This window comes from Streptomyces avicenniae (assembly GCF_000719135.1).
GTDB lineage: Bacteria > Actinomycetota > Actinomycetes > Streptomycetales > Streptomycetaceae > Streptomyces > Streptomyces avicenniae.
The window spans coordinates 1-114168 of sequence record NZ_JOEK01000019.1; the positions used below are offsets into that span (position 1 = coordinate 1).

Here is a 114168-nt window from a genome sequence, read left to right on the forward strand (position 1 = left end):
GCGCCACCGCCGTCTTCATCACCTCCGCGGACTGGAGCACGAACGGCAACTGCATCTGCCCCGACCCGAACAGCTCCCCGACCACCTTCATCCCCGCCAACAGCGTGTCGTTCACGATCTCCAACGCAGGCCGCACGGCAAGCGCGGCGTCCAAGTCCGCCTCAAGACCGTTCCGCTCCCCGTCGATGATCCGCCGCCGCAACCGCTCCTCCAACGGCAGAGCAGCCAACTCATCCGCCTTACCCGCCTTCAACGACGCAGCCGTCGCCCCCTCGAACAGGGCCATGAGCTTCTGAAGAGGGTCATAGCCCTCCTGGCGGCGGTCGTAGATGAGGTCGAGAGCGGTGGTCACCTCCTCGTCACTGAAGCGGGCGATGGGGAGGATCTTCGCGGCGTGGACGATCGCGGAGTCGAGCCCGGCCCGCACACACTCGTCCAGGAACACCGAGTTCAACACCAGACGCGCCGCCGGATTCAGACCGAAGGAGATGTTCGACAGACCCAACGTCGTCTGCACGTCCGGATGCCGACGCTTCAGCTCACGGATCGCCCCGATCGTGGCGACACCGTCCTTGCGCGACTCCTCCTGCCCGGTGCAGATGGTGAACGTGAGGCAGTCGATGAGGATGTCGCTCTCGCGGATGCCCCAGTTCCCCGTCAGATCCGCGATCAACCGCTCCGCGATCGCCACCTTCTGCTCCACCGTCCGCGCCTGACCCTCCTCATCGATCGTGAGCGCGATCAGCGCGGCGCCGTGCTCCCGCGCCAACGCCGTCACCTGCGCGAACCGCGACTCAGGACCGTCCCCGTCCTCGTAGTTCACGGAGTTGACGACCGCCCGCCCACCCAACTTCTCCAACCCCGCCCGCAGAACCCCCACCTCGGTCGAATCCAGCACGATCGGCAACGTGGACGAGGTGGCCAGACGCCCCGCCAGCTCCTCCATGTCGGCCACGCCGTCGCGGCCGACGTAGTCCACACACAGGTCGAGCAGGTGCGCGCCCTCGCGGATCTGGTCACGCGCCATCTCCACGCAGTCGTCCCAGCGGCCTTCCAGCATCGCCTCACGGAACTTCTTCGACCCGTTCGCGTTCGTCCGCTCACCGATCGCGAGATACGACGTGTCCTGCCGGAACGGAACCGACTGGTACAACGACGCCGCCCCAGGCTCCGGCTGCGGCGTCCGCTCCCCCGGCACCACACCCCGCACCCGCTCCACCACCTGCCGCAGATGCTCCGGCGTCGTGCCGCAGCAACCCCCCACGAGGCTCAGCCCGTAGTCACGGACGAAGTCCTCCTGGGAGTCGGCCAGGCCCTCGGGTCCGAGGGGGAAGTGCGCGCCGTCCTTGGTCAGGATCGGCAGGCCCGCGTTGGGCATGCACAGCAGCGGAACGCGCGCGTGGCGGGCGAGATGACGCAGGTGTTCCGTCATCTCCGCGGGCCCCGTCGAGCAGTTGAGGCCGATCATGTCGATGCCGAGCGGCTCAAGCGCCGTCAGCGCCGCACCGATCTCCGAACCCAGCAGCATCGTCCCCGTGGTCTCGAAGGCCAGGGAGCACAGCACCGGGACGTCGGCGCCCGTCGCCTCCATGGCGCGGCGGGCGCCGAGGACGGCGGCCTTCGTCTGCAACAGGTCCTGCGTGGTCTCGATGAGCAGGGCGTCCGCGCCGCCGGTGAGCAGCCCCTCCGCGTTGGCCTGGAAGCCGTCGCGGATCGCGGCATAGGTGACGTGGCCGAGGGTGGGCAGCTTCGTGCCGGGCCCCATCGACCCCAGCACCCAGCGCAGCCGCCCGTCCCCCGCCGCGTACGCGTCGGCCGCCTCGCGGGCGATCCGCGCCCCCGCCTCCGACAGCTCGTGGATGCGGCCGGGGATGTCGTACTCGCCGAGAGCCGAGAGGTTGGCGCCGAACGTGTTGGTCTCGACACAGTCCACACCCACCGCGAAATACGCGTCGTGGACGGTACGCACGATGTCGGGGCGCGTCACGTTCAGGATCTCGTTGCAGCCTTCGAGGTCGGCGAAGTCCTCCAGACTCGGGTCCTGTTCCTGGAGCATGGTGCCCATCGCCCCGTCCGCCACCACGACCCGCGAGGCGAGTGCCGCGCGCAGGGCGGCGGGACGTCCCGCGGTCATCGGCCGCCCACCACCCGCGCCATGATCTCGTCGGCCGCCTCGGGCCCGTACGCGTCGGCGGTCCGGGCGGCGAACTCGGCGGGGTCGAGCTTGTACTCCTGGGTGCCGACCGTCTCCAGGACGGTCGTCGCCAGGGCGCTGCCGACCTGCGCCGCGCGTTCCGGGGCCAGGCCGCGGCCGAGGCCGGCGAGGTATCCGGCGCGGAACGCGTCACCGCCGCCCGTCGGGTCGATGACGTGCCGGGCCGGTACGGCGGGGACGGTGAGGGTCGGGGCGCCCGCGGCCCGGACGGTCGCGCCCGCCTCGCCACGGGTGACGATCCAGGTGCCGACGCGGTCGAGGACCTGGCGTTCGCTCCAGCCCGTGCGTTCCATGAGGAGGGCGGCCTCGTACGCATTGGTGAACAGCAGCCTGGCGCCGCCGACGAGGCGGCGTACCTCCTCCGCGTCGAGGCGGGCCAGTTGCTGCGACGGGTCGGCGGCGCGCGGGATGCCCAGCTCGCGGCTCTCGGCCGTGTGCCGGAGCATGGCGGCGGGGTCGTCGGGGGCGACCAGCACCAGGTCGAGCCCGCCGGTGCGGGCGGCGACGTCGGAGAGCGCGATGTCCCGGGCCTCGCTCATCGCCCCGGCGTAGAAGACGGCGATCTGGTTCTGGTCGGTGTCGGTGGTGCACATGAACCGGGCGGTGTGACGGGTCCGGCTGACCCGCACCGAGTCGGTGTCCACGCCGTGGCCGCGCAGCCAGGCGCCGTAGTCGGCGAAGTCGGGGCCCGCGGCGCCCACCAGGACGGGGGTGTAGCCGAGGAGGCCGAGGCCGAAGGTGATGTTGGCGGCGACTCCTCCCCGGCGTATCTCCAGGTCGTCCACGAGGAAGGACAGCGAGACGGTGTCCAGGCTGCCGGGGACGAGTTGTTCGCTGAACCGGCCGGGGAAGGCCGTCAGGTGGTCGGTGGCGATGGAGCCGGTGACGGCGATGCGCATCTCAGACCCCCGCGGCGGCGCGCAGGGCTGCCACGCGGTCGGTCTTCTCCCAGGTGAACTCGGGCAGTTCGCGCCCGAAGTGGCCGTACGCGGCGGTGCGGGCGTAGATCGGGCGCAGCAGGTCGAGGTCGCGGACGAGGGCGGCCGGACGGAGGTCGAACACCTCGTCGATGGCTTTCCCGATGCGGTCGGTGCCGACCGTGTGGGTGCCGAAGGTCTCCACGAACAGGCCGACCGGCGCGGCCTTGCCGATGGCGTAGGCGACCTGCACCTCGCAGCGGGAGGCGAGCCCGGCGGCGACGACGTTCTTCGCGACCCAGCGCATCGCGTAGGCGGCGGACCTGTCCACCTTCGAGGGGTCCTTGCCGGAGAAGGCGCCGCCGCCGTGCCGGGCGTAGCCGCCGTAGGTGTCCATGATGATCTTGCGGCCGGTGAGCCCGGCGTCGCCCATCGGGCCGCCGATCTCGAAGCGGCCCGTCGGGTTGACGAGCAGCCGGTAGCCGGTGGTGTCGAGCTTGATGCCGCCCTCCGTGAGGGCCGTCAGCTCGTGTTCGACGACGAGTGCGCGGATGTCGGCCGTCAGGAGGGTGTCGAGGTCGATGCCCGCGGCGTGCTGGGTGGAGACGACGACGGTGTCGAGGCGGACGGGCTTGTCGCCGTCGTACTCGATGGTGACCTGCGTCTTGCCGTCGGGCCGCAGGTAGGGCACGGTGCCGTCGCGGCGCACGTCGGCGAGGCGGCGGGAGAGGCGGTGCGCGAGGTGGATGGGCAGCGGCATCAGCTCGGGCGTCTCGTCGCAGGCGTAGCCGAACATGAGGCCCTGGTCGCCCGCGCCCTGCCGGTCGAGTGCGTCGGCGGTGCCGGTGCGGACCTCGTGGGCGGTGTCCACGCCCTGCGCGATGTCGGGGGACTGCGCGCCGATGGACACCGACACGCCGCAGGAGGCGCCGTCGAAGCCCTTGACGGACGAGTCGTAGCCGATCTCCAGGATCTTGTCGCGGACCAGTTGCGGGATCGGCGCGTACGCCTTCGTGGTGACCTCTCCCGCCACGTGCACGAGCCCCGTGGTGATCATCGTCTCGACGGCGACGCGGGACGCCGGGTCGTCGCGCAGCAGGGCGTCGAGGATCGTGTCGCTGATCTGGTCGGCGATCTTGTCGGGGTGGCCCTCGGTCACGGACTCGGAGGTGAAGAGGCGCGGCCTCGTGCTCCGCTGAGGACGTGCGCTGGTCATCGTGCGTTCCTCTCGTCGTGGGCGACGGGCGTCGCCTGGATCAGGGCCTCGGCCCACGGGGCGTCGGGGCCGACGGCGGGCATGGCCGTGTCGGTGATGCGGAATCCGGCGCGGTCGAGCAGGGCGGTCAGTTCGTCGAGCGTGCGTTCCTGGCCGCCGAGGACGACGAGCATCTGGAGGTCGGAGAACTTGCCGGGGTGGAATCCGGTGACGGCGGGGATGACCTTGTCGATGAGGATCAGCCGGGCGCCGGGCGGCATGGCCTGGCGGACGGCGCGCAGGATGCGCAGGGCGTCCTCGTCGTTCCAGTCGTGGATGACGCGGGACAGGAGGTAGCTGTCGCCGCCGGTGGGGACGGCGTCGAAGAAGCTGCCGCCCTGGATCTCGACGCGGTCGAGCACGCCGTGGGCGGCGAACACCTCGGGGGCCTGGGAGACGCCCGCGGGGGTGTCGAGGAGGACGCCGTTCAGCCGGGGGTGGCGGGCGAGGAGGTGGGCGAGGAGCCCTCCGGCGCCGCCGCCGACGTCGATGACGGTCCGGTCGCCGCTGAAGTCGCAGCGGTCCACGGCCTCGGTCGGGGCGCCCGTCCTGGCCATGGCGTTGAAGCTGGTGCTCGCCCCCGACTCCCTGGCGAGGTAGGCGAAGTGCGAGAGGCCGTAGACGTGTTCGAACGCGGCCTCGCCGGTGCGGACGGTGTGCAGGACGTCGGCCCAGGCGCGGAAGCTCTCCTCGCCGTTGACGATGATGAAGTGGCGCAGCCCGCGGGGCGCGTCGGAGCGCAGCGCGGCGCCGGTCGCGGTGGTGCCGAAGATGCGGCCGGGGTGCTCCCGCAGGACGCCGAGCGCCTCAAGCGCCCGGCAGAAGCGGTAGAGCGCGCCGGGGTGGACGCCGGTCTCCTCGGCGAGGTCGTCGCTGGACCTGGGCCCGTCCCGCAGGGCGTCGGCGAGGCCGAGCTTCGCGGCGACGTAGAGGCTCTGGAACGCCCAGGGCGCCGTGGTGACGACGAGGTGGTTGAGGGCGACGGCGTCCGGGGGGTCGTCGTGCGCCGGGGGGCCAGGCGGGTCGGCCTGCCGTGTGGCACCGCTCATGATGCGCCTTCCTGTGACGGTCGTTCCGGGTCGGGGACTTCGTGGAGGGTCGTGCCGAACCACCAGCCGAGGTGGATGAGGCCGAGGACGGCGGCGGCCCAGATCCGGTGCCCGGCGGACGCGCCGGGCGGCGGCCGGTAGCCGTACGCGAACGGGTCCCACGCCGAGGGGCGGTCAGGCATCGCGTTCCCAGCGGTAGAACTCCTGGGCCATGGCGTCCTTGGGCTCGCGCCACGTCGCCGGGTCGTACGCGGAGACGAAGGGGCCCAACTCCTCGCTGATGCGGCGGAACTCCGGGTGCTTGCGGGAGCGGGTGACGGACGCCTCCACCGGCGCGTCGCCCTCCACGAGGTGGAGGTAGACCTCGCCGAACTGGAAGAGGCTGCGGGCGCGGACGCCGATGGTCTGCGGGAGGTCGGACCCGTGGTCGGAGCGCCCGAAGATGTCCGCGATGTCCGGGGCGGCGTCGGGCAGCATGCGGGCGACGATCAGGCTTCGGTACATCTGTCTCTCCTCGTTGGGTGCGAACGGCGTTGCTGGCGCGGTCAGATGAGGAAGTCGGGCACGTCCCGGCCGAGCAGCACGGAGCCGACGCGGCGCTGCGCCTCCAGGCCGAACGCGATGTGCTGCGCGGCGGTCTGGACGTCGCGGAAGTAGCGCTGGAGCGGGGCGCGGTCGTAGAGCTGGCTGGCGCCGCAGGCCCGCATCGCCGAGTCGGCGACGTCGAGCGTGGCCCGCATGGCGTGCTGGACGGCGCCGGTGAGGAGGGCGCGGGCCTGCGGCGAGGCGACGCCGTCCTGCGTCTGCGCCCACACCTGGGCCACCGCCTCGTGGACGAACGCCCTGGCGGCGCCGACGGTCGCCTCGCAGCGGGCGATCTCCGCCTGCACGATGGGGGTCTCCGACAGGAGCGTCCGTTCGGTGTTGCGCTTGCCGAGGACGATCTGCCGGTACTCGTCCACGATGCGGCGGGCCGCGCCGAGGGGGAACCCGGCCATGGCGACGAGCAGGTAGCTCATGTACGGCAGCCGGTACAGGGGGCCGTCCTCGCGGGCCGGTCCGTACGGGTCGAAGGTGAGGCGGGACGGCAGCAGCAGGTCGGTGACCTCGATGTCGTGGCTGCCGGTGCCGCGCAGCCCGGCCACGTGCCACGTGTCGTGGACGGTGACGGCGGCGCCCGGCAGCAGGGCGAAGCGGGGCGGCCCGGCGGCCGGGCGGTATCCGGCGACCAGGTGGTCGGAGAGCCCGCAGCCGCTGGTGTAAGGCCAGCGGCCGATGAGCCGTATCCGCTCCTCGCCCGCGTCCACGGCCGTGCCGAGCGGCGCCATCGAGCCGGTGATCAGCGGCCTGGGGGTGGCCTCGGTGATCTCCCGCGCGACGTCGGGCTCCAGCCAGGCCAGGTAGCCGGCGCCCTGGCCGATCATGACCGTCCAGCCCGTGGCGGCGTCGCCGCGGGTCAGCTCCTCCACGACGCGGACGATCGTGAGCGGGTCGGCCTCACGACCGCCGAGGGAGGCGGGCGTCATCAGGCTGAACAGCCCGGCGGCGCGCAGTTCGTCCACCAGGTCGGCCGGGAGGGTGCGCCCGGACTCCACTTCGAGCGCCCGGCCCGGCAGGGTCGCCGCCAGGCGGACGGCCTCCTCGATCGGTGATTTCTCCAGTGCGGTGACGGACATGGTCTCTGCCTCACTTGGGTCTCGGTTGGCGGGTCGGGCGACGGCCTCTCACACGCCGAAGAACGCGGGCGCGGTCTGGAGGCCGAGCCGTGCGTTGGCGATGCGCTTGCGGGAGTCGAAGGAGAACGCGACGTGCTGGGAGCCCGCGACCAGGTCGCGCATGCAGCGCTGGAGCGGGTTGGTGTCGAGGGCGGCGGCCGTGCCCGCGAGCCGGAACAGGCCCTGCACCAGTTCGCGGCCGACGTCGTAGACGTGGATGATGGCGGCGGCCAGCCGGGCCCGTTCCGCGTAGTCGCTCTCCTCGTGGGCGAGCGTGCCGAGCAGTTCGCCGAGCGTGCCGAGGAGGTGGCGGCGGGCGGCGTCCAGCGCCGTCTCGTGCTTCAGGAACGCCACCTGCACGGCCGGGTCCTCCAGGTACGGCGTGCCGCTGCCGGTCAGCGTGCGGTCGGCGAGCTGCCGCCTGGCCTCGTCGAGGGCGCGGCGGGCGACGCCGAGCGGGAAGCCGGACATGACCGTGAGGAGCAGGTTGTAGGCGGTGAGGCGGTACAGCGGGTCGCCGTAGGGGGCGCGGGCGAAGTAGGGCACGGAGGTGTGGGCGAGGGGCAGGTCGATGCCGTCCACGACGATGTCGTGGCTGCCGGTGCCCTGGAGCCCGGCGACGTGCCAGGTGTCGTCCACCGTGGCCTGCGCCGCCGGGAAGTGGGCGACGCCCATGACGGGGGCGCCCCACTCGTTCGTGCGCGGCCTGCCGTTCTCCATGACGATGAAGCCGCCCATGAACCACGGCGCGTGGAGGCTGCCGCTGCCGAACGGCCACCGGCCGGTGAGGGTGTAGCCGCTGCCGTCGGGCTTCGGCACGGCCTGCCCGAGGGGGGCCTGGCCGCCCGCGACGACCATGCCGGGCGTGTCGGCGAGCAGGCCCCTGGCGACCTCGGGGTCGAGCCAGGCGAGGAAGGCGTTGCCGATGTTGCCGATCAGCAGGGACCAGCCGGTCGCGCCGTCGCCGCGTGACACCTCCTCGACGATGCGCACGATCGTCTCCGGCGCGGCGCCCGTGCCGCCGAGGGCGACGGGCATGGCGAGGCGGAACAGGTCGTTCCTGGCGAACTCGTCCACCAGGTCGGCGGGGAGCGTGCCCGCGGTCTCGATGGCGAGGGAGCGGTCCGGGAGGGTCGCGGCGATCCTGCGCGCCGACTCCAGGAGGGTCGCGTCCGTCGTCCCCGCGGCCCGGGGGGTGGCGATTCCGCTGGTCATGGCCGCGTCTCCTTCGGTCGGGCGAGGCGTTCCGCCGCGCGTGCCTCGACGCGCCGGCGGATCAGGTCCATCTGCACCACGGTGTTGCGGTTGATGTTGTCGGTCATCCAGGCGTCGTCCACGGGGGCCTCGGGCTTCATGGTGAAGTCCTGTTTCCACTCCATGAGGACGCCGCCGGGGACCTCGGCGTAGGTCCACTCGATGTGCATGTGGGCGAAGGGGCCGGTCTCGACGCGGCGTGCCCTGACCGTGCGGGTGGCGCGGTCGGTGACGCGTTCGGAGACCCAGCTCCACACCTTGCCGTCCTCGTCCGGGTGCATGGTGAGCCGGAAGAGGACCCGGTCGCCCTCCTGTTCGAGGATGTCGGCGGCGGCGTACTCGCTGAACAGGTCGGGCCAGTGGGCGACGTCGTTGGTGACGTCCCAGACGAGGTCGAGGGGGGCGGCGATGACGACGGAGTTGCTGGTGTGTGCGCTCATCGTCAGGCCGCCGCCCGCAGCTGCGCGTTGGCGAGGGCGAGCAGGTCGCCGGGGGACGTGCAGCGCTCGGCGTCGGGGCCGAGCTGGATGCCGAGGGTCTTCTCCAGCTCGGCGACGATGCCGAGCAGGCCCAGGGAATCGACGTCGAGGTCGTCGAACGTCGGCCGGGTGTCGCGGAGCGCGGCGGCGTCGGTGTGCGCCCCGGCGCACCGCGTGATCACCTCGGCGAGCGCCTCGTGGCTGAGGGCCGTGGATGCGGACATGCTGTCTCCTCCTGAGTGGGTGCGGCGTGCGGCGTGCGGCGTGCTGGGTACGGCGTGCGGGATGCGGGATACGGCCGGGGCCGGGTCAGTGCCCGGGGGCGCGCAGGACCAGGGCCGAGTTGCCGCCCGCGAGGCCGCGCGCGAGCACGAGCGCGGTGGCCGTGTCGGTGGGGCGGGGGGCTCCGGTGACGAGGTCGAGGTCGTAGGCGGTACCGGTGGCGTAGGGGGTGGGCGGGACGAGTCCGTGGCGCAGGGTGAGCGCGGCGAGCGTGACGTCGAGGGCGGCGGCGCCCGCGTAGGCGCGGCCGAACCCGGCCTTCGGGACGGTCACCGGGAGCGAGTCGAGGGCGGGGCCGAAGACCTGCCGCAGCGCGTCGGCCTCGGCGCGGTCGGCGGCGGGGTGGGCCAGGCCGTCGGCGAAGACCACGCCGACGTCGGACGGCGCGCAGCCCGCCTCGTCCAGCGCCCCGAGGACGGCCTTGGCGAGCCCTTCCGCGCTGTGGACGTGGGGCTCGCCGCCGGTCCAGGTGGTGCCGTGCCCGGCGATGCGCGCCTGCGGCACGGCGCCCCGTGCGCGGGCGGCCTCCTCTTCCTCCAGGACGAGCACGGCGCCGCCCTCGGCGGGCGTGAAGCCGCGGGCCAGGTCGCTGAACGGCAGGTAGGCGTGGTCGGGGTCGTCCGCCTCGCTGAGCAGGCCGTGGCCGTACTGGCAGGCCATGGAGAACGGGGCGAACGGGGCCTCGGCGCCGCCCGCGAGCATGGCGGTGGTGCCGTAGCGGATGTCGCGGGCGGCGTGGGCGAGGGCGTCGAGGCCGCCCGACTCGTCGGCGACGAGCACCCCACAGGGGCCCTTGAGACCGTGGCGGATCGACAGCTGCCCCGTGCTCGCGGCGTAGAACCAGGCGATGGACTGGTAGGGGCCGACGTGCCCGGGGCCCCTGCTCCACAGCCGTTCGATCTCGCGCTGGCCGAACTCCACTCCCCCGGCGGCGCTCGCGGTGACCGCGCCGAAGGAGTAGGGCGGCAGGGTGTCGGGGCTCAACCGGGCCTGTTCCAGGGCGAGATCGGCGGCGGCCAGTGCGAACTGGGTGAAGCGGTCGGTCTGTACGGTGACGCGCGTGTCGATCGCCGAGGCCGGGTCGTAGCCGCGGACCTCGCCCGCGACCGTCAGGGGGTAGCCGTCGGCGGGGTAGCGGGAGAGGCGGCCGAGCGCGCCGTGGCCCGCCAGCGCGGAGCGCCAGAACGCGTCCACCCCCACGCCGGAGGGGGCGATGACGCCCATGCCTGTGACGACGGTCCGCCGGGTCATCGGGCGCGCTCCCCCGGGGTGAGGACGACGGCGGACTGGAAGCCGCCGAAGCCGCTGCCGACGGACAGCACGTTCCGCAGCGGCGCCTCGCGCGCCTCGTGCGGCACGTAGTCGAGGTCGCAGTCCGGGTCGGGCACGTCGAGGTTGGCGGTCGGCGGCACCGTGTCGTGGTCCATCGCGAGGACGCAGGCGGCGAGTTCGATGGCGCCGATGGCGCCGAGCGAGTGGCCGACCATGGACTTGATGGAGCTGACGAGGGTGTCGTGCGCGTGCGCGCCGAGGGCCCGTTTGACGGCCGCCGTCTCGTGGCGGTCGTTCTGCTGGGTGCCGGAGCCGTGGGCGTTGACGTAGTCGATGCCGGACGGGTCCACGCGGGCGTGCCGCAGGGCCCGTTCGATGGCCTCGGCCATCTCAAGACCTTCCCTGGTCAGGCCGGTCATGTGGTACGCGTTGCCGCGGGTGGCGAAGCCGCTGACCCGGCAGCGGGCGCGGGCGCCGCGCCGCCTGGCGTGCCCGGCCTCCTCCAGCACGAGGACGGCCGCGCCCTCGCCGAGGACGAACCCGTCACGCGTCCGGTCGAAGGGCCGGGAGGCGTGCGCGGGGTCGTCGTTGCGGGTGGACGTGGCGCGGATCGCGTCGAAGCAGGCCACCGTGATCGGGGAGACGGGCGACTCGGCGGCGCCCGCGACCACGACGTCGGCCTTGCCCTCCTCGATGAGCCGCAGCCCGTAGCCGATCGCGTCGAGCCCGGACGTGCAGCCCGTGGACACGGTGTGCACGGGGCCGCGGGCGCCGACCGCCCCGGCGACCTCCCCGGCGAGCGGGGCGGGCGAGAAGACGCGGAACAGGTCGGCGGTGACCTTGCGGTGGTCGATGGTCCAGGACGCGCCGCGCTCGCTCGCGGTGACGTACTCGGCCTCAAGCTGCGTGGTGCCGCCCACGGCGCTGCCCATGGAGACGGCGGTGCGCCAGGACGACTCCTCGTCGGTCTCCAGGCCCGCCTCGGCGACCGCCTCCCGTGTCGCGGCCATGCCGAACTGGACGTAGCGGTCCATCCGGGCGATCTCGTCGGGCGTCAGGACGCCCGCGGCGTCGAAGTCGCACTCGGCGGCGATCCGGGAGCGGAATCCCTCGGGGTCGAACAGCGTGATGGCGCGGGTCGCGGTGCGGCCCGAGGAGAGCAGTTCCCAGAACGCCTTGGCGCCGACGCCGCCGGGGGCGACGACGCCCACGCCGGTGACGACCGCTTCTCGGGTCACGGCAGTACCTCGGTGTCCACGTGCCCCAGCTCGGGCCGGGGCGCGAGCGGCCCGAGGTGGAAGACGATGCGCGCCTCCTCCTCGCCCGTGTTGCGGACCCGGTGGCGCACGCCGATGGGCACGAGCAGCCCCTGCCCGGCGCGGGCCTCGTGGGGGACGCCGTCGAGATCGACGGTGACCGCGCCCGCGGTCAGGTACAGGAACTCCTCGGAGTACGGGTGGTAGTGCTCCACGACGCGCTCTCCTGGCCGGAGGATCGCCACGCCCATGAAGCCCGAGGTGGAACCGACCGTGCCGGGGCTGAGGAGGGTACGCATGTCGCCGCCGCGCTTGCGGTTGGCGGGCACGTCGTCGATGCCGACGATCCGGATGGCGGGCTTGCTGGTGGTCACAGGTGCTCCAAGCGGGCTGTAGGAGTGGGGTGGGGCGGTCAGGCGCCTGCCGGGACCGTGCTCGGCAGTCCCGACCTGAACAGGGCGCGGGCGTTGCCCTCGCGGACGGCCTGGCGCCCGGCCTCGGGGAGGCCGAGGCCATCGACGAGGGCGAGCCCCTCGGCGACCGAGGTGCCGGGCAGGGGCGGCGAGTCGCTGCCGTAGAGGACCTTGTCCTGGCCGAAGACCCGTACGGCCAGCTCCACGGCGGCGGGGCTCGGGGTGGCGGTGTCCACCCAGATGCGGTGCAGGTAGCCGCTGGGCGGCCGGGGCAGCGCGGGCCTGGCGGGGCCGCGTCCGGGTCCCGGCCCGGGGCGCTGCCAGTGCTCGGGCGACCAGGCACGGTCGAGCTTCTCCACGAGCAACGGCAGGGCGCCGCCCGCGCCTTGGCCGATGAGCCGCAGCCCTGGGTGGCGCTCCAGCCAGCCGCCGAGGACGCAGCAGGCCAGGCCGATCGTGACGTCGGCGAACCGGCCGAGCTGTTCCACGGCCATGAGGTCCGCGAGCCCGGTACCGGCGGCGGGCGCGGCCGGGGCGTGCAGCAGGACGGGCGCCTCGGTCTCCGCCGCGAGGGCGAAGAAGTCGGCGGCGTCGGGATGGTCGAGGTAGCGGCCCGCGACGCTGGTGTTGGCGATGAGGCCGACGAACTCGTCCTGCCGCAGCCGCTCCCCGGCGGCCGCGAGGTGGGCCTCGCCGCCGAACGGGTTCACGTAGACGTAGGCCCGCAGGTGACGCGGGTGTTCGGCGACCAGGCCGCCGAGCCAGTCGTGGAAGCGGGCCAGTTCCTCCTCGGTCTGCGCGTAGTTGTCCACGCCGGGGAGCGGCACCATGGCTCCGGCGCCGACCGGGCTGCCGATGATCGTGAGATCGACCCCGGCGGCGAGCTTCGTCTCGATCATCGCCCCGGCGTCGCCGAGCGAGCGCGGCATGGGGAAGCGGCGCATCGACTCCGGCGGGCTGAGGTGACCGTGCACGTCGATGGTCATGTCGGCGCCCCTTCCCGGCGCGGCGCGACGACGGCCCGGGCGACGGCGGCGCAGTCGAGGTCCCCGTCGCCACGGCGCACGGCCTCGTCGTGCGTGGCCAGGGCGGTGCGGACGAGGGGCAGTTCCAGGCCCGTGCGCTCGGCCTCCGCGGTGGCCAGGGCCAGGTCCTTGGCCATGAGGCGCAGCCGGAAGTCCGGCCTGTCGTAGCGGTCGGCGGCGAGCCTTCTGGCCTTGAAGCCCATGACCGGGGTGGCGAACCCGCTGTCGGTGATGGCGTCCAGGACGGCGCGGCGGTCGAGCCCGGCGGACTCGCCGAGCGCGGCGGCCTCGGCCATGGCCTGCACCTGGATGCCCATGAGCGTGTTCATCAGCAGCTTGAGCCGCATGCCGTCGCCCGGCCCGCCGACGTGCACGACCTGTTTGGCGACGAGGTCGAGGACGTCCCTGGCGCGGGCCAGGTCCTTGTCCGTGCCGCCGACGTAGACGCGCAGTTCGCCGGTCCTGGCGTGGGTGCCGTTGCCGAGGAGCCCGAGGTCGAGGACGGCGGGCGTGCGCTCCCGCAGGACGCGCAGGACGTCGGGCGAGATGGTGCTCGCCGAGGCGAGGACGCCCGCGACCGGGCCGTCGGCGAGGACGCCGTCCTGGCCGAGCAGCACCTCCTGCGTGGCCGCGCCGTCCGCGAGGGAGACGAGGACGAGGTCGGCGTCGCGCGCGGCCTCGGCGGGCGTGGGGGCCACGGTCGCGCCGAGGTCGGCCAGTTCCGCGGCGCGGCCAGGGGAGCGGTTCCAGACGGTCAGGGGCAGGCCCTGGTCGAGGAGGCGCCTGGCGATGCCGCCGCCCATGACGCCCAGGCCGAGGACGGCCACGGTGCTCGTCATGCGGGCGCTCCGATCCGGCGGTCCGTGAGCAGGCGGGTGGAGATCCGTTCCAGGAAGGCGCGGAAGCCGCCGGTGTCGTGCAGGTTCTCGTCGGCCGCGACGAGCGTGGCCAGCTTGTCGCCGCTGCCGGAGCGGACGGCGGCCTCGGCGATCCGGTCCAGGGCCTCGCCCGGGTCGCCGTGCACCTCGGCCAGCCGGAGCACGACGTCGCCGCGCCGGAAGACGGTGGTGCGGGCCAGGGTCGTCGGGGAGGCGGGGGCGAGCACGCGTGTCCCGGCGAGGAGTTCGGCCAGGTCGCCGCCGCTGCCCGGCCTGGCCGGATAGAGGAGGGCGACGCGGTTGCCAGGGTGCGCCGACGGGCCGACGGGCAGCAGGCCGGGGGGCGTGTGCCGGTCGTGGGCGACGGGGAGGAGGGCGCGGTACAGGAAGGCGCGGACGCCGTCCGCGTGCGTCAGGTCGCGCGGCTGTTCCAGGTAGGGGTCGAGCGCGTCCTCGACGGCCTTGATCTGCGGCTGCTCGGCGAGGTGCGCGACGACGTCGCGGAGCCTGCCGTCCACGTCCACCACGCGGATGACGCGGTTCCCCGCGAGGAACACGGAGGTGCGGCGCAGCAGCGGCGGGCCGCCGGGGGCGCGTCCCGCGGCGGGACGGCCGTAGCTGGACAGGATGCGGGAGACCTCGGGCTCGCTGCCAGGTCTCACGGTGAAGGTGAGTGCGTATCGGTTCATCGGGCGCTCCTGGAAGGGACGTCGGGGGCCTGGCCCACGCCCAGGCGGGCGAGCCATTCGGCCTCTGTGGTGTCCTGGAACCGGCGGTCGCGGCGGGCGACCTGCGCGCGGTCGCGCTCGTGGTGCAGCTGTCCGAGGTGCCAGGCGGCCTGTGCGGCGGCGGTGGCGACCGGGAAGCGCTGCTCCTCGAAGGTGTGCAGGCGTCCGGCCAGTTCGTGGTGGTCGCCCAGGTCGGCGCCGCGCAGGACGGCGGCGACGGCGACGGCGTCGAGCAGGGCCTGCCCGCCGCCCTGGCCCGTGGTGGGCACCATGGGGTGGGCCGCGTCGCCGACGAGCAGGGTGCGGGCGGTGGACCAGCCCGCCAGGGGCGGGCGGTCGAGGATCGGGGTGCGGATGACCTGTGCCGGGGCGGTGGCGCCGATGAGCTGGGCGGCCCGTGGCGGGGCGGTGCGGAAGACGTCGGCGAGGACGGCGTGGTCCTTCGGCGTGTGGGCGGGGGGCCCGCCGCGCACGGTGAGCCCGGCGGCCTCCTGCACCTCGTCGGCGAGCGTCGCGACCCAGTACGTCCGCCCGCCGGGCAGCGGCCAGTGGCCGAACGTCGCCCCGGCGCCGATGACCTGGCGGGCGGTCGGGACGCCCTTGTCGTCGGGGGCGAGGTCGCTGATGGCGCGCCAGGCGGTGAACCGGGCGGGGCGCGGCGGGGTGTCGCCGTGCATCTGGCGGCGGACGGCCGAGTGCAGCCCGTCGGCGCCGATGAGCAGCCGCCCGCGGTCGCGGGTGCCGTCGGCGAGCAGGATCTCGACGCCGTCGGCCGTCTCGCGGTATCCGGCCACGGTGGCGCCCTGGCGTATGTCGCCCGAGGGCAGGGCCATGCGCAGGGCGCGGTGGAGCGGGGCGCGGGGCACGGTGATGCTCGGCGCGCCGAACGACTCGGACACCTTGGTCTGCGGCCAGCCGCCGATGCGTTCGCCGCTCCAGGCGAGGAGTTCCCAGCGGTGGACCTCCTCGGCGGCCTCGATCACGGGGGCGTCGGCGCCGAGGGAGCGCAGGGCGAGGACGGCCGCCGGGTGCAGCCCCAGGGCGGAGCCCGCGGCGCCCGTGCCGTCGGCGGCCCGTTCGTAGAGCGTGACGTCGAAGCCGGTGTGGCGCAGCGCGGCGGCGGTGGCGAGCCCGGCGATGCCCGCGCCCGCGACGAGCACCCGGTCGCGGGCGCTCACCGTGCCCCGGCCTTCCTGCGGGTCTCGCGCCGCACGGTGAAGCGCAGCGAGCTGCGGCTCGTGGTCTCGGCGACGAGCGGCCTGGCCAGTTCGCGGTGGCCCTCGCCCGCCTCCCAGGCGAGGAAGTCGTCGGCGGTGCGCCACTCGCTGGTGATGACCCACTGGCGCGGGTCGGTGGTGGACTGGCACACCTGGTCCATCAGGTGGCCGGTGACACCGGCCACGTCGGCGCAGATCCGGTCGTAGGCGGCGAGGAAACGCTGCTGCGCCTCCGGTTCCACCGTCAGGAAGAACATCACCCGCAGGTGGTCGCTGGCGACCGTGGGGTCCTGCTCGCTCACACTTCCTCCCAGCGTCGCGTCGTGTGGCTGCGCTTGACGGCATCGACGATGCGCGCCACGTGCCAGCCGTCCTCAAGGGTCGGGTGGTCCTGGGGGGTGCCGGTGCGGACGGAGGTGAGGAACGCCGTGGTGAGCCGTTCCCAGCGGCGCAGGCCGACCTCGTGGCGCGTGGTGGCGCCGGAGCCCGACATGCCGTCCACGGTGAGGGACTGCGCGGGGCCGCCCGGCTCGCGGAACGTCAGCCCGTCGGAGCCGCCCCAGGTGAGGGCGCCCTCGTCGCCGATGACGGTCACCTCCTCCTCGGCGGGCCCGGTCAGGTGCGTGGACTCCCACAGCCGGACGCGTACGCCGGTGGTCAGCTCGGCGAGGACGTCGTAGCCGACGTCGGCGGTGACCTCGGCCCTGGGCGCGTCGGCGAGGTCGTTGCCCCGGTTGTCGCGTGCCCAGGCGAAGGCGTCGAGCGTGTTGTGGAAGGCGGGGCCGACCGGCGCGGTGCGCACGTCGTGGGAGAGCCGTCCGCACAGCTCGGCGAACTCGGCGTCGAGCAGCCAGCGCAGCCGGTCGATGACGTGCGTGCCGTGCTGCATGAGGCCGCCGCCGCCCGCCGCCTCGTCGTAGATCCAGTTCATCGCCATGAGAGGGCCGCCGAGGGCGCATGTGCTGTGCACCTCGCGCACCTGGCCGACGCGCCCCTCGCGGATGAGGTCCCGCATGCGGGACAGCCCGGGGTCGCCGCGCCAGATGAAGCCGGAGGCGTGCTGGACGCCCTTCTTGGTGGCGGCGGTGAGCATCTCCTCGGCCTCGGCCGCCGACAGGGCGACGGGCTTGTCGCACAGGACGTGGCAGCCCGCCTCGACGGCTTCGAGGACCTGCGCGTGGTGGGCCGGGGGCAGCGAGGCGATGGACACCACGTCGGGCCGTGCCCGGCGCAGGAGTTCGCCGAGGCTGTCGGCGACCACCGGGACCTCGAACCGGGCGGCGAGGTCCTCGGCACGGCCGCGGGTGCGGCTGAAGACACCGGCCAGTTCGGCACCGGCGCGCCGGAAGCCTTCCAGGTGCAGCCCGCCGGCCCAGCCCGCGCCGACCACGGCCACTCGTACTCTCGCGTTCATCGAAGCCTCTCGCCTGAAGGGTGGATGGGGAGCCGGGCTCAGGGGCGCCGGGAGTCCGCGGCGGCCAGGGTCCCGGCGGGGCGCGGGGACGTGTCGGCGGGCCAGAAGTCGCGCAGCTGGCGCGGGCCCGTGGGACGGAGCTGCCTGGCCGTGCGGGTGATCCGGCCGCCGACGAAGCGGGCCGCCTCGACCTGGTCGGGCGTCAGTTCGCCGGACGAGGGCGCGGTCAGGGACAGGCCGTAGGGATTCCCGCCGATCCTGCGCAGCACGGGGTGGGTGTAGCCGGTGGGGACGATCAGCGAGCCCCAGTGGAACATCGTGTGGTAGAGCGCCAGGAGCGCGGCCTCCTGGCCGCCGTTGGGCAGCGAGGCGCTGGTGAAGCCGGTGACGGGCTTGTCGGCCAGCCGTCCGTGGAGGGCCAGCGGGCTCGTCGTGTCGAGGAACGCCTTGAGCGGCGCGGCGATGTTGCCGAACCAGGTGGGTGTGCCGATCAGGAGCCCCTCGGCCCAGTCGAGGTCGTCGAGCGTCGGCTCGGCGGGACGGCCGTGCGCGCCCAGGGCCCGTACACGGACCTCCGCGTCCTGCGCGGCGGCGCCCTCCGCCAGGTGTGACGCGACCTGGGAGATGACCCCGCTCGAACTGAAGTAGACGATGGCGATTCGGGGTTGCATGGCCTGCTGCCCTTCCTCTCCCCTGCGGGGCGCGGTTCGCGTCCGCCTGCATGAGCCATCGTCGGGGGAGGGCAGGTGCGGGCACGTCAGAGCAGTACCGCGACAATCTCCGTCACTCCGTGCCGTGACGGCCGCGGACATGGAAAAACCGGGGTCCTGTCCGGCAAGGCCGGACGGGACCCCGGTTCAGGGGGCGTTCAGGGGGGTGCGGCGGGTGGGGCGTCAGGGGCCGACGTGGGGGGCGCGCGCGGCGGACGAGCCGTCGCGGACGACCTCGCCCGTCAGGTTGGCGTTGGCGCCCGAGCCGAGGAACAGGACGAGCTTGGCGACGTCGTCCGCGTCGGAGAGGCGGCGGGTGGGCGTACCGGAGGCGAGGCGGTCGATGAGCGCCTGGGGGATGGGCGGGCGGCTGTCGGTCAGCGTGAAGCCGGGGGCCACCACGTTGACGAGGATGCCGTCGCGGCCCGCCTCCCAGGCGAGGCTGCGGGCGAGCCCGTACAGGCCGGACTTGGCCGTGCCGTAGGGTCCTGGGCCCGGCAGGCCCTCCTCGGCGACGCTGGAGGAGATCAGGACGATGCGGCCCCAGCCGCGTTCCCGCATGGCGGGCAGGACGGCGCGGACCTGGGCGGCGGCGCCGATCAGGTTGGCGCCGATCATGGCCTGCCACTCGGCCAGCGGCACGTCCTCGAAGCGGATGCTCGGGTCGGGCGGGCCGTCGCCGCCCCAGCGCACGGCGTTGGCGACGAGCACGTCCACGCCGCCCCAGCGCGCGACGACGGTGGTCACGGCCTCCTCGACGGTCGGCAGGTCCTCCAGGTCGAGGCGGACGGCGAGGGCCTGGCCACCGGCGGCCTCGATCTCGGAGACGACCTTCTCGGCCTTCTCCGGGTTGTTGCGGTAGGTCAGCGCGACGCGGGCGCCCTCCTGACCGTAGGCGCGGGCGGTGGCGGCGCCGATGCCGGTCGAGCCGCCGGTGACCAGGACCACACGGTCCTTGAGCGCGGTGTCCATCGTGCGGGTTCCTCTCGTGTGATGGGAAGGCGTTCCGGCTCAGCTGGCCGGGGCCTCGGCGGGCACGCGGGCGGCCAGCGCCTCGACGGCCTCCAGGGCGGCGGCCCGCGACGCGGCGTGGGCGTCGCGGAACTGGGCCAGGAACGGCATGACCGGGGCGTGGGTCAGCTCGGTGTGGACGAACTCGACGTCCTCGATGCCGAGCGCGCCGAAGTAGGCGCGCAGGTAGGGCTCCTGGAAGTCGAAGGGCTGCCGGGGCGTGCCCTCCCCGTACGCGCCGCCGCGTGCGCTGAGGACCACGACGGACTTCCCCGCGAGCGGCAGCCACGGGAGCGTCACCCGGTCGATCCACGCCTTGAGCGCGGCGGGGATGGAGTAGTTGTACATGGGCGTTCCGATGAGCAGGACGTCGGCGGCGAGCAACTGCTCGATGAGCGGACGGGTCGCCGCCCACGCCTCGGCCAGCTCGGGCGCGGAGGCCACCTCGTCCATGGCCGCGAGGTCCCGCACGCCGTTGACGGACGACTGGGTGGCGACGCGCACCCTGGCCTCGTCGATGGGCGCGACCGGTTCGCTCAGCAGGTCACGGTAGGTGTAGGTGCCCTCCGGATGGGCGGCCGTCCAGTGTTTGACGAAGGCCGTGCCCAGCTCCCGGGAGAACGAGTCGCTGCGGGCACTGGCGTCCAGGTGCAGCAGATGCGCCACGGATATTCCCTTCCAGACAAGATGATCTGAAGTCGGAACCAGAGTAGACCAAGATAGTCTTAGGTCAAGACGATTTGATCCCTTTGCTATTCTGCTGGTATGGCCCTCACCACCACCCCCGCCGACGGCCAGGCGCCGGTCGGTCGGCTCCACAGCGACCTGCACTGGCTGTTCGCCCGGCTCAAACAGGGCCTCGCCACGGCGGAGGTCGCGGTCGTGCGCAAGCACGGGATGACCCTGTGGGGCTACACGGTCCTCATGGCCGTCGTCGATTCCCCGATGCGCAGCCAGCTCTCGCTGGCCCAGGCGGTCTCGGTGGACAAGAGCAAGCTCGTCCTGGTCCTGGACGAGCTGGAGTCGGCGCGACTGGTCAGGCGCCGCCCCGACCCGGCCGACCGCCGGGCCCGCATCATCGAGGTGACCGAGGAGGGCCGTCGCGCCCTCGACGCCGCGCGCGCGGACGTCGAGGCCGTCGAGACCCGCCTGCTCGCCGACCTGGACGGCGGCGACGCGGCGCAGCTGCGGTCCGTCCTGCTGCGGCTCGTCGGCGCGCCGGTGGACCGGATCGAGGACGGGCAGCAGGCCGGGGACGCCTGCGCGCCGCCCCAGCCCTGACCACCCCCTCCGCCGAGGGACCCGCGCGGGCTCACACCTGGAGGACACGGCCCAGTTCCGAGCGGCTCTGGATGCCGAGCTTGCGGTACGCGCGGGTCAGGTGCGTCTCCACCGTCCGCCGCGTCACGAACAGCTCCCGCGCGATCGCCCCGTTGGTCCGGCCGACGGCGGCGAGCAGCGCCACGCGGTACTCGCTCGCGGTCAGGGCCTTGGTGCCGAAGTGCTCGGAGCGCCTGGGCAGCCCGCCCGCCGCGAGGAGTTCGGTGTGGACGCGCCCGGCCAGCCGCAGCGCGCCGAGCCGCTGGGCGAGCGTCAGGGCGCGCCGCAGCGTCTCGCGGGCCTCGCGCCGGTTGTTCTCGTGCCGCTGGACGATGCCGAGGCTGGCCTCGGCGTAGGCCGTCTCCAGGTGCGCGGCACCCGACCGCAGCACCTCGACGGCCTCGGTCAGGGCGGCCAGCCCCTCGGCGCCGCCCAGGATCAGCCCTTTGGCACGCAGTGCCACGCCGACCGCGCGCGGCGTGCCCCACCGGCGTGCCGCGCGCACCTCCTCCTCGACGAGGGCGACGGCGCCCGCGACGTCACCCAGCTGGTTCTTCATGAACGCGGCCTCGGAACGCCAGCGCGAGATGCCCGGGTTGTCCGTCCCCCAGCCCTCCATCCGCCGCCCGCTCTCCTTGAGGTCGGCCAGGGCGCCCTCGATGTCGCCGCGGGCGCCCTTCAGCCGTCCGCGCGCCGCGAGCAGCAGGGTGTGCGGCCAGAACTCGGGGAGCGCGCCCGCGCTGCCGCGCGCGCCCAGCAGGGCCATGGCCTCGTCGGTGCGGTCGAGTTCGGTGAGGACGTTGAGCAGCGGCACGAGGACGAGCGACTGGATCAGGTCGGCGCCGCCGTCCTGTCCGCCGAGGAAGCCGAGGGCCTGCCTGGCGTCGCGCTCGGCGCCTTCGAGCCGCCCCATCTCCAGCTGGCAGGCCGACCGGAGGGCCAGCGCCATGATCGTCCTTGACAGGCCGCCCACCCCCTGCCGCCCGGTGAGGACCGCGTCGCACCGCTGGTAGACGAGGTCCAGCTCGTCGGCCCACAGCAGCGTGTAGAGGGTGTACGGCATCAACTGCGGCTCGCGGCCCGAGTCCAGGTCGGCCGCGAACGCCCCGCGCAGGGCCTCCACCACCTCGGCGGCGGGCGTCCGCCCCTCGACGGCGGCGTGCAGCGCGCGCAGGGACGTGCGGTGCAGCGTGTCGTCCGGGCTGTCGTCGGGGAGCTGCGCCAGCAGGCGGGCCGTGTCCCCGGCGCCCGAGGTGCCGAGCAGGGCGGCCATCGCCTCGCCGCTGTCGAGCTGGCGCAGCAGGGCGTCGCGCGACCGGGTGGGCGGCAGGGCGGCGAGGTCGCCTCGGCACTCGTGGAGCGTCTCGGCCGCCTCCTCGATCCGGTGGGAGCGGACGAGGGCCTGCGCGTAGGTGAGGACGGTGCTGACCCTCGTACGTGGGGTCCTGGCGGCCTTCAGGCGCGGTCGCAGCCTGACCAGGAGGCCCCGCGGATCGGTGATCAGCTCGACGCAGTCGAGCGACGCCTGGACGTCGTCGCGCACGTCGTCGGCCAGGGGTTCGTGGAGCGCGCGCCGCAGCAGGGCGTGGGCCTCGGCGGGCTTGCCCTCCGGCACGGCCTTGTCCGCCTCGGCCCGCAGGACCTCGGGCACCCACGCGGCGCCGATCGGCCCGGTCCGCAGCACGTGCCGGACGATGGCGGCCGGATCGGCGTTGCGCTGGTGCAGCACCTCGGCCGCCCGCCGGTGTATCCGGTCGGGGGCGACGGCCTCCGGAAGGCGGCGCAGCGCCCGGCCGACCACCGGGCTGGTGTACGAGGGCTGCGCGAGGTCGGTGAGCAGGCCCATGGCGCCGAGCACGGCCAGGCTGGCCGCCGCCTCACGCATCGGTATCCCCGCGGCCTCGGCGACGAGGGCGGCGTCCGCCTCGCCCTCCAGCAGGGCGACGGTCTCGGCGACGCGCCCCACGGCCGCGGGCAGGTGGGCGAGACGTTCCTGCACCTTGGCGGCGACCAGCCCCTCGATCGCGCCGGTGGACCACACCGCCCCGCCCGGCTCCTGGTGCGGACCGGCACCGGCCCGCAGCATGGTGTGCAGCACGGCGGGGCTGCCCGCCGTCAGCCGGTGCAGCTCGTCCACGACCGGGGTGGGCGTCGGGCCGAGGAGGCCGACGGCGAGGTCGCCGGTGCCCGCCTCGGTCAGCGGGGCGGGGTGGAGCACCGTCCACTCACCGGCCGCGCACAGGGCGGCCAGCATCGGCGGGCTGGCCACGGGCTCGCCGAGCCTGCGGGTGGCCACGATCGCGACCGGCCACCCCTTGAGGCGGCGCGCGACGTAGGCGAGGACGTGCAGGGAGGGCGCGTCGCAGAAGTTCATGTCGTCCACGGCCAGGACGACCGGCGCCCGTTCCGCCATGCCGCGTATGGCGCACAGCATGCCGCTGAGGACGGAGATGTCGCCGGTGTCGCCCTCGGGCGACACGCACGAGTCCATGACGCGGAGCAGTTCGGCCGCGGGCCGCGCCGCCTCGGTGTGTCCGGCGGCGAGGGCGGAGAGGTGGGGTTCCAGGAGCTGTTGCATCACTCCGTAGGGGTAGTCGGCCTCCAGGGAGCCGCAGCGGGCGGTGCACATGATCACCTGACGCGCCCGCGCCGCGCGTTCGAGTTCGAGCAGCAGGGCCGTGCGGCCGATGCCGAAGCCCCCCTCGATGAAGAGGAGGTCTCCGACTCCCCGGCACAGCGTGTCGATGGTGCGGTTGAGGACGAGTAATTCGGACCAGCGTTCTACCAAGTTCTGGTGCACAGCTCCCCCGGACGCTCATTCCCTGACCATCGCCGGAACGGCCGGTGACCCGCCGGGCGGGCCGGTCACCGGCCGGGGGTCAGATGCTCTGGGTGAAACGGAAATAGTTGGTCGGGTCGTAGTGACGTTTCACCCTTCTGAGGCGCCCCAGGTTCTCCTTGTAGTAGGCGTCGGCCCAGTCGGGCAGGACTCGGTCCAGGTAGTTGACGTAACTCTCGCCGTTCGAATACGGGTTGACCGCGTCGAACACGTTGCCCGCCCAGGTCTGCGCGACCGCGCGGTCGGCCGCGGGCGGGGCGCCGCCTTGCAGGCCGGTGGCGATGCTCATGACGAACTCGGAGTCACGGTGGACGTAGGCGGTCTCCGTACGGCCGAACTCGTTGGCCCGGCCGCCGAGGACGATGGTGCGGATGAACCGGGAGTGGCCCGCGGCCCGGTCGGCGTCGAACGCGGTGAGCAGCGCGTCCAGGCCCGCCGCCGGGATGGCCTCGCCGAAGAGGCGGCTGCGGTCGAAGGACCAGCCGAAGCGGGCGATCTGCCCGTCGGGGGTGGTGCCCTGGAGATGGCACTGGGGCACCGTCAGGTTGGAGCAGTTGTACCAGGCGAGCATCCCGGCGGTGTACGTGTCGTCGTTGACGGTGCGCGTCGCCGGGGTGTGGCCGACCTCCGCGACGAGCGCGTCGAGCAGCGGCGGCAGGTCGTCGGGGTCGCCCATCCACACGCCGGGCACGCCCACCGTCGGCACGCTGCCGGCGGCGGCGTCGAACATCGCGAGCACCGGCCCAGAACTGAGCCTGTTCGGCGACGCGATGGCCCACTCCTGCCAGGCCGCGAAGACGTCGGCGGCCTGGTCCCAGGTCCAGCCGAGGCTGAAGCGGGAGAGCGTCGGCACCGGCGTCGCCCGCATGCGGTAGGACGTGACGACGCCGAAGTTGCCGCCGCCACCGCCGCGCAGGGCCCAGAACAGGTCGGCGTTGTGCGCGGCCGAGGCGGTCACGACGCTGCCGTCGGCGAGGACGACGGTGGCGGATTCGAGGGTGTCGGAGGCCATCCCGAGGAACCGTGTCTGCCAGCCGAGCCCGCCGCCCTGGACGAAGCCGCCCGCGCCCACCGTCGGGAAGAGCCCGCCCGGCAGGGCGAGTCCGGTGCCGGACAGGCCGCTGATCGCGTCGATCTGGAGCGCGCCGCCGCCCATGGTGACCACGTCGCCCTCGGCCCTGATGCCGTTCAGGCGGGACACGTCGATGACCAGGCCCGTGGTCAGCGAGAAGCCCATGAAGCTGTGCCCGCCGCTGCGCGGCGTCGCCGGTATGCCGCGCGCCCGCGCGAACCGCAGGCAGGCGCTCACGTCGGCGGCCGACTGGCAGTAGGCGACGGCGGCGGGCCGTACGGTGTCGAACTCGGTCCAGGAGATCTGCTTCGCCGTGGTGTAGGCCGCGTCGGACGGCAGGACCAGGGTGCCGCTCAACCGCCGCCGCAGTGACGCCCAGTCGGGCTCGTCCGTCGCGTGGGCCAGGACCGGCGCCAGGGCGCCCGTCGCGGTCCCGGCGGCCAGGGTCGCCGCGGCTCCCGCGCGGACGAACGCTCTTCGTGAAACCATGTGCAGTGCCTCGTTTCGGTCAGTGGCGGGACAGGTGTTCCGGCGGACGGTCCCGGCGGACGGCCGCGGCGGGAGAGGGTCGCGGGCGCGGGCGGGCGCCGGTCAGCGGGGGACGGCCTCCACCAGGGCGTGCACGAGGGTGCCGCCGGTGTTCTCGGCCTGGACCGCGCGCGTCATGCGGAAGCCGGCCTCGTCGAGCAGCTGCCGCCAGTCGCCCTCGGTGCGCTCCTTGCCGCCGAGGATGACCATCATGAAGAGGTCGGCGAGCATGCTGGGGTGCAGGCCGCCGCCCTCGGGGATGACGCTGTCGATGACGATGAGCCGGGCGTGCGCGGGCATCGCCTCGCGGACGCGGCCGAGGATCCGCAGGCAGTCCTCGTCGCTCCAGTTGTGCAGCACGCGGGAGAGGACGTACGCGTCGGCCCCGGGCACGACCGCGTCGAAGAAACTGCCGCTGACGACCTCGACGCGGTCCTGGACGCCCTCGGCGGCGAGGTGCGCGGGCGCCTCGGCGGTGACGGCCGCGAGGTCCTGGACGACGCCGGTCATGCCGGGGTTGCGCCGGAGGACGGCGGCGAGCAGCGTGCCGCCGCCCCCGCCGACATCGACGACGTGCCCGAGGCCCGTGAAGTCGTAGCGGTCGAGGGCGGCGATGGCCGGGGCGAGGGACGTCACGCCCATGGCCCGGTTGAACAGCTCGTTCTCGGCCGGGTTGGCTTCGAGGAAGTCGTAGTAGGCGGCGCCGTGCACCCTGTCGAAGGCGGGCTCGCCCGTGCGGACGGTGTGCATGACCTCGGTCCAGGCGCGGAAGCAGGCGCCGCTCTGGAGCATCACGCCGTAGCGGAAGCCGCCGGGGGCGTCGCTGCGCAGGATGGCCCCGGCCTCGGTGAGCGAGAAGCGCCGTCCGTCGTGGGCCTCCAGCACGCCCATGGAGGCGAGGACGCGACAGAAACGGTACAGCGCCTCCTCGTTCGCGTCCGTGCGGGCCGCGAGGTCGGCGACCTGGACCGGTTCCTGGCCCAGGTGGTCGGCGATGCCGAGCTGGGCGGCGACGTAGAAGGTCTGCCCGACCCAGGGACCGCCCATGTGGTAGAGCTGCATCAAGTCCGGTGTCGGTGCTGGCGTTACGGCACTCACGGTCTTCCTCCTTGAGCATGTGTGGCGGCGGAACACGGTGTTCCGCCATGACGTCGCGGGGAGGGCGGCACGGTCGGACGGACCCGCCGCGCCGGTACGGCCGACGGCGTGCCGGGGCGGGGATGTCGGTGCGCCGGGCATGGCGGCGCCAGGCCCTGTCCTCGGGGGAGCGGCGCGTCGGCGCGTCGGGGCGTACGCCCGGCGGATCAGCCGTCCGGTGGCACACCGGGCGGACCACCGGAATGGGCGGAAGTCGCTCGCGCCGTCAGGGGCCGAGTGGGGCAGGCGTGCGGCGCCAGGCCCGTGGGCCGGTCGGCCCGCACCGAAATCGGCCGATCGCCGACCGGCACCATGAGTTGTCTGTCCGAACAGGCCCGGAAACACCCCGGTAAAGCACCTTCACGAACCCCCGTCGCTGACTCGCGCTCAACAAACAGTTGAACCAGTCGTCGGTCCACCGAAATGGGAATTTTTCATTCCGCAACCCGAAGGCGGGGTGTACCACGCTTTTTCACGCACCCCGTCGGCGGACCCCAGTCAAGCATCACGGACGGTTCCACGCCACCTCGCGTATGCCCCTCCGTGGCATATGGCCGAAACCCTTGCCTGTTGCTCCTCCCACCTGGCTCCGACGCTCTTCTCCCCCACCGCGCCCACCGCGCGACGACCTTGTGGACACCTGGGGGAACCTGGAAGGAAAACCGGTGAAACCCCAGGCCAGAGTGGCAGGATGAGCGCTCGGGGCGTCTCGGCGCGGCCCGTGGCGCGGCGGGCGCGCCGCTCCCGTGGAGATCATCGGCGCCAACAGATCAAGCCAGATCAATGTCATCCGTGGACCACCGAAACAAACACCGAAACAAATTCATTGCCCAATCTTTTCTTGCCGCGCCCCAGAACGGGTTGCTAATCTTCGCGGCGAAGGTGCGGCCTGTCGGACAACACCCGCGCCGGGCAGGGAAGTCTTTACCCTCGACCGGCCTTCTTCCCGACTATTCACACGGGAAGCGTCACCGTTCTGCGCTTCGAATTCACGCAACCGGAATGGAGAGACACATGTCCTCTGCGGAATCCACGAGCGCCCGTCAGGTGGGTCAGCTCTACGACCAGATGGCGGGTTTCGAGTCGGACAATTTCAGCGGCGACCACAATCTGCATTTCGGCTATTGGGACGCCCCCGGGGACACCTGGCCCCTGGAGCGCGCGGAGGAGCGGTTCACCGAGCTGATGATCGAGAAGCTGCGGCCCGCGCCGGGCGGCCGGGTGCTCGACGTCGGCTGCGGCATGGGGACACCGGCGCTCCGCCTCGCGAACGCCACCGGCGGCGAGGTCACCGGCATCACGGTCAGCCACGAGCAGGTCAAGCGGGCGGGCGCCCGCGCCGCCGCCGCCGGGCTGGACGACCGCGTGTCGTTCCGGTGGGCCGACGCCGCCGCCCTGCCCTTCGAGGACGACGCGTTCGACGCGGTCTGGGCCCTGGAGTCGATCATCCACATGCCCGACCGGGTCCAGGTGCTGCGGGAGGTCGCGCGGGTGATCAGGCCGGGCGGGCGGGTCGTGCTCACCGACTTCTTCGAGCGCGCCCCCGTCCCCGAGCACAAGCGCCCCGCCGTCGAGAAGTTCTACGAGAACTGGGTCATGGGCCCCACCGTGACGATCGACGACTACCCGCGCCTGGTGCGCGAGGCGGGGCTGCGCCTGGTCGAGGTGGCCGACATCAGCGAGCAGGTGATGCGCCGGACCCTGGAGGGGATCGCCCGGCGCATCGCCCAGGACAGGAAGCACATCGACGACACGCTCGGCGCCGAGCTGGCCGACGACCTCGGCCTCTCCGACCTCATCGAGGTCTGGGAGCTGGGCTACCTCCTGGTGGTGGCCGAACTCCCCGGCGAGACGGACTGATCCGGCGCTCCCCCGGCGCGCCGCGGCGCGCGTGGGACGGCACGGACCGAAGGCAAGGACAGCAGTCGAGCCCCACGGAGGAAGCATGCCCACCGATTCCGCCCCAGGACCTGATCTCCGGGAGATGTACCAGTCGTCAGGCCCGTGGATAGGACAGACGCTCTACGTGGCCGCGCATCTCGGCCTCGCCGACCTCCTGGCAGAAGGGCCCCTGGAGGCAGGGGAGATCGCCAAGGCGACCGGGAGCGACGAGGACGCGCTGTACCGCTTCTGCCGGGCGCTGACCGCGCTCGGCGTGCTGACCGAGCTGCCCGGCAGGTCGTTCGCGCTGAAGCCCGCGGGGAAGGTCCTCGCCAGCGGCACGCCCGACGGCTTCAGGGACGGCGTCCTGCTGCAGAGCGGCGCCGTCTTCCGTGCCTGGGCCGACGTGCTCCACACCGTCAGGACCGGACGCCCCGCCTTCGACGAGGCGTTCGGCATGGACTACTTCGCCTTCCTGGAGGCCCACCCCGACGAGGCGCGGGTGTTCAACCGCGCCATGGGCGCCACCATGCCCGCCGCGATCGCCGCGCTGGAGCGCTACCCGTTCGAGGGGTGCTCCACGGTCGTGGACGTCGGCGGCGGCGACGGGCGGATGATCGCGTCGGTCCTGGCGCGGTTCCCCGCGATGCGCGGCGTGCTCCAGGACCTGCCGGAGACCGTGCGGCAGGCCGAGGACAACCTCGCGCGGGCGGGCGTGACCGAGCGGTGCGTGCTGGCCGGGGAGAGCTTCTTCGACACGGTCGCCCCCGGCGGCGACGTCTACGTCCTCTCGCGCGTCCTGCACGACTGGAGCGACGAGAACGCGCTGCGCGTCCTGCGGAAGGTCAGGGCCGCGATGCGCCCCGGCGCCCGGCTCGTGCTGGTCGAGAGCGTCCTGCGGCCCGCCGAGGGCGACATCCGCAGCGTGCTGGCCGACCTCCTGATGCTCGTCGTCCTCGGCGGCAAGGAGCGCACGGAGGACGAGTGGACGAAGCTCCTGGCGGCGGCGGGGCTCACGATCCGGCGGATCCTGGACGACCCGGGCGGGGCCACCACCCGCGGGCACAGCGTCATCGAGGCGGTCGCGGAGTAACGGCGCGGGCCCGCCCCGCCCCCGGGCGCGGGCACCGGCGGCCGTCCCGTGAGAGCCGAGAAGGTCGGTGATAGCCTCTCACCAGACGTGGCGGACCACGTCGTGGAGCGCGGAGGCGGGCGTGGCCGGTGCCGAGACGGGAACCCCCCGGGAGCGTTACCGCGCCCAGGTGCGGGACGAGATCAAGCGGCAGGCGTGGGAGCAGATCGCCACCGCCGGTGCCTCCGCCCTGTCCCTGAACGCCATCGCCCGCCGCATCGGCATGAGCGGGCCCGCGCTCTACCGGTACTTCGCCGGGCGCGACGAGTTGATCACCGAACTCGTCAGGGACGCCTACCGCGACCTCGCCGACACCCTGCGGGCCCGCGCGGCGGACGGCGCCGACCTCGCCGGGCTCGCGCACGCGCTGCGCGGGTGGGCCCTGGAGGACCCCCAGCGCTACCTCCTCCTCTACGGCACGCCCGTGCCGGGGTACGAGGCTCCGCCTGACACCGTCGAGACCGCGTCCGCGATCATGACCGTCCTCCTCGACGTCGCCGCCGCCGAACGACCGCCGACCACCACGGCGGCGTCGCTCGACGCGCATCTGGCCGGGCACCGGTCGTGGGCACGGGAGCACGAGGCCCCGCCGCCGGTGCTCAGCCACGCCCTCGTCTTCTGGACGCGCCTGCACGGCGTCCTGTCGCTCGAACTCGCGGGCCACTTCACGGACATGGGGTTCGACCCCGCGGAGCTGTACACCGCCGAGGCCCGCGCCCTCACCGGACGCTGAGGGCGCGACGGGCGCCCCCGTCCCGTCCCCCGGAATTCCCCCGGCAGAAAAGCGTTGCGCAAGGCTTCACGGAGCGCGAATTCCGGGCGGAAAACCTCGGGCGTGAAGAATTCACACCTTCCCCGGAAAACGTTCTCCCCGACGGTCGCGCGACACGGTACGGACATTTCCCACGGGGCGTCCGCGGAATTCACCACCCCGCGCACGGGCGCCTCCCCGGCCGCCGTCCGGCGCCGCCCCCTCCTCCCCCGACCGGCGGGTCTCGGCCAGGCACGTGCGCCGCGCCACGGTCGAAAACCAGGACGACTCAGGCCCGGAAGCCGGGCCGTCCCGGGCCGAAACGGACATCGGCGGACCGGCGCGGCCCCGTCACAGCCGCGGCTAGCACCCCGCCTCGCGTCACGGCAAGAACGCCAGAACCACTCTTAGCAATAAGATTAGCGAATAATATTATTCATTTGGTTTAGGCCGAAACCAGGACCCGGGGCATTGTTGCCGCCCCGCCCGCGGCGCGGTTACCGTGAAAAGCGACCGCGTTCGGCAGGGAACATTCCGTCGGGGCCCCGCATTCACAGGCGACAGCGGCGGCCGGGCGGGGATGAGGGTGGTGCACGTGGTGAATTCCGTCTTTGTCATGCCCGGTACGGTGGCCGCTCCGCGCGCGGGCGTCCTGGGCGAACTGCACAGCCGCTACGCGTCCGTACGCGAAGCGCTCGCCGACATCGACAAGGCCGCCAGGGACATGGGGCTGCCCGACATCGGCGCCCGGCTGACCGGGGAGGGCGGGGCGGGCGAGCGGCGCGGCCCCGAGGTGCAGTACCTGGAGATCTTCGCGGTCAGCATGGCCACGCACCGCATGCTGGTCGCCGAGGGCGCGCGGCCCGTCGCGATCGTCGGGCAGAGCATCGGCGAGCTGTGGGCCCTGGCCGCCGCGGGGCACCTGTCCGTGGAGGACGCGGCGCGCCTGGCCGTCGCCAGGTCCCAGGCGCTGACCCGGCAGGGCTGGGAGGGGAGGATGCTCGCGGTCGGCGTGGACGGCCGCCGGGCGGAGGCGCTCGCGGGGCTGATCGACCACCCGCAGCTCGTGCTGGCCTGCGAGAACGCACCACGGCAGAGCGTGCTCAGCGGCCCCGAGCCGCTGATCGCGCGGGTGGAGCGGGCGGCCGACGCGCTGGGCTGGCCGAGTCTGCGCCTCGACGTGCCGCATCCGACCCACTCCCCCGCCATGGCGCGCGCCGCGCGGGACCTGCGGGCGACGGCGCCCCGGGTGCCCTACGGCGCCGGCCGCTGGCGGGTGTGCTCCCCCTGGCTGGGGCGTGACGTCGGCGACGACGACCCGGTGGAGCTGGTCGCCGGTGCGCTGACCGCGCGGGTCAGGATGCTGCACACCATCCGTGAGCTGCACGCGGCGGGCGCGGACGTCTTCGTGGAGTGCGGCGAGTGGCCCGTCGTCACGAAGTTCGTGGAGGCGTCGGTGCCGGGCGTGCGGTGTGTCGTGCCGCTGAGCGAGGGCGACCCGGTCGGGGCCGTACGGGCGTTGGTGGCCGAGTACGCCGACGCGGGACCGCTCCCGCCGCGCCCGGCGGCGCCCGAGCCCGCCGTGCGGCTGAGCGTGCCCGCGCCCGCGGCACCGGTCACGACGCCGCCGGTCCAGGCGCCCGCGCCACCGCCGCCGCCCCCTCCGCCCCCGCCCGTCGCCGAGGCACCGGCCCCCGCGCAGCCGTCCGCCGGTTCCGACTACGCGGCGGTGCTGGACGAACTGCGCACGCTCTACGGCGACTTCCTCGGCTACCCGCCCGACCTCCTCGGCGAGGACGACGGACTGGAGTCCGAACTGGGCGTGGAATCCCTCAAGCAGGTGGCGCTGCTCGCCCGCGTGTCGGAACGGTTCGGCCTGCCCGACCTGCGGGCGAACTCCTCCCTCCTGACCGTCGGCACGCTGCGCCGGATCGCCGAGACGGTCGTGCGGGCGCGGGCGGAGGCCGCCGCGCGATGACCTCGACGGACAACAGCCTGCGAGGCCGCGTCGCCCTCGTGACCGGGGCGGCGAAGAGCCTCGGCGCCGACATCGTGCGCCGCCTGGCGCAGGGCGGCGCCCATGTGATCGTCAACTACTTCCACTCCGTCGAGCAGGCGGAGCTGCTGCGCGCGGAGCTGGAAGCGGCCGGGCACAGCTGTGAGTTCATCCGCGCCTCGGTGGCCAAGCCCGCCGAGATCGACCGGATGTTCGACCTGGTCCAGGAGCGGCACGGGGCGCTGGACATCCTGGTCAACAACGCGGCGGGCGGCGCGTTCCTGCCGCTGTTCGACGTGGACGACACCTACTGGCAGCGCGCGTGGTCCACCAACGTCATGGCGGCCTACCACTGTTCACGCCGGGCGGCCGGGCTGATGGCGGGCCGTGCGGGCGCGAGCATCCTGTGCCTGTCGAGCGTCGGGGCGCACCAGCCCGTCCCCGGTTACGGCCCCGGCGGTGTCACGAAGGCGGCGCTCGAATCGCTGGTGCGCTATCTGGCGCTTGAGCTGGTCGGCGAGGGCATCCGCGTCAACACGGTGCTGCTGGGCTCGGTGGCCAGCGAGATCGTCGTCAACCTCGACTCCCCCGAGGCCGCGCTCGGCGATCCGGCCTCGGCCGGGGAGCTGATGCGCCGTACCCTCTCGACGCCGGAGGCCGCCCGCCTGATCGTCCATCTCCTGCACGAGGACACCGGCTTCATCACGGGGCAGACCCTCGTCGCCGACGGCGGCATCAGCATCGGCGGGATGCAGGGCATGCGGCTGCACAGCAGGCTGGCGGACCAGGCCAGGGCGCCCGGCAGGACGCCGGTCGGGGCGCGGCGGGCCGCCGAACGGCCGCTCGCCGCACGGCCCGTCGCGCCCCCGGCGGTGGAGGCGCCGCCCCGGGCCGACCCGCCCGCGCCGGTGGCGGCCCCCGCGCCCGTCGCGGCGGCGGACGAGGCGCCGGGCGCGGACCCGGAGGCCGTCGCCGTGGTCGGCCTCGGCCTGGTCCTGCCGGGCGCCAACGGCCCCGCCGAGTTCTGGGACCGGCTGCGCGAGGGCGCGCTGCTCTCCAGCGAGCCGTCCGCCTTCGACCTGGAGCACTTCTGGGCGCCGACCAGGGAGGAGACCGACGCCTTCTACGTCCGCGAGGCCGGGTACGTCCACACCTTCGTGCCCGATCCCGCCTCGCTCGCGGAGCCGGACGGGAACGCGGGCCACCCCGGGTGGCCGCGGACGACGCGCTGGCTGCGGCACTGCGCCGTCCAGGCCCTGGCCGGAGTGCGCCGCCGCCCCGAGGACCGCTGGCTCGCGGCGACCACGGGCATCCACGACCAGACGGGCCTCGGCCCGCAGGGCGTCGTGCTGGGCGACGAGTACCGGCGCATGGTGCGCGACGCGGTCCCGGGCGACCGGGAGGGCGAATGGCTCGCCGAGCTGGCCGACCACGCGATCGGCGCGCACTACGGCGGCGACGGCGGGGACCCGCGCGCGTACCTGCCCGCGTCCGTCGCCCGCGACGCGCTGCGCGGCCTGGTCCCGGACGACACGCAGCACCTGACGCTCGACGCGGCCTGCGCCAGCGGCCTGTTCGCCGTGGACGCGGCGGTCAAGGCGCTGCGCGAGGGTTCCTGCGACATGGCGCTCGCGGGCGGCACCTCGATCATCGAGCCGATCGGGTTCACGCTCTTCTGCCGGGCGCAGGGCATCTCGATGAGCGGCCGGGTGCGGCCCTTCGACCGGGCGGCGGACGGGACGCTGATCGGCGAGGGCGCCGTCGTCCTCGTCCTGAAGCCGTACGCGCGGGCCGTGGCGGACGGCGACCGGGTGCTCGGCGTCGTCCGGGGTTCCGGCCTGGCCGCGGACGGCCGCGGCAAGGGCATCCACGCCCCGGCGACGCGTGGGCAGGAGCTGGCGATCGCGCGGGCCTGGGCCGACGCGGGCGTCGAGGCGGGCGACGTGGACTGGATCGTGGCCCACGGCACGGGCACGCCGGTGGGCGACGAGATCGAACTGCGCTCGCTGCTCTCCCGGTTGGGCGAGCGGGAGCGGGCGTGCCTGCTGACGTCGAACAAGCAGGTCTTCGGGCACACCGGTGTGCTGGCGGGCCTGGTCTCGGTCGCGCACGCGCTGGTCGCCCTGGACCACGGCGCGGTCCCCGGCCAGCCCGTGGTCACCGATCCGCATCCGCTGCTCGGGGACGGGGAGCGGCTGACGGTGCCGGTGACGGACGCGCCCTGGCCCGCCGACGAGGCACGGCCGCGGGTGGTCGGCGTGTCGTCGTTCGGGCTGGGAGGGGCGGACGCGCACGTGGTGCTGTCCGACCGCGCGCCCCTGGCAACTCCCCCGCTGCGCAGGGGTGGTGAGGAACCGGCCGACGGCGAGGACCTGGTCGTCGTGGGCTGGAACACGCACCTGCCGGGGCTTGAGCCCACGCGGGTGCCCGCCTGGCTGGGCGGTGAAGGCCCGCCGCCCGAGGCCGGGTTCGGGGTGCCGTACCCCTTGCCGTCGCCGCGTGAGGTGCGCATCCCGCCGCTGACGATGCGTCACATGGACCCGGCGCACCTGATGATGCTCCAGGCGATCGGCCCGCTGCTCGACGGCCTGGGCGAGCCGGGCACCGCCCTGCGGCCGACGACGGCGGTGATCGTCGGGGCGACGCTGCCGACGACGCACAACACCCGGGCCGCGCTGCGGGTCCACGCGCGCGAGTGCGCCACCGCGTTCGACATCCTGCCCGACGCGGCGCGGGCCCAGGCGCTCAAGGACTACCTCGCGAAGGGGATGGCGGCGGCCAAGGGGGTGATCCCCGGCGACCTCAACGAGGACGACTTCACGGGCGCGGTCTCCTGCATCCTGTCGGGCCGCGCGGCCAACTACTACGACCTGCGCGGCCTCGGGACGAGCGTCTACTCCCACCGCGACTCGGCGCACGCGGCCGTTGACCTGGCGCTGCGCCAACTGCGCCACAGGGCCTGCGACCTGGCCCTGATCGGCGCGGTGTGCCAGCGGCCGATCAGCGGCTGGGACCGCCATCTCGCGGCGCTCGTCCCCGAGGGACGGTCCATCGCGGAGGGCGCCGCCGTCCTGGCGGTCACGCGGCTCTCCACGGCGCGGGAGCACGGCCTGCCCGTGCTCGGCACGCTGTCCACCGCCCTCGGCGACGACGGTCCCGGGCGGCCGTCCGCGCCCGCGCACGCGCTGCCCGTGCTGGCGGGTGCAGGGCACACCTACCTGTCGCTGGACGCGCTGTTGACGGTCCTCAAGGGCGTCGTCACCGGGACGGACACCGTCGTCGCGCCGGCCGCCGCCGGATCGCCACCGATCCGGTTCACCCGGCCGGGCGGCGCGGCCGAAAAGCCCGGCGGCGGCCAGGACGCCGAGGACGTCATCGGCCGCCGTCAGACCTTCAGGCTCGTCCCCGTGCCAGCGCCCGGGGCGGCCCCCGCCGGGCCGCCGGTCCCGCCGGGCAGCGTCGTCCTCACGGACGCGCCCGACCTCGCCGCGGCGGTGAGCGGCCGGGACGTCGCCGTCTGGTCGCCACGGAGCGGCGTCCCCGGCGCCACGCACGTCCCGCCGGAGGAGGCGCCGGGCGCCCTCGCGGGCCTGCCGTTCGTCCCGCGCCACGTCCGGGTCCTGTCCCGGCTGCCCGCCGACGACGACGGGACGGACGACGCAGAGGCCGCCCGGCTCGAAGCCCTCCAGGACCTGACGTTCACGACGCTCCAGGCCGCGCTGCCCGCGCTGCGCTCCGGCGGCTCGCTCGGCGCGCTGCTGCTCGGGCCGGTGCCCGACGACCTGCCGCCGCCGCTCGCCGGGCTGTTCACGGGGCTGGTCCGTTCCGTCAGGGCGGAGGTCCCGCAGTGCGGCGGGGTGACGCTGCTCAGCGACGCGCCGGACGCCGCGACGGCGCTGGCCCAGCTGGCACGCGCCGAGGCGGCCCACGTGCCGACGCACACGCTGGCCTGCCGTGGCGGCGACTGGTCCGCCCTGGCCGTCACGGACGACGACGCGCCGCCGACCGCCGCCGCCACACCGCTGCCGCCCGGCGCGGTCGTGGTCGCCTTCGGCGGCGCCAGGGGGATCACGCCGGAACTGCTCGACGCCGTCGCCCGCGCCACCGACCGCCCGCACCTCTACGTCATCGGCCGCACCCCGCCGTCCGACACCGCCGAAGCCCTCCCGCCACAGGCCGAGTTCATCGCCGCGGGACGCCGCGCACGGCCCGGCGCGACGCTCGGCGAGCTGCGCGCCGCCTACGAGAAGGCCGAGGCGCGCCTGGAGGTACGCCGCACGGTGCGGCGCCTCACCGAGCTGTGCGGCGAGGGCCGCGTGCACCACCGCGTGTGCGACGTCCTGGACGCGGAGCGCACCGGCGCCGTCCTCGGCGAGATCCTGGAGCGGCACGGGCGGATCGACCTGCTCGTCAACAGCGTCCTCGACCTGCGCTCGCGCGCGCTGGACGCCAAGTCGCTGCCCGACTTCCGCGCGGTCAGGGCCGCCAAGGCGGCCGGTTACCGCAACCTGAAGCGAGCCCTGGCCGGGCGCCCGCCCCGCATCTGGTGCAACTTCAGCACCCTGGCGACGCTCGCCCCCGCGCCGGGCGACATCGACTACTGCGCCGTCAACGAGTACCTGGCGTACGCGAGCGCGCGGGCCACGCGGCGGGCGCCCGACGGGCGGCACGAGGTGGCGGTCCTGTGGAGCGGCTGGCGTGAGGTCGGCGTCGCCAGCAGCGTCACCATGCGGGAGACGCTGAGGCGCAACCGCATGGACGCCTACATCAGCACGGCGCAGGGGCAGGCGCAGTTCCTGTCCGCCGTGACCCGGCCGCCGTCCGGCGGGGTGGCGTTCTTCATCCGGGAGGAGGAACGCGTCCTGCTGGCCAGGCGCGGCATCGCCACGCACGGCTCCCCCGGCGATCCGCGCCCGCCCGCCCCCGACGCGCCGCCGCCGGCCGTGCCGGACCCGGGGCTGGCGACGCCGCTGCTCGACGGCGTCCTGCACCGGGGCGCCGACTGGGCGGTGTTCACGAAGACGTGGGACCCGCGCACGTTCGCCGAGCGGGACGGCCGCTGGATGCGCCACCACCGGGTCAACGGCGACAGCACGCTGCCGGGCACGTTCACCCTCGAAGCCGCCGCCGGGGCGGCCTCGGTGCTGTGCCCCGGACTGGTGGTCACCGGCTTCCGCGGTCTCGTCTGCCGGGCGTCGGTCACGATCAGGCCCACGGGCCCGCCGCGCACCGTCTCCGTGGAGGCGCGGGTCACGGGCCGGGGCGACGGGCGCGCCGAGGTCGCCGTGCGGATGACGGCGCACCGGATCGGCAGGAACGGGAAGGTGCTGCGCTTCGACGACCTGTTGGCCGAGACGACGGTCCTGCTGGCCGACCGTTTCGCCGTGCTCCCCGGGCCACGCGACCGCTCGGCCCACGAGCCGGTGCGCGGCTTCGTCATGCCGGTCTACTCCCCTGAACCCCCGATCTCCCTCACCGGCCCGTTCGCCGGGACGGGCGACTACACGCGCGGCCCCGGCGGGAACAGCGCCACGTTCACGCTGGACCACGCCGCCTGGGCGCCGGTGCTGGCCGGGACGAGCGTGCCGACGATCCTGCTGGACGCGATGGTGCACCTGCTGCTGCTGCCGCCGCGCGGCGGCAGCCCGCCCCGGGTCGGGCCGATGGCGGGTCTGGACGAGGTCGATCTCGGCGGTCCCGGCAACGACTGCGACCTCGCCGCCGCCCACCGGGTGATCCGGCTGCACCGCGACTTCGCCACCGGGACGCTGACCGCCGTGGGCGGCGCGGGCCTCGTGCTGGCCAGGATCGCCGGGGTCAGCGCGCACGCCCCTGAACCGGGCGGCGAACCGGTCAGACCCGGCGCCCTCGTGCACGGTCCGTCCCTTTCCTGACAACCGAGGAGACAGCAGTGTTGTGGCGGGACATCTCGATCGCCGGGACCGGCGCGTGGATTCCACCGATCAGATCCGAGCGCGACCCCTGGGCGGGGCCGGTCACCGGGCAGCCGTCGATGGCGGCGCTCAACGGGTTCACCTCGGCCGCCGTCTCGACGGACAGCACGGCGGCGCAGATGGCGGCCCGCGCGGGCCTGAAGGCGCTGCGCCGAGCGGAGGTCACCGGCGCCGACCTGAGCCTGCTGGTGCACGCCGCCTTCCAGGACAAGGACCACTACACGCCCGCGCCCTACCTGCTGCGCGTGCTCGGCGGCCGGGACACCGCCGCGTTCGAGCTGGGCGCCGCCAGTGACGGCGGGGCCGCCGCGCTCGTCGTCGCGGCGGAGCACCTCACCTCGCGGCCCGGCGCGCGGGCCGCGCTCGTCACGGCCGGGGGCCGGTTCCCGGCCGAACGGTGGGGCGGCGTGCGGGAGATGGGGTACGTGGCGGGTGACGCGGGCGCCGCCGCCGTCCTCACGCGCGGCCCCGGCCTCGCCCGCCTCGTGGCGACCGCCCAGGCGACGGAGCCGGAGCTCGAACTGCTGACCCGGGCCAAGGAGGCGCCCGCCGGGGCCGAACGGCCGTTCCTCGCCGAGGAGACGGGCCTGATGCCCCACATCGACGCACTGCAACGCTCCACCCGCCGCTGCGTCGAGTCCGTCCTCGACGAGGCCGACGTGAAACCGGCGGACGTGACGCACGTCGTGGGCATCGCGATCGGCGCGGTCGTGCTCGACCTGGTGCTCGCCGCCTCGCCGCTGGACGTCCGCTCGGGCGACACGAGCTGGACGTTCGGGCGGCACCTCGGCCACGCGGGGCCGTGCGACGTCCTGCTCGCCCTGGACCGGCTGCTGGGCGCGGGCGCGCCGCGGGCCGGGGAGCGCGTGCTCGTCCTGAGCTTCGGTCTCGGCTTCCGCTGGACGACCGCGCTGCTCGAAGTCACCCGCGATCCGGCCGCCCTCGCGCCCGGCGGCCGATCGACAACGGAACGAGGTTCGTCATGACAGACACGAACGCGGCCACCGCCGCGTCGGTCCCGCTCGCCCCGGGGGGCCTGCCGCTGCTGGGCCACGCGCTGCCGCTGCTGCGCGACCCGCTGGCGTTCATCTCGTCGCTGTCCGGGTACCGGGGGCTCGTCCGCGTCCGGCTCGGCCCGACCTCGGCCGTGGTCGTCTGCGACCCGGACCTGACGCGGCACGTGTTCCTGAACGACCGCGTCTACGACAAGGGCGGGCCGATCTACGAACGCATCCGCGAGGTCATCGGCGACGGCCTGTCCACCTGCGCGTACCCGCTGCACCGGCGGCAACGGCGGCTGTGCCAGCCGTCGTTCCACCCCGCGCGCCTCACGGGGTACAGCGCGGTGTTCGCGCGGGCGTCCCGGCTGAAGGCGGCGTCCTGGCACGACGGCGACGTCCTCGACATCACGCAGGAGATGATGACGCTGACGACGCGGGCCACCATGGAGACGATGTTCAGCGGCGCGCTGCCCGCCGAGACCATGAGCCGGGCCCTGTCCGACACCGCCGTCGTCGTGAGCGCGTTCTTCCGCAGGATGATGACCCCGGCCGCGCTGCGCGGCGTGCCGACCCCCGGCAAACGCCGCTACGACCACGCGCGGCACCGGCTGTCGGCCACCATCGAGGGGATCATCGCCGAGCGCCGCGCCGACCCCACCGACCACGCCGACCTGCTGTCCACGCTGGTCGGGGCGGTGGACGAGGAGAGCCAGGACGGGCAGCGGCAGCTGAGCGACGGCGAACTGGCCGACGAGGCGCTGACGTTCTTCCTCGGCGGCATGGAGACGACGGCCATCACGCTGGCCTGGGCGCTGCACCTGCTGGCCACGCACCCCGACGTGCAGCAGCGCCTGCGCGCCGAGACGGACGGCGTGCTGGCCGGGGGCGACCTCGACGCGGCGCACCTGCCCTCGCTCGGCCTCGCCACGCGGGTGGTGACGGAGGCGCTGCGCCTCTACCCGCCCGCCTGGATGATGACCCGCAGGCTGCGGCAGGACGCCGAACTCGGCGGCGTCCGCCTGGCGAGCGGCAGCACCCTCGTGCTCAGCCCCTACCTGCTGCACCGCAGGGGCGACCTCTTCCCCGACCCCGACCGGTTCGACCCCGACCGCTGGCTCGACGCCCAGCCCGACCGCGCCACGTACATCCCGTTCGGCGCCGGTCCGCGCAAGTGCATCGGGGACCAGTTCGCGCTGAACGAGGCCGTCCTCGCGCTCACCGCCGTCGTCGCCCGCTGGAAGCTGTCGCCGGTCGGCGAGGAGCCGTTCAGGCCCAAGGTGGAGACGTCGCTCAGCTCACGCGGGCTGCTGCTGCGCGTCGCCGACCGGCGGCAGGACGACGCGGGCGGCACCGGCGGCCCGCAGCGGCACGCCGCCGTCCCCCCGCAGGGCACCGCCTGCCCGGTGGACCACCGGGCGGCGCGGGGCGCCGCGTCCCCCCGTTCCGACGCCGCCCCGGAGTGATGCCGTGAAGCCTCACCTGAAACCGCTCGTGAAGCAGCTGCTGCGCTCGCGGAAGGTCGGCCTGCCGGGCGCCGCCCCGGCCGACAGCCTGCACGCGCCCTCGCGCCCGTACCCGAACGGCTGGTTCTGCCTGGCGTTCGCCTCCGAGGTGCGGCGCGGGTCGGTGACCACCCGTCCGCTGGCGGGCGCGGAGGTCGTCCTGTACCGGACGGCGGGCGGGGTGCTGCGCGCCGTCAGGCCGCAGTGCCCGCACCTGGGGGCGCATCTCGGGGTCGGCGGGTCGGTCGAGGGCGAGGAGATCGTCTGCCCCTTCCACCGGTTCGCGTTCGACCCGTCCGGCGCCTGCGTGCGCACGGGCTACGACCTGCCGCCGCCGAAGGCGTCGCTGACGCAGTACCCGGTGTGCGAGGTCAACGGCTCGGTCTACGTGTGGTGGCACGCCCTCGGGCTGCCCCCGCAGTGGCAGGTCCCGGTCATCCCGATGGACGAGCGGCAGCCGTTCAGCCACGACACCTTCGCCCTCGCGGGCCACCCGCAGGACGTCATCGAGAACGCCTTCGACTGGGGGCATCTTCCGGCGCTGCACGGGCTGAAGGGCCTGGACATCGAGGGCGCGCCGGTGGCCGGGCAGCCGGTGAGCACCGTCACGGCGACCGCGCGCGGCACCGTCATGCGCGGCTTCCGCCAGTCCTACACGCTCACGGTGATCGGGCTGGCCAGCATCGCGGCCCGCACCGTCCTGCCGCGCGGCGCGGGCAGTCTGCACGTGATGCTCCACGCGACGGCGACCGGCCCGGGACGCATCGAGCTGCGGTTCGGCACGAAGCTGGAGCTGACCGGCGTGCCCGGGCTGCCGAGGAGGGCGGGGCGTGCGACGGCGATGCCCGTGGCGCGGCTGCTCAGCGCCGTCCTCCAGCGGGTGGCGAGCGTCGATACGGGCGCCGACCTCCTGATGTGGCATCACCAGGAGCACGTCGAGCAGCCGAAGCTCGCCAGGGGTGACGGGCCGATCGGCCGGTACCGGCAGTGGGCGCGGCAGTTCTACACGGAGCCGCCTGGCGGCGTCGTGGCGCCGCGACCGCCGAGGACCGAGGTGGGCCGCGCCGAGGAGTGACCGCCGCGCCGGACGGGGTGTCCGGCGCCTGGACCGAGAGAGGGGCGACATGACAGCGCGGAGCGGTACGCGGGCCGCCGGGCGGCGGCTGGCCGTGCTCGGGGCGGGGGTGATGGGGACGGGCATCGCCGCGCTGGCGGTCGGGCACGGCGTCGCCGTGGCGCTGGCCGACCCGGACCGGCGGCGGCTGGACGGGGCCCGGGCGAGGATCGGCCACCAGCTGCGGACGGCCCGGCTGATGGGCGCGTTGCCGCAGGACACGGAGGAGGGCGCCCTGCGCACCGGCCCGTCGCTCGCCGCCCTGGTGGCGGCGGACGGCGCGGACCTCACGGCGGTGGTCGAGGCGGTCACCGAGGACCCGGGCGCGAAGGCGAAGGCGCTCGCCGAGGTGTCCGCGCTGCTCGCGCCGGGCACCCTCGTCGTCTCGAACACGTCGTCCATCCCCATCGACGAACTGGCCCTGGCGACGGCCAGGCCCGAGGACCTGGTCGGCACCCACTTCATGAACCCGCCCTGCCTGATCAGGACGGTCGAGGTCGTCAGGGGCGCGCGCACCGGCGCCGCCACCCTGGACGCGCTGCGGGACCTCCTCGCCGCGCTGCGCCGCGAGCCGGTCGTCGTGGCGGACGCGCCGGGGTTCGTCACCAGCCGGATCCTGCACCCCATGATCAACGACGCGGTACGGGTCGTGGCGGCGGGAACGGCGAGCGCCGAGGCGGTGGACCGGCTCATGCAGGGCTGCCTGGGGCATCCGACGGGACCGCTGCGCACGGCCGACCTCATCGGCCTGGACAACCTGGCCGATTCGCTGTGGGTCCTGCACGGCCGGACGGGCGAGGAACGCTGCCGTCCCAGCGGGTTGTTGCTGGAGATGGTGCGGGCCGGGCACCTCGGCCGCAAGAGCGGTCGCGGCTTCTACGCGTACGACCACACGTACGAGGACGAGTTCGAGTGCGAGGGAGAACAGGCATGACCACCTCCTCCGACCGGCCGGTGCCGGACCACGTCGGCGACCCGGGCGCCGTCGAGACGGACCTGCTGCGGTTCCTCGGGAAGCGGACGGGGCGGATCTGGACGGCCGACGCCGACGTCTTCGGCTCGGGCGGCCTGTCGTCGCTGTTCGCGATGGAGCTGGTGGTGCATCTGGAACGGACGTACGGCATCGCCGTGCGCGGCTCCGACCTGCGGATGGACAACTTCCGCACGGCGCGGCGGATGGCGGCGCTCGTCGGGCGGCTGCGCGGGGCGGCCGGGGACGGCGCCGGTGCGTGAGTCCGTCGCGGCGGCGGCCTCCGCGGTCACCGCGCTGGTCGGCGACCGGGCGTCCGGCTGGGACCTGGCGGGCAGGCTGCCGGAGGACGTGGTGCGGGAGCTGGGCGCGGCCGGGCGGCTCGCCGCCCAGATCCCGGCGCGGCACGGCGGCGCGGGCTGGAGCAGCGCGGAGAGCGGCGAGTTCACCGCGCATGTCGGCAGCCTGTGCGGCTCGTTGCGGAGCGTCATGACGTCGCAGGGCATGGCCGCGTGGACGGTCGAACGGCTCGGCGACCCGGCGCAGGCGGCCGAGCTGCTGCCGAGGCTGGCCGCGGGCGGCACGGCGGCCGTGGCGTTCAGCGAGCCGCAGGCGGGCAGCGACCTGTCGGCGATCGCGACGACCGTGACCGTCGAGGGGGACGGTGTGCTGCTCAGCGGGCGCAAGAAGTGGGTGACCGCCGCCGCGTACGCGGACGTCCTCCTGGTGGTGGCCCGGATGGGGGAGGACGGCGCCGTGGTCGTGGTGCCGCGTTCCGCGCCGGGTGTCGAGGTGCGGCGGGTGGCCGATCCGCTGGGCTGCCGGGCGGCGGGGCACGCCGACGTGCGGTTCGACGGGGTGCGGCTGCCGCTGGACAGCCTGCTCGGCGGCGGACGGCAGCCGCTGCCGCTGCTCGTGACGACGGCCCTGGCGTACGGCCGGATCTCCGTCGCCTGGGGATGCGTCGGCATCCTGCGGGCCTGCGTGACGGCGGCGGCCGAACACGCGCGCACGCGGCGGCAGTTCGGCCGCCCGCTGGCGGAACACCAGCTCGTCGCCCGTCAGCTGGCCGATCTGTGGACCGCCGAGCAGATCGCCACCCGTGCCTGCGAGTACGCCAGCCGCTGCTGGGACGAGAACGCCCCCGACGTCGCCACCGCCGTCGTACTGGCGAAGTACGTCGGCGCCGGGCATGCGGCCAAGGGTGCGGCGGCGGCCGTGCGGGTGCTCGCCTCGGCCGGGGCGCGGGACGGGCATGTCGTGGCGCGCGCGTACCGCGACGCGCAGCTGATGCGGATCATCGAGGGGAGTGACGAGATGTGCCAGCTGATCCTGGCCGACCAGGCGCTCGGCCGCCGGTGACCGCGCCCGAGCCCGAACCCCGGCCCGCGACCGTGAAGTGCCTCGTCTGGGACCTGGACGAGACGCTGTGGCGCGGCACGCTGCTTGAGGACGGGGACGTCGTCCTGTCCGACGCGGTGCGCGCCGTGGTCGTCGGCCTGGACGCGCGCGGTGTCCTCCAGTCGGTGTGCAGCCGCAACGACCACACCCTCGCCTGGGCGCGGCTCGAAGCGCTGGGCGTCGCGCAGTACTTCGTCGTCCCGGAGATCGGCTGGGGGCGCAAGTCGGAGGCCGTGCGGCGGATCGCCGCGCGGCTGGACTTCGCGCCGGGCGCCGTCGCGTTCATCGACGACCAGCCCGCCGAACGCGCCGAGGTCGCCCACCACCTGCCCGAGGTGCGCTGCTACGCGGCCGAGGACGCGGCGACGCTGCTCGACCTGCCCGAGTTCAGCCCGAGGTCGGTGACGGTGGACTCGCGGCGGCGCAGGACGATGTACCAGGCCGGATTCCGGCGCACGGAGGAGCGCGAGCGGTTCACCGGCTCGCACGAGGACTTCCTGCGCTCGCTGGAGATGGAGATGCGCGTCGGGCGGGCCACCGAGGGCGAGTTGGCGCGCGTCGAGGAACTGACGCTGCGCACCAGCCAGATGAACGCGACCGGCGTGCACTACCCGCACGAGGCGCTGCGCGCGTACCTGGGCAGCCCGCGCCACGAGGTGCTGGTCGTGACGCTCACCGACCGTTTCGGGCCGCACGGGGCCGTGGGGGTGGTGCTGCTGGAGAGGCACGCGGAGGCGTGGCACCTGCTGCTGCTCGCGACGTCGTGCCGTGTGGTGGCGTTCGGCGCGGGCACGGTCGTCCTCCACTGGCTGATCGACCAGGCCGCCCGCGCGGGCGTCCATCTGCTGGCGGACTTCCGCGCCACCGAGCGCAACCGGATGATGGAGATCGCCTACCGGTTCGCCGGGTTCGACGAGGGGCCGTGCGGCTGCCGGGGCGAGGTGACGGCGGAGAGGGGCGCCGGGGAGGGGGGCGAGGGCGTCCAGCTCCTGCACCTCGTCGCCGGGCGGCGGGACGCCCCCGTGACGCTGCGCCTGAGCGCCCCTGATCTGGTCAGGGCCGCCGCCGGACCAGGGTGATGCCGTCCGCCACCGGGAGCATGGAGACGTCCACGCGCCGGTCGTCGCGGATGAGCGCGTTGACCTCGCGGACACCGGCGGTGTCCGCGTCGTCGGCCTCGGGATCGATCACGCGTCCGAAGAACAGCGTGTTGTCCAGCACCAGCAGTCCGCCCGGCCGTACGAGCCGCAGCGCCGCCGCGTAGTACCGGGGGTAATTCGCTTTGTCGGCGTCGATGAAGACAAGGCCGAAACGGCCTTCCGCTCCTTCGGCGAGCAGATTCTCCAGGGTGTCGGCCGCCGCGCCGACGCGGACCTCGATCCGCTCGGACACGCCCGCGCGCCGCCAGTGTTCCGCGCCGATCTCGGGCCAGCGGTCGGTGAGGTCGCAGGTGATCAACCGCCCGTGAGGTGGCAGGGCGCGGGCCATGCACAGGGTGCTGTAGCCGGTGAACGTGCCCAGCTCCAGCACGTCCGTGACACCGGCCGCCGCCACCAGGAATGCGAGGAACTGCCCCTCCTCGGGCGGCACCTGCATCGCCCGCCCGCCGGGCAACTCGGCGGTGACGCGCCGCAGATCCTGGAGAATGTCGTCCTCTCTGAGCGAGAAATCCCGCACGTATTCGAGAATGTCGGGACCGGCTGCGATCTGGTGCGCCATGCTCGGAACTCTAGGACGTTACCCCTCGCGCTTCAACGGCGCCTTTCGGCACGGGTGATGAGGAAATGCAGGACGGCGCCGAGGAAGCGTTCTCCCGTGTCACGACCGCTGCAGGGCGGTGAGGACCTGCCGGACGTGGCTGAGGGGTTCCGGGCCGATCGGGCGCAGGACGACGGTGCTCGCGCCCGCGTCCCAGAGGCTGCCGATGCGGTCCAGGGCGGTGGCCACGTCCCCCGCCGCGAGGTGCACCTCGGCGCGCGGGACGCCGAGGAACGCCTCGAACTCGGTGACCGCCGCCTCGGTGGCGTCCCTGACCGTCGCGGGGTCGTCGTGCACGAACACATGCGTGAAGACGATCAGTTCGTGGGGGCGGCCGTGCGCCGCGCGGCCCCGCTCGATGTGTTCGAGGGCGGCGGCGATCCGGCCGGGCCCCTGGCCCTCGGCCATGACCGTGCCGTCCGCGAGGCGGCCGGACAGTTCGAGGGAGCGAGGACCCATCACCCCGGCGACGAGCGGCGGCGGTTCGACGGGCGGGTGGACGAGCCGTACGCCGTCCACCCGCACCTCGCGCCCGTCCAGCGTCGCCGTCCCCCCGGCGAGCAGGGTCCGCGTCACGTCGAGCGTCTCACCGAGCAGGGACAGCGGGCTGGCGGGTGCGGCCCCGACCTGCTTCATCCAGTCCCGCACGCCGTGCCCGAGCCCGGCGACCAGGCGGCCGGGGAACACACGGGCGAGGGTCGCGACCTCCATGGCGAGCAGCGCGGCGTTGCGCAGCGGCGCGGGCATGATGCCGATGCCGACGCGCAGGCGGCCGGTCGCGGACAGGGCGACGGCGGCGGACGAGACAGCGCCCGCGTACGACTGGTCCTCGACGACCCACAGGTCGTCGGCGCCCGACTCCTCGACCGCGCGGGCGAAGTCCGCGAGCCCTTCAGGCGGCAGATCACGGTCGTACATCACGCCAAGACGTCCACGTCGTGTCATGGTCCCACCCTAGCCAGGGCACGCGCCGCAGCCGGGTCGATGCCACGCCCGGCGGCGGGATTCACCTTGCGCAGATGCAACTGACGCGGTGACATTTGCTTCCGGACACGTAGGGTGGCGCAGTCGCCCGGGGAGGCAGCCTTCCGGGAACGGGCTGACGCGCGGCGCGTGGGGACGGAGTGGACATGGCACGGCCTTCGGACTGGTCTCCGGTGGGGATGGAGTCGGACCCGACGCCGGGTGATCCGGAGGAGGTCCGTGAACTCGCGGATGCTTTGCAGACGTTCTCGGACGATGTGGGCGAGGCGTTGGGGCGGGTGCGGGGGTTGGCGTCGGATCGTGCGGTGCAGGACTGGGCGGGGTTGTCGGCGGAGGCGTTCCGCAGCGAGTTCGACGGTGTGCCGGGGAATCTGACCAAGCTGCGTGACTCGTACGACCTGTGCGCGCAGGCGTTGCAGACCTATTGGCCGAAGTTGCAGACGGCGCAGGGCCAGGCGGATCGTGCCCTGGACCGTGCGATAGCGGCGCAGGCCGATCTGACGTCGGCGCAGGCGTCGTTGGGGGATGCGCAGGACTGGGTGTCGCGTGCCGGTGACGAGTCGGACCGGCTCCAGCGCGAGGGCGAACGGGACAACGCCCCACCGCCGGACGAGGCGGAGGTGCGGGCGGCGACCCGCGATCGTCAGGCCGCAGACGCGGCGCGTGACGCGGCGCAGGCGCGTGTCGATACCGCGCAGGACAGCCTCGACGCCGCTCGCGAACTCGCCCAGCAGGCACGGGAGATGCGGGAGGAGGCCGCACGCGAGGCGGCCCGTGACATCGACGAGGCGTCGGACGCCGGTATCCAGAACCGCAAATGGTGGCAGAAGGCCGTCCACTGGGTCACCGAAAACTGGGACACGATAGTTGACGTCTGCAAGGTCATCGTCGCCGTCCTCGGCGTGGTGGTCATGATCATCGGCGGGCCGCTCGCACTCCTTGTACTGGCGGCGGCCCTCGTCGTCCTCGCCGACACGTTGATCAAGTACGCGCGCGGCGAAGCATCCCTCTGGGACGTCGCCTTCGCCGCCCTCGACTGCATCCCGGGCATGAAGGGCCTCACCACCCTCGGCGGCCTCGCCGCCGGAATCCGGGGCCTCGGACGCGTCGGCCTGCGTGGCATCGCCCAGGGCGCCCGCGGCCTCGCCACCCGGGGCCGCGCCATGCTCGCCCACGGCATGGACGCCGCCTACAGCCGCGCGCGCTCCATGATCCCGAGCCGCGGCACCGACCCCGTGGACCTGGCCACCGGCCGGATGTACCTCCCGCAGACGGACCTGTTCCTGCCCGGCAACCTCCCGTTCGCGTTCACCCGGCGCGTCGAGTCCGGCTACCGGGCCGGTGGCTGGTTCGGCCCGTGCTGGACGTCCACCCTCGACCAGCGCCTCGAAGTGGACGGGGAGGGCGTCGTCCTCGTCGCCGAGGACGGCATGCTCCTCGCCTACCCCCACCCCCGGCCCGGCGGCGCCCCCGTGCCGCCGCACGACGGCCCGCGCCACACCCTGGCGCTCGCCGAGGACGGCGGCTACCGGCTGGCGGAGGTCTCCGGCGGCCTGACGCGCTGCTTCGACGCCCCGGACGCCGAGGGCACGGCCCGGCTGCGCGCGGTCATCGACCGCAACGGCAACAGCGTCACGTTCGAGCACGCGCCCGACGGCTCCCCCACCGCCATCCGCCACTCAGGCGGCTACCTGCTCACCCTCGCCACCGCCGAGGGGCGGGTCACGGAGCTGCGCCTCGCCTCCCCCGACGCGGACACCCTCGTCAAGCGGTACGGCTACGACGCGGCCGGGAACCTCACCGAGATCACCAACTCCTCCGGCCTGCCTCTGCGCCTCACCTACGACGAGCGCCTGCGCGTCACCTCCTGGACCGACACCAACGAGGACCGCTACACCTACACCTACGACGACCAGGACCGTTGCATCGCCGAACGCGGCGACGCCGGGCACATCGACCTCCGCATCGACTACGACGGGGCCGACGACCGTTGGCCGGGAGCGCGCGTCACCACCCTGACCACCGCCGCGGGGGAGGTCACCCGCTACGCGCTGGACGAGCGGTTCCGCGTCGTGGCGGAGGTGGACGCGTGCGGCGCGCAGGCGCGGTCCACGTACGGCGACGGGCCCCACCCGCTGACCAGGACCGACGCCCTCGGCCACGTCACGGCGTTCGCCTACGACGCCGACGGCCGACCGGTCGAGGTGACGCAGCCGGACGGCGCGACGACCCGGTTCACGTACGACGCCCTCGGCCTGCCGGTGGCCGTCACCCGGCCGGACGGGGCCGTGTGGCGGCGGGAGTTCGACGGCCGCGGCAACTGCACGGCCCTGACCGACCCCACCGGCGCCACCACCCGCTACACCTACGACGCGGTGGGCCGGGCCGCGTCGATCACCGACCCGCTCGGCGCCACCACCGGCATAGCCACCGACGCGGCGGGCCTGCCGGTGGAGGTCACCGACCCGCTGGGCCACCGGACGACGCGGAGCTACGACGCGTTCGGGCGCCTCGCGACCGTCACCGACCCGACCGGCGCGACGACCCGGCTGTGGTGGACCGTCGAGGGGAAGACGGCCCGGCTGGTGGACCCCACCGGCGGCGAACAACGCTGGGAGTACGACGGCGAGGGCAACTGCGTCCGCCACACGGACCCCCACGGCGGCGTCAGCGTCACCACCTGGACCCACTTCGACCTGCCCAGCAGCAGGACCGGGCCCGACGGCGCCCGGTACACGTTCGAGCACGACGCCTCGCTCCGCCTGACCCGGGTCACCGGCCCCGACGGCCTCACCTGGGACTACACCTACGACGCCGCCGGACGGCTCGTCGCCGAGCACGACTTCGACGGCCGCGCCCTCCACTACACGCGCGACGCGGTCGGCAGGCTGACGGCCAGGACCAACGCCGTGGGCCAGACGGTGAGGTTCCGCCACGACGCGGTGGGGCGGGTCGTCGCGAAGGAGACCGACGAGGGCGTCACGTCGTTCGCCTACGACGCCGCGGGTCGCCCGGCCGCCGTCACCGCGCCCGACTGCACGCTCACCTGGGAACGGGACGCCGCCGGACGCGTCCTCGCCGAGACGGTGGACGGCCGGACCATGACCCTGGCCCGCGACGCCGCGGGGCGCCCCACCGCCAGGACCACGCCAGGCGGGGCCCGCGCCACGTACGCCTACGACGCCGCGGGCCGCCGTACCGCGCTCACCAGCTCAGGCCACCGTCTCGACTTCGCCTACGACGCCGCCGGGCGGGAGACGTCCCGCACCCTCGGGGACGCCCTCGTGCTCGGCCAGAGCCGCGACCAGGCCGGGCGGCTGCTGGAGCAGGCGCTGACGCTGCCGGACGGCCCGCTGCGCCGCGCGTACACCTACCGGCCGGACGGCCGCCCCGTCTCCGTGGACGACCCCGTCCTCGGGCCGACCACGCTGGGCCTCGACGCCGGGGGCCGCGTCGCCGAGGTGACGGCCGCGAACTGGCGCGAGGCGTACGTCTACGACGCGGCGGGCAACCAGACGTCGAGCGACTGGCCCGAGGCGAACGGCGGCCCGGGATCACGCGGGACGCGCCGCCACGACGGCACGCAGCTCATGCGCGCGGGCGGCACCATCTACCGGTACGACGCGGCGGGACGCCTGGTGACCCGCCGCCGCAGCAAGCTGTCCAAGCGGCCCGAGACCTGGCAGTACACCTGGGACGCCGAGGACCGGCTCACGTCGCTGACCACCCCGGACGGCGCGCGCTGGCGCTACCGGTACGACCCGCTGGGGCGCCGGACGGCGAAGGAGCGCCTGGACGACGGCGGCGAGGCCGTCGAGCGCACGGTGTTCGCCTGGGACGGGCACACCCTCGCCGAGCAGACCGTCACCGGGCCGGGGCTCACGCATCCCGTCACCACGACCTGGGACCACGCGGGGCTGCTGCCGGTCGCGCAGACGGAACGCCTCACCGACGCGACGGACCAGGAGGAGATCGACACCCGGTTCTTCGCGCTCGTCACCGGCCTGACCGGGATGCCGACCGAGATGGTGGGCACGGACGGGCGGGTCGCGTGGCGCTCGCGCAGCACCGTGTGGGGGCTGACGTCCTGGAGCGCCGGGGCCACCGCGTACACCCCGTTGCGCTTCCCCGGCCAGTACCACGACCCGGAGAGCGGCCTGCACTACAACGTGCGGCGCTACTACGACCCGGGGACGGCCCGCTACCTCAGTCCCGACCCACTGGGGCTCGCCCCGTCGCCCAACCCGGTGACGTACGTGCCCAACCCGTGGACGGCCTGCGACCCGCTGGGCCTGTCGCCCTACCCGGGCGGAAGGCTGGTGTCGAACAGACAGCCGGACCCCGACCAGCTCAGCTTCGAGTTGATGATGCCCGGCATGTACGGCGTGTCCCGGCTGACCGCCGGGACGCCGGAGTTCGCGGACGCGGTGCAGAACGGCGGCAGGTTCCTGTGGGCGGTGGACGCCGACGAGTCGCTGCACATCATCCCGGCCGTGGCGGACGACATCAAACACACGGCGCTGACCGACGGCGGCCCGGTGTACGGGGCAGGTCAGGTGGAGATCGCGAACGGCGGGCGGATCAGCCAGCTCGACAACGGGACCGGTCACTACACGCCGGGAAGCGACCACGCGGACAACTTCCTGCAGCAGGGTGTGACAGCCTTCGAGTCCGCGGGATTCTTCGTACCACGCCGCAGTATCACCGACTTCGGCGGGATCTAGGTGCTATGACGAGCTTCAGGGAGCAGTACGACGCGCTGCTCGGTCTTCCGCGCGCGGCGATGGCCGCCCGGGTCGGGGAGTGGTTCCCTGACGGGATGCCGATCCAGTGGTGGAACGGTGTCCTGGAGCAGGCGTCGTGGCGGGTCAGGCCGCTGCCCGGAAGGTCGTCGGACGAGCGGGCGGACGGTTTCGCGCTCGGCGCGGCGTTCGTGACGGTGGTGCGCGGCGACGACGACGCGAGCCGGGTGCGTGCGGGGCGGTGGGCGCTGCGGCTGGCCGCCCTCGCCGTGCGCCCGGGGCAGGAAGGCGTCGCCGTCCCGGAGGAGTTGACGCCGGACGGCGCGGTGCGGCTCGCCCTGGGCTCGCTGCCCTGGCCGCCGGACGAGGCGCTGCGGGAGGACGCCCGGTGGAGGGCGGACGACGAACTGCACGTCCCCGGCGAGCCGATCCTCGCCGGTCCGCCGACCGCGCTCTCCGAACTGATCTGGACGCTGCCCGCGTTGGAGCCGCTGCTGCCCCACCTCACCGACACGGCGCTGCGGGAGAGCGCCACGGTGTGGCTGCGGGACGTCCTGCCCCGCCTCGGCCGAACGGCGTGAGCCCGCCCCCGGTGGCGGAGGGGCGGGACGTCCTGCCGGTGGTCCACTCGTTCCTGATGCTCGACCGGCTGCCCCTCGGGCCTTGGCCGCCGTGCTGGCCGACGTGTTCGGGGTCTCGGTGGACGAGGTGGACGTGGCCGGGGACGAGGGGATCGACCGGCCAGGCCGCCGCTGGACCGCGCCGGTCCTGTGCGACCGGCTGACCGTGGGCGGCGACCTCGGCGCGTGGCTGGAGATCCAGCTCGGGGAACACCTGGTCCCCGCCCTCGACACCGCGGGACTGGCGGCCGTCCTGGCGTGGCGGTCGGGCACGGTCGTGTTCAGGGAGGCGGCGGAGAACGTCCCGTCCGCCTACTGGCTCGTCACGCCGGAGGGCGAGGTGACGCGGGTACGGGTGACGCCGTCGGACGGTCCCGACGTCGCGTTCACCGTCGATGCCGTGGAGGCGCCGGTGCCGGTTGCCCTTCGCGCGTGTCGGGCTGCTGCCCGAGATCTACGCGGCGGACACGTCCCGACCCCCACGACGGACGCGTGGACGGCCGTCGCCGACCCGGAGCGGCGCGCGCGAGGCGGCGACCCGGTGAACAGGGCGCGGGAACGCCTGCTGTTGTGGGAGCGGCTGGTACGCCGGATGGCGGGGGGCTGGGCGCCCACGGGCCGCAATCCGGAGGAGCCGTACCGCGTGGACCTGCGGACGCGTGACGCCCTTGAGGCGCGGCTGGCGACCGTACCGGCGGAGCTGCGGGAGTCCCTGTCCCGCGCGACCGGGGAGCTGGACGCCCTTCTCCGCGCTCACCCGGAGGACGGCGGCGGGGAACTGCCGCGCCCCGTGGGCGGATGGTGGTGGCGGCGGGCTCCCGTGCAGGTCCCGTGGCGGTGGGCGGACGGTGCCGGGGGCTCAGGGTGAGCGGAACAGCTCGTCCAGGTGGTGCGTGAGGATCGCCAGCGCGGCGTCGCCGGTGCGCTGGCCGCCCAGGACGCTTGAGCCGAGGCCGTTGGTCATGGCCAGCAGCCCGGCGGCGGCCATCTCGGGGTCCCTGGCGGGGTCGATCTCCCCGGCGCGCTGGGCCGCGCGGAGGTGCCGGGCGAGGAAGGACTCCAGCAGGTCGGGGTGGAGCGTGCCCTGCTTGTCCAGGACGTCGGGTTCGTTGAGGACGAGGGCGTGGTACGCGGCGTAGGTCCTGGTGATGCGGCGGCTCTCCTGGTCGGTCGGCAGGATGCACGACAGGAGCGCCGTCACGATGCCGCGCGGTGTGGGCGGGGAGCCCGCCGCGCGGATCCACGCGTCCATCCGCGCCTGGAGCTGCGCGCCGAGCCTGGCCAACGCGTCGAGCAGCAGCGCCTTCTTGGTGTCGAAGTAGTACTGCACCAGCCGGAGGGAGACGCCTGCCTCGGCGGCGACCGCGCGCATGCTCGCCGCCTGGAGGCCCTGGGTGTCGGCGATGCGCAGCAGCGCCTCGGCGATGTGTCTTCTGCGTTCCTCGTGATCGACCCGCAGGGGCATGAGACGACCTCTCGTTCGCGGTACAGCAGTATCATAAAACGTGATACACATGTACCATGAACATCGGGGAGTTCAGGAACGACAGGGCCGCCGACCGCTTCCGCGCCGCCTACGGGCGGGCGCTCGAAGAGCTGTGGCCGGGGCCGCGTACGGCGCTCGACGTCCCGACCGCCTTCGGGGTCACGCGTGTCTACCGGACCGGGCCACGGGGCGGCGCGCCGCTCGTGCTGCTGCCGGGAGCGGGCGGGAACGCGCTGATGTGGCACCGGTACGTCGAGGCGCTCGGTCGGCACCGTCAGGTCATCGCCGTGGACACGATCGGCGAGGCGGGCGCCAGCGTGCAGACCGCGCCCGTCCGCGACGGCCGCGACGGCGCGGCCTGGCTGGACGAGCTCCTGGCCGACCTTGAGGTGACGGCGGCCCATGTCGTCGGCTGCTCCTACGGCGGCTGGCTCGCGCTCGCCCACCAGATCCACCACCCCGGCCGGGCCGCCACCCTCACCCTGGTCGATCCGGCGGGCTTCGCCGATCCGGGACCGCGGTTCTACGCATGGCTGATCGCCGGAGGGCTGGCCGGGGCGGCGCCGCGCGCGCTCCGCCCCCGCCTGGCCCGCCTCGTCGCCAACCGCACGATCGAGGACGAAGGGCTGATGCGCCTGGCACGCGCGTCCGTCGGCTTCCGCCGCGCGCTCCCGGCGCCCCCCGTCCTCTCCGACGACGCGCTGCGCGCCGTGCGGGTGCCCTCGCTGTTCCTGCTCGGGGCGCGCAGCGCACTCCACGACTCCCGGCAGGTCGCCGACCGCCTCGGCGGGCTCGTACCCTCCGCCACGGTGGAGATCGTGCCGGGCGCGGGGCACGCGCTGACGACGGACCGGCCCGACCTGGTGGCCGAGCGCATCCCCGCCACCGCCGCCCGGTAGCCCCCCGGGCCGGGGCGCGCGCTCAGGCGGCGGTCCGCCGGGAGGCGGCACGTCCGATGGCCGCGGCGAGGATGTCCAGCCCGGCGTGCAGCTCGTCCTCCGTCACGGTGAGCGGCGGCGCGATGCGGAAGATGCCGCCCATGCCCGGGAGTTGCACGATGTTGAGGTGCAGGCCGTGGTCGAGGCAATCCCGGGTGACGGCCTGCCCGATCGCGTCGGCGGGCGTCCTGCTCCGCCGGTCGGTGACCAGTTCGAGCCCCTGGAGCAGTCCACGGCCGCGCACGTCGCCGACGATGTCGTGACGGTCGCGGAGGTCCGTGAGCCTGGCGGAGAGCTGGTGGCCGAGTGACGCCGCGCGCTCCACGAGGCCGTCGCGCTGGATGACGCGCAGCACCGTCGCCCCGACGGTCGCGGCGAGGGGGTCGGACACGTGGGTCGTGAAGAAGAGGAAGCCCCGTTCGTGGCAGAGGCGTTCGATGCGTTCGCCGGTGAGCACGGCGGCGACGGGCAGTCCGGCGCCGAGGGTCTTGGAGAGGGTCAGCAGGTCGGGGACCACGCCGTCGCGCTCGAAGGCGTACAGGGTCCCGGTGCGGCCGAGGCCCGTCTGCGCCTCGTCCAGGATGAGCAGCATCCCGCGCCGGTCGCAGTGCTCCCTGAGCCGGGCGAGGTAGCCGGGCGGCAGCTCGATGATGCCGCCGGAGGACAGGATGGGCTCCACGAGGCAGGCGGCGAGGCTTCCCGAGGACTGGCGGTCGATCGTGTCGAAGCCGTGGTCCAGCTCGGCGGCCCAGTCGTGGGAGCCGTCGGCGGCGCGGAACGGCGACCGGTAGGCGTAGGGCGTCGGCAGCGTGAGGTTGCCGGGGACGGGCGGGCCGTAGCCGCGGCGTCCGGCCGAGAAGGTCGCCGAGGCCGCGCCCTGGCTCATGCCGTGCCAGGAGCGGTCGAACGAGACGATCTCGTAGCGGCCGGTGGCGAGTTTGGCCATCTTGATCGCCGCCTCGTTCGACTCGGCGCCGGTGGTGAGCAGGAGCGTCTTCCCCAGCTCGGGCGGCAGGGTGGCGGCGAGCGCGGCGGCGAGGTCGAGGACCGGGCGGCTGAGCATGCCGCTGTAGAGGTGGTCGAGCGTCCCGACCGCCGTGGAGACGGCCGCGACGATGTCGGGGTGGGCGTGGCCGAGGACGGCGCTCATCTGGCCCGAGGTGAAGTCGAGGACGGGCGTGCCCTGTTCGTCGTACACGTGGGCACCGGCGGCGCGTGCGATGACGCGTGGGCTGAAGGCCGCGCCGTAGCGGATCAGCAGCCGGTCGGCGTCTTCCCAGAATTCCGTGTCCATGCCCTCTCCCTCACCGGGGGTGCCTCGCGGCGGAGGCGCGGTGTTCCGACAGGCACCACCCTCGCCCGTGCGATCGCCCGCAACAAGCGGAGAAAGCCGGGGGATCGTTCGGTATAGCCTGACGATCCATGCTGAACATCCACCGTCTCGCGATCCTGCGGGCCGTCCTCGCGGCGGGCTCGGTCAGCGCCGCCGCGCGGAACCTGACGTACTCCCCCGCGACGATCAGCCAGCACCTCGCGGCGCTCGCGAAGGAGACCGGGCTCGTCCTCTTCGAGAAGGACGGCCGGGGCATCGCCCCGACCGACGCCGCGCTCCGGCTCGCCGAGCAGGCGCGGCCCCTGTTCGCCGACCTCGCCCGTCTTGAGCGCACCGTCGAGGACCTGCGGGCGGGCCAGGCGGAGCACCTGGCGATCGCCTGCTTCGCGTCGGCGGCCGAGACGCTGATCGCCGGGGTGGTTCTGGCGGTGCGCGGCCTCCGGCCGCACCTCACGGTCGAGGTGAGCCTCAACGAGCCCGTCAACGGCCACGGCCGCAGGCAGGCCGACCTGGACATCCGCACCGAACCGGTGGACGGCGCGGGCCTGCGCCTCGACGGGTACCGGCGGCACGAACTGCTCACCGAGGAACTGCTCGCGGTCGTCCCCGCCGCGCACCCGCTGGCCGGGGCGGCGTCGATCGCGCTCGGCGAGCTGCGGGAGCAGCCGTGGATCGACCACGACATCTACGACAGCCCGATCGGGCGGATCATCCTCGGCGCCTGCGCCGCCGCCGGGTTCACGCCCCGGTACGTCGCCCGCTTCGACGACCACCACGCGGCGCTCAGCCTGGTCGCCGCCGGGATCGGCGTCACGGTCCTGCCCCGCCTCGCCGTGACGGGCCTGTCCCGCGGCCTGGTGGCGAGGCCGCTGACGGACCCGGTGGTCAGGCGGCGCATCGTCCTGCACGCCAGGCGGCACCCGGGGCGCGAGGCGTTGATCGCGGCGGCCACCGCCCAGTTGCTGACGGCGGCCGGGTCGGCCGGGTGACCGGCGCGCGCCGCCGGGGCGGGCGGGTCAGGGCGTGCGGTGGGCGAAGAGGATCGCCTGGGGAGTCGGCGCGTCCGGGTCGAGCAGCAGGTGGGCATCGACCGTGAACCCGGCGTCGCGCAGCCAGGCCGCCATCCGGTCGGGCGTGCGGTGGTGGACGTGGACCTTCATCGGGTGGCCGCCGTAGCCCTCCGTCTTGAGGTGCGCCCTGTCGCCGACGTGGAATCCGATCTGCAACGGCCCGCCGGGGCGCAGCACCCGGTGGAAGTGCCGTAGGGCGGCGGGGACTTCGTCGTCGGGGAGGTGGATGAGCGACCACCAGGCGATCAGCCCGGCCACCGAGGCGGCGGGCAGGCGCAGGTCCGTCATCGAGCCCACCTCGAACCGGATGCCGGGGTGGTCGCGACCGGCCAGCTCGATCATGCCGGGCGAGAGGTCGATGCCGAAGGCGTCCAGGCCGAGGCCGTGCAGGTGGGCGGTGACCAGGCCCGGGCCGCACCCGACGTCGGCCACCGGCCCGCCACCGGCGGCCCGTACCCTCCCGGCGAACAGGTCGAGGGCCGCGTGCAGGTACGGCTGCCCGGCGAGACGGCCGCGCACCAGGTCGGCGTAGCTGGCCGCGACCGTGTCGTAGGAGGTCCGGGTGTCCGCCAGCCAGTCGTCCGTTTCCATGACCGGCACGGTAGACCACGGCCACGGCGCGCCTCGCAGGGCGGGTGACGAGCCCGGCACAAAAGGCGTTGGTCCCTGACAGACCGGCCCGATACGGTCGCCGTATGTCTGAACAGCCCTTCGTTCCCGCCGACTTCGCGGTGCCCTCGGGCCTGTCGTGTGACGGATTCCGTCTGGAGCCCCTCGGGCCGCGGCACAACGCCGCCGACCACGCCGCTTGGACGTCGAGCATCGACCACATCCGCGCCACCCCCGACTTCCCCGACGGCAGGTGGCCGCCGCTCGGGGGGATGAGCCTCGCCGAGAACCTGCGGGACCTGACGCGCCACGCCGGAGACTTCGAGAAGCGGATCGGCTTCACGTACACGGTGCTCGACGAGGCGGACGGGGTCGTCGGCTGCGTCTACATCTACCCGACGAAGTCGGCCGCGTCCGTCGCGGACGTCAGCTCCTGGGTGACCGCCGACCGCGCCGACCTGGACGACCCGCTGTACAGGTCCGTCCTGGCCTGGCTGACCACCGACTGGCCGTTCACGGAGATCCGCTACCGCTCGGACACATGACCGCACACGCACACCAGGTCCGACGCCCCGGGCGATCCGCGCGGAACGGGGGCGGGGCGGCGGTCGAAAGCGCCTCATGCCCCGCTCCCAAGGCGAGCACTTCCCGGTCGCGGCTGCTCGCTGGGAGGCTGTGGGCTCAACGACAGCACGCGCGCGAACGACAGCGGGCAAGGCGGGCCTCTCGCGTGTGTGCTCAAGCTGAGCGCGCGCAAGCTCCCCACCACCCGGCCCTCTGAGAACCGGAGCCGGGCGAAAGGGGCGCGATGCCCGGATTCCGGGACGGTCTTCTCAGCAGGCGGGAGAGCCCCTAGCATCGACGCGTGGCTGACTCCCTTGACCTCGCGCAGCTCCGCAGCTTCGTCGCCATCGCGGACTGTGGTGGTTTCGGCAGGGCCGCCTCCGCGCTGCACCTGAGCCAGCCCACGGTCAGCCAGCACGTCAGGCAGTTGGAGAAGCGGCTGAACTCCGAGCTGGTCCGCAGGGACGGCCGACGTACGCGCTTCACGGACGCCGGTGAGCGGCTGCTCGTCGAGGCACGCCGCATCCTGTCGGTGCACGACCAGGCGCTGGAGCGTCTGGTGGCCTCCGGGCAGTCGCGGATCGTCATCGGCTCGGCCGAGACCGCCGCCGACCAGGTGCTGCCCGGGGTGCTGGCCACGCTGCGCGCCGCCTACCCGCACCACACCGTGCAGTTCCACATCGACCGCTCGACCAAGATGACCGAGGCCGTCGCCAAGGGCGCCATCGACCTGGCGGTGATCCTCAGCACAGCCGCGGACACGCCGGGCCGTCAGGTCGGGTCGCTCCCGCTGTCCTGGTACGCGTCGCCGTCGTGGCAGCCGCCGTCGGGCAAGGAGCGGTGGCCGCTGGTCGCCTACGTCGAGCCGTGCGGGATGCGCCAGCGCGCCCTGCACGAGCTGGCCGAGGCCGGTTACACCGTGGACGTCGTCGCGGAATCGACCAGCCTCGAAGGGGTCATGGGCGCGGCGCGAGCGGGGCTCGGCGTGGCCGTACTCCCGTCGTCCGGACGGCCGTTGCCCGGTCTGACCGAGCGCGCGGACCTTCCCGACCTGGGCCTCGCCGGAGTCCATCTGACGACGCGCCGTGGCCTCGACATCGATCTCGAGGCCGCCGGTCTCGCGGCCATGGAGGACTTCTTCAGCCGCCTGCGTCCCGGCCCGCTCGGCTCCCCCGCCCCGGCGGCCGGGCTGCTCGACGGCTGACGGGACGCCGCCCGCCCGCCGGGCCGTCATCGCCTCCGCTGATCGGTTTCCATCAGGAATCACTGTTGGACGGGCCTCGCGGGGCGGCCTAGGGTGGTCCGCATGACACGCAGCGAAGGACACACGGACGGCCTCAGGCCGCACCGTGTGCTGCCCGGCGCGGGCCCCGCGCCGCGATGTCGCTGTCGTCCCTGTCCGGTCCGCTGACCGTTCCGCCACCGGACCCGACGACGCCACGCTGACGGGCTGACCGTCACCCGGCCCGCGTCGGACCCTCGCCTTCGCCTTCGCCTCCCTCTCCTCCGGTGCCTTCTCCGGCGCACCCGTGGGCCCCCTTGGGCGCCCGCGGTCCTCCCGCGCCGTGAGCGGCCTCCGCATCATGCTCAGGAGCATCGCCATGCCCGTGCTCGTGTCCCCGCACGCGCTCGACTCCCTCCTCACCCGTGGACACGACGTCCGCATCCTGGACGTCCGCTGGGCGCTGGGGGTCCCCGACGGACGGCCCGCCTACCGCGACGGTCACCTGCCGGGCGCCGTCTACGTCGATCTCGAAGCCGAGCTGTCGGGTCACGGGGTGCCGACGGACGGCCGTCACCCGCTGCCGTCCGTCGCCGATCTCCAGGCGGCGGCCCGCCGTTGGGGCATCCGCGCCCAGGACACGGTGGTCGTGTACGACGACGCGGGCGGGCTGGCCGCCGCCCGCGCCTGGTGGCTCCTCGGCCACGCCGGCCTGGCCGACGTCCGCATCCTGGACGGGACGCTCGCCGCGTGGCGTGCCGCAGGTCTGCCGCTGGTGAGCGGCGAGGAAGCGGCGCCGCCGCCGGGCGACGTGCGCCTCTCCTACGGCCACCGCCCGGTGATCGACGCCGACGAGGCCGCCGGACTCCCGGCGCGCGGCGTGCTGCTGGACGCGAGGGCGGCCGAGCGGTACCGCGGGGAGCACGAGCCGGTGGACCCGCGCGCGGGCCACATCCCCGGCGCGCTGAGCGCCCCGACCGGCGACAACCTCACCGGCGACGGCCGGTTCCGCCCCGCCGCCGAACTGGCCGCGCGCTTCGACGCGTTGGGCGCCGGGGCCGACGACACGGTGGCCGTCTACTGCGGTTCAGGCGTGACGGCCGCGCACACCGTCGCCGCCCTGGCCGTCGCGGGCCGCGAGGCGGCGCTCTTCCCCGGCTCCTGGTCGGCGTGGAGCGCCGACCCGGCGCGCCCCGTGGCCACGGGCCCCTCGCCCTCCCCCAGCAGCCCCGTCCCCTCCGCCCACGACGCCATCCCAGGAGCGACCGCATGACCGTCGAGTTCATCAGCGCCAGTTACGTCAACGACTCCACCGAGCTGCATCCCCGCCCCGGGCAGGGGATCGACCGGGCGTTCCTCGTCCGCTACGCCCGCGCCCTCGACGAGTACGGCTTCGACTACACGCTCCTGCCGTACGGTTCCGCGGGCTACGACCCGTTCGGCGTGGCGGCGGCGATCACGCAGTACACCGAGCGCGTGCGGCCGATCGTGGCGCTGCGGCCCAACACCGTCTACCCCACGGTCGCGGCGAAGGCCCTGGCGACGCTCGACCAGCTCAGCGGCGGGCGCGCCACCGTCCACATCATCTCGGGCGGCGACGACCACGAGCAGGCCAGGGAGGGCGACCGGCTGCCGAAGGAGGAACGGTACGCGCGCTCGGCCGAGTTCGTCGAGATCCTGCGGAAGGTCTGGACGTCGGACGGTCCGTTCGACCACGCCGGGACGTACTACTCCTTCGAGGACTTCCGCGCGCAGTACCGGCCGGTGAACGGCACCATCCCCGTCTCCGTGGGCGGTTCTTCGGCGGAGGCGTACCGTGTCGGCGGCGCGCTCGGCGACATCTTCGGCCTGTGGGGCGAGCCGCTCGCCGAGACACGCGAGCAGATCGCCGCCGTCGCGGAGCAGGCCGCGCTCGCGGGACGCACGGACCGGCCGCGTATCTGGGTGACGTTCCGGCCCATCGTGGCGGCCACCGAGGAGCTTGCCTGGGAGAAGGCGTACCAGGTGCTGGACGCGCTGCGGCGCCCGGAGGCGGAGGCGGCGCTCGCCCGCTGGCCGCAGGGCGACAAGCGCCCGGCGAACGTGGGCTCGCAGCGGCTGCTCGACATCGCGGCCCGGGGCGAGCTGCACGACCGCGCGCTGTGGACGCCCGTCGCCACTGCCACGAACGCGCGTGGCGCGTCCACGGCGCTGGTCGGCACGCCGGAGACGGTCGCCGCCGCCATCCTCGACTACATCGACCTGGGCGCCGAGCTGATCTCCATCCGCGGCTACGACAACCTCAACGACGCCGTGGACTACGGCCGTTACGTCCTGCCGCTGGTCCGTGAGGAGCTGGCGCTGCGCGAGCGCGGCGGGTCGCGCCTGCCGTCGGGACCGCCCGTCCCGCCGCCCGGATCGCCCTTCGCCGCACCGTCCGAGGCCGTCGCCACCCACTGACCACGGCCGTCCCCGCAGATCCCGAAGAACCCCCAACTCCCGCCATCACCGCGCCCCGAGGAACCACCATGCGCCCCGTCCGCAGACCCGCCGACCACCACCCCCGACGCCGCGCCCGGCACACCGCCACGGCGGCCGTCGCCCTGTCCCTCGTCCTCTCCCTCGCCACCGCCTGCGCCGGGACGGAGGACGCCGCCTCCCCCGGAGCGGGCGGCGACGGCGGCACCCCCACCGCCGGAGGCACCCTCGCGGTGGGCCTCAACACGAGCGTGGCCTGCGTCGATCCGCACCAGAACTCGTCCAACGTCACGATCTTCGTCGCCCGCCAGATAGCGGACTCGCTGACCGACCAGGACCCGGAGACCGGCGAGATCACGCCCTGGCTCGCGGAGTCGTGGGAGAGCGCGCCCGACGCGACGTCCTACACCTTCCACCTGCGCGACGGCGTCACCTTCAGCGACGGCACCCCGCTGGACGCGGAGGCGGTCGCGGCCAACTTCGACAGGATCACCGAACTCGGCCCGGGCGTGGCCCCCTTGGCGTCCACGTACCTCGACGGCTACACGGGCTCCGAGGTGATCGACCCGCAGACGGTCACCGTCACCTTCGACCACCCCAACGTCCAGTTCCTCCAGGGCACGGCCACCATCACCCTCGGCATCCTCGCGCCCGCCACCCTCGCCCTCACGCCCGAGGAGCGGTGCGCGGGTGACATCGTGGCGGCCGGGCCGTTCGTGATCGACAGCTACGAACCCGAACAGCGCATCGTGCTCTCACGGCGCGACGGCTACGACTGGGCCTCCCCCGCCGTCGAGCACACCGGCGAGGCGTACGTCGAGACGGTCAACTTCGAGGTCGTCCCCGAATCGGGCGTGCGCGCCGGGCAGTTGCGCTCCGGCGAGCTGCACATCGACACGATCCCGCTCACCGAGGACGTCCCCAACCTGGAGGCCAGCGGCTTCGGTGTCCTGGGCCGCCCCTACCCGGGCGTCGGCGTGAACCTGGTGCCGAACCTGGAGCGCCCGCTGATCTCGGACGTCAACGTCCGCCGGGCGATCCTGCTGGGCGCGGACCGTGAGGAGATCGTCGCCGGGGTCCTGACCGAGTACGACAAGGTCGCGCAGAACGTCATCACCTCGGCCACCCCCTTCTTCGAACCCCTCGACGGCATCACGTACGACCCGGAGCAGGCCGTGGAGCTGCTGGAGGAGTCCGGCTGGGTCCCAGGCGAGGACGGCATCAGGGAGAAGGACGGGCAGCGGCTCGAACTGCTGGCGCTCTACCACGCGGGGCGGCAGGCGTCGCCCATGATGGAGCTGCTGCAAGGGCAGTTGCGCGAGATCGGCATCGACCTCCAGATCCGTCTGGAAGCACCGGCCGACCTCGCCGCCGCCGAGGCCAGCGGTGAATGGGACCTGTGGTACACGCCGTTCCACCGCGCCGAGGCGGACGCCGCCCGCGCCGTCTTCGGCGTCACGGGCCGCAACCAGAACCGCGCCCCCGAGCCCCGCCCCGTGGACGACGTGCTCCAGGAGCAGTCGGGCGAGAGCGACCCGCAGCGGCGGCAGGAGCTGATCACCGAGGCGACGCAGGAGCTGGTGGACCAGGCGTACGCGATCCCGCTGTACGAGCTGGCGGGCGTGATGAGTTACGCGCCGGTCGTCAAGGGCTTCCACTTCGAGGCGAGTTCGCGCCTCAGCCTCTACGACGTCTGGCTCGACGCGTAACCACCGCGCCGCCACCGCCGCCCGCCCCCGACCCGGAGGACCCGACCATGGCGAAGTATCTCGCCTCGCGCGCTCTTCAGGCGCTGCCCGTGCTGCTGGGGACGTTCACCCTCGCGTTCGTGCTGCTGTCCGTCCTGCCGAGCGACGCGCTGTCCATCAAGCTCTCCGGCTCGGGGGACTCGGCGCTCAGCCAGGAGGAGATCGCCCGGCTGCGCGCGGAGCAGGGGTACGACGACCCGCTCCCGCTCCAGTACGTGCGCCAGCTCGGCGGGCTCCTGACCGGCGACATGGGCGTGTCGCTGCACACCGGGTCGCCCGTGGTGTCGATGATCGGCAGCGCCCTGCCGCACACGGCCCGCCTCGCCGTCGCCGCCCTGCTCGTCGGGGTGACGGCGGGGCTGGTCATCGGCAGCCTGGCGGCGCACGCCCGCAGCCGCGCGCTGCGTGAACTCCTCATGTCCGTGCCCCCGTTGGGCATCTCGTTCCCGACGTTCGCCGTGGGCCTGGTGCTGATCCAGGTGGTGTCCTTCCAGTGGCGAGCGCTGCCCTCCGGGGGGACGGACGGGTTCGAGAGCCTGGTCCTGCCCGCCCTGACCCTCTCGCTGCCGGTGACGGCGACCGTCGCGCAGATCTTCGCGCGCAGCCTGCGCGAGGTGCTGGACCAGGGATACATCGACACGGCGACCGCGAAGGGCGCGGGGCGCCTGCGCCTGCACCTCGCGCACGCCGTCCGTAACGCCGCCGGGCCCAGCCTGACGGCCACGGGCATGGTGATCGGCAACCTGCTGGGCGGCGCCGTCGTGACCGAGACCGTGTTCTCCCGGGAGGGCGTCGGGCGGCTCACGGCGGACGCCGTCACCCGCCAGGACCTCCCCGTCGTCCAGGGCGTGGTGCTGCTGTCCGCCCTGGTGTTCGTCGTCGTCAACCTGCTGGTCGATCTGACCTATCCGCTGCTGGACCGCCGCGTCACCCTCACGGAGGCGACCCGATGACCCTCACCGACACGCCCGCCGCCGCGCGGGGGCGCGTCCGCCGCCGACCGGGGCCGGGCGTCGTGCTGTCCTTCCTGGTCCTGGGCCTCGCGGTGCTCGCCGCGTTCGCCCCCGGGCTGCTCGCCCACCAGTCGCCGGTCGAGGGCGAGGTGCTGGAGAAGCTGCGCCCGCCGAGCGCCGAGCACTGGTTCGGCACCGACCACCTCGGGCGCGACGTCTACGCCCGGGTCGTGCACGGCGCGGGGCTGTCGCTGCGCGCGCCGCTGATCGCGGTGGCCATCGCGTTCGGCGCCGGGTGCACGCTCGGCCTCGTCTCCGGGTTCCTCGGCGGGCCGGTGGACGCCGTGATCATGCGGCTCGTGGACATCCTGCTGGCCGTGCCCTCGCTCCTCCTGTCGCTGGCGATCGTCGCGGCGCTGGGCTTCGGGATCACGAACGTGGCCGTCGCCGTGGGCGTGGCGTCCGTGGCGGCGTTCGCGCGGATCACGCGGGCCGAGGCGCTGCGCGTGCGCAGCTCGCCGTTCGTGGAGGCGGCGACGACGCTGGGCGTACGCGGGCCGCAGGTGCTGCTGCGGCACGTCCTGCCGCACGCCGTCGGCCCGGCGCTCGTGCTGTCCACGCTGGAGTTCGGCACGGCGATCCTGTCCGTGTCCGCGCTCAGCTTCCTCGGCTACGGGGAGCCACCGCCGACACCCGAGTGGGGCAAGATCGTCAGCGAGGGGCGTGACTACCTGGCGACGGCCTGGTGGGTGGCGCTGCTGCCCAGCCTCGTCATCGCGGCGACCGTGCTGGCGACCAACCGTCTCTCCCGCTGGTTCGACGCGCGCGGGGAGCGGATATGAGCGCCGCATCGCCCGGCCGGGGCGTCACCGTCGCGCCCGGCCCGGCCGACGGCGCGGCGGACACCGGCCCGCTGCTGAGCATTGAAGACCTGCGCGTCACGTACCGCGTGCGCGGCGGGACGCGGGAGGCGGTGCGCGGCGTCAGCCTTGAGGTGCACGCGGGCCAGACCGTCGCCGTCGTCGGCGAGTCGGGCTCGGGCAAGAGCACGACGGCGCACGCCGTCAACGGCATGCTGGCGCCGGGCGCCCGCGTCACCGGCGGCCGGATCACGTACGCGGGCCAGGACGTCGCCGCCCTGTCCCGCGCGGGGCTGCGGCGGCTGCGGGGCGCGGAGATCGGGCTCGTGCCGCAGGACCCGGGCGCGTCCCTGAACCCGACCGCGCGGGTCGGCGACCAGATCGCCGAGGCGTTGGTCATCCACCGCATCGCGTCGCGCCGTGACGCGGCGGGGCACGCGCTGCGGCTGCTGGCCGAGGTCGGCATCGACCGGCCGGAGCTGCGGGCGCGGCAGTTCCCGCACGAGTTGTCGGGCGGGATGCGGCAGCGCGTGCTGATCGCGATCGCTATCGCGGCGGGCCCTCGCCTGCTGATCGCCGACGAGCCGACGAGCGCGCTGGACGCCACGGTGAGCCGCCGCGTGCTCGACCACCTGGCGGGGCTGAGCGCCGAGCACGGCATCGCGCTGTTGCTGATCACGCACGACCTGGCGATGGCCGCCGAACGCGCGGACCGCATCGTGGTGTTGCGCGAGGGGCAGGTCGTGGAGCAGGGCGACGCGCGGGAGTTGATCACCTCGCCACGGCGCGGCTACACGCGCGACCTGCTGGCCGACACCCCCAGCCTGCGCAGCGGGCGGCTGATCCCGGCGCGCGAACGGCGGGACGAGGGGGAGCCGCTGCTCAAGGTACGCGGCCTGGTGAAGACGTTCGGGAGGGCAGGGAGCGCGGACGCCGTACGGGCGGTCGATGACGTCGGCTTCGACGTCGGGCGCGGCCGGACGGTGGCCGTGCTCGGCGAGTCGGGCTCGGGCAAGTCCACGACGGCGCGCATCCTGCTCGGCCTCGAACACCCCGATGCGGGCTCGGTGTTGCTCGACGGGACGGAGCTGACGACGCTCGGTGCGGCCGGGCTGCGGCAGGCGAGGCGGCGGCTCCAGATCGTCCAGCAGAACCCGTACACGTCGCTCGACCCGCGCTTCACCGTGCGCCGCGTCGTCGCCGAGCCGTTGCGAGCCCACAAGATCGGCACGCCGCGTGAACGGGACGCCCGCGTCGAGGAGATGCTCGACGCGGTGGCCCTGCCGTCCGACCTGGCCGACCGGCGCCCGCGCGAACTGTCGGGCGGCCAGCGGCAGCGCGTGGCGATCGCGCGCGCCCTCGTGCTGCGGCCGGAGATCGTGGTGTGCGACGAGCCGGTCTCCGCGCTCGACGTGACGGTGCAGGCGCAGATCCTCGACCTGCTGACGCGGCTCCAGCGCGAGCTGGGCGTCAGCTACGTGTTCATCTCGCACGACCTCGCCGTGGTGCGGCAGATCGCGGACGAGGTGCTGGTCATGCGGCACGGCGCCGTGCTCGAACACGGCTCGGCCGAGGCCGTGTTCGCCGAGCCCTCCCACCCCTACACCCGCGACCTGCTGGCCGCGGTCGCCGATCCGTTCCACCAGCCGCGCGCCGAACACCCCGACGCGGCCGACAGGGAGACCGCCCGATGAGCACCCCACCCGCCCCACCACCCACCGGCGAGACCGTCACCCTGAGCGCGCTGCTCGCCGAGGCGGGGCTCGATCCGCGCGCCGCCACCTGGCCCGCCGTCCGCGAGGCCGCCGTGCGCGCCGAACGGGCGGGGGCGCACGTGCTGTTGCTGCCGGGCCCTGACGGGCAGCCGTCCGCGACCGAGGCGACGACGCTGGCCGCCGCGCTCCTGCGCGTCACCGGCACGCTGCGCCTGGCCGTGCCGATCGACCCGGCCCGGACCGCCCCCTACAACGCCGCCCGCGTCCTGGCGTCGCTCGCGCACCTGGGCCCGGGACGGGTGCTGCTCGCCCGTGGCGGCGAGGGGGACGCGGAGGGCTGGGCCGAGTACGTGGCGGCCGTCCGCGCGCTGTGGGACAGCTTCCCGGCCGACGCGATCCTCGCGGACCGCGCCACCGGCCGCTACTTCGACGCGTCGCGGGTGCCCGACACCAGGTTCACCGGCCGCCGTCACCGCGTGCTCGGCGCGCTGAACCTGCCGACGCCGCCCGGCGGTCCGCTGGGCCTGTGGCCCGCCGAGGAGGACTCCCGATGACCACGCACACCACCGGCCGCCGTATGCACCTGAGCCTCAACATGAGCGGCGTCGGCCGTCACACCGCGGCCTGGGCCCACCCGGCGAGCGTCCCGGGCGCCGAACTGCGCCCGGACCACTACGTGGAGGTCGCACGGCTGGCCGAACGCGGCCTGTTCGACGCGGTGTTCCTCGCCGACAGCCCGGCGCTCGGCGCCGACGAGCGCAGCGTCCCGCACCGCTTCGAGCCGCTGACGCTGCTGACGGCGATCGCCGTGGAGACGCAACGGATCGGGCTGATCGGCACCGTCTCCACGACGTACAACGACCCGGTGACCGTGGCCGACCGCGCCGCGTCGCTCCAGAACGTCAGCGAGGGCCGGGCCGCGCTCAACGCGGTGGCGTCCACCGGCGACCGGCTCGCCAGGAACTTCGGCCTCGACCGGCAGCCGGACCACGAGCGGCGCTACGCACGCGCCGACGCGTTCCTCACCACCGTCAGGGAGCGCTGGGCGGCCGTGCCAGGCGCCGCGCACGGCCGCCCGCTGATCGTCCAGGCGGGCGGCTCCGCCAGGGGCCGCGACCTCGCCGCCCGGCAGGCCGACGTCGTGTACGCGGGCGGGTACGGCATCGAGGACGCGCAGTCCCTGGACGCGGACATCCGCGCACGCGCCGCGCGGCACGGCCGCGACCCCCGCTCGCTGCGGGTCCTGCCCGGCGTCATCCCCTATCTCGCCGACACGACGGCGCAGGCCCACCGCCTCGCCGACGAGCTGGACGCCGTGCACCGGGGCGTCATCGACCCGATCCGCTGGCTGGGCCCGGTCGTCGGCGCCGACCTCGCGGGCCTCGACCCGGACGGTCCGCTGCCCGTGGACGCGCTGCCCACCGACCCCGACCAGGTCGGCGGCGCCAGCATCGCCGGGCTCGCCAGGACGCTGGCCACGCGCGGCGGGCTGACCGTACGGCAGGTCGCGGAGCGGCTGTACGCCGGTGGCTTCGGCAACATCCAGACGCACGTCCACGGCACGGCGCAGGAGATCGCCGACACCCTGACCGGCTGGTTCCGGCAGGGCGTGGACGGCTTCAACCTGCTGCTGCCGCTCCAGCCTTCTGGCGTGGAACGGTTCGTGGAGCAGGTCGTGCCGCTGCTCCAGCGCGCCGGGGTGTACCGGACGGCGTACGAGGCGCGCACGCTCGGCGGGCATCTCGGGCTGACCGGCGGCGGGGGCGGGTCATGACGCGCTACGTGGTGATCGGCGCCGGGGCCGTCGGCGGCGCGCTGGCGGCGGATCTGCATCTGGCCGGGGTGCCCGTCGTCCTGTCGGCCAGGGGCGCGGCGCTCGACGCCGTGCGGGAACGCGGCCTGGTCCGCACCTCGCCGGGCGGGACCGTACGGGTGCCCGTGCCGGTCGTGGGCGGCCCGGCGGACGTCCCGCTGACGCGCGACGACGTGCTGGTCCTCGCGACCAAGACGCAGGACGCGCACGCCACCCTCGCCGACTGGGCGTGGCGGCCCCTGGCGGGCGGCGGTCTCGCGGCCGACCTGCCGGTGATCACCCTCCAGAACGGCCTGGACGCCGAACGGGCCGCCGCCCGCCACTTCTCCACCGTCGTCGGCGGCACGGCGATGGTCGCCGCGCGCTGCCTGGTCCCGGGCGAGGTCGTGACGGGCGCGGCGCCGAAGACCGGGCAGCTCGTCGTCGGCGCCTTCCCGCCCGCCGCGCCACCGCCGGCAGTCGCGGTCCGGTTCGTCGCCGACGCCGGGGCGGCGGGCTGGCTGGCGCAGGCCGTCGCCGACGTCACGCGCTGGAAGGCGTGGAAGCTGCTGCACAACGTCACCAACGCCACCGAGCTGTTCACCGGCGCGCCCGACGCGCTGGCCGACGTGCGGCGGCGCGCCACCGAGGAGGCGCGCGCCGTCCTGGCCGCCGCCGGGTACGAACCGGCCGACCCGGACACCGAGCGCACGTACGACCCGGCGGAGGCGTCCCTCGTGCCGGGCGGCGGCTACGTCCCGGGCCAGCAGTCCACCTGGCAGAGCTTCGCGCGCGGCACGACCAGCGAAGTCGATTTCCTGAACGGCGAGATCACGCTCCTCGGCCGCCTCCACGGCGTGGCCGCGCCGGTCAACGCCGCGCTCCAACGGGTCCTCGGCGCCTCGGCCCTGGCCGGGGAACGCCCGGGGGCCCGCGACATCGCCGAGGTGTTCGCCCTGCTGCCGCCACCCGTCCCGCCCACCGCCACACCCACAGCCCCAGCTTCCGGCCCCGACACCGAAGAGCCGACAGGAGTCCTCACGTCATGACCGCCACGCCCCGCTCCGACGCCCCGTCCCTGACCTGGACCGAGCCCGCCGGGCTCCTCCCGCGCGGCACGCTCGTCCTGCTGCCGGGACGCGGCGAGACCCCCGAGGTCTACCGGCGGTTCGGCAGCCGTCTGGCCGCCGACGCCTACCGCGTCGTCGCCGTCAGGGGCGGCGACGACGCGCCGGGCGACGCCGCCGCCCTCGTCGAGGCCGCGCTCGCCGACGACACGACGCCGCGCCCCCTGGTCCTGGTCGGCTCCGACACGGGAGCCCTGCACGCCCTGCGGCTCGCCGCGCGCCACGGCGCGGCCGTGGACGGCGTGGTCCTCGCGGGTGTGCCCACGCGTGACGCCGACGAACAGGGCGACCTGGACAGCGAGATCGCCGGACGGACGGCCTGCCCCAACCACCGTCTGGTCCTGGCGCGCGAGGCCACCGCGGGGCTGCGCGACACCCAGGGCATCCCCGAACTGCTCGCCGCCCTGACCCCGGTGGACGTGCCGACGCTGGCCGTGCACGGCGCGGCCGACGGCGTCAGCCCGCTGCCCGACGCGGTGGCGCTCCACCGCGCGCTGGGCACGTCCTCGCTCGTCGCGATCGAGGACGGGCTGCACGACATCCTCAACGACGTGACCCACCGGTCGGTGGCCGCGACCGTCGTGCTGTTCCTCGAACGGCTGCGGCTCGGCGCGCAGGCGCCCGTCATCGCCCGCGAAGTGCCCCTCGGCGAAACCGCGTTGTCATGACGGCGCAGCAGGAGACCGCCCCGGCGCTGGACGCGCTGCGCGGCGCGCTCGGGCCCGGCGCGATCTCCACCACGGCGGACGACCGCCGCCGCGCGTCCACCGACCGGTCGGGGCACCTGCCGGACGGCCTGCCCCGCGCGGTCGTCAGGCCGCGCTCCGCCGACGAGGTCGCCGCCACCCTGGCCTGGGCCGGGACGCACCGCGTCCCCGTGGTGCCCCGGGGCGCGGGCACGGGGCTGGCGGGCGGGGCCACGGCGGGGGACGGCAGCGTCGTCCTCGACCTGACGCGGCTGAACCGCATCCTGGAGATCCGGCCCGACGACGCCCTCGCCGTCGTCGAGCCCGGCGTGATCACCGCCGACCTGGACCTGGCCGCCCGCGCGCACGGCCTGCGGTACGCGCCCGACCCGGCCAGCGCCGACCTGTCCACGATCGGCGGCAACATCGCCACCAACGCGGGCGGCCTGCGCTGCGTGAAGTACGGCGTCACGCGCGACGCGGTGCTCGGCCTCGACGTCGTCCTCGCGGACGGGACGCGGCTGCGCACCGGCCGCGAGACCGTGAAGGGCGTCGCCGGGTACGACCTCACGTCCCTGATCACGGGCTCCGAGGGCACCCTCGCCGTGGTGGTCGGGGCGACGCTGCGGCTCCAGCCCGTACCGGCGCGCACCGGCACGGCCACCGCCCACTTCGCCTCGCCGCACGCCGCCGCCGCGGCCTGCGCCGCCGTGCTGGACGCGGGGCTGCGGCCGAGCGTGCTCGAATTCCTGGACGCGGCCACGCTGGAGGCCGTCGCACGGCTGCGCGGCGAACCGCTCGCAGGGGACGCGTCGTTCGTCCTCGCGCAGACCGACGGGTTCGCCGCCGACGCGGAGATCGAGGCGGTCGGCGCGATCCTGCGGCGCACCGCCCTCCGCGCCGAGGTCACCGCCGACCCCGTCGCGGCCGAGGACCTGCTGCGGACGCGGCGCCAGGCGCTGCCCGCGATCGAGCGGCTGGGGCGCGTCCTCATCGAGGACATCGCGGTGCCCAGGTCGCGGCTCGCGGAGGCGGCCGAGGCGCTGACGGCGCTCTCGGCGGCCACCGGCGTGCGGATCTTCACGTTCGCCCACGCGGGCGACGGCAACATCCACCCGATCGTGCTCGCCGACCACGCGGACCCGGCGGCGGTGCGCGCGGCGGTCGGGGAGATCTTCCGCCTCGCGCTGCGCCTCGGCGGCACGATCAGCGGCGAGCACGGCGTCGGGGCGCTCAAACGCGCCTGGCTGGAGGCCGAGGTGGGCGCGCCCGCGCTGGCGCTCCAGCGCCGCGTCAAGCACGCGTTCGACCCGCTCGGCGTCCTCAACCCGGGCAAGGCCCTCTGATGGCCGCCGCGCCCGGCACCACCTCTTCCGCCACCCCGACCCCCGGCCGTTCAGGAAAGGAACCGCCCGTGTCCTCCACCCCGCCGTCCGTCGTCGCGCTCTCCGGCAACCCCCGCCCCCGATCCCGCACCCTGGCCGTCGCCGAGGCCACGGCGAGGGCCGTCGCGGAACGGCTCGGGGTCACCACGCCCGTGACCACCCTCGACCTGGCCGACTTCGCGGGCGAGATCCTGACGCCTGAACACCCGTCCGCGGACGCCGCCTTGACGACCCTGGCGCAGGCGCGGATCGCGGTGATCGCCACCCCCGTCTACAAGGCGTCCTACACGGGGCTGCTGAAGGCGTTCCTCGACCTGTACCCGGCGGACGGCCTGCTGGGCGTGACGGCGGTGCCGCTCGTCGTCTCGGGCAGCCCGGCGCACGCGCTGGCCGGGGAGGTCCATCTGCGTCCGCTGCTGGTCGAGTTGGGGGCCGTGGTCCCGGCCCGCGCGTTCGCCGTGACGGAGGCGCAGCTCGCGGACAGCGGCCAGGCGATCGACGCCTGGCTGGCGCGTTCGGCGCAGGCGCTGGCGCGTGCGGCCGGTCAGGAGGAGGGCCGATGACCATCGGCGCGCGCACCGGCGGGGCCACCGTGTCCGCCGAGGAGTACAAGGCCGTCTTCCGGCAGCACCCCGCCGGTGTGGCCGTCGTGGCGCTGCACCACGGCGGGCGTCCGGTCGGCTTCACCGCGACCTCGGTGATCTCGGTGTCGGCGGCGCCGCCGCTGCTGGCGTTCTCGCTGGCCGCGACGTCCTCCAGCTGGCCCGCGATCGCCGCCACCGACACGCTCGCGCTGAGCTTCCTGGCCGACCACCAGGACGACGTCTCCGCGCGGTTCGCCACCAGCGGCATCGACAGGTTCGCGGCGGGCGGCTGGTCCACGCTGCCCACCGGCGAGCCCGTCATCGACGGCGCGCACGCCTGGATCAGGGCGCGCGTCCTGGAACGGACCGCGGTGGGCGGCAGTTTCCTCATCTCGCTGCTCGCGCAGCGGGCGGAGGTGCGGGCCGGGGTGTCGCCGCTGGTGTTCCACGACCGCGCCTACCACCGCATCGGCCCGCACTCGATGATCTGAACCACCGGCGGAGGGCGCGACCGGCTTGTTGTGGCGTCCGGGCCTCGGCATGATGGTGCGCCACGCCACTGCTCTCGTCGCGCCGCCGTCCGCGTCGCGCGGGGACCACGGCCGACGGGCGACGAGGACGGAAGCATGCTGGGAAAGATCTCCCCGACCGGGAAGCGCTCCGGCCCCGGCTCGCCGTCCGGGCTCCGCGCCTCTCATTCGGACCGTGACCGGACGGCGGACGTGCTGCGGGTCTCGGCCGGGGAGGGACGGCTGACCGCCGAGGAGCTGGACGAGCGCTTGGAGGCCGCCCTCACCGCGCGGACCGTGGGCGAACTGGCCGCGCTCACCGCCGACCTGCCGCCCGTAACGGCCACGAGTGGCAAGGACGTCGTCAGGATCGAGCGGGTCCACGGCAGCGCGGTCGAGCGCGTGGGGCGCTGGGTGGTGCCGCGGAAGCTGGAGCTTGCCGTGCGGTGGTGCGCGGTGACGCTCGACTTCACCGATGCGGTGATCACGCACGACACCCTGCGGGTCGAGGTGGCGATGAGAGGGAAGACCCTGACGCTGGTCACGCGGCCGGGTGTCGTGGTCGATACGGACGGCCTGCGTCTGAGGCACTGCGTGGTGAAGCACCTCAGGGCCGAGGCGCATCCGTACACTCCGGTCGCGCTGCGCGTCGAACTGGTCGGCAGGAAGACGCACGGCCGCGTGGTGGTTCGGCCCGCGCGACGTACGTTCGCGCGGCGGCTGCTGGGCAGGTCGGCGCGCCTTTCCACGGGCGGTTGACCGCCTCGCCCTGAACGGCCAGGTTTACGCCGCCTGTTGGGCGTGGTATGGGATGCCGAGGAGGGCCGGGATGTCGGCGACCCCCGGCAGGAGGTGGGTGTGGCGTTCCGCGCCGAGCACGGCGGCCGGGGTCTGCCCCGTCAGCACGCCGACGACGTACGCCGCCCCCGCGTGGACGCCCGCGCGCAGATCGCGCGTGGTGTCCCCCGCGACGAGGACCCGCGACACGTCGCGGACGCCCGTCGCCTCCATCGCGCGGAAGATCATGTACGGCGCGGGCCGTCCGGCGGGCACGTCGTCGGCGCATGTCACCGCGTCCACCGTCCCGCCGTCCCAGCCGAGCGACGCGAGCAGCGCGTCCGTGACCTGGCGGTCGAACCCGGTGGTCAGCGCGACGCGGACCCCGGCGGCGCGCAGGGCGGCCAGGGCCTCGGGGACGCCGGGCAGCGGCGTCGGCGGGCGGTCGCGGTAGGCGCGGTCGAGGCGGGCGCGGAAGTCGGTGAACACCGCGCCGACGCGCGCCTCGTCGGGCTCGCCGGGGAGCAGGCTGCGGATCGCCTCCCGCTTGTCCGCGCCCATCCAGCGCTGGATGGCGTCGGCGGACGGCGGGACGGGGGACGCCGCGGCCACGGCGTCGGCGAGCGCCTCGTACACGGCGCCGTGCTCCTCGACGGTCGTGCCCGCGATGTCGAGGACGGCGAGTTCTGCCGGGACGGCGTCGTTCATGTCAGGACGCTTTCTGTGACGGACCCGGAGGCGCGGCCCACCATGGGCGGCGCCTGCTGGGCGTTCTCGATGGTGAAGGTGACCTGGTCGGGCCGGTAGCGGTCGTCGGAGAACTCGTAGGGCTCCCCGGCGAGGCTGCCCGCGCGGCGGCGTTCGCGCAGCAGCGGCGTCCCGGCCGGGACGCCCAGCAGCCGGGCGTCGGTGTCGTCGGCCGGGACGGCGTCGAAGACGTGGCGGGCGAGGGCGAGTTCGACGCCGCGCTCGATGAGGTAGGCGTAGATCGACCCCGAGTCGAGGTCGAAGTCGAACAGCAGACGGCCGACGTGCTCGACGAAGACGGTGCGTTCCACCATGGCGGGCCGCCCGTCGAGCAGGCGCAGCCGCAGCAGTTCGACCACGGTCTCGCCCTCGTCCACGGCCAGCGCGTCGGCGACCTCGCGGCGGGCCGGGCGCAGGGCCAGTTCCTGGATGCGCTGGCCGGGCACGCGGCCGATCCGCTCGGCCCAGCGGGAGAAGGACAGCAGGGTGTCGAACGGCTGCGGCACCTGCCCGGTGCGCACCTCGGGTGACCGTCCGCGTCCGCCGCCGATCAGGCCCTCGGCCCGCAGCGTGCCGAGGGCCTGGCGCACGGGCCCGCGGGAGGCGGCCCACTCCTCGCAGAGCCGGGCCTCGGAGGGCAGCGTGGCGCCGACCGGCAGCTCGCCCGAGGCGATCCGGCGGCGGAGGTCGTCCGCGATGCGTTCGTGCAGGGGCCTGTCCATGGCCGTTGACTATACATCTGGACGGCGGCAGGGCAAGTGGCGCTTCGGGGCAGAAAGATGGCTGCCACCTGCGACGTAAACGCGAGGTGAACGCGCCGGGACAAGTCGCCTGGACCCCTTGACCGGCCGGTCGCGCCGCCTCGACATTTCCTGTCATGACAAGTGGAGTTCCCCAGGAGCACGCCGATCTCGTGGTCGTCGGAGCGGGCATCGTGGGCCTGGCCCACGCGGTGGCGGCCGTCCGCCGTGGCCTGTCCGTCGTGGTGGTCGAGCGGGACGAGCACGCCACCGGCGCCACCGTGCGCAACTTCGGGCACGGCTGCGTCACCGCCCAGCAGGGCGCCGCCCTGGAGTACGCGCTGGCCGCACGCGGCGAGTGGCTGCGCCTGGCGCGGGAGGCGGGGGTCTGGCTGCGCGACGCGGGCACGGTCGTCCTGGCGCGCGCCGAGGACGAGCACGCCGTGCTCGCCGAGTTCGCCGAGGCGCGCCACGGGGACGTCCACCTGCTGGACGCCGCGGGCGTCGCGCGCCGGGTCCCCGCCGGGCCCGAGGTGACGGGCGGGGCGTGGCTGCCGCTCGACGTGCGGGTCGATCCCCGGCAGGCGGCGCACGCGATCGCCGCCTGGCTCGCCGGGCAGGGCGTCCGCTTCCTGTGGTCCACGGCCGCCTGGTCGGTGGAGCCGGGACGCGTGCGGACCAGCCGCGGGGAGGTCACCGCCGACGCGGTGGTCCTCGCCGTGGGCCACGACCTGGACCGGCACTTCCCCGACCTGGCGGAACAGGCGGGCGTGGTCCGCTGCGGGCTCCACATGCTGCGGGTGCGCGACCCGCGCCCCGGCACACCGATCGACCCGGCCGTCCTCACCGGCTTCTCGCTGCTGCGCTACGCCGGGTTCGGCGACTGCCCCTCCCTGCCCGCCGTCCGCGCGCGCCTCACCGCCACGCACCCCGACCTGGTGGCCGCCGGACTCAACCTGATGTTCACCCAGCTCCCCGGCGGCGACCTGACCATCGGCGACACCCACGCCTACGGCCGCACCCTCGACCCCTACCGTGACGAGGCGCTGGACGAGGCCGTCCTGGCCGAGACCGCCCGTCTGCTCGGCACGGGCCCCCTGACCGTCCGCGAGCGGTGGCACGGCGTCTACGCGGCGTCCACCGCGCAGGACTTCCTCGTCGCCACCCCCGCCCCCGGCGTCCGCGCCGTGGCCGTGACCTCCGGCATCGGCATGACCACCGCGCTGGGCCTGGCCCCGCGCATCCTCGACGACCTCCTTCCCTGACCGCACAGAGAGACACCGCTCATGCGACCCACGCGCCCCCTCCCGTCCGCCCTCGCCCTGGCCACGGCCGCCGGTCTGCTGCTCACCGCCTGCGGAGGCGGCGACGGCGCCGCCGACGACACGGCCGAGGGCTCCGCCTCCGCGTCCTGCCCCGGCGGCGAGATCCGTTTCGGCGTCGAACCGTACGAGGACCCGGCGGCCCTGCGCCCGGCCTACGAGGTCCTGGCCCGCGCGCTCCAGGAACGGCTGGACTGCCCGGTCACCCTCCAGATCGTGGACGACTACAGCGCCGAGGTGCTCGCCATGCAGAACGGCGAGCTGGAGCTGGCCCAGTTCGGCCCGCTCGGCTACGTCTTCGCCAGCGAGCGCGCCGACGCCGTGCCGGTGGCGTCCTTCGCCGACGGAAGCGGCGAACTCACCACCTACACGGCGGGCATCTGGGTGCCAGCCGACTCCCCCGTGACCTCGGTCGAGGACCTTCCGGGCCACTCGCTGGCGCTGGGCGGCGTCGGCTCCACCTCGGGCGACGCGCTGCCGCGGTACGCGCTGGAGGAGGCGGGCGTCTCCGAGGACGACGTGGAGATCGACTACGCGGGCGGCCACCCCGAGGCGCTGCTCGCGCTGGTCAACGGCCGGGTGGACGCGGCGCAGATCAACAGCCAGCAGCTCGCGACGGCCGAGGCCGAGGGCACGTTCGACCCGGCCGACTTCCGGCAGATCTGGACCTCGGACCCGATCCCCAACGACCCCATCACCGTCGCGGGCGCCCTCGGCACGGAGTTCGAGGACGCCGTGCGCGACGCGCTGCTCGACCTGGCGCCCGAGGACGTCGCGGAGATCGGCTCCTTCCTCGACGTGGACCCGCCCGGGCCGCTGATCGCCGTCGAGAGGTCCACCTACCAGCCCCTGTTCGACCTGGCCGCCTCGCTCGGCCTGACGGAAGAGGACGTGTGAGCGTGACCACCGCGACGCCGGACACGACGACCGCCGCGCTGTCGGTGCGCGGTCTGCGCAAGACGTTCGCCGGACGCACGGTGCTGGACGGCATCGACCTCGACGTGCGCGCCGGGGAGCTGGTGGCCGTCCTGGGCGCCAACGGCTCGGGCAAGTCCACCGCGCTGCGCTGCGTCATCGGCCTGGAACGCCCCGACGCCGGGTCCGTCCGGCTGCACGGCGAGGAGACGGCGGGCCAGGCCGGACGGCGCCCGGCCGCCGTCAGCCGGCGCGCCGCCATGGTGTTCCAGCACATCCACCTCGTGCCACGCCGCAGCGCGCTGGACAACGTGTGCGCCGGGGCGCTCGGGCGGCTGCCGCTGCGCCGGTCGCTGACGCCGCTGCTGTTCCCGCGCGAGCTGCGCGAGGAGGCGATGGCCTGCCTGGCGCGGGTGGGCCTGGCCGACCGGGCGGGCGAGGCGGTCGCACGGCTCTCCGGCGGTCAGCAGCAGCGGGTGGCCGTCGCGCGGGCGCTGTGCCAGCGGGCGGACGTCCTGCTGGCGGACGAGCCCGTCGCCTCCCTCGACCCGGCGGCGACCACGCAGGTGCTCGACCTCCTCGGCGTGCTGGCGAGGGACGAGGGGCTGGCGGTCGCGGCCGTGCTGCACCAGCCCGCGCTGGCCAGGCGGCACGCGGACCGCATCGTCGGGCTGCGCGGCGGTGGCCTGGTCATCGACGCGCCCGCGGGCGACGTCCCGGCGTCCGCGCTCGACGACCTCTACAGCCACGGTCCAGGACCGGAAGGAACGACCCCATGACCGCCCCGCCCCTCGCCGCCGCCCCGCCCCGGCTGCGCAGACCGTCGGTGCTCGCCGCGCTGACCGTCGTGATCGTCGGCGCCGCGCACGTGCTGGCCTGGCGCGGCGCCGACGTCTCGCCCGCCGCCCTGGCCGAAGGATGGGAGGGCATGCGGGACTTCCTCGGCGAGGCGGTCCCGCCCGACCTCTCCTGGTCCACGGTGGTCCGCCCCGGCCTGGACGCGGCCCTGGTGACGCTGTACATCGGGCTGCTCGGGACGACGCTGTCCGTGCCGTTCGCGCTGGTGCTGGCCGTCCTCGGCGCGCGGACGACGACGCCGAACGCGTTCGTCCAGCAGGCCGCCAGGTCCGTGCTGTCGTTCCTGCGGGCCGTGCCCGACGTGGTGTTCGCGCTGATCTTCGTGACGGCGGTGGGCCTCGGCCCGTTCGCCGGTGTGCTGGCCCTCGTCTTCCACAACACGGGCGTGATGGGCAAGCTGTGGTCGGAGGCGATGGAGGAGACCGATCCCGGGGTGCGTGAGGCGCTGCGGACGAACGGCGCGAGCGGCGTGCAGGTGACGTCGCACGCGGTGCTGCCCGCCGTCCTGCCGCAGCTGGCCGGGCTGCTCCTGTACCGGCTGGACGTGAACGTGCGCTCCTCGCTGGTGCTCGGCCTGGTCGGCGCGGGCGGCATCGGCTTCCTCATCAACCAGTCGATCCGGCTGTTCCGCTTCGACGAGATGCTGACGTACATCCTCATCGTGCTCGCGCTGGTGATCGCCGTCGATCAGCTGTCCTCGGCGGTCCGCCGCCGGATCGGCCGCTGACGGCGCGCCGGACGCTCAGGCGGGGTGCCACGCCGCGAAGGCGGGCACCCCGCCGACCCATGTCTGCGCGACGGTGGGGCGGCCCGCCACCCGGTGGCCGACGGCGACCAGGTCGGCGCGTGCCCCCGGCGCGAGGACGCCCCGGTCGGTCAGACCGGCCGCCCCGGCCGGGGCGCGGGTGGCCAGCGCCACCGCCGTCGGCAGGTCGCACACACCCGCCGCCGCCAGGGCGTAGACGGCGCCCAGCAGGCTCGGCGCGTGGTAGTCGGACGCCAGGGCGCCCAGGTGCCCCGCGGTCAGGGTCGCGCGCGCGGAGAGGTTCCCGGCGACGTGGCTCGTGCCGCGCACGGCGTTCGGCGCGCCCATCACGGTCAGCAGACCGGACGCGGCGGCTGCCTCGGCCGCCTGGGCGGTGACGGGGAACTCGGCTATCCGCGCGCCCAGTTGACGCGCCTGTTCGACCCGCTCCGGGCTGTCGTCGTCGTGCGAGGCGAGCGGCAGGCCGTGCTCCCGCGCGATCCGCGCGAGCGCCGCCCTGACGTCCGCCGTGAACGGCTGGCGGGCGCGGCGGCGGGCGAGCAGCGCGTCGAGGTCCGGCTCGCCCGTCGCGGCGTAGTGGGCGCGCCAGTCCGCCTCGTGGCGGAACTGCCCCTGCCCCGGGGTGTGGTCCATGGCGGAGAGCAGCCCGACGCCCTCCCGCGCCGCGAGCGCGGCGACCACGTCGAGACGTTCGCCGGTCACCTCCACGCGCAGGTGCACCCGGTGGTCGGCCCGCAGGCCGCTCGCGCCGGTCACGGCGTCCACCGTCCGCTCCGCCTGCGCGAGGGTGCGGTCGCGGCCGGTGTCGTCCTGCACGGTGACGCAGAGGAACTGCGTCGTGATGCCCCAGGAGACGGCCTCGGTGTCCAGCGCGGCCAGCGTCTCGTCCCAGCCGAACCGGGCCGTGGGGCGCGGGCGTTCCCGTGCCTGCCAGCCGTCCGCGTGGAGGTCCACGAGGCCCGGCAGCAGGTCGTGGTCCCCGAGGTCGGTCCAGCCGCCGCGCGCGGGCGGCTCAGGCGTCACGGCGGTGAGCAGGGCGCCGTCCATCGTCACGAAGCCGGGGGACAGCAGTCCCTCGCCGGTGAGGACGCGACGCGCCCGCAGGGTGACGCTCATCGGGGTCTGCCTCCTCCTGGGCCGCCGTCCGCGACGGCACACCGTACCCGGCCCGGCTGTCGTCCCGGTCCGCGCCGCCTTCACCCGGGGTTCACCCGGGCACCGCCTGCCGTCCACCGGGACTGCCGAGGATCGGTCACGTGGCCGCCACCAAGTTCCGCGAGATCGCCGAGCACCTGGTGCGGGAGATCACCCTGCTGCCGCCCGGGAGCCGGATCGAGGGCGAGCACGAGGTCGCCGCCCGGTTCGGTGTCGGGCGCGCCGCCGCGCGGGCCGCGCTCCAGGAGCTGGAGCGGCGGCTGCTCGTCTGCCGGGTGCGGGGCGTGGGCACGTTCACCGCGCGGCGGATCGACTACCTGGTCTCGCCCGACCAGCCGCCGTCGTGGAGCCGCACGGTGCGTGCGGCGCACTCCCGGCCCCGGACGGTGGTCCGCCGGTGCGAGACGGTGCCGATGCCGCCCGAGGTGGCGGGGCCGCTCGGCCGGGAGCCGGGCTCGCCGTGCCACCGCCTCCAGCGCCGTTCGTTCGTGGACGAACTCCCGGCGTGCTGGGGCACCGAGTGGGTCCCGGCTGACGTGCTGCCGGAACTGGGCGTGGCCCTCGGCGCGTCCGACTCCCTCGACCGCATCCTGCGCGAGTCCGCCGGGGCGACGCCGCGGCGCGCCTGGTGGCGGGCGGCGCTTGAGTGCGCCTCGGCGGAGACGGCGGCCGAGCTGGGCAGCCGGGCCGGTGATCCGGCGTGGCTGGTGGAGAGCCTGAACGAGGACGTGCCGTCGGGGCGGCTGCTGTACCTCTCGCACCGCTGGCTGCGCGCGGACACCGTCAGGCTGGTGCTGGAGACCGGTGGCACGCCGGGACCGCGCCCGGCGTGACCACCGGCCGCCGTCACGGGCGTACGGCCCAGCGGGGTGTACGGGCGGGTGTGCGGGGCCGGTTGAGCAGGGGCGCGAGGGCGTCGAGCGTCACCGGCTCGGCGACGAGGCCGGTCCACGGGCGCCGGTCACGGGTGCGGGCGAGGAAGTCCACGGCCGCGACGAGGTGCCTGGGCTCGTAGTTGTGGACGCCGCGGACGGTCTGCCAGCCGCGCACCAGGCGCTGCGGGTCGAGGGGGACGGCGGGCCCCGGCGTGACGGAACCGGCCAGCACCGCCGTCCCGCCGACGTCCAGCGCGTCGAGGACGCGCGCGACGGCGGCGGAGGCGCCGGAGAACTCCAGCGCCGCGTCCACCTCGCCCACCTCGCCGTCCTGCGTGGCGACGACGGTGCGCGTCGCGCCGAACTCCCCGGCCAGCGCAAGGCGTTCGGGCTCCACGTCGAGCGCCACCACCTCGGCCGCGCCCGCGTCCGCCGCCCAGGCCACCGCCGTCAGCCCCAGCATGCCCGCGCCGCTGACCAGCACCCGCCGCCCGGCGAGTCCTCCGGCCAGCTCGACGGCCGCCGCCACCGTCGCCGTCGCGCAGGCCGCCGGGGCGGCGACGGCGTCGGGCAGGCCGGAGGGAACCCGCACCACGGGCGTGCCGCGCGGCAGGTGCACATGGCTGGCGTAGCAGCCGGACAGCCGCCGGTCCGGCTCGAACGGCCGGTGGCCGATCTTGGTCAGCGACCTGCACTTGGCGGTACGGCCCGCCGCGCACCGGTCGCACCGGCCGCAGCCCGCGACGACGCCCCATACGACCCGGTCGCCCGGCCGCAGCGGGGCGCCGTCCACCGCGCGGGCGCCCGGCCCGGCGGCCACGACCTCGCCGACCGCCTCGTGGCCGAGGATGCCGGGGCACGGGCCGGGGCGTCTGCCCGTCACGGTGTGCAGGTCGCTGCCGCAGACGGTGGCCAGCGCCACGCGTACCAGTGCCTCGCCCGGCTCCGGCTCCGGCAGCGGCACCCGGTGTGTCTCGAACCGTCCGCCGCCCGTCCACACCAGGGCCGCGGCCGTCACCTCACCTGTCGGCGTAGCCATCCGGAACACCTCTCCACCACGATCACGACGACGAACACGAGGAGCACGATGCCGCCGGCGAACGCGAAGTTCAGCGTCCTGACGGCCTCGAAGAGCAGGAACCCGACGCCGCCCGCGCCCACGATGCCCAGGACCGTGGAGGCGCGGATGTTGACGTCGAGCAGGTAGAGGCTCGACCCGACCAGTGACGGGACCACCTGCGGCACCACCGCCGTGGACAGCCGCTGCCACCAGCCGCCGCCCACCGCGCGCACCGCCTCAAGCGGCCCGGGGTCGATCTCCTCTGCGGCGTCGGCGACGAGCTTGCCGAGGAACCCGACCGAGCCCACCGCGAGCGCCGCGGCCCCGGCCAGCGGGCCGAGCCCGATGGCCGCCACGAACACGATGGCGAGGACCAGTTCGGGGATCGCCCGTACGCCGAGGATCGTCGCCCTGGCCCCCCAGTACACGAGCGGGTGCGGCGCCACCGGGTGGGCGGCGAGCAGCCCCAGCGGTATCGACAGCACCACCCCGGCGGCGGTCGCCACGACGCCGATCGCCAGCGTCTCCAGGAGGGCCGTGGTCAGCGCGCCGCCGACGGCCGTGAAGTCGGGCGGCAGCATGCGCCCGGCCATGTCGGCGATGTCGTCGAGCGAGGTGAACACCTCGCGCGGGTCGATCTCCAGGGCGAACAGCCCGTGGACGGTGACGGCGGCGAGCAGCGCGGCCGAGCCGAACCGGGCGATCCGCTCCCGGCTCCACGGCGCGGTGACCCGTACGGTGTCGCGCGGGGCGGTGGCCCCGGCCGCACGGCCGGCGACGGGGCGGGTCAGCAGCAGCCGCCGCAGGCCGATCGACAGCAGCTCCATCCCGGCGATGATCACCAGGATGACGACGACGATGCCCAGCGCACGGTCGTACACCAGGCCGCGCAGGGCGTCCTGGAGGGCGAAGCCGATGCCGCCCGCGCCGACGAAGCCGAGCACCACGGACGTCCGCAGGTTGATGTCGATGCGGTAGACGAACAGCGAGATCCACGCGGGCACCACCTGCGGCAGCACCCCGGCTGCCAGTTCCTGCAGGCGCCCGGCGCCCGTGGCGCGCGCGGCCTCGCGGGGCCCCGGGTCGCTGTCCTCGATGGCCTCGGCGAACACCTTGCCGAGCATCCCCACCGAGTGCAGGCCGAGCGCGAGGACGCCGGGCAGCACGCCGATGCCCATCGCCCGCACCAGCAGCACCGCGAACACGAGGTCGGGCACGGCGCGGCAGAACGTGATGACGCCGCGCGCGCCTGTCCGGACGAGGCGGCCGGGGCCGGTGTTGCGGGCCGCGAGGAACGCGAGCGGCACGGACAGCACGGTCGCCAGGACCGTGCCGAGCACGGCGATGAGCAGCGTCTCGACCGCGAGGTCCACGATCCGGCCGGGTTCGTCCAGCCGGGCGGGCAGCATGCGGTCGATGAGGTTGCCCACGTCCTCGGCGCCCTCGGTGAACGCCGTCAGGCTCACGTCGAGGGAGACGGCGCTCGTGACGACGGCGGCGAGGGCGAGCAGGACGGCCGCCGTCAGGCGCGCGTGCCGTGCGGTCAGGGGCGGGCGGACGGGCGGACGGACGGGTGGCCGCGCGGGGCCGGGCCCGGCGTGCCCCGGTTCAGCCATGTCGGTCACCGACCGGCCCGGCGTCCGGCGCGACCTGGCGGTAGACGCCCATCACCGCGTCGCGGTCCAGCCCGGCGGCGGCGCGGTCGAGCACCTTGACGCCCTGGCGCAGCCCGATGAGGCGGTCCGCCCAGCCGAGGGCCAGATCGACCTGGTGCAGCGTGCACACCACGGTCATCCGTTCCTCCAGGCACACCTGGACGAGCAGGTCCATCACGACGCGGGCGTTCTCCGGGTCGAGGGAGGCGACCGGCTCGTCCGCGAGCAGCAGGGCGGGGCGCTGCATCAGCGTCCTGGCGATGGCCACCCGCTGCTGCTGTCCGCCGGACAGCGTGTCGGCGCGCTGGAACGCCCGGTCGGCGAGGCCGACGCGTTCCAGGTGGTCCAGCGCCTCACGCCGCATGGCCCTGGGGTACGTCGGCACGCCGTAGCGAGGGCCGCGCAGCCGCCCGAGCCCGCCGACGAGCACGTTCTCCAGGCAGCTGAGCCGCCCGACGAGGTGGAACTGCTGGAAGACGAAGCCCACGCGGGTGCGCAGCGCGCGCAGTTCCCCGGGGCGGGCGCGGTCCACCCGCACGCCCAGCACCTCGATCTCCCCCGACGACGCAGGGAGGAGCCCGTTCAGGCAGCGCAGCAGCGTTGACTTGCCCGAGCCCGACAGCCCGAGGAGGACGGTGAGTTCGCCCTCCCCGACCGTCAGGCCGACGTCGTCGAGCGCCGTGGTGCCGCCGAACCGCCGGGTGAGCGCCCGGGTGGTGATGACCGGGGACACGTCAGCCTTCCTCGCACTTGTCCGAGCGGGTCGTCGCGCAGACCCGGCGGACGCTGTCGTAGTCGGCGTCGGTGGCGGGCACGACGCCCCACGCCTCCTCGCCCGTCAGCAGGCAGGGGCTGTCGCACAGGCCCTCCCCCATCAGGTGGTCGGCGTTCGCCCGCTCGGTGAAGAGCGTGGTGAGCCGCTCGGTGGCCGCCTCGCCCAGCTCGGAGCGTGCGACGAAGAGCGAGCCGGGGATGACCTCGGAGGTCCACACCTTCTTCAGGTCGCCCTCGGCGAGGTCGCCGCTGTCGATCAGCGTCTGGTCCACCATGGACTCCATGGCGAAGCCCGCCTCGCAGTCCCCGTTGAGGACGGCCAGGGCCGAGGCGTCGTGGCCGCCCGCGTACACGGGCCGCAGCCCCGCGGTCAGGTCCTCCTCGCGGGCCGAGTCGATGACCCCGGCCTCGGTCAGCCCGGCGCTCGGGTAGAGGAATCCCGAGGTGGAGCCCGGGTCCACGAAGCAGACGTCCCGGCCCGCGAAGTCCGCGAGCCCGTCGATCGCGTCGTTGTCGCCCTGGGTCAGCCCGTAGGAGCGGTACCCGGCCGGTACGCCCTCGGCCGGGGCGACCGCGCCGAGCGGCGTGATCTCGGCGCCGTTGTCCAGCGCGACGGTGTAGGCGAAGGGGCCGAGGAAGGCGATGTCCACGTGCCCGGCGATCAGGCCCTCGACCACGCCGGCGTAGTCGCTGGCCTGGCGGAACTCGACCTCGGCGCCGGTCTCCTGGGTGATCAGTTCGATCAGGGGCTCGTAACCCGCCGCCAGATCGGTGGAGTTCTCGTTGGGGATGGCGGCGAGGACCAGCGTCCCCGGCAGACCGTCCTCGGCGGTGGCGTCCTCGCCGTCGCCGCCTCCGCAGGCGGTGAGGAGGAGCAGGCAGGACAGGGCGAGGGCGGCCGGGCCACGGCCGCGCACGGACGCGTTCACGCGGCGACCCCCGCCGTGACGAGGGCGGGCAGCTCGGCGACGGAGTTCAGCACGTGCGTGTGCGGGACGTCCGCGAACTCGGCGGGGCCGTGCGCGCCCGTCAGCACCCCGGCCACCACACCGGCCCCGGCGCGCGAGCCCGCCAGCAGGTCGCTCGCCGTGTCACCGGCCACCGCCACCGCCGCGACGTCGTCCACCCCGAGCCGCAGCACGGCGGCCAGGATCATGTCGGGGAACGGCCGCCCCCGGCCCGCGTCCACCGGCGACAGCGCGAGGTCGATCGCGCCGCGCCAGCCGAGCGCGTCGATCAGCGCGTCGCGCGTCGCCGGGGCGAACCCGGTGGTCAGCGCCACCTTGACACCCGCGTCCCGCAGCCGCGCGAGGGCTTCGGCGGCGCCGGGCACCTCCGCGGCGCCGCCGTCGGCCAGGGAGCGGGCGTACGCGTCCTCGAACATCCCGTTCGCACGCCGCGCCAGGGCCTCGTCGCCGCCGGTGAGGGAGCGGAAGACCTCGATCTTCGACTGGCCCATCGTCGCGCGGGCGTGGTCCTCCGCGCGGCTGTACGCGGGGGTGCCGGGTTCGAGGCCCAGCCCGGCGAGCGCCGCGCCGAAAGCGGCGAGCACCGAGCCGTCGTCATGGACGGTCGTCCCCGCCATGTCCAGGCAGACCAGCTGCATCATCAGTTCTCCTCGCACACACCGGGGCGACGTCCTGTCGCCCCGGCGCCAGCATGGGAAGTCACGCGGAACCGGCCGCGCGCTGCGGATGACGGCGAGGGGAACAGCGGCCGACGCGGTCCGCGGGTTGTCCGGACAACCCACGGACCACCGCGCCCGCCGCCGTGCGGCCACCCGGGCGGAATCCGGTACCGCCGTACGACCGGCCGCGGCGGCCGACCCGCCGGAACCGTGGGATATTTCTCTCGAATCGGACGCAAGCTCTTTCCCTCGGGAGAAGGACAGGCAGTGGCGACCAGTGAGAGCGCGGCCCCTGGCCCTTGTGAGACCCAGGACACGCGCCTGCGCCTGCTCGGCGAGGCCGTCGCCTCCGAGGACCTGGACACCGTCGAGCTGCTGAGACTCACCCTGGAACAGGCCGTGATCACCACCGCCGCCCTCGGCGGCACCGCCCACCTGACCAACAGCGGCGACGACACCCTGCACCTCGCCTCCGTCGTGGGCCTGCCGAGGGACCTGGCGCACCCGTGGGAACGGCTCGGCCCCGACGATCCGGTCGCCCCCGCCCGCGCCGCGCGCGGCGACCAGCCCCTGTGGATCTCCGCCGCCCCCGGCGGCGACCGGCCCGCCGTGCTCCCCGTCGAGGGCGCCGCCGGGGCGCTCTGCCTGCCCCTGCGCAGCGACGGGGTGTCCAGCGGCGTCCTGACGCTCTTCACCCTCTGCCCGCCCGACACCGGGCAGCACGACGCCCTGCGGCGCCTGGCCGCCACCGTCAGCGACGGCCTGGGGCGCGCCCGCGGGCCCGTGACCGGCGTGGTGCCCTGGTGGCAGGAGTCCGGCTCACGCCTGTCCGAGGCCATGGCGGCCGTCGATGTCGCCACCTGGGAGGTGGACCTCACCGAGCCCAACGGGCGGCTTGAGGTGGACGAGACCGGGTTCGACGTCCTCGCCCGCGCCGCCGGGATCACGCCGGAGGAGTGGGACGGCCGCCTCGACACGTGGATGCGCCGCGTGCACCCGGACGACCTCCCCGGCGTCCTCGAACAGTTGCAGGACTCCATCACCCATCCGGGCAAGGTGTACTCCGTCGAGTACCGCGTCACCAACCCCAGGACCGGCCGGATCTCCTGGGTCGAGCTGCGCGGCCACGTCACGTACGGCCCCGGCGGCGAGCCGCTCCGCATGACCGGCACCGGCTGGGACACCACCACCAGCCGCATGACGGAACAGGTCGTCGAGCGCATCCTGCGGCATCTGACCGACCCCGTCCTCATCGTGGACCCGGCGGACAGCTGGCGCGTCGTCTACGCCAACGCGGGCGTCACCCAGCTCGGGCCGTCCGACGCGGCGGAGCTCGTCGGGCAGGTGCCGTGGGACGCGGTGCCCGGCCTGCGGGAGGCGGAGGAGCACTTCGAGGAGGCGCGCGGCAGCGACCACCCGTGCGTGGTGGACCTCCGCGTGCAGGGGCGGTGGCAGCGGCTGCGCGTCGTCCGTGCCGACCAGTACGTCGTGGTGTTCCTGACCGACGTGACGGAGGAGGTGGAGACCGCGCGCGCCGAGGCGGCCAGGGCCGAGCACGTGGAGGCCGTCACCGCCGCGCTCGCCCAGGCGCTCACGACGCAGGACGTCGTGGACGCCGTCGCCGCGCAGCTCCTCGCCCCGCTCGACGCCGACGGCATGCTGATCCACGCGCTGTCGGGCGGGCGCCTGCGGCTCGTCGGCAGCGTGGGGCACCCCGACGAGGCCGTCCGGCGGGTCGGGCGGCTCGACCGGGACGACGCGCTCCTCGCCGCGCAGCCCCGCTTCTTCGCGACGCAGGAGGAGTTCGCCGCCGCGCACCCGCCGTCCCTGGCCGCGCTCGCCCGCGAGGGCGGGGAGCACGCCTGGGCGATGCTGCCGCTGGTCGCGGGCGGGCGGCCCACCGGCTCGCTCCTGCTGTCCTTCGCGCAGCCGCACGCGTGGACGAGCGGCGACGAGAGCATGCTGCTCGCCCTCAGCGGCCTGGTCGCCCAGGCGCTGGAGCGCGCCAGGCTCTACGACGAGGAGCACAGCAGGGCGCAGCGCTGGCAGCGCGCCTGGCTCCCGGCGCTTGAGGACGACCTGCCCGCGCTGGACGCCGCCGCCCGCTACCGCTCGGCCGGGGGCGAGGAGGCGGGGGGCGACTGGTACGAGGTCATCCCGCTCTCGGGGGAGCGCGTCGCCCTGGTCATCGGGGACGTCACGGGCCACGGCCTGCGCGAGGCCACCATCATGGCCCGGCTGCGCGCCGCCTCGACCGCGCTGGCCGTCCTCGACCTGGACCCGGAGGAGATGCTGCTCTTCCTCACGGAGATCACGGCCCGCCTCGTCGCCGAACTCGACGACGCGGGCGACCCGTTCGACCGCAGGCTGGTCAGCTGCCTGTACGCGGTGTACGACCCGACGAGCGGCGAGCTGACCATGGCGTCGGCCGGGCACCTGCCGCCGGTCGTCGTCCTCCCGGACGGGCAGCCCGAGCACCCCGAGATCAGCATCGGCCCGCCGCTGGGCTTCGACCAGCGGCCCTACGAGGCGTCCCGGCTCGTCCTGCCGCCGGACAGCCTGGTCGTGCTGTACACGGACGGGCTCCTCGCCACGGCGGCGTTCGACCCCGACATCGGCATGCGGCGGCTCACCGACAAGCTGGCCGCCCTCGTCCGGCCACCGGGCCGTCCAGGCCCCGGTGACGACGCGCGGTGGCTGGCCCGGCTCTGCGACGAGGTGATGACCGGCCTGCCAGGCTCCGGCCGCCGCTCGCAGGACGACGCCGCCATGCTGGCCGTCAGCCTGCGCCGCATCCCCGCCGACCGCATCGCCGCCTGGGACCTGCCCCTTGAGGCGACGTCGGCCCGGAAGGCGCGCACCCTGGCCGGTGACCAGCTCGGGCGCTGGGGCCTGGAGGAGCTGGTGATGACGGCGGAGCTGATCGTCAGCGAACTCATCGGCAACACGGTCCGCCACGCGACCGGGCCGCTGCGGCTGCGCCTGATCCACAGCACCACGCTGATCATCGAGGTCTACGACGGCAGCGAGGCGACCCCCCGCGTCCGCCACGCCGCGCTCATGGACGAGAGCGGGCGCGGGCTGAACCTGATCAGCACGACCACCGCCCGCTGGGGCACCCGCTACACCGCGAACGGCAAGGTCGTGTGGGCGCAGCTGCCCCTCGTCGCGGCGCTGTGAGCGCCTGGCAGGGGCGACGTGCTCAGGCCGCCGCCCGCCTGATCAGCTCGCCGACGCGCGCCTCGTCCGCGGCGGTCAGCTCCGTCAGGGCGTAGCTGGTCGCCCACACGTTGCCGTCGTCCAGGGCGGCCTGGTCGCTGAAGCCGAGCGTGGCGTAGCGGGTCTTGAACTTCTGGCCGCTCTGGAAGAAGCACAGGACCTTGCCGTCCTTGGAGTAGGCGGGCATCCCGTACCAGAGCCTGGGGACGAGGTGCGGCGCCTCGGACTTCACGAGGGCGTGGACGCGCTCGGCGAGGACGCGGTCGGCCTCCGCCATCTCCGCGATCTTCGCCAGCACCTCGACCTCGGGGTCCGCCTTGGGGCCGCGCGTGCCGCGGCGGGCGACCTTCCGCAGCTCCTGCGCGCGCTCCTTCATCGCGCTGCGTTCCTCGTCGGTGAAGCCGTCCGCGTCGTCGTCGGCGGCGGCGTTGCCGGTGGCGGGGGAGGTGGTGTTCTTCTTCATCGTGGTTCTCCTCATCCGTGCGGTTCAAGGGGTACGGGGCGCCGTCGCGCCGGGGGGTGGGGCGTGCGGGGCGGTCAGGCGAGCCAGCGTCCGTCGCGCATGAGGTCGCGGCCCGACAGTTCGTCGGCCTCCCGCCATGCCTGGATGCGGCGCGGCGTGACCAGGAAGTACTGGTAGGGCTCGGCGAGCGTGCGGGGGTCGAAGCCGGTCCTGGCGGCGAAGGCGTCGGCCGCCCCCGGGGCGAGGTCGGCCGTGTCCACCGGATCGGCCGCGCCGTCGATGACGACGACGTCGCGGGTCGGGCCGAGGCACAGGCGGACCCGGCCGTCCGCCAGGAGGTTGCGGGCGGTGACGGAGGCGCGCGGCGTCGAGAGGAGCAGCGCGGCGCCGTCCCAGTGGAAGGAGAGGGGCACGAGGTGCGGGCCGCCCGCGGCGCCGGAGGTCGCGCCCCACAGATCGACGTCGCCGTCCAGCCTCGCGCGGGTGTCCCGCAGCCTCTCGTGCAGCCCGCGTGGCGGCGTGGCCGTCATGGCTCCTCCTCCTGTCCGTTCGTGAATTCCGCCCCGGGGGCGCGCAGGCGCCGGGTGGGGCAACAGCATACGAATCGCCGCAAGGGGGGTCAGGGTGCGACGGCCGCCGGGACGGCCTCCCAGGCGAAGCCGTCCGGGTCGGTGAAGGGCTCGGTGCCGCCGCCGAGCGCCAGCCGGTGGGACCCGGTGCCGTCCTGCGGCACGCCGACGTCCTTGGCCAGCGCGCGCCGCCCGTACAGGGCGAGCTTGACGGGGCTCGACGGGGTGGCGAACTCGACGTACTTGCGGCCGAAGCTCCGCGCCACGGTCAGGCCGCGGCCGACGTAGAACCGCTTGCTCTCGGCGACGTCGGCGACGCCCAGCAGGAGCACGATCTCGTCGATCCGCCCGGTGTCGGGGCCGGTGTCCTTCTTCTGCGACGAGGCGACCTTCCAGATCGTCCCGTCGGGCGCCTGCACGATGCCGCCGTAGCCCCAGAAGGACTTCGCGGCGGGCTTCAGCGGGGTGGCCCCTGCGTCGAGGGCTGCGGTGACGAGGCGGTTGACGGTGGACGGCTGCGCCACGGTGAGCGCCAGCGCGAACCCGCGGAAGCCGCTCGTCGGCGCCGCGGAGGCCCGCAGGCCCACCTGGGTGCCGAGGCCGAGGGCGGCGTGGAAGCGGGCGGCGGCGGTGGGGTCGTCCACCTCAAGGGTGACGGATGCGAAGGAGGTCATGTGCCTCACGCTAGGCGCGGCGCACGCACCGGTGCTTCTCGATTCCTGACCGGTCCCGACGGACCCGTCTCGTCACGGTCGCGGGTCGCGCGCCGCTATTCGCCATCGGCCGGGGGGTGGGTGCCGAAGGAGCGGCGGTAGGCGGCGGGGGTGGTGTGGACGAGGGTGTGGAAGCGGCGGCGCAGGTTGGTGGCCGAGGAGAGGCCGACGCGGGCCGCGACCGTCTCCACGGGGAGGTCGGTCGTCTCCAGGAGCGTCCTGGCCGCCGTGACGCGCTGCTGGAGCAGCCATCGCCCCGGGGTGACGCCGAGTTGGTCGGCGAATCTGCGGGCGAGCGTCCGGGAGGAGACCCCGGCGCGGGCGGCGAGGTCGCCGAGGGCGAGGGGTTCGTGGAGCCGTTCCGCGGCCCAGTCGAGGACGGGCGCGAGGGAGTCCGGCGGGCGGTCGGCGTGGGGCGGGGCGGCGTACTGGAGCTGGCCGCCCTCGCGGTGGGGCGGCATGACCATGTGCCGGGCGATCTGCGCGGCGTGGGCGGCGCCGTGGTCGGCGCGCGCGAGGTGCAGGCACAGGTCGATGCCCGCCGCGGTACCGGCGCTGGTGGCGACGTCGCCGAGGTCGATGTAGAGGGTGTCGGGTTCGACGGTGACGGCGGGGAAGCGGGCGGCGAGTTCGGCGGCCATCCGCCAGTGGGTGGTGGCCCTGCGGTGGTCGAGCAGCCCGGCCTGGGCGAGGAGGAAGGCGCCGGAGCAGATGGCGACGGTACGGGCGCCGCGCCGGTGGGCGCGTGTCAGCGCGTCGAGCACGGCGGCGGGGGCGGGCCGGTCGCGGTGGTGCCAGCCGGGGATCACCACCGTGTCCGCCGTCTCCAGCGCGGCGAGGCCCTGGCCGACGAGCATGTCGTAGCCGTACGAGGTGGGTACGGCGCCCGGGTGCTCGGTGCACACGTCGAACGTGTACCGGGCGGGCAGGCCGGGGCGGTGGGCGCCGAAGACCTCGGCGGCGCAGGCCAGTTCGAACGGGGCCTGCGGCGGCAAAACGAGGGCGACCACCCGGTGCGTGCTCATGGCAGAAAAATACCCGTACACGTCTTTCCGGTCACTGGGCGGGGGTGGGGCGCGCGGCGGACGATGGGCCGCATGACGCGAGAGCCCGATGACGTCCAGATCCTGCATGTCGATGACCCCGAGCCCACGGAGGTGGCCCCGGGGATCGTCCGCCGCCGCCTGCCCGCCACGGAGTGGGCGCGGGGCTGGATGTACGACTTCGCCGCCGGGGCCGAGTGGCCCGAGGTGGACGTGCACGAGGGCGAGGAGCGCTACTACGTGGTCTCGGGGGAGTTCATCGACCGGGGGCGACTGCTCGGGCCGGGGAGTTACGTGGTGTTCGCGCCGGGCAGCGAGCACCGTCCGCGGACGGAGACCGGCGCGCGCATGATCGGCATCAGCATCCCGCTGCGACAGCCCGGCAGTTGAGCACTTTTTTCTGAGCCAGAAAAATTGCGTGTTCAGAAACTTTCTGGCACGCTGGCCCCATGAGCGAAGCTGTCACCGCGAACGGACTGCGGGAGCGCAAGAAGGACGCCACCCGGCGGGCGTTGAGCCGCGCCGCGATCCGGCTGGGCACCGAGCGCGGTTGGGACGAGGTCCGCGCCGAGGACATCGCCGCCGAGGCCGGGGTGTCCACCCGCACGTTCAACAACTACTTCAGGTCCAAGGAAGAGGCGGTCGTCGCCGGTGGCGCCGAACGCGCCGCGCGGGTGGGCGCGGCGCTGCTCGCCCGCCCGGCGTACGAGCCGTTGTGGGAGGCGCTGACCGCGGCCCTGGTCGCGATGGCCGAGGCGGAGGAACGCGACCTCGGGCCGACGGCCGTCGCGCATCTGCGGCTGATCGCCGACCATCCGGCCCTGGCCGCCCAGCAGATCAGGGCCGACCGCCAGGCCGTCGGCACGCTGATCGACGCGGTGGCGGAGCGGGCCGGTGCCGACAGCGGGCAGGACCTCCTGCCCCACATCGCCGTCACGACGGCGGTCGCCGTCACCCGGGGCGCCGTCGAACACTGGGCGCGCCACGGCGGGACGGTCTCGGTGGCGGACACGATCCGCGAGGCGATGGACCTCGTCCGCCTCGTCCCCTACGCCGGTGCCCGCCCGTGAGCGGGAACGGGACGGCAGGTCCCGGGACCGGCGGCGCGCGGCGGGTGCCCGCGGTCGTCCTCGGCATGACCGCGCTGCTCGGCCTCATGCTGGCCGCGTTCGTCCTCCCGGCCGTCAACTCGGGGCCGCACGACGTGCCGATCGCGGTGGCCGGGCCGGCGGCGGAGGCGGAGCGGGTCGCCGCCGTGCTGGAGGAGGAGCGGCCGGGCGCGTTCGCGATCCGTCTGCTCCCTGACGCCGCGTCGGCGCGGGAGCGGATCAGGGACCGCGACCTCTACGGCGCGGTCGTCCTCGCCGCGGACGGCGGCGAGCCGCGGATCCTGGTCGCCGGGTCGGCCGGGGCGCCGATCGCCGCCGCCCTGGGGGCGCTCGGCCCCACGCTGGGCGGCACGCCGTCAGGACCGGCGGTCGCCGTCGAGGACCTGGCGCCGCCGCCCGAGGACGACCCGCTCGGCGCGGGCCTGGCGGCGGGCGCGACGCCGCTCGTCCTGGGCGGCTACATCGCGGCGCTGGTCGTCGTCATGGCGCTGCGCCGACCGGTCGAGCAGGTCGCGGCGGCGTGCGCGTTCTCCCTGGTGGGCGGCTTCGCCCTCACCGCGCTGCTGCGCTACGGGTTCGGCGTGGTCGAGGGGGCGTACGCGGCGACGTCGCTGGGCCTCGCGCTCACCCTCGCCGCGACCTGCTGGCTGATCATCGGCCTGCGCGCGGCGCTCGGCCCCCGGGGTCTCGTCCTGGGCGCGGCCCTGCTGATCATGGTCGGCAACCCGCTCTCGGGCCTGTCGGGGGGTCAGGAGTGGTTGCCCGAGCCGTGGGGCGCGATCGGTCAGCTCCTCCCGCCGGGTGCGGGCGGATCGCTGCTGCGAGCCCTGTCCTTCTTCGACGGCGCGGGCATCGGGCAGCCGCTGCTGGTGCTGTCCGGCTGGCTGGCCGCCGGGGTCGCGCTGTTCGCCCTGGGCAGCCGCCGCGCCGCCCGCGCCGTCACTCCCGGGGCCCCCGCGCGGGGCACGCCCGAGCCCGCGAGCGCCTGACGTACCGCGCCCTCCCCGGCGCATTCCCACCACACTTGACCCCGAGAGGTGCGTTCTCACCATGCCCGCGATCCGAGAGACGACCATGCGCGCCGTGCGCTACCGGAAGTACGGCCCGCCCGAGGTGCTGGAGGTCGCCGAGGTCCCCGTGCCCGCCCCGGCGGCGGGGCAGGTGCTGGTGAAGGTGCACGCGAGCAGCGTGAATCCCGTCGAGGCGCAGGTCAGGGCGGGCCGGATGCGTCCGGTCAGCGGCTTCCGTTTCCCGAAGGGGATCGGCCAGGACTTCACGGGCGAGGTCGTCGCCGTCGGCGCCGGGGCGGACGGTTCGCTCGTCGGCCGTGACGTGTGGGGCTGCGTCCTTGCGGTCGGCGCCGCCACCACCGCCGAGTACGTGTGCGTGAAGGAGTCCCTGGTCGGGGACCTGCCACCGGGGGCCGATCCGGTGGAGGCCGCCGCGCTCCCGACGGTGGGGCTCGCGGCCTTGGCCGCCGTACGTGCCGTGGGCGTCGGGCCGGGGCGGCGCGCGCTCGTGGTCGGGGCGAGCGGCGGCATCGGCAGCGTCGCGCTCCAGCTGTGCCGCGCGCTGGGGGCGGAGGTCGCGGCAGTCTCCGCGGCGGACAACGCGGAGTTCTGCGCGGAGTTGGGGGCCACGGAGACCTACGACTACGCCGACCTCGGCCCGCTCGCCGGGGCGGCTGCGTTCGACGCCGTCATCGACCTGCACGGCACGTCACTCGGCGCGTACCGCGGGCGGCTCGGGCGCGGGGGAAGGATGGTGACGCTCGCCGCGCGGGGCATGGGGTACGCCGCGCTGTCCCTCGTGCTGCCGGGGCCGCGGGTGCGCGTCACGCGGGCGAAGGCGTCGCGCGACGGCCTGGCCGCGCTCGCCGGACATGTCACACGCGGGGAGCTCCGCCCGGTCGTCGCGAAGGTGTACCCGATGGAGAGGATCGCGGAGGCGCACCGGGCCGCGGAGACCGGCCACAGCCGTGGCAAGCGCGTCGTCCAGGTCGTCACCGCCCGCCCTGCGCGTTCGCGCGGGGAGGCGTGACGCTCCGCCGCCACCGGGAGAGTTCAGCAGCCTATGAGTTCACCCGATCGTGTACTAACGTGGCGGCGTGCTGACTGTTGCCCCTGACATCGAGGTGCTGGCGCGGTTCGGTCGCGCGCTGGCCGACCCGATCCGCTGCCGCCTGCTGCTCGCCCTGCGCGAGGCACCGGCCCACCCCGCCGACCTGGCCGACCGGCTGGGCATCTCCCGTACCCGGCTGTCCAACCACCTCGCGTGCCTGCGGGACTGCGGCCTGGTCGTGGCCGTCCCGGTGGGGCGGCGCACCCGGTACGAACTCGCCGACCCGCGCCTCGGGCACGCGCTGGACGACCTGCGCGCGGCCGTGGTCGCCGTCGAGGCGGACCGCACCTGCGCCGACGCCGACGAGAAGGGCTGCTGCTGATGGCGGGCATACCCGTGGCCCTGACGGTGGGCCCCTCCCCGGCGCGGCGCGAGGCGCTGGCCCGCCGGGTGCGGTGGCTCGTCGCCGCGACCATCGCCTACAACCTGGTCGAGGCGGCGGTCGCGCTCACCGCGGGCACGCTCGCCTCGTCCTCCGCGCTGATCGGCTTCGGCCTGGACTCGCTGGTCGAGGTCTCCTCGGCGGCGGCCGTGGCCTGGCAGTTCTCCGCCGCCGACCACGCGGTGCGGGAGGCACGGGAGGCGCGGGCCCTGCGCGTCATCGCCGTCTCGTTCTTCGCGCTGGCCGCCTACGTCAGCGTCGATGCCGTCCGCACACTGACCGGGGGCCACGCGGCGGACGACTCGCTGCCCGGCATCGTGCTGGCGGCGCTGTCGCTGGCCGTGATGCCGTTCCTGTCGGCCGCCCAGCGGCGGGCCGGGCGTGAACTGGGCTCCGCCTCGGCGGTCGCCGACTCGCGCCAGACCCTGCTGTGCACCTACCTGTCCGCCGTGCTGCTGGCCGGGCTCGTGGCCAACGCCACCCTGGGCTGGAGCTGGGCCGACCCCGTGGCCGCGCTGGTGATCGCGGCCGTGGCGGTGCGCGAGGGCCGCGACGCCTGGCGCGGGGACGCCTGCTGCGCCGCACCGGCGCCCCGGCAGGCGGAACGCGCCGACGGCTGCGACTGCTGCGCCCCGGCCGCTTGACCTTCGAGCCGGGTCGAAGGTCTACGGTCGGCCGTATGAGCGCGATGCGGATCTCCCGGCTCGCCGAACGCACCGGCGTCCCGGCGACCACCCTGCGGTACTACGGCGCGGCGGGCCTGCTGCCCGCCGCGCGGACGGCCTCCGGCTACCGCGTCTACGGCGAGGACGCCGTGGAGCGGCTGGAGTTCATCGGCGCCGCCAAGCATCTGGGGCTGCCGCTCGAAGAGATCGCCGAGCTGCTGTCCGTGTGGGAGTCGGGCGCGTGCCGTGAGGTGAAGGCGGAGCTGCGGCCGAGGATCGCCGCCCGGCTGGCGGCGGCCGAGGGGCGCGCGGCCGAACTGGCGGCCTTCACCGCCGGGTTGCGCGCCGCGCTGGAGCACCTGGCGGCGCTGCCCGACCGCACCGGGCGCTGTGATCCCGGGTGCGGCTTCCTCGCCCCTGGCCGGGCGACCGCCGTGCCGGAGCGGTGGCGTGCGGCGGCGGTGGCGTGCTCGCTCGGCGGCGGCGCGCGGGAGGAACGCGTCGCCGCTTGGCGGCGGGCCCTCGACGGCGCACGCCGCGTCGAGATCCCCGAGGGGCTGCGGCTGACGCTGCCCGCGGCGCGCGCCGCGACGGTCGCGGGGCTGGCGGCGGACGAGCAGGGCTGCTGCCCGTTCCTCGACTTCCGCCTCCACCTCGACGGCCCGGACCTCCACCTGGAGGTCCGCGCCCCGGCCGAGGGCGCCGCACTGCTCACCGAACTGTTCACCCCCGCCGCCTGACCGGCACCGTCCCCTTCGGCATGGTAGGACGGCATATGTCCCACGAGAGGGATGGCCTGTTCCTAGCGAAGGCCGGAGCAAGGACGGTCGCCCCCGTCACGCACGGTGCTAGCGTTGCCGCCCTCGGTCCCCGAACGGGGGGAGGATGCCGTGACGAGGTCATGGGAAGCTGATCCGGAGACGACATTCGTACGGCGGCTCGGCAAGTCGCCGCAGGAACTGGGAGTCACCTCGGACACCCCCGACTGCCCCGACATGTGGGAGCTGGCCAACGGCGATGTCGCCGTCATCGGGCGGGACTTGTCGAGTTCCCTCGGCACGAGGCTGCCCGCAGGGGTGTCGATCGGCCCGGACGAACGCCTCGTGGTGATCCCGAGGAGCATGCTCGTCGCCGCGAAGCCTGACATCCCCGGTGTCTGACGCGTTCCTCCCCCGCTGAGTCGCGCGCTACCGCGACGACCGTCCGGGACACGACGTGATCATGTACGCGCCGTGGGGGCGGTGCGGGGGACGGGGCGCTGGTGGGGGCCGTCGTAGGAGGCGAGCGGCCGGATGAGCGCGTTGTGGGCGAGCTGTTCGGTGATGTGCGCGGTCCAGCCGGTGACGCGGCTCATCACGAACAGGGACGTGAAGACCGAGGTGTCGAACCCCATGAGGTGGTACGCGAGCCCCGCCGGGTAGTCCAGGTTGGGGTGGATGCCCTTGCGGGCGAGCATGGCCTCGCGCAGGGCGGTGTGCAGCGCGGCCAGGCGGGCCACGGCGGGGTCGTCCGCGCGGGCCACCAGGCGGTCGAGCGCGCCCTGCATGACGGGGACGCGCGAGTCGCCGTGCTTGTAGACGCGGTGGCCGAAGCCCATGATCTTGCGCCGGGCGGCCAGCGCCCCGTCCAGCCACTCCCCCGCCCGCGCGGGGTCGCCGATCTCGTCCAGCATGTGCATGACGGCCTCGTTGGCGCCGCCGTGCAGCGGGCCCTTGAGGGCGCCCACGGCGGCGGTGACCGCGCTGTGCAGGTCGGAGAGCGTGGAGGTGACGACGCGCGCGGTGAACGTCGAGGCGTTGAAGCTGTGTTCGGCGTAGAGCGTGAGCGAGATCTCGAAGGCGCGCAGCACTTCGGGATCGGGGACGGCGCCGAAGCACATGTGGAAGAAGTTCTCGGCGTAGCCGAGGCCGGGGTCGGGCGGGATCGGGGCGAGGTGTCGGCGGCGGCGCTGGTCGGCGGCGACGACGGTGGGCAGTTTCGCCAGCAGGGCCAGGGACTTGGCGCGTTGGGCGACGGGGCTGCCGTCGTCCTCGGTGGGGTCCTCGGCGCCGAGGAGGCTGACGGCGGTGCGCAGGACGTCCATGGGGTGGCAGGTCTCGGGCAGCCGCGCCAGCAGTTCGGCGGTGGTGCGGCCGAGCGGACGCAGGGCGCGTTCGCGTGCCTGGAACTCGCGGAGCTGTGCGGCGTCGGGGAGTTCGCCGTGCCACAGCAGGTGGGCGACTTCCTCGAACGAGCGGTGGGCGGCGAGGTCCTGCACCGGATAGCCGCGATAGGTCAGGGAGTTGGTCTCCTGGATGACGGTGGAGATCTCGGTGGTATCGACGACGACACCGGCGAGGCCGCGGTGGATCGCGGGTGGGGCGGTGGTGGACATTGGGAGGGGCCTTCCGGTGCGTCAGGTGCCGGGCGGGAGCGTGAAGTCGTGGACGGACGTGTCGAAGCGCGCGTAGTCCTGGTAGCCGAGGAGTTCGTACAGGCGTGAGCGGGTCTGCATCCGTGGCAGCAGGGATTCCTGGCTGCCTTCGGCGGCGAGCGTGCGCAGCCCGTTCTCGACGGCGTCCATGGCGAGGCGCAGCAGGGTGACGGGGTAGAGCGCGATGTCGTAGCCCAGGTCGGCCAGGGTGCGGGTGTCCAGGAGGGGGCTCTTGCCGAACTCGGTCATGTTGGCGAGCAGCGGGACGGGGACGGCGGCGCGGAAGGCGGCGAACTCGGCCTCGTCGGCGAGTGCTTCGGGGAAGATCGCGTCGGCGCCCGCGTCGATGTACGCCTTGGCCCGGTCGATCGCGGCGTCGAGCCCTTCGACGGCGCGGGCGTCGGTGCGTGCCATGAGGAGGAAGCCGGGGTCGCGGCGGGCGTCGGCGGCGGCGCGGACGCGGCGGACCATCTCCGCGCGCGGCACGACCGCCTTGCCGTCGAGGTGGCCGCAGCGCTTGGGGTTGACCTGGTCCTCCAGGTGCAGTCCTGCGAGGCCCGCGTCCTCCATGAGCTGGACGGTGCGGGCGGCGTTCATCGGTTCGCCGAATCCGGTGTCGGCGTCGATGAGGACGGGCAGGTCGGTGGCGCGCGTCGTCTGCTGGGCGCGGGCGGCGATCTCGGTGGAGGTGGTGAGGCCGATGTCGGGCAGTCCGAGGTCGGCGGCGAGGACGGCTCCCGACAGGTAGGCGGCCTCGAAGCCGGTGTCCTGGACGAGGCGGGCGGTCAGCGGGTTGAGGGCGCCCGGCATGACGAGGAGCCGCCCGGTGGCGAGCCGTTCGCGCAGGCGTCGGCGGCGTTCCTCGGGGGTGGTGCTCGTGTGGAGGAGCATCAGAACAGCCCCTCGGGGAGGCGGGCGTCGAGTGCGGCGATGGCCCGCGTGTCGGTGACGGGGAACAGGCCGTCGAGCCCTGGCGCGTCGAGGGCGGCGAGGCGTTCGGCCGTGGAGAGGAAGCGGTCCTGGTCGGCTGCGGTGACGACGCCTTCGGCCAGCGTGCGGAACTTGGCGCTGTAGGCGGGGCGGTCGAAGGGGCGGGCACCGGCCGGGTGGGCGTCGGCGACGGCGAGTTCGTCCTCGATGACCGTGCCGTCGTCCAGGGTGACCACCGCACGGCCGCCGAAGGCGCGGCGGGCCGGGTCGGGTTCGTGGTAGCGGCGGGTCCACTCCGGGTCCTCGACGGTGGTGATCCGGCGCCACAGCGCGACGGTCGCGGGGCGCCGCGCGCGGTCGGGGGCGTACGAGCGTTCGTGGTGCCAGGTGCCGTCCTCCAAGGCGACGGCGAGGATGTACGGCAGCGAGTGGTCGAGGGTCTCGCGGCTGGCGGTGGGGGCGTACTTCTGGGGGTCGTTCGCGCCGGAGCCGATCACGTGGTGGGTGTGGTGGCTGGTGTGCAGGACGACCGAGCGGACGCGCTCCGTGGGGCCGGTGCGCTCGCGCAGCCGCCGCGCCAGGTCGATGACGGCCTGGGCCTGGTACTCGGCGGAGTGCTCCTTGGTGTACGTGTCGAGGATGGCGCGGCGGGGCTCGTCGGGCGCGGGCAGGGGCACGGTCCACGCGCCGTCCGGGCCGTCGAGCATCCAGGCGAGGAAGCCGTCCTCGCCCTCGTAGACCGGCGAGGGCGACGTCTCGCCCCGCATCGCGCGGTCCACGGCCTCGATCGCGGCCTTGGCGGCGAAGGCGGGCGCGTACGCCTTCCAGCTGGAGATCTCGCCCTTGCGGGACTGGCGGGTGGCGGTGGTGGTGTGCACGGCCTGCTGGACGGCCTGGTGGACCGTCCCGGTCGGCAGCCGCAGCAGCGCGCCGATGCCGCAGGCGGTGGCGGCGGCCAGGTGGGCCACGTGGTCGATGCGGTGCTTGTGGAGGCAGATGCCCTTGACCAGCGCGACGTGGACCTCGTAGGCGGCGACGATGCCGCGCAGCAGGTCGGCGCCGGTGCGGCCGGTGTGCTGGGCGACGGCCAGGAGGGGCGGGATGTTGTCGCCCGGGTGGGAGTAGTCGGCGGCCAGGTAGGTGTCGTGGAAGTCCAGTTCACGCACGGCCGTGCCGTTCGCCCAGGCGGCCCACTCCGGGGAGACGCGGGCGGACGAGCCGAGGACGGACGCGCCGCGCCGCGTGCCCGCGCCGTGGGCGGTGGCCTGGGCGCGGGCGACGGCGACGGGGCGGCGGTTCAGGGACGCGACGGCCACGGCCGCGTTGTCGATGACGCGGTTGACGGCCATGGCGGCGCTGTCGGCGTCCGGCTGCCCGGTGGCGGTGGCCACGGCGGCGAGTTTCCAGGCGAGCTGGTCCTCGCGCGGCAGGTGGTCGGCGCTGGGGTGGACCCGGACGTGGTGCTCGATCACGGAACTCCTCGCGGGGGGACGTGCGGCGGTGCGGAGGGACGTGATCGAGCCTGCCCGGTGCCCGGCGGCCGGGCCACCGCTCCACGCTGCGGAATCCGTACAGCCAGGACCTGCGGATCTGCGGATTCTGCGAAAGGTGCGAATGCTATGTTCGCAACGGACGGAGAGGGAGGGGCGCGCATGGCGCGGGAACCGGCTGCGCGGCGGATCTACGCCGGGGCGAAACTGCGGCGTCTGCGCCGCGAGCACGGCATGAACCAGGTCGCCATGGCGCGCGCCCTGGGGATCTCCACCAGCTACGCGAACCAGATCGAGCAGGGCCAGCGCCCGCTGACGGCGCCCGTGCTGCTGCGTCTGGCGGAGGCGTTCGGCATCGACGCGGCGTTCTTCTCCGAGGCGGACGGGGAGCGGCTCGCCGTCGATCTGCGGACCGCGCTCGCCGACGAGGCGTGCGGGGTGCCGCTGCCCGCCGACGAGGAGATCGCGGAGGCCGCGCGCGACCACCCCGAGGTGGCGCGCGCCCTCGTCGCCCTGCACCGCCGCTACCGTGACGCCGCCGAGCAGGCCGCCGCGCTGGCCTCGCCGGGGACGCGGGCGCCGCTGCCGCCGTCGGAACCGCACGACGAGGTACGGGACTTCTTCTACGCGCACCACAACCACTTCGAGCCGCTGGACAGCGAGGCCGAGCGCGCCGCCGCCGCCCTCGCGCCCCGCCCCGGCCGCGCCGCCGACCCGCTGATCAGGCACCTCGCCGGGCGGCACGGCGTGCGGGTCGTCGAGACGTCGCAGGGCGGGTCGGCCGACGCGCGGCGCTTCGACCGGGAGAGCGGGCTGCTGTTCCTCTCCCCCTGGCTGAGCGACGGCCAGCGCGCCTTCCAACTCGCCACCCAGCTGGCCCTGTTGGAACACGGCGCGCTCCTCGACCGCCTCGGCGACGGCGCGCGCGGCCTGTCCTCGCCCGAGTCACGGGCCCTCGCGCGCATCGGCCTCGCCACCTACTTCGCGGGCGCGCTGCTCATGCCCTACACCGCGTTCCACGCGGCGGCCGAGGAGACGCGCTACGACGTCGAGCTGCTGTCCGCGCGCTTCGGCGTCGGCTTCGAGACGGTCTGCCACCGGCTGAGCACGCTCCAGCGCACGGGCCGCCGCGGCGTGCCGTTCTCGTTCCTGCGCGTCGATCGCGCGGGCAACATCTCGAAGCGCCAGTCCGCGACCGACTTCCACTTCTCCCGGCTCGGCGGCACCTGCCCGCTGTGGACGGTGTACGAGGCGTTCTCCTCGCCGGGCAGGACCCTGACGCAGGTCGCCGAGATGCCGGACGGCAAGCGGTACTTCTGGATCGCGCGGACCGTCACGCGCGGCGGCCCTGGACACCACGCCGCGCGCGCCGAGTTCGCCGTCGCGCTCGGCTGCGAGGTGCGGCACGCGCACCGTCTCGTGCAGGCCGAGGGCATCGACCTGGACGCCCCGCGCGCGGCGACACCGATCGGCCTCGGCTGCCGGATCTGCGAACGCCGCGACTGCGCGCAGCGCGCCCGTCCCCCGGCCGGGGGACGGCTCGCCATCGCCCCGGACCGGCGCACGTACGTGCCCTACCCGGTGGAGACGCGCGCCCGTTGAGGGCGCACGCTCACAGCCAGCCGCGGTCGCGTGCCGTACGGGCCGCCGCGTGGCGGTTCTCCGCGCCCAGCTTCGCGGCGGCGGCGGAGAGGTAGTTGCGGACGGTGCCGGGGGCGAGCGAGGCGCGGGCGGCGATCTCGGCGATCGGGGCGCCGTCGGCGGCGAGGCCGAGGAGTTCCGTCTCGCGGTCGGTGAGGGGCGAGTCACCGGCGCTGATGGCGTCCGCCGCGAGTTCGGGGTCGATGTAGCGGGTGCCCGCGTGGACGAGGCGGATGAGCTCCGCGAGCCGCTGCGCCGAGACGGTCTTCGGCAGGAAACCGCGGACGCCCGCCGCCAGCGCCTGCTTGAGGGCGGCGGGGCGGCCGTGGCTGGTCACGATCATGACGGCGCAGCCGGGCAGCAGGGTCCGCAGCTCGGCGGCGACGGACAGCCCGTCGCGCCGGGGCATGTGCAGGTCCACGACGGCGACGTCGGGCTGGTGGGCGCGGGCCATGGCCAAGGCCTCGTCGCCGTCCGCCGCCTCGGCGACCACCTCCAGGTCGTCCTCCAGGGCGAGCAGCGCGGCCAGCGCGCCGCGGATGAGGTGCTCGTCGTCGGCGAGCAGGACGCGCAGGGTCATCGCTCCTCCTGGCGGGGGACGGACGCGGTGAGGACGAACGTGCCGTCCTGCGCGTGCGTGGTGAGGGTGCCGCCGAGGGCGGCGAGCCGTTCGCCGAGGCCGGCGAGCCCGGTGCCGCCGCTCGACGGGGCGGGGGCGGGGGCGGGGGTGCGGGCGCCGTTGTTGGCGACGGTGAGGACGGCCCGCTCGCCCTCGACGCGCAGCCGGATCTCGCAGCTCGCGGCGTCGGAGTGCCGCAGGACGTTGGTGATCGCCTCGCGGACGACCCAGCCGAGGGCCACCTGCACGGACGGCGCGAGGGTGGCGGCGACGGCGCCTTCCGGGCCCGGCGTGTCGATGGCGCAGTCGATGCCCGCGGACTCCAGCACGCCGCGTGCGCCGGAGAGTTCGGTCGCCAGGTCCGCCTCGCGGTAGCCGCGGACGACGGCGCGGATCTCGGCCTGCGCCTCCCGGGCGATGCGCTGGACCTCCTCCATCTGGCCGACCGCCGCGTCCGTGGCGCCGCGCCTGGCCAGTTGGGCGGCCAGTTCGCTCTGGAGCGCCAGGACGGACAGGTTGCTGCCCATGACGTCGTGCAGGTCGCGGGCGAACCGCAGGCGCTCCTCGGCCACCGCGAGCTGGGCGCGCGTGTCGCGGGCGTCGAGCAGTTCCCACATGATCTGCATCATCCAGCCGGACGTCCTGCTGAAGAAGACCGAGGCGAGGGCGAACCACAGCGTGGCCCAGAAGTTCACGAACACCGCCACGGCCGGGAGCCCGGCCGCCAGGCTCCCGGCCGTGACCAGCGCGACGACGAGCGTCACGAGGGCGGCGATCCTGCGCGCCGGGAGGGCCTGCACGGTCAGCACCGCGACCGGGAGGATCGCGCTGCCGAGGGCGAAGACGTAGCCGGTCGCCTCGTCGCGGGTCGGGTCCGACGGCTGTCGGGCCAGGACGAGGAGCAGGACGGCGGCGCCCGCCAGGACCGCCGCGGCGATGAGCACGGTGGGGCGGGCGCGGCGGCCCACCGCCCAGCGCAGGGCCTGGGAGGCGGCCGTTCCGCCGAGCACGCCGTACGCGAAGAAGAGGAGCACGGCCGCCGTGTCGGCCCACGTCGCCCGCAGGCCGTCCGTCACGACGGCGGCCCCGGCGACGCCGAACCCGACGGCGTAGGCGTAGAAGCCCCAGTGGGTGATCAGCTCGACCCGGGCAGGGCCCGACCGGCCGGTCCACCACCGGAACCAGCCCGGTCCGGCCGCCGCCCCGCGCCGCGTACGGTCGTCCGGCATGACGTCTCCCGCTCCCGTGTCGCGTCCGTGGCCTCAGCCGCGCGGTTCCCAGCGGAACCAGCGCCGCACGGCGAGGACCGACACTACCGTCCAGGCCAGCGCCGTCCCGAGCGCGCGCAGCGTCCCGGCGGAGTCGAGGCCGCCGACCCAGCCGCCCCTGACGAGATCGACGATCGGGGCGAGCGGCAGGACGCGCAGCACGTCGGCCACGCCCGAGGGGAACACTTCGAGCGGGACGGCGATGCCCGACCCGGCGAACGCGACGACGAGCAGCGGGAGCGCCGTCACCTGCGCGCTCTCCACGGTCCTGGTGACGGCCGCCGTCGCCGCGGCGAGCGCAGCCGTCATCACGGTGCCGAGGGCCACCCCGGCGAGCATCAGGTCGGGACGCTCGGGCAGCTGCCCGTCCCACAGGGCCGTGCCGAGGGCGACGAGCAGCAGGATCTGGAGCAGGGCGATCACGACGGCGGGCAGGGCGGTGGCGCCGAGGATCTCGGGGTCCCGCACCTCGCCGGTGCGCAGCCGCTTCAGGACCAGCTCCTCGCGGCGGCTGACGTACGCGGCGACCAGCGTCGTGTAGACGACCAGCGCCAGCACCGTCACGATGCCGCCCGTCAGGAGGACCTCGGCCGTGCTGAGGCCGGTCTCGGCGGGGATACCGGCGCGGTCGAGCGTCGTCCGCGCGGAGACGATCATCACCGGGGGCATCCCCAGGGCGGTGAACAGGGCGGTGCGGTTGCGGATGAGCAGCGTCACCTCCGCGCGGGCGAGGGCGGCCATCCGTCCGGCCGACGTCGTGCGCCGTGCCGTGCCCGCGCCCGCGTCGTGCGCCGGGGTCGGGTGGGTCGGGTGGGTCGTGCGCGTGGTCGTGCTCATCGGGCGGCCACCTCCGCTGCGGCGTCGTCGTACCGGCTGTCACCGGCGATGGCGAGGAACGCCTCTTCGAGCGAGGCCGTGCGGGCGTCGAGCCCGGTGAGCTGGACGCGGTGGTCCCGCGCCCACAGCAGGAGGCCGGTGAGGGCGCCCTGGAGGTCGTACGTCTCGATCCGCACGTCGTCCCCGACGCCGCGCGCGCCGAGCGCGGCGGGGAGCTGCCAGCGCGCGATGTCCTCGGGGAGGCGGAAGCGGATGTGGGAGGGGCCCTGCGCCGTGACCGACTTCGGCGTCCCTGACACGGCGATCCGGCCCTTGTGCATGATGGCGAGGCGGTCCGCCAGGGCCTCCGCCTCCTCCAGGTAGTGCGTCGTGAGGAGGACGGTCGTGCCCTGGCCGAGCAGGTCGCGGACGACCTGCCAGGTCGCGCGGCGCGCCTCGGCGTCCATGCCGGTGGTGGGCTCGTCCAGGAACAGGACCTGGGGGCGGCCGAGCAGGGCGAGCGCCAGGTCGAGGCGCCGCCGCTCGCCGCCGGAGAGCTGCCCGACGCGTACGTGGGCGCGCTCGGCGAGGCCGACCGTCTCCAGGGCCTCCCGCACGGGGCGGGCGCCGCTGGTGCAGCCCGCCCACATCCTGGCGGTCTCCTCGGCGGTCAGGTCGGAGGGGAAGCCGCCCTCCTGGAGCATGATCCCGATGCGCGGCCGTACGGCGGCGCGCTCGGCGTACGGGTCCTTGCCGAGGACGCGTACCGTCCCCCGGGTGGCCTGAGCCAGGCCCTCCAGGACTTCGAGGGTGGAGGTCTTCCCCGCGCCGTTGGTGCCGAGGAGGGCGAACAGCTCGCCCTGCCCGACCTCCAGGTCGAGGCCCCGTACGGCGTCGAACCCGGCGTCGCCCGTGGGGCCGTACCTGCGCCACAGGCCGCTCGCGCTGATAGCTGTGTCCGTCATGCCTCAAGCCTTCCGCGGCGCGGGGCGGCGTGGACATGCGGACTGTCATGACCTCGCATGACATCTGTCATCCCTCTGCTTCGGGCCGGGTATGCGGGATCATGGCCGGATGGGCGCGCGTTTCCTCGGCATCGCCGATCTGGTCGAAGTCCCGCGCGTGGCGGTCGTGGTGGACGTCATGCGTGCTTACACGGTGGCTGCCTGGGCTTTCGCGCGAGGGGCGGAGAGGATCGTGCTCGCCGGGTCGTCGGACGAGGCTCTGGCGCTGAAGGCCCGCCACCCGGACTGGGTGGCGCTCAAGGACGGTCCTCCCGCGCCGGGGTTCGACGCCGTCAACTCGCCCGGCCTGCTGCGGTCGATGGACCTCGGGGGGCGGACCGTCGTGCAGAAGACCACGGCGGGGACGGTCGGCGCTCTCGCCGTGAGGGACGCGCCGCTGGTGCTGTGCGCGGGCTTCGTGGTCGCGGAGGCGACCGCACGGCTCCTGCGGGCGCGCGGCGGCGGCGACATCACGTTCGTGGTCACCGGGGAGGACGGGCGGGCCGACGAGGACCTGGCCTGCGCCCGGTACATCGCGCGCAGAGCCGCCGGGGCCGCGACGGACGCGGCGCCGTACCTCCGCCGCGCGGGCGCGTCACGCGCCGCCGCCGAGCTGACGGAGGGCGTGCGGCAGGGAACCCATCCCGACGACGTCGCGCTCTGTCTTGAGCTGGACCGGTTCCCCTTCGCCATGGTGGCGGCCCCGGAGGGCTCCCTCATGGTCCTGCGCCCGCACACCGTGACTCCGGCGCTCGAACCCCGCTGAACGTGCCGGATCGAGCGTCGAGAAGTGGCGCATCAGCACACCACGGCGGTGCTCATCCGGCGTCCTCGGGGTCGAGCACCGCCGTGAGACGAGCGAGGGAGGACGCCGCCTGTTCTCTGTCCCCCGGGTCGGTCCAGCTACGCCACCACCAACTGTCCTCCGGAAGTGTCACGGTCAAGGCGTCCCGTGCGAGTGCGGGCAGTCCGACGGGCAGCGGCTTGTCCAGCCACTCGGTGATTCCCGGGACGCCGCTGTTCCAGGGCAGGTCCGCTCCGTCGGGCAGGTTGGCCGCGACGACGACGGCAGCCGTGATGACCTCCTCCACCAAGACATCCGCGGACTCGTCGAGGGGTGGATCGCTCAGGATCCGCGTGATCGAGTCCAACCGCTGGGCAGGGGAGGCTTCGGCGTACTCCTCCAGCACGTCCTGGGCGGTGTCGTTCTCCAGAAGGCCGCTTCCCCACGTCCCCATGAACTGTCCCTCGCTGTCCTCGGTCGGATGGAATCCGGCGGACTTTCCGTGCTCCGGCCGTCAGATGTAGCCGCCGAACGGCACGTGGATCTCCGGGTCCCGACGGTTGAGCAGCGTGACGCCGGCGCCCTTCCATCCTTCCATGACGGACTGCTCGACGCGTCGTGCCGTCGTTCGGGTCACACCGGCGGGAAGCTCGAACCAGGTCACGTTCGCGACATTCGCGGTCGTGTGGCCGCGGCTGCCCACCGCGTGACTCGCGCTCATCGACGCGGTGACCCGCGCGTTGATGTTCGTCGTTGACATGCCGACGTACTTCGTCCCGTTTCCGAGGTGGATCGTGTACACGCCGGGGCGGCGCGGCACGCCGAACATGTCGCCCAGGTCGTGCGCGGCCAGCCCCAGCGGATCCATCCACGTGTGCGGGTTGTGGGGATAGCTGAACGGGTTCGGCGCCGGTAGCAGTCCCAGCGGGTCGAGTGTCGTGTAGCGGCCGGTCGCCGGGTCGTAGTGTCGCTGGAAGTTGTAGTGCCAGCCGGTCTCCTCGTCGGCGTACTGGCCAGGGAACCGCAGCGGCGTGGACGCCGCGCCCGCAGCGCGACGGGTGGGGGCGCCCCACACCGTGGCGTGTGCCCGCCATGCCGTTCCGCCGTGTTCGTCGATCAGCTCGACAGGGGTGCCGATGAGGTCGGTGACGATGGCGTAGAAGCGTTCGTCGATCCCGCCATGCCGTTCGGTCTGGCACAGGGGCCGCGACTGGTCGTCGTAGTCCCAGGTCAGCGTCGTCGAGGGGCACGCGGGGTCGGCGGTGCGGGTCGTCGCCTCGACGAGGGTCGTGTCATGCCAGGTGAACGTCGTTTCCTCGGCGACGGTCTCACCGTCGGGTGCCAGGCGCAGTTTCGCGGTGCGTCGTCCGAAGGGGTCGTACGTGTAGCGCCACTCGGTGCCGTCAGGCGTGATGACCCGGGTGAGGCGGTCCTCCGCGTCCCAGGTGTAACGCCAGGTGTCGGGCCTGCGGGACTCCCGCTTGCGCTGACGGAGAACGGTGCGGCCCGCGGCGTCGTACTCGTATCGCAGGTTCCCGGCACGGGTGAGGAGGGTGCCGGTGTAGGCGCGGCGGCCGGTACCGGTCGCGGGCTGCCGCTCGGCGGGGGCCGGCCACTGGGCGGCGACCTGATCGCCGAGGAAGTTGTAGACATAGCTTTCCCTCCCCTCGGGACCCGTTGCGCCGGTGATGCGTCCGGTCTCGTCCAAGGCGAATTCAGCGGAACCTGACAGTCCGTGGACGGCGCTGAGGTAGCCGTCCGCCCGGTAACGGTAGGCGCGTCGCCACAGGACATGGCCGGGGTGCGAGGCGCGTGTGACGGCGGATTCGATGAGCCGCATGGTGTCCCAGCGCTGTGTGAGGCGCAGGAGATCCTGTCCGGTGTGGTCGGCGACAAGAGTGTCGGTGCGGCGGCCTGCGGCGTCGTGGGTGAAGCGGAACGAACGCCCGGCGGTGGTCAGCATGGTCGGCGGCCCGTCCGCGGCGTGCGTCCAGGCACTGCTGTGTCCCTGGGGGGTGGTGCGGCGGAGGAGGCGGCCGAAGATATCGGTCTGTACGCCGAGAACGCGGCCGTTGACGCGCTCTTCGAGGAGGTTGCCCACCAGGTCGTAACTGCGCCTGATCTCGCAGTCGGACGAGGTCGCGCGGACGATGCGGCCGTCTTCGTCGTAGGTGAACCGGGAGGTGTGGCCGTCGGACGTGGTCTTGGCGGTGAGCCGTCCGACGGGGTCGTACTCAGAGGAGACGTACTGGCCCGCCGCGTTGCGGGTGAGGACCGTTCGCCCAGCGGCGTCGAGTGTGTGGCGCGTGCTGCGCCCGTCGAAATCCGTCTCCTGCGTCAGCCGGCCCGTGGCGTCGTACGTGTTGCGCCAGGTCCGCCCGTCAGGTGCAGTGACCTCGACGAGACGCAGCTCGGTGTCGCGGTGGAAGAGGTAGCGCGCTCCGTCGGGGCGGGTCTCGGACGTGGGGAGATCGAAGGGGCCGTAGGTGAAGCGCGTGGTGGCGCCGTGCTCATCGGTGGCGGCCAGGAGGTTGCCCTCACCGTCCCATCTCCAGGTGCGGGAGCCGCCTGCCGGGTCGGTCTGACAGAGGGGCTTGCCCTCCGGTGTCCAGGTGATCAGCGTGGTGGCGCCGAGCGGATCGGTCATCCGCACGGGCTGGCCGAAGGCGTCCCGCTCGCAACGGGTCAGCGATCCTCGGGGGTCGGTCACCACGATGGGAAGTCCGGCTCTGTCGCAGTCGAGACGCACCATGTCGCCCAGGGGATCGGTGACGGTGATCAGCGCGCCGTTCTCCGCGTACCCGAACCGGGTGCGGTTTCCCGCCGGATCGACCAGGACAGTGCGATTGCCGCGCGCGTCGAACGCCTGCCGCCAGACCGCGCCACTGGCCAGCCGCACCTCGACAGGCAGGCCGAGATCGTTGTACTCGCCCCGTCCCCAGGCACCGTCCGGCCCCGTCACCGTGATCAGGCGGCCCACGTCGTCGTAGACCCGGGCCGTGGTGTGGCCGAGCGGGTCGGTACTGGACCGCAGGCGGTCGTAGCGGTCCCACGCGTAGGTCGTCGTGTTGCCGAGTGGATCGGTCTCGGCGATGAGCTGGTAGCTGTCGTTGAACTGGTAGACCGTGACGTGGCCGAGGGAGTCGGTGACGCTGGTGCGGTGGTTCTCCGCTTCGTACCGGTAGCCGTACTCCAGTACGCGGTCGGTGCCTGTGGTCCCCACGCAGCGGCCCTGCGGGTCGTAGCGGTAGCTGTACCAGTAGCCGTTGCGGTCCTCCCATCGGGCGATGCGGAACTGATCGTCGTAGCCGAATACGAGCGGCCGGCCCGACGAGTTGTGGACCTCGGCGAGGTTCCCCGCGTCGTCATAGCCGTAACGCTTCAGCACCGGCCGGTCGGGCGCGCTGAGCAGGCGTAACTCGGTGACGGTGCCCCGCTCGGTCGTGACCCCGATGTGGTAGCCCCCGCTGTGGACGACGTCGGTGGGCGCGCCGTGTTCGCTGTACAGGATGCCGATCCGGTTGGCGTTGCGATCGGTGAGGGCACACAGCGGTAGATCGGTACCGGCGCGTCCGCTGACGGGCTCGAAGTGGAGCGCGTGCCCGGTCTCGGGCTGCTCGACCGTTATCGGAGCCCCGGGCCGACCATCCCAGGAAAGCGGCCAGCGGGGACCTTCGACCGGGAGAACAGGCTCCCCGGGGATGGGCCGCGGATACAGCAGCGTCATCCCGTCGGCGGTGAACAGGCGTACTCCATGGTCATCGAGCACGAGCCGCTGGTCGAGCGTGGACGTCCAGGAAGTTCCGAACCAGCGGCCGGCACGGTAACTGGAGATGTGATGCCGTTCCAGCACCAAGGGCAGCACACCGGGCAGTTCGACATCGATCGCCGACATCAGCAGCTCGCCGGTGGCGACATCCACCGGGTCACCGCACTCGTTGCGCGCCTGCATGGGAACTCCGTCACCGCGCGTGCGGCGGCCCAGACGCAAAGCACCTTGCCGTAATCCGCGTAGCCCCGTCGAAGCGAGTCCTCGCATGCCGCGGGCGAGGCCGCCGAGGGTGGTGAGGCCCTTCATGCCCGGGATGCAGTCGAGGGCGGCGAAGGCGACGTCCCAGAGGGATGCTTCGCCGCGCGCATACTTGATCAACGTATCGGCGAGGACGACCAACGCCGCCGCAAGCACAAGGAGCGCGAGCGGCCCACCGATGATCATCACGACGACGCCGAGCACGGCGACGATCACCCTGCACACGTCAACGATGGTGTCCCAGTTCTCCGTCACCCAGTGGACGGCGTCCTGCCACCACTTGCGGTTCTGGATCCCGGCGTCGGACGCCTCGTCGATGTCACGGGCCGCCTCGCGAGCGGCCTCCTCGCGCATCTCCCTTGCCTGAACGGCGAGTTCACGGGCGGCGTCCAGGCTGTCCTGCGCGGCATCCACACGCGCCTGCGCCGCCTCGCGGGCGGAGTCGGCCGCCTGACGATCACGGGTGGCCGCGCGGACCTCCGCCTCGTCCGGCGGCGGGGCGTTGTCCCGTTCGCCCTCGCGCTGGAGCCGGTCCGACTCGTCACCGGCCCGCGACACCCAGTCCTGCGCATCCCCCAACGAGCCCTGCGCCGACGTCAGATCCGCCTGCGCAGCGATCGCACGATCCAAGGCACGATCCGCCTGGCCCTGCGCCGTCTGCAACTTCGGCCAGTACGTGTGCAACGCCTGCGCACATAAGTCGTAGGAATCCCGCAGCTTCTCCAAGTTCCCCGGCACACCGTCGAACTCGTTGCGGAACGCTATCGACGCAGGAGCCAGGACGGGAGTTCCGCGTCATCGCCGACGGAGACCGGCCACGTCACGCGCACCCCGCGACGGCCGGGCCGTCGCGGGGTGCAGGAGAGGGGTGCGGGAGGGGTCACGTCCTGCGGGTGACCGGCCGGGAGCGCGTCAGGCGGAGCGTGCGGATCTCGAAGGGCCGCAGCCGCAGGGCGACGGCGCCGGTCGGGGTGAGGGGTTCGGGGTCGGGCGCCGGGTTCTCCAGCAGGTCGCAGGTGTACGCCTCCCCCAGCGCGAAGGACGTCCCGAGCGTGACGGACGCGGCGCCGCCGTGCGCCTCGTAGAGCCGCACCACGAGGTCGCCCGAGCGGTCGTCCGCCAGTTTCACGGCCTCCACGACCACCTGGTCGTCGTCCAGCGCGACCAGGGGTTCCGCCACGGCGCGGCCGGGCACGGCCCGCAGCGGGATGTTCAGGTCGTGCCCCCCGGCGAGCGCGGCGCCCAGGTCGGCACCGGCCTCCAGGGCGTACGTGAACCGGTGGCGGCCCGCGTCGGCGAGCGGGTCGGGGCTGTGCGGGGAGCGCAGCAGGCTGAGGCGTACGGTCGTCGTCGTGCCGCCGTCGGGCCGGGTGTCGCGGGCGACGTCGTGCCCGTAGGTGCTGTCGTTCAGCAGCGCCGCGCCCCAGCGGTGCTCGCCCACGTGGACCCAGCGGTGGTTCCACAGTTCGTGACGCGCCGCCTCCCAGCTGGTGTTGGTGTGCGTGGGGCGCCGTACGTGGCCGAACTGGATCTCCGCGCTCTCGTGTTCCGCGTGGACGTCCATCGGCCAGGCGGCCTTGAGCACGGTGTCGCGTTCCTGCCAGTCGATGTCGGTGCGCACCGTCAGGCGCCTGCTGCCCGCGGCGAGTTCGAGGTGCTGGACGAGGAGTGAGTCGCCGAAGGCACGCTCGACGCGGACGGCGGCGACGTACGGCCCGGCGTCCGCGAGGGTGACGGACTTCGCGTCCGTGAGGTCCGTGACGGTGGCGCGGTAGGTGTGGTCGAGGTTCCAGGCGCTCCACTTGGTGGGCAGGTCGGGGTGGAGCTGGAGCAGGTTGCCCGCCGCGCCCGGGGCGATGACGTCGCGGTCGGCCGTCCGGTCGTACACCGAGCGCACGAGCCCGTCGCCGTCGATCCGCACGCGCAGCAGGCCGTTGTCGAGGACGATGCCCCCGGCGGTGGTCCCGGCCTCCACGCCCAGGGGCGCGCCGCCCGTGGCGCCGCCGGCCGGTGCGGCCCCGGCCGCCGGTACGTCGGCGGGGACGGCGATCCGTCCGTCGGACAGCCGCTGCGCCCCGGCGGGCGCGGAGGTCCCGGCCGGGAGCAGGGCGACGCCTTCGCGGCGGAACGAGCCCGCGTTGAAGACGCTCAGCGCGCCGTCGCCCGGCGTGCCGGTGGTGAGGGCGGCCAGCGCGGTGGCGACGATCTCCTCAAGCTCCGCGTGGATCTCGCCGTAGGAGCGCTCCGCCTCCTGGTGCACCCAGGCGATCGACGTGCCGGGCAGGATGTCGTGGAACTGGAGGAGCAGGACGCGCTGCCAGAGCCGTTCGAGCCGTTCGTACGGGTACTCGGCGCCCGTGCCGAACGCCGCGGTGGCCGACCAGAGTTCGGCCTCACGCAGCAGCGCCTCACTGCGCCGGTTGCCGCGCTTGGTGCGGGCCTGGCTGGTGTACGTGCCCCGGTGGGTCTCCAGGTACAACTCGCCGCGCCACACGGGCGGGTCGGGGTACTCCTCGCGTGCGGCGGTGAAGAAGGCGTCGGGGGACTCGACGCTGACGCGGGGCGAGCCCTCCAGGTCGCGCAGCCGCCTGGCCCGTTCCAGCATCTCGGGGGTGGGCCCGCCGCCGCCGTCGCCGTGGCCGAAGGGGGCGAGCGAGCGGGTCGCGACGCCCTTGTCGGCGAAGTTGCTCTCGGCGTGGGCGAGTTCGGCGCCGGTGAGTTCGGCGTTGTAGCTGTCGATGGGCGGGAAGTGCGTGAACACGCGCGTTCCGTCGATGCCTTCCCACTG

At 74.4% G+C, this 114168-nt stretch carries 102 protein-coding genes (1 of these 102 only partly in view); 50 read left to right on the forward strand and 52 right to left on the reverse strand.

The window, feature by feature from the left end; genetic code table 11:
• From IF27_RS27295 to IF27_RS27400, 22 genes are all read right to left on the reverse strand, one after another.
• Window positions 1–2134: homocysteine S-methyltransferase family protein (locus tag IF27_RS27295; RefSeq protein WP_190233119.1), on the reverse strand; the 2134-nt coding region annotated here is incomplete at its 3' end.
• Window positions 2131–3114: a carbohydrate kinase family protein gene (locus IF27_RS27300; protein WP_052852521.1), complete on the reverse strand. Its 984-nt coding sequence runs from the start codon at window positions 3112–3114 to the stop codon at window positions 2131–2133. The genes IF27_RS27295 and IF27_RS27300, both read right to left, overlap by 4 nt.
• Window position 3115: 1 nt before the next feature.
• On the reverse strand, window positions 3116–4348 hold the full coding sequence (metK, locus tag IF27_RS27305; protein WP_052852522.1) for a methionine adenosyltransferase: 1233 nt from the start codon (window positions 4346–4348) through the stop codon (window positions 3116–3118).
• Window positions 4345–5436: a methyltransferase gene (locus IF27_RS27310; RefSeq protein WP_052852523.1), complete on the reverse strand. Its 1092-nt coding sequence runs from the start codon at window positions 5434–5436 to the stop codon at window positions 4345–4347. The genes metK and IF27_RS27310 overlap by 4 nt, the downstream gene beginning before the upstream one ends.
• Window positions 5433–5618, reverse strand: a complete 186-nt coding sequence (locus tag IF27_RS27315) for a hypothetical protein (RefSeq protein WP_052852524.1) — start codon at window positions 5616–5618, stop codon at window positions 5433–5435. The genes IF27_RS27310 and IF27_RS27315 overlap by 4 nt, the downstream gene beginning before the upstream one ends.
• Window positions 5611–5940 (reverse strand): TcmI family type II polyketide cyclase, encoded by a 330-nt coding sequence (locus tag IF27_RS27320; protein WP_052852525.1) that lies wholly within the window; start codon window positions 5938–5940, stop codon window positions 5611–5613. Before IF27_RS27320 ends, IF27_RS27315 begins: the two co-directional genes overlap by 8 nt.
• Before the next feature lie 41 nt (window positions 5941–5981).
• Window positions 5982–7112, reverse strand: a complete 1131-nt coding sequence (locus tag IF27_RS27325) for an acyl-CoA dehydrogenase family protein (protein WP_052852526.1) — start codon at window positions 7110–7112, stop codon at window positions 5982–5984.
• 48 nt (window positions 7113–7160) lie between these two features.
• The gene (locus tag IF27_RS27330) at window positions 7161–8366 is read right to left on the reverse strand and encodes an acyl-CoA dehydrogenase family protein (RefSeq protein ID WP_052852527.1); all 1206 of its coding nucleotides are present in this window, start codon (window positions 8364–8366) and stop codon (window positions 7161–7163) included.
• Window positions 8363–8845: an SRPBCC family protein gene (locus IF27_RS27335; protein ID WP_052852528.1), complete on the reverse strand. Its 483-nt coding sequence runs from the start codon at window positions 8843–8845 to the stop codon at window positions 8363–8365. Before IF27_RS27335 ends, IF27_RS27330 begins: the two co-directional genes overlap by 4 nt.
• A gap of 2 nt (window positions 8846–8847) precedes the next feature.
• Entirely contained in the window at window positions 8848–9108 is a 261-nt protein-coding gene (locus tag IF27_RS27340; protein WP_052852529.1) for an acyl carrier protein, read from the reverse strand.
• An 85-nt stretch (window positions 9109–9193) separates the two neighbouring features.
• Window positions 9194–10417 (reverse strand): beta-ketoacyl synthase N-terminal-like domain-containing protein, encoded by a 1224-nt coding sequence (locus IF27_RS27345; protein WP_052852530.1) that lies wholly within the window; start codon window positions 10415–10417, stop codon window positions 9194–9196.
• Entirely contained in the window at window positions 10414–11676 is a 1263-nt protein-coding gene (locus tag IF27_RS27350; RefSeq protein ID WP_052852531.1) for a beta-ketoacyl-[acyl-carrier-protein] synthase family protein, read from the reverse strand. The genes IF27_RS27345 and IF27_RS27350 overlap by 4 nt, the downstream gene beginning before the upstream one ends.
• Complete coding sequence (locus IF27_RS27355; protein WP_052852532.1) at window positions 11673–12068, reverse strand: cupin domain-containing protein; 396 nt, start codon at window positions 12066–12068, stop codon at window positions 11673–11675. The genes IF27_RS27350 and IF27_RS27355 overlap by 4 nt, the downstream gene beginning before the upstream one ends.
• A 38-nt stretch (window positions 12069–12106) precedes the next feature.
• On the reverse strand, window positions 12107–13093 hold the full coding sequence (locus IF27_RS27360) for an amidohydrolase family protein (protein WP_052852533.1): 987 nt from the start codon (window positions 13091–13093) through the stop codon (window positions 12107–12109).
• A complete protein-coding gene (locus tag IF27_RS27365; protein WP_052852534.1) occupies window positions 13090–13971 on the reverse strand; it encodes an NAD(P)-dependent oxidoreductase in 882 nt (293 codons plus the stop codon). The genes IF27_RS27360 and IF27_RS27365 overlap by 4 nt, the downstream gene beginning before the upstream one ends.
• A complete protein-coding gene (locus IF27_RS27370) occupies window positions 13968–14699 on the reverse strand; it encodes a SchA/CurD-like domain-containing protein (protein ID WP_052852535.1) in 732 nt (243 codons plus the stop codon). The genes IF27_RS27365 and IF27_RS27370 overlap by 4 nt, the downstream gene beginning before the upstream one ends.
• Complete coding sequence (locus tag IF27_RS27375) at window positions 14696–15916, reverse strand: FAD-dependent monooxygenase (RefSeq protein ID WP_052852536.1); 1221 nt, start codon at window positions 15914–15916, stop codon at window positions 14696–14698. The genes IF27_RS27370 and IF27_RS27375 overlap by 4 nt, the downstream gene beginning before the upstream one ends.
• Window positions 15913–16257, reverse strand: coding sequence for an antibiotic biosynthesis monooxygenase family protein (locus tag IF27_RS27380; RefSeq protein WP_223291236.1), 345 nt, complete (start codon window positions 16255–16257; stop codon window positions 15913–15915). The genes IF27_RS27375 and IF27_RS27380 overlap by 4 nt, the downstream gene beginning before the upstream one ends.
• Complete coding sequence (locus IF27_RS27385; RefSeq protein WP_110946297.1) at window positions 16254–17369, reverse strand: Gfo/Idh/MocA family protein; 1116 nt, start codon at window positions 17367–17369, stop codon at window positions 16254–16256. The genes IF27_RS27380 and IF27_RS27385 overlap by 4 nt, the downstream gene beginning before the upstream one ends.
• 38 nt (window positions 17370–17407) lie before the next feature.
• Window positions 17408–18040, reverse strand: coding sequence for a flavodoxin family protein (locus IF27_RS27390; protein WP_052852538.1), 633 nt, complete (start codon window positions 18038–18040; stop codon window positions 17408–17410).
• A 222-nt stretch (window positions 18041–18262) separates the two neighbouring features.
• Window positions 18263–19051, reverse strand: coding sequence for an SDR family NAD(P)-dependent oxidoreductase (locus IF27_RS27395; RefSeq protein ID WP_052852539.1), 789 nt, complete (start codon window positions 19049–19051; stop codon window positions 18263–18265).
• 39 nt (window positions 19052–19090) lie between these two features.
• Window positions 19091–19756, reverse strand: a complete 666-nt coding sequence (locus IF27_RS27400; RefSeq protein WP_052852540.1) for an FMN-dependent NADH-azoreductase — start codon at window positions 19754–19756, stop codon at window positions 19091–19093.
• Between the two features lie 99 nt (window positions 19757–19855).
• Between IF27_RS27400 and IF27_RS27405 the strand changes: the two genes are divergently transcribed.
• Entirely contained in the window at window positions 19856–20371 is a 516-nt protein-coding gene (locus IF27_RS27405) for a MarR family winged helix-turn-helix transcriptional regulator (RefSeq protein ID WP_052852541.1), read from the forward strand.
• A 31-nt stretch (window positions 20372–20402) separates the two neighbouring features.
• Here IF27_RS27405 and IF27_RS31880 read toward each other — a convergent pair whose 3' ends face one another.
• From IF27_RS31880 to IF27_RS27420, 3 genes are all read right to left on the reverse strand, one after another.
• Entirely contained in the window at window positions 20403–23210 is a 2808-nt protein-coding gene (locus tag IF27_RS31880) for an AAA family ATPase (protein WP_052852542.1), read from the reverse strand.
• A 79-nt stretch (window positions 23211–23289) separates the two neighbouring features.
• Window positions 23290–24810, reverse strand: coding sequence for an FAD-binding oxidoreductase (locus IF27_RS27415; RefSeq protein ID WP_052852543.1), 1521 nt, complete (start codon window positions 24808–24810; stop codon window positions 23290–23292).
• 102 nt (window positions 24811–24912) lie between these two features.
• A complete protein-coding gene (locus tag IF27_RS27420) occupies window positions 24913–25911 on the reverse strand; it encodes a methyltransferase (RefSeq protein WP_052852544.1) in 999 nt (332 codons plus the stop codon).
• Between the two features lie 1089 nt (window positions 25912–27000).
• Between IF27_RS27420 and IF27_RS27425 the strand changes: the two genes are divergently transcribed.
• The 12 genes from IF27_RS27425 to IF27_RS27480 all read left to right on the forward strand — a co-directional run bounded on the left by IF27_RS27425 (window position 27001) and on the right by IF27_RS27480 (window position 44767).
• Window positions 27001–27846 (forward strand): SAM-dependent methyltransferase, encoded by an 846-nt coding sequence (locus tag IF27_RS27425; protein ID WP_052852545.1) that lies wholly within the window; start codon window positions 27001–27003, stop codon window positions 27844–27846.
• Window positions 27847–27931: 85 nt separating this feature from the next.
• Window positions 27932–28960 (forward strand): methyltransferase, encoded by a 1029-nt coding sequence (locus tag IF27_RS27430; protein ID WP_110946299.1) that lies wholly within the window; start codon window positions 27932–27934, stop codon window positions 28958–28960.
• 121 nt (window positions 28961–29081) lie between these two features.
• Window positions 29082–29732, forward strand: a complete 651-nt coding sequence (locus tag IF27_RS27435; RefSeq protein WP_052852547.1) for a TetR/AcrR family transcriptional regulator — start codon at window positions 29082–29084, stop codon at window positions 29730–29732.
• Between the two features lie 634 nt (window positions 29733–30366).
• Complete coding sequence (locus IF27_RS27440) at window positions 30367–31728, forward strand: acyltransferase domain-containing protein (RefSeq protein ID WP_052852548.1); 1362 nt, start codon at window positions 30367–30369, stop codon at window positions 31726–31728.
• A complete protein-coding gene (locus IF27_RS27445; RefSeq protein WP_052852549.1) occupies window positions 31725–37640 on the forward strand; it encodes an SDR family oxidoreductase in 5916 nt (1971 codons plus the stop codon). The genes IF27_RS27440 and IF27_RS27445 overlap by 4 nt, the downstream gene beginning before the upstream one ends.
• Before the next feature lie 17 nt (window positions 37641–37657).
• Window positions 37658–38686, forward strand: coding sequence for a 3-oxoacyl-[acyl-carrier-protein] synthase III C-terminal domain-containing protein (locus IF27_RS27450; protein ID WP_052852550.1), 1029 nt, complete (start codon window positions 37658–37660; stop codon window positions 38684–38686).
• A complete protein-coding gene (locus IF27_RS27455; RefSeq protein WP_110946301.1) occupies window positions 38683–40164 on the forward strand; it encodes a cytochrome P450 in 1482 nt (493 codons plus the stop codon). The genes IF27_RS27450 and IF27_RS27455 overlap by 4 nt, the downstream gene beginning before the upstream one ends.
• 4 nt (window positions 40165–40168) lie before the next feature.
• Window positions 40169–41278 carry a Rieske 2Fe-2S domain-containing protein gene (locus IF27_RS27460; protein WP_052852551.1) on the forward strand — a complete coding sequence of 370 codons (1110 nt, stop codon included), beginning with the start codon at window positions 40169–40171 and terminating at the stop codon, window positions 41276–41278.
• Between the two features lie 49 nt (window positions 41279–41327).
• Entirely contained in the window at window positions 41328–42251 is a 924-nt protein-coding gene (locus IF27_RS27465) for a 3-hydroxyacyl-CoA dehydrogenase family protein (RefSeq protein ID WP_052852552.1), read from the forward strand.
• Window positions 42248–42550 carry an acyl carrier protein gene (locus tag IF27_RS27470; RefSeq protein ID WP_052852553.1) on the forward strand — a complete coding sequence of 101 codons (303 nt, stop codon included), beginning with the start codon at window positions 42248–42250 and terminating at the stop codon, window positions 42548–42550. The genes IF27_RS27465 and IF27_RS27470 overlap by 4 nt, the downstream gene beginning before the upstream one ends.
• A complete protein-coding gene (locus tag IF27_RS27475) occupies window positions 42543–43649 on the forward strand; it encodes an acyl-CoA dehydrogenase family protein (RefSeq protein WP_052852554.1) in 1107 nt (368 codons plus the stop codon). The genes IF27_RS27470 and IF27_RS27475 overlap by 8 nt, the downstream gene beginning before the upstream one ends.
• Window positions 43646–44767, forward strand: a complete 1122-nt coding sequence (locus IF27_RS27480; RefSeq protein WP_052852555.1) for an HAD-IIIC family phosphatase — start codon at window positions 43646–43648, stop codon at window positions 44765–44767. The genes IF27_RS27475 and IF27_RS27480 overlap by 4 nt, the downstream gene beginning before the upstream one ends.
• Here IF27_RS27480 and IF27_RS27485 read toward each other — a convergent pair.
• Entirely contained in the window at window positions 44742–45407 is a 666-nt protein-coding gene (locus tag IF27_RS27485) for an O-methyltransferase (protein WP_052852556.1), read from the reverse strand. The genes IF27_RS27480 and IF27_RS27485 overlap by 26 nt on opposite strands.
• Window positions 45408–45506: 99 nt before the next feature.
• Window positions 45507–46391: an LLM class flavin-dependent oxidoreductase gene (locus tag IF27_RS27490; RefSeq protein ID WP_052852557.1), complete on the reverse strand. Its 885-nt coding sequence runs from the start codon at window positions 46389–46391 to the stop codon at window positions 45507–45509.
• Window positions 46392–46576: 185 nt separating this feature from the next.
• Between IF27_RS27490 and IF27_RS27495 the strand changes: the two genes are divergently transcribed.
• The 3 genes from IF27_RS27495 to IF27_RS27505 all read left to right on the forward strand — a co-directional run bounded on the left by IF27_RS27495 (window position 46577) and on the right by IF27_RS27505 (window position 52660).
• Window positions 46577–51154 (forward strand): DUF6531 domain-containing protein, encoded by a 4578-nt coding sequence (locus IF27_RS27495; RefSeq protein ID WP_190233120.1) that lies wholly within the window; start codon window positions 46577–46579, stop codon window positions 51152–51154.
• 5 nt (window positions 51155–51159) lie between these two features.
• A complete protein-coding gene (locus tag IF27_RS27500) occupies window positions 51160–51753 on the forward strand; it encodes a hypothetical protein (RefSeq protein ID WP_052852559.1) in 594 nt (197 codons plus the stop codon).
• A gap of 82 nt (window positions 51754–51835) precedes the next feature.
• Window positions 51836–52660: a hypothetical protein gene (locus IF27_RS27505; RefSeq protein WP_052852560.1), complete on the forward strand. Its 825-nt coding sequence runs from the start codon at window positions 51836–51838 to the stop codon at window positions 52658–52660.
• Here IF27_RS27505 and IF27_RS27510 read toward each other — a convergent pair.
• The gene (locus tag IF27_RS27510; RefSeq protein WP_110946309.1) at window positions 52652–53251 is read right to left on the reverse strand and encodes a TetR/AcrR family transcriptional regulator; all 600 of its coding nucleotides are present in this window, start codon (window positions 53249–53251) and stop codon (window positions 52652–52654) included. The genes IF27_RS27505 and IF27_RS27510 overlap by 9 nt on opposite strands.
• A gap of 62 nt (window positions 53252–53313) precedes the next feature.
• On the opposite strand from IF27_RS27510, the gene IF27_RS27515 reads away from it, so the two are divergent.
• The gene (locus IF27_RS27515; protein ID WP_052852562.1) at window positions 53314–54177 is read left to right on the forward strand and encodes an alpha/beta fold hydrolase; all 864 of its coding nucleotides are present in this window, start codon (window positions 53314–53316) and stop codon (window positions 54175–54177) included.
• A gap of 22 nt (window positions 54178–54199) precedes the next feature.
• Here the strand turns inward: IF27_RS27515 and IF27_RS27520 are convergent, their stop codons facing one another.
• Window positions 54200–55510, reverse strand: a complete 1311-nt coding sequence (locus tag IF27_RS27520; protein ID WP_052852563.1) for an aspartate aminotransferase family protein — start codon at window positions 55508–55510, stop codon at window positions 54200–54202.
• Window positions 55511–55638: 128 nt separating this feature from the next.
• On the opposite strand from IF27_RS27520, the gene IF27_RS27525 reads away from it, so the two are divergent.
• Complete coding sequence (locus IF27_RS27525) at window positions 55639–56538, forward strand: LysR family transcriptional regulator (protein WP_052852564.1); 900 nt, start codon at window positions 55639–55641, stop codon at window positions 56536–56538.
• 27 nt (window positions 56539–56565) lie between these two features.
• Here the strand turns inward: IF27_RS27525 and IF27_RS27530 are convergent, their stop codons facing one another.
• Complete coding sequence (locus tag IF27_RS27530; protein WP_052852565.1) at window positions 56566–57210, reverse strand: class I SAM-dependent DNA methyltransferase; 645 nt, start codon at window positions 57208–57210, stop codon at window positions 56566–56568.
• A 104-nt stretch (window positions 57211–57314) separates the two neighbouring features.
• On the opposite strand from IF27_RS27530, the gene IF27_RS27535 reads away from it, so the two are divergent.
• From IF27_RS27535 to IF27_RS27610, 16 genes are all read left to right on the forward strand, one after another.
• Window positions 57315–57773, forward strand: coding sequence for a hypothetical protein (locus IF27_RS27535; RefSeq protein WP_052852566.1), 459 nt, complete (start codon window positions 57315–57317; stop codon window positions 57771–57773).
• Between the two features lie 320 nt (window positions 57774–58093).
• Window positions 58094–58996, forward strand: a complete 903-nt coding sequence (locus IF27_RS27540; protein ID WP_052852567.1) for a LysR family transcriptional regulator — start codon at window positions 58094–58096, stop codon at window positions 58994–58996.
• A 397-nt stretch (window positions 58997–59393) separates the two neighbouring features.
• On the forward strand, window positions 59394–60287 hold the full coding sequence (locus tag IF27_RS27545) for a sulfurtransferase (protein ID WP_110946302.1): 894 nt from the start codon (window positions 59394–59396) through the stop codon (window positions 60285–60287).
• On the forward strand, window positions 60284–61453 hold the full coding sequence (locus IF27_RS27550) for an LLM class flavin-dependent oxidoreductase (RefSeq protein WP_052852568.1): 1170 nt from the start codon (window positions 60284–60286) through the stop codon (window positions 61451–61453). Before IF27_RS27545 ends, IF27_RS27550 begins: the two co-directional genes overlap by 4 nt.
• A gap of 68 nt (window positions 61454–61521) precedes the next feature.
• Window positions 61522–63180: an ABC transporter substrate-binding protein gene (locus IF27_RS27555; RefSeq protein WP_052852569.1), complete on the forward strand. Its 1659-nt coding sequence runs from the start codon at window positions 61522–61524 to the stop codon at window positions 63178–63180.
• Window positions 63181–63227: 47 nt separating this feature from the next.
• Entirely contained in the window at window positions 63228–64172 is a 945-nt protein-coding gene (locus tag IF27_RS27560; protein ID WP_052852570.1) for an ABC transporter permease, read from the forward strand.
• On the forward strand, window positions 64169–65014 hold the full coding sequence (locus IF27_RS27565) for an ABC transporter permease (protein ID WP_052852571.1): 846 nt from the start codon (window positions 64169–64171) through the stop codon (window positions 65012–65014). Before IF27_RS27560 ends, IF27_RS27565 begins: the two co-directional genes overlap by 4 nt.
• Complete coding sequence (locus IF27_RS27570; protein ID WP_110946303.1) at window positions 65011–66726, forward strand: dipeptide ABC transporter ATP-binding protein; 1716 nt, start codon at window positions 65011–65013, stop codon at window positions 66724–66726. Before IF27_RS27565 ends, IF27_RS27570 begins: the two co-directional genes overlap by 4 nt.
• The gene (locus IF27_RS27575) at window positions 66723–67301 is read left to right on the forward strand and encodes an LLM class flavin-dependent oxidoreductase (RefSeq protein WP_052852572.1); all 579 of its coding nucleotides are present in this window, start codon (window positions 66723–66725) and stop codon (window positions 67299–67301) included. The genes IF27_RS27570 and IF27_RS27575 overlap by 4 nt, the downstream gene beginning before the upstream one ends.
• Window positions 67298–68521, forward strand: a complete 1224-nt coding sequence (locus tag IF27_RS27580) for an LLM class flavin-dependent oxidoreductase (protein ID WP_052852573.1) — start codon at window positions 67298–67300, stop codon at window positions 68519–68521. Before IF27_RS27575 ends, IF27_RS27580 begins: the two co-directional genes overlap by 4 nt.
• Window positions 68518–69588: a ketopantoate reductase family protein gene (locus IF27_RS27585; protein WP_052852574.1), complete on the forward strand. Its 1071-nt coding sequence runs from the start codon at window positions 68518–68520 to the stop codon at window positions 69586–69588. Before IF27_RS27580 ends, IF27_RS27585 begins: the two co-directional genes overlap by 4 nt.
• Complete coding sequence (locus IF27_RS27590) at window positions 69585–70334, forward strand: alpha/beta hydrolase (protein ID WP_052852575.1); 750 nt, start codon at window positions 69585–69587, stop codon at window positions 70332–70334. The genes IF27_RS27585 and IF27_RS27590 overlap by 4 nt, the downstream gene beginning before the upstream one ends.
• Entirely contained in the window at window positions 70331–71698 is a 1368-nt protein-coding gene (locus IF27_RS27595; RefSeq protein WP_052852576.1) for an FAD-binding oxidoreductase, read from the forward strand. The genes IF27_RS27590 and IF27_RS27595 overlap by 4 nt, the downstream gene beginning before the upstream one ends.
• A gap of 68 nt (window positions 71699–71766) precedes the next feature.
• Window positions 71767–72300 (forward strand): NADPH-dependent FMN reductase, encoded by a 534-nt coding sequence (locus tag IF27_RS27600; RefSeq protein WP_052852577.1) that lies wholly within the window; start codon window positions 71767–71769, stop codon window positions 72298–72300.
• Window positions 72297–72812 (forward strand): flavin reductase family protein, encoded by a 516-nt coding sequence (locus IF27_RS27605; protein WP_052852578.1) that lies wholly within the window; start codon window positions 72297–72299, stop codon window positions 72810–72812. Before IF27_RS27600 ends, IF27_RS27605 begins: the two co-directional genes overlap by 4 nt.
• A gap of 135 nt (window positions 72813–72947) precedes the next feature.
• Window positions 72948–73589 (forward strand): DUF1707 SHOCT-like domain-containing protein, encoded by a 642-nt coding sequence (locus IF27_RS27610; RefSeq protein ID WP_052852579.1) that lies wholly within the window; start codon window positions 72948–72950, stop codon window positions 73587–73589.
• A 24-nt stretch (window positions 73590–73613) separates the two neighbouring features.
• Here the strand turns inward: IF27_RS27610 and IF27_RS27615 are convergent, their stop codons facing one another.
• Both IF27_RS27615 and IF27_RS27620 read right to left on the reverse strand, forming a co-directional pair.
• The gene (locus IF27_RS27615; protein ID WP_052852580.1) at window positions 73614–74315 is read right to left on the reverse strand and encodes a phosphonatase-like hydrolase; all 702 of its coding nucleotides are present in this window, start codon (window positions 74313–74315) and stop codon (window positions 73614–73616) included.
• Entirely contained in the window at window positions 74312–75076 is a 765-nt protein-coding gene (locus IF27_RS27620) for a GntR family transcriptional regulator (protein WP_052852581.1), read from the reverse strand. Before IF27_RS27620 ends, IF27_RS27615 begins: the two co-directional genes overlap by 4 nt.
• Window positions 75077–75231: 155 nt before the next feature.
• On the opposite strand from IF27_RS27620, the gene IF27_RS27625 reads away from it, so the two are divergent.
• Genes IF27_RS27625 through phnE (IF27_RS27640) form a run of 4 tightly spaced genes read left to right on the forward strand, consistent with a single transcriptional unit; the run spans window position 75232 to window position 78916 of the window.
• Window positions 75232–76359: a TIGR03364 family FAD-dependent oxidoreductase gene (locus tag IF27_RS27625; protein ID WP_052852582.1), complete on the forward strand. Its 1128-nt coding sequence runs from the start codon at window positions 75232–75234 to the stop codon at window positions 76357–76359.
• A gap of 21 nt (window positions 76360–76380) precedes the next feature.
• Complete coding sequence (locus tag IF27_RS27630; RefSeq protein WP_052852583.1) at window positions 76381–77313, forward strand: phosphate/phosphite/phosphonate ABC transporter substrate-binding protein; 933 nt, start codon at window positions 76381–76383, stop codon at window positions 77311–77313.
• Window positions 77314–77315: 2 nt separating this feature from the next.
• Entirely contained in the window at window positions 77316–78110 is a 795-nt protein-coding gene (locus IF27_RS27635; protein ID WP_190233121.1) for a phosphonate ABC transporter ATP-binding protein, read from the forward strand.
• The gene (gene phnE / locus IF27_RS27640; protein ID WP_052852584.1) at window positions 78107–78916 is read left to right on the forward strand and encodes a phosphonate ABC transporter, permease protein PhnE; all 810 of its coding nucleotides are present in this window, start codon (window positions 78107–78109) and stop codon (window positions 78914–78916) included. Before IF27_RS27635 ends, phnE (IF27_RS27640) begins: the two co-directional genes overlap by 4 nt.
• 15 nt (window positions 78917–78931) lie before the next feature.
• Here the strand turns inward: phnE (IF27_RS27640) and IF27_RS27645 are convergent, their stop codons facing one another.
• A complete protein-coding gene (locus IF27_RS27645) occupies window positions 78932–80071 on the reverse strand; it encodes an alpha-D-ribose 1-methylphosphonate 5-triphosphate diphosphatase (RefSeq protein WP_052852585.1) in 1140 nt (379 codons plus the stop codon).
• 140 nt (window positions 80072–80211) lie between these two features.
• On the opposite strand from IF27_RS27645, the gene IF27_RS27650 reads away from it, so the two are divergent.
• Entirely contained in the window at window positions 80212–80943 is a 732-nt protein-coding gene (locus IF27_RS27650; RefSeq protein WP_052852586.1) for a GntR family transcriptional regulator, read from the forward strand.
• A 13-nt stretch (window positions 80944–80956) separates the two neighbouring features.
• On the opposite strand, the gene IF27_RS27655 is transcribed toward IF27_RS27650, so the two are convergent.
• From IF27_RS27655 to IF27_RS27675, 5 genes are read right to left on the reverse strand one after another with little or no spacing between them, the layout of a single operon-like run.
• Entirely contained in the window at window positions 80957–82024 is a 1068-nt protein-coding gene (locus tag IF27_RS27655; protein WP_052852587.1) for a zinc-binding dehydrogenase, read from the reverse strand.
• Window positions 82000–83661, reverse strand: a complete 1662-nt coding sequence (gene phnE, locus IF27_RS27660; RefSeq protein ID WP_052852632.1) for a phosphonate ABC transporter, permease protein PhnE — start codon at window positions 83659–83661, stop codon at window positions 82000–82002. Before phnE (IF27_RS27660) ends, IF27_RS27655 begins: the two co-directional genes overlap by 25 nt.
• Complete coding sequence (gene phnC / locus IF27_RS27665) at window positions 83654–84433, reverse strand: phosphonate ABC transporter ATP-binding protein (protein WP_052852588.1); 780 nt, start codon at window positions 84431–84433, stop codon at window positions 83654–83656. The genes phnE (IF27_RS27660) and phnC overlap by 8 nt, the downstream gene beginning before the upstream one ends.
• Window position 84434: 1 nt before the next feature.
• Window positions 84435–85403: a phosphate/phosphite/phosphonate ABC transporter substrate-binding protein gene (locus IF27_RS27670; protein WP_052852589.1), complete on the reverse strand. Its 969-nt coding sequence runs from the start codon at window positions 85401–85403 to the stop codon at window positions 84435–84437.
• Window positions 85400–86080: a phosphonatase-like hydrolase gene (locus IF27_RS27675; RefSeq protein ID WP_420822059.1), complete on the reverse strand. Its 681-nt coding sequence runs from the start codon at window positions 86078–86080 to the stop codon at window positions 85400–85402. Before IF27_RS27675 ends, IF27_RS27670 begins: the two co-directional genes overlap by 4 nt.
• 288 nt (window positions 86081–86368) lie before the next feature.
• On the opposite strand from IF27_RS27675, the gene IF27_RS27680 reads away from it, so the two are divergent.
• Window positions 86369–89281, forward strand: coding sequence for a SpoIIE family protein phosphatase (locus IF27_RS27680; RefSeq protein ID WP_052852591.1), 2913 nt, complete (start codon window positions 86369–86371; stop codon window positions 89279–89281).
• Between the two features lie 22 nt (window positions 89282–89303).
• Here IF27_RS27680 and IF27_RS27685 read toward each other — a convergent pair whose 3' ends face one another.
• From IF27_RS27685 to IF27_RS27700, 4 genes are all read right to left on the reverse strand, one after another.
• A complete protein-coding gene (locus IF27_RS27685) occupies window positions 89304–89783 on the reverse strand; it encodes an iron chaperone (RefSeq protein WP_052852592.1) in 480 nt (159 codons plus the stop codon).
• Between the two features lie 74 nt (window positions 89784–89857).
• Entirely contained in the window at window positions 89858–90313 is a 456-nt protein-coding gene (locus IF27_RS27690; RefSeq protein ID WP_052852593.1) for a pyridoxamine 5'-phosphate oxidase family protein, read from the reverse strand.
• An 89-nt stretch (window positions 90314–90402) separates the two neighbouring features.
• Entirely contained in the window at window positions 90403–91026 is a 624-nt protein-coding gene (locus tag IF27_RS27695) for a VOC family protein (protein WP_052852594.1), read from the reverse strand.
• A 95-nt stretch (window positions 91027–91121) separates the two neighbouring features.
• Window positions 91122–92090 (reverse strand): helix-turn-helix domain-containing protein, encoded by a 969-nt coding sequence (locus IF27_RS27700; RefSeq protein ID WP_052852595.1) that lies wholly within the window; start codon window positions 92088–92090, stop codon window positions 91122–91124.
• A gap of 72 nt (window positions 92091–92162) precedes the next feature.
• On the opposite strand from IF27_RS27700, the gene IF27_RS27705 reads away from it, so the two are divergent.
• From IF27_RS27705 to IF27_RS27740, 8 genes are all read left to right on the forward strand, one after another.
• Window positions 92163–92498 carry a cupin domain-containing protein gene (locus IF27_RS27705; RefSeq protein WP_052852596.1) on the forward strand — a complete coding sequence of 112 codons (336 nt, stop codon included), beginning with the start codon at window positions 92163–92165 and terminating at the stop codon, window positions 92496–92498.
• A gap of 59 nt (window positions 92499–92557) precedes the next feature.
• Entirely contained in the window at window positions 92558–93178 is a 621-nt protein-coding gene (locus tag IF27_RS27710; protein WP_052852597.1) for a TetR/AcrR family transcriptional regulator, read from the forward strand.
• Window positions 93175–94206, forward strand: coding sequence for a hypothetical protein (locus IF27_RS27715; RefSeq protein ID WP_190233122.1), 1032 nt, complete (start codon window positions 93175–93177; stop codon window positions 94204–94206). Before IF27_RS27710 ends, IF27_RS27715 begins: the two co-directional genes overlap by 4 nt.
• Window positions 94207–94267: 61 nt before the next feature.
• Window positions 94268–95257 (forward strand): NAD(P)-dependent alcohol dehydrogenase, encoded by a 990-nt coding sequence (locus tag IF27_RS27720; RefSeq protein WP_052852598.1) that lies wholly within the window; start codon window positions 94268–94270, stop codon window positions 95255–95257.
• A 67-nt stretch (window positions 95258–95324) separates the two neighbouring features.
• Complete coding sequence (locus IF27_RS27725) at window positions 95325–95660, forward strand: ArsR/SmtB family transcription factor (RefSeq protein ID WP_052852599.1); 336 nt, start codon at window positions 95325–95327, stop codon at window positions 95658–95660.
• On the forward strand, window positions 95660–96364 hold the full coding sequence (locus IF27_RS27730) for a cation efflux transmembrane domain-containing protein (protein WP_052852600.1): 705 nt from the start codon (window positions 95660–95662) through the stop codon (window positions 96362–96364). The genes IF27_RS27725 and IF27_RS27730 overlap by 1 nt, the downstream gene beginning before the upstream one ends.
• Window positions 96365–96399: 35 nt before the next feature.
• Window positions 96400–97125 carry a MerR family transcriptional regulator gene (locus tag IF27_RS27735; protein WP_052852601.1) on the forward strand — a complete coding sequence of 242 codons (726 nt, stop codon included), beginning with the start codon at window positions 96400–96402 and terminating at the stop codon, window positions 97123–97125.
• Window positions 97126–97275: 150 nt separating this feature from the next.
• Entirely contained in the window at window positions 97276–97545 is a 270-nt protein-coding gene (locus tag IF27_RS27740) for a hypothetical protein (protein WP_052852602.1), read from the forward strand.
• Between the two features lie 59 nt (window positions 97546–97604).
• On the opposite strand, the gene IF27_RS27745 is transcribed toward IF27_RS27740, so the two are convergent.
• From IF27_RS27745 to IF27_RS27755, 3 genes are read right to left on the reverse strand one after another with little or no spacing between them, the layout of a single operon-like run.
• A complete protein-coding gene (locus IF27_RS27745) occupies window positions 97605–98759 on the reverse strand; it encodes a bifunctional 2-methylcitrate synthase/citrate synthase (RefSeq protein ID WP_052852603.1) in 1155 nt (384 codons plus the stop codon).
• 21 nt (window positions 98760–98780) lie between these two features.
• Window positions 98781–99689, reverse strand: a complete 909-nt coding sequence (prpB, locus tag IF27_RS27750; protein WP_052852604.1) for a methylisocitrate lyase — start codon at window positions 99687–99689, stop codon at window positions 98781–98783.
• A complete protein-coding gene (locus IF27_RS27755) occupies window positions 99689–101200 on the reverse strand; it encodes an MmgE/PrpD family protein (protein ID WP_052852605.1) in 1512 nt (503 codons plus the stop codon). The genes prpB and IF27_RS27755 overlap by 1 nt, the downstream gene beginning before the upstream one ends.
• 180 nt (window positions 101201–101380) lie before the next feature.
• Between IF27_RS27755 and IF27_RS27760 the strand changes: the two genes are divergently transcribed.
• Window positions 101381–102820 carry a short-chain fatty acyl-CoA regulator family protein gene (locus tag IF27_RS27760; RefSeq protein ID WP_052852606.1) on the forward strand — a complete coding sequence of 480 codons (1440 nt, stop codon included), beginning with the start codon at window positions 101381–101383 and terminating at the stop codon, window positions 102818–102820.
• A 10-nt stretch (window positions 102821–102830) separates the two neighbouring features.
• Here IF27_RS27760 and IF27_RS27765 read toward each other — a convergent pair whose 3' ends face one another.
• Genes IF27_RS27765 through IF27_RS27780 form a run of 4 tightly spaced genes read right to left on the reverse strand, consistent with a single transcriptional unit; the run spans window position 102831 to window position 106527 of the window.
• Complete coding sequence (locus IF27_RS27765) at window positions 102831–103439, reverse strand: response regulator transcription factor (protein ID WP_052852607.1); 609 nt, start codon at window positions 103437–103439, stop codon at window positions 102831–102833.
• Entirely contained in the window at window positions 103436–104707 is a 1272-nt protein-coding gene (locus tag IF27_RS27770; RefSeq protein ID WP_052852608.1) for a sensor histidine kinase, read from the reverse strand. Before IF27_RS27770 ends, IF27_RS27765 begins: the two co-directional genes overlap by 4 nt.
• A 33-nt stretch (window positions 104708–104740) precedes the next feature.
• Entirely contained in the window at window positions 104741–105583 is an 843-nt protein-coding gene (locus tag IF27_RS27775) for an ABC transporter permease (protein WP_052852611.1), read from the reverse strand.
• Complete coding sequence (locus tag IF27_RS27780) at window positions 105580–106527, reverse strand: ABC transporter ATP-binding protein (protein ID WP_052852613.1); 948 nt, start codon at window positions 106525–106527, stop codon at window positions 105580–105582. The genes IF27_RS27775 and IF27_RS27780 overlap by 4 nt, the downstream gene beginning before the upstream one ends.
• Window positions 106528–106636: 109 nt before the next feature.
• Here IF27_RS27780 and IF27_RS27785 point away from each other — a divergent pair, with 109 nt between their 5' ends.
• On the forward strand, window positions 106637–107332 hold the full coding sequence (locus IF27_RS27785) for a 2-phosphosulfolactate phosphatase (RefSeq protein WP_052852614.1): 696 nt from the start codon (window positions 106637–106639) through the stop codon (window positions 107330–107332).
• Window positions 107333–107384: 52 nt separating this feature from the next.
• Here the strand turns inward: IF27_RS27785 and IF27_RS27790 are convergent, their stop codons facing one another.
• The 3 genes from IF27_RS27790 to IF27_RS27800 all read right to left on the reverse strand — a co-directional run.
• Window positions 107385–107804, reverse strand: a complete 420-nt coding sequence (locus IF27_RS27790; protein ID WP_052852615.1) for a DUF4259 domain-containing protein — start codon at window positions 107802–107804, stop codon at window positions 107385–107387.
• Window positions 107805–107864: 60 nt separating this feature from the next.
• Window positions 107865–112118, reverse strand: coding sequence for a DUF6531 domain-containing protein (locus IF27_RS27795; RefSeq protein WP_190233123.1), 4254 nt, complete (start codon window positions 112116–112118; stop codon window positions 107865–107867).
• A 142-nt stretch (window positions 112119–112260) separates the two neighbouring features.
• Window positions 112261–114168, reverse strand: partial view of an alpha-mannosidase gene (locus IF27_RS27800; RefSeq protein ID WP_052852617.1) — the 3' portion only. 1236 nt of this gene lie beyond the right edge of the window; only the last 1908 of its 3144 coding nucleotides appear in the window; its start codon lies off the right edge, out of view; it ends in the stop codon at window positions 112261–112263.

Bases quoted from the DNA above. Each gene is read 5' to 3' on its own strand.
- IF27_RS27300 (WP_052852521.1), bottom strand. From the start codon at position 3,114: ATGCGCATCGCCGTCACCGGCTCCATCGCCACCGACCACCTGACGGCC.
- metK (WP_052852522.1), bottom strand. From the start codon at position 4,348: ATGACCAGCGCACGTCCTCAGCGGAGCACGAGGCCGCGCCTCTTCACC.
- IF27_RS27310 (WP_052852523.1), bottom strand. From the start codon at position 5,436: ATGAGCGGTGCCACACGGCAGGCCGACCCGCCTGGCCCCCCGGCGCAC.
- IF27_RS27315 (WP_052852524.1), bottom strand. From the start codon at position 5,618: ATGCCTGACCGCCCCTCGGCGTGGGACCCGTTCGCGTACGGCTACCGG.
- IF27_RS27320 (WP_052852525.1), bottom strand. From the start codon at position 5,940: ATGTACCGAAGCCTGATCGTCGCCCGCATGCTGCCCGACGCCGCCCCG.
- IF27_RS27325 (WP_052852526.1), bottom strand. From the start codon at position 7,112: ATGTCCGTCACCGCACTGGAGAAATCACCGATCGAGGAGGCCGTCCGC.
- IF27_RS27330 (WP_052852527.1), bottom strand. From the start codon at position 8,366: ATGACCAGCGGAATCGCCACCCCCCGGGCCGCGGGGACGACGGACGCG.
- IF27_RS27335 (WP_052852528.1), bottom strand. From the start codon at position 8,845: ATGAGCGCACACACCAGCAACTCCGTCGTCATCGCCGCCCCCCTCGAC.
- IF27_RS27340 (WP_052852529.1), bottom strand. From the start codon at position 9,108: ATGTCCGCATCCACGGCCCTCAGCCACGAGGCGCTCGCCGAGGTGATC.
- IF27_RS27345 (WP_052852530.1), bottom strand. From the start codon at position 10,417: ATGACCCGGCGGACCGTCGTCACAGGCATGGGCGTCATCGCCCCCTCC.
- IF27_RS27360 (WP_052852533.1), bottom strand. From the start codon at position 13,093: ATGACCATCGACGTGCACGGTCACCTCAGCCCGCCGGAGTCGATGCGC.
- IF27_RS27365 (WP_052852534.1), bottom strand. From the start codon at position 13,971: ATGACGAGCACCGTGGCCGTCCTCGGCCTGGGCGTCATGGGCGGCGGC.
- IF27_RS27370 (WP_052852535.1), bottom strand. From the start codon at position 14,699: ATGAACCGATACGCACTCACCTTCACCGTGAGACCTGGCAGCGAGCCC.
- IF27_RS27385 (WP_110946297.1), bottom strand. From the start codon at position 17,369: ATGAACGCGAGAGTACGAGTGGCCGTGGTCGGCGCGGGCTGGGCCGGC.
- IF27_RS27390 (WP_052852538.1), bottom strand. From the start codon at position 18,040: ATGCAACCCCGAATCGCCATCGTCTACTTCAGTTCGAGCGGGGTCATC.
- IF27_RS27395 (WP_052852539.1), bottom strand. From the start codon at position 19,051: ATGGACACCGCGCTCAAGGACCGTGTGGTCCTGGTCACCGGCGGCTCG.
- IF27_RS27405 (WP_052852541.1), top strand. From the start codon at position 19,856: ATGGCCCTCACCACCACCCCCGCCGACGGCCAGGCGCCGGTCGGTCGG.
- IF27_RS27415 (WP_052852543.1), bottom strand. From the start codon at position 24,810: ATGGTTTCACGAAGAGCGTTCGTCCGCGCGGGAGCCGCGGCGACCCTG.
- IF27_RS27420 (WP_052852544.1), bottom strand. From the start codon at position 25,911: ATGCAGCTCTACCACATGGGCGGTCCCTGGGTCGGGCAGACCTTCTAC.
- IF27_RS27425 (WP_052852545.1), top strand. From the start codon at position 27,001: ATGTCCTCTGCGGAATCCACGAGCGCCCGTCAGGTGGGTCAGCTCTAC.
- IF27_RS27430 (WP_110946299.1), top strand. From the start codon at position 27,932: ATGCCCACCGATTCCGCCCCAGGACCTGATCTCCGGGAGATGTACCAG.
- IF27_RS27440 (WP_052852548.1), top strand. From the start codon at position 30,367: ATGCCCGGTACGGTGGCCGCTCCGCGCGCGGGCGTCCTGGGCGAACTG.
- IF27_RS27445 (WP_052852549.1), top strand. From the start codon at position 31,725: ATGACCTCGACGGACAACAGCCTGCGAGGCCGCGTCGCCCTCGTGACC.
- IF27_RS27455 (WP_110946301.1), top strand. From the start codon at position 38,683: ATGACAGACACGAACGCGGCCACCGCCGCGTCGGTCCCGCTCGCCCCG.
- IF27_RS27465 (WP_052852552.1), top strand. From the start codon at position 41,328: ATGACAGCGCGGAGCGGTACGCGGGCCGCCGGGCGGCGGCTGGCCGTG.
- IF27_RS27470 (WP_052852553.1), top strand. From the start codon at position 42,248: ATGACCACCTCCTCCGACCGGCCGGTGCCGGACCACGTCGGCGACCCG.
- IF27_RS27485 (WP_052852556.1), bottom strand. From the start codon at position 45,407: ATGGCGCACCAGATCGCAGCCGGTCCCGACATTCTCGAATACGTGCGG.
- IF27_RS27490 (WP_052852557.1), bottom strand. From the start codon at position 46,391: ATGACACGACGTGGACGTCTTGGCGTGATGTACGACCGTGATCTGCCG.
- IF27_RS27495 (WP_190233120.1), top strand. From the start codon at position 46,577: ATGGCACGGCCTTCGGACTGGTCTCCGGTGGGGATGGAGTCGGACCCG.
- IF27_RS27500 (WP_052852559.1), top strand. From the start codon at position 51,160: ATGACGAGCTTCAGGGAGCAGTACGACGCGCTGCTCGGTCTTCCGCGC.
- IF27_RS27515 (WP_052852562.1), top strand. From the start codon at position 53,314: ATGAACATCGGGGAGTTCAGGAACGACAGGGCCGCCGACCGCTTCCGC.
- IF27_RS27520 (WP_052852563.1), bottom strand. From the start codon at position 55,510: ATGGACACGGAATTCTGGGAAGACGCCGACCGGCTGCTGATCCGCTAC.
- IF27_RS27525 (WP_052852564.1), top strand. From the start codon at position 55,639: ATGCTGAACATCCACCGTCTCGCGATCCTGCGGGCCGTCCTCGCGGCG.
- IF27_RS27530 (WP_052852565.1), bottom strand. From the start codon at position 57,210: ATGGAAACGGACGACTGGCTGGCGGACACCCGGACCTCCTACGACACG.
- IF27_RS27535 (WP_052852566.1), top strand. From the start codon at position 57,315: ATGTCTGAACAGCCCTTCGTTCCCGCCGACTTCGCGGTGCCCTCGGGC.
- IF27_RS27545 (WP_110946302.1), top strand. From the start codon at position 59,394: ATGCCCGTGCTCGTGTCCCCGCACGCGCTCGACTCCCTCCTCACCCGT.
- IF27_RS27550 (WP_052852568.1), top strand. From the start codon at position 60,284: ATGACCGTCGAGTTCATCAGCGCCAGTTACGTCAACGACTCCACCGAG.
- IF27_RS27555 (WP_052852569.1), top strand. From the start codon at position 61,522: ATGCGCCCCGTCCGCAGACCCGCCGACCACCACCCCCGACGCCGCGCC.
- IF27_RS27560 (WP_052852570.1), top strand. From the start codon at position 63,228: ATGGCGAAGTATCTCGCCTCGCGCGCTCTTCAGGCGCTGCCCGTGCTG.
- IF27_RS27565 (WP_052852571.1), top strand. From the start codon at position 64,169: ATGACCCTCACCGACACGCCCGCCGCCGCGCGGGGGCGCGTCCGCCGC.
- IF27_RS27570 (WP_110946303.1), top strand. From the start codon at position 65,011: ATGAGCGCCGCATCGCCCGGCCGGGGCGTCACCGTCGCGCCCGGCCCG.
- IF27_RS27575 (WP_052852572.1), top strand. From the start codon at position 66,723: ATGAGCACCCCACCCGCCCCACCACCCACCGGCGAGACCGTCACCCTG.
- IF27_RS27580 (WP_052852573.1), top strand. From the start codon at position 67,298: ATGACCACGCACACCACCGGCCGCCGTATGCACCTGAGCCTCAACATG.
- IF27_RS27585 (WP_052852574.1), top strand. From the start codon at position 68,518: ATGACGCGCTACGTGGTGATCGGCGCCGGGGCCGTCGGCGGCGCGCTG.
- IF27_RS27590 (WP_052852575.1), top strand. From the start codon at position 69,585: ATGACCGCCACGCCCCGCTCCGACGCCCCGTCCCTGACCTGGACCGAG.
- IF27_RS27595 (WP_052852576.1), top strand. From the start codon at position 70,331: ATGACGGCGCAGCAGGAGACCGCCCCGGCGCTGGACGCGCTGCGCGGC.
- IF27_RS27605 (WP_052852578.1), top strand. From the start codon at position 72,297: ATGACCATCGGCGCGCGCACCGGCGGGGCCACCGTGTCCGCCGAGGAG.
- IF27_RS27610 (WP_052852579.1), top strand. From the start codon at position 72,948: ATGCTGGGAAAGATCTCCCCGACCGGGAAGCGCTCCGGCCCCGGCTCG.
- IF27_RS27615 (WP_052852580.1), bottom strand. From the start codon at position 74,315: ATGAACGACGCCGTCCCGGCAGAACTCGCCGTCCTCGACATCGCGGGC.
- IF27_RS27620 (WP_052852581.1), bottom strand. From the start codon at position 75,076: ATGGACAGGCCCCTGCACGAACGCATCGCGGACGACCTCCGCCGCCGG.
- IF27_RS27625 (WP_052852582.1), top strand. From the start codon at position 75,232: ATGACAAGTGGAGTTCCCCAGGAGCACGCCGATCTCGTGGTCGTCGGA.
- IF27_RS27630 (WP_052852583.1), top strand. From the start codon at position 76,381: ATGCGACCCACGCGCCCCCTCCCGTCCGCCCTCGCCCTGGCCACGGCC.
- phnE (WP_052852584.1), top strand. From the start codon at position 78,107: ATGACCGCCCCGCCCCTCGCCGCCGCCCCGCCCCGGCTGCGCAGACCG.
- IF27_RS27645 (WP_052852585.1), bottom strand. From the start codon at position 80,071: ATGAGCGTCACCCTGCGGGCGCGTCGCGTCCTCACCGGCGAGGGACTG.
- IF27_RS27655 (WP_052852587.1), bottom strand. From the start codon at position 82,024: ATGGCTACGCCGACAGGTGAGGTGACGGCCGCGGCCCTGGTGTGGACG.
- phnE (WP_052852632.1), bottom strand. From the start codon at position 83,661: ATGGCTGAACCGGGGCACGCCGGGCCCGGCCCCGCGCGGCCACCCGTC.
- IF27_RS27675 (WP_420822059.1), bottom strand. From the start codon at position 86,080: ATGCAGCTGGTCTGCCTGGACATGGCGGGGACGACCGTCCATGACGAC.
- IF27_RS27685 (WP_052852592.1), bottom strand. From the start codon at position 89,783: ATGAAGAAGAACACCACCTCCCCCGCCACCGGCAACGCCGCCGCCGAC.
- IF27_RS27690 (WP_052852593.1), bottom strand. From the start codon at position 90,313: ATGACGGCCACGCCGCCACGCGGGCTGCACGAGAGGCTGCGGGACACC.
- IF27_RS27695 (WP_052852594.1), bottom strand. From the start codon at position 91,026: ATGACCTCCTTCGCATCCGTCACCCTTGAGGTGGACGACCCCACCGCC.
- IF27_RS27700 (WP_052852595.1), bottom strand. From the start codon at position 92,090: ATGAGCACGCACCGGGTGGTCGCCCTCGTTTTGCCGCCGCAGGCCCCG.
- IF27_RS27705 (WP_052852596.1), top strand. From the start codon at position 92,163: ATGACGCGAGAGCCCGATGACGTCCAGATCCTGCATGTCGATGACCCC.
- IF27_RS27710 (WP_052852597.1), top strand. From the start codon at position 92,558: ATGAGCGAAGCTGTCACCGCGAACGGACTGCGGGAGCGCAAGAAGGAC.
- IF27_RS27720 (WP_052852598.1), top strand. From the start codon at position 94,268: ATGCCCGCGATCCGAGAGACGACCATGCGCGCCGTGCGCTACCGGAAG.
- IF27_RS27730 (WP_052852600.1), top strand. From the start codon at position 95,660: ATGGCGGGCATACCCGTGGCCCTGACGGTGGGCCCCTCCCCGGCGCGG.
- IF27_RS27735 (WP_052852601.1), top strand. From the start codon at position 96,400: ATGAGCGCGATGCGGATCTCCCGGCTCGCCGAACGCACCGGCGTCCCG.
- IF27_RS27745 (WP_052852603.1), bottom strand. From the start codon at position 98,759: ATGTCCACCACCGCCCCACCCGCGATCCACCGCGGCCTCGCCGGTGTC.
- prpB (WP_052852604.1), bottom strand. From the start codon at position 99,689: ATGCTCCTCCACACGAGCACCACCCCCGAGGAACGCCGCCGACGCCTG.
- IF27_RS27760 (WP_052852606.1), top strand. From the start codon at position 101,381: ATGGCGCGGGAACCGGCTGCGCGGCGGATCTACGCCGGGGCGAAACTG.
- IF27_RS27765 (WP_052852607.1), bottom strand. From the start codon at position 103,439: ATGACCCTGCGCGTCCTGCTCGCCGACGACGAGCACCTCATCCGCGGC.
- IF27_RS27770 (WP_052852608.1), bottom strand. From the start codon at position 104,707: ATGCCGGACGACCGTACGCGGCGCGGGGCGGCGGCCGGACCGGGCTGG.
- IF27_RS27775 (WP_052852611.1), bottom strand. From the start codon at position 105,583: ATGAGCACGACCACGCGCACGACCCACCCGACCCACCCGACCCCGGCG.
- IF27_RS27780 (WP_052852613.1), bottom strand. From the start codon at position 106,527: ATGACGGACACAGCTATCAGCGCGAGCGGCCTGTGGCGCAGGTACGGC.
- IF27_RS27785 (WP_052852614.1), top strand. From the start codon at position 106,637: ATGGGCGCGCGTTTCCTCGGCATCGCCGATCTGGTCGAAGTCCCGCGC.
- IF27_RS27790 (WP_052852615.1), bottom strand. From the start codon at position 107,804: ATGGGGACGTGGGGAAGCGGCCTTCTGGAGAACGACACCGCCCAGGAC.